105 protein-coding genes and 1 other RNA gene (2 of these 106 cut by a window edge) are annotated in these 112656 nt (G+C 60.5%); 50 read left to right on the top strand and 56 right to left on the bottom strand.

Annotated features, from left to right (window positions below):
- On the top strand, positions 1 to 1662 hold the 3' portion of the coding sequence (locus ACA068_RS28635; protein WP_497306388.1) for an acetyl-CoA hydrolase/transferase C-terminal domain-containing protein. It extends 261 nt beyond the left edge of the window; only the last 1662 of its 1923 coding nucleotides appear in the window; the start codon falls outside the window, past its left edge; its stop codon occupies positions 1660 to 1662.
- Positions 1663 to 1791: 129 nt separating this feature from the next.
- Here ACA068_RS28635 and ACA068_RS28630 read toward each other — a convergent pair whose 3' ends face one another.
- Together ACA068_RS28630 and rep are read right to left on the bottom strand one after the other, a co-directional pair.
- Positions 1792 to 2364: a xanthine phosphoribosyltransferase gene (locus tag ACA068_RS28630; protein WP_109626693.1), complete on the bottom strand. Its 573-nt coding sequence runs from the start codon at positions 2362 to 2364 to the stop codon at positions 1792 to 1794.
- A 70-nt stretch (positions 2365 to 2434) separates the two neighbouring features.
- Complete coding sequence (gene rep / locus ACA068_RS28625; RefSeq protein ID WP_010465157.1) at positions 2435 to 4444, bottom strand: DNA helicase Rep; 2010 nt, start codon at positions 4442 to 4444, stop codon at positions 2435 to 2437.
- Positions 4445 to 4706: 262 nt separating this feature from the next.
- Between rep and ACA068_RS28620 the strand changes: the two genes are divergently transcribed.
- Positions 4707 to 6380, top strand: a complete 1674-nt coding sequence (locus ACA068_RS28620) for a putative bifunctional diguanylate cyclase/phosphodiesterase (protein WP_497306387.1) — start codon at positions 4707 to 4709, stop codon at positions 6378 to 6380.
- 110 nt (positions 6381 to 6490) lie between these two features.
- On the opposite strand, the gene ACA068_RS28615 is transcribed toward ACA068_RS28620, so the two are convergent.
- Positions 6491 to 7885 carry a NorM family multidrug efflux MATE transporter gene (locus ACA068_RS28615; protein ID WP_497306386.1) on the bottom strand — a complete coding sequence of 465 codons (1395 nt, stop codon included), beginning with the start codon at positions 7883 to 7885 and terminating at the stop codon, positions 6491 to 6493.
- 159 nt (positions 7886 to 8044) lie between these two features.
- Between ACA068_RS28615 and ACA068_RS28610 the strand changes: the two genes are divergently transcribed.
- On the top strand, positions 8045 to 8965 hold the full coding sequence (locus ACA068_RS28610; RefSeq protein ID WP_497306385.1) for a LysR substrate-binding domain-containing protein: 921 nt from the start codon (positions 8045 to 8047) through the stop codon (positions 8963 to 8965).
- A gap of 184 nt (positions 8966 to 9149) precedes the next feature.
- The gene (locus ACA068_RS28605; RefSeq protein WP_497306383.1) at positions 9150 to 11126 is read left to right on the top strand and encodes a methyl-accepting chemotaxis protein; all 1977 of its coding nucleotides are present in this window, start codon (positions 9150 to 9152) and stop codon (positions 11124 to 11126) included.
- Between the two features lie 138 nt (positions 11127 to 11264).
- Here the strand turns inward: ACA068_RS28605 and ACA068_RS28600 are convergent, their stop codons facing one another.
- From ACA068_RS28600 to ACA068_RS28550, 11 genes are read right to left on the bottom strand one after another with little or no spacing between them, the layout of a single operon-like run.
- Positions 11265 to 12683, bottom strand: a complete 1419-nt coding sequence (locus ACA068_RS28600) for a vWA domain-containing protein (RefSeq protein ID WP_497306382.1) — start codon at positions 12681 to 12683, stop codon at positions 11265 to 11267.
- Positions 12684 to 12740: 57 nt separating this feature from the next.
- On the bottom strand, positions 12741 to 13247 hold the full coding sequence (locus tag ACA068_RS28595) for a hypothetical protein (RefSeq protein WP_497306381.1): 507 nt from the start codon (positions 13245 to 13247) through the stop codon (positions 12741 to 12743).
- Between the two features lie 4 nt (positions 13248 to 13251).
- Entirely contained in the window at positions 13252 to 13983 is a 732-nt protein-coding gene (locus tag ACA068_RS28590; RefSeq protein ID WP_497306379.1) for a hypothetical protein, read from the bottom strand.
- A gap of 46 nt (positions 13984 to 14029) precedes the next feature.
- Entirely contained in the window at positions 14030 to 15574 is a 1545-nt protein-coding gene (locus ACA068_RS28585) for an SUMF1/EgtB/PvdO family nonheme iron enzyme (protein ID WP_497306377.1), read from the bottom strand.
- Entirely contained in the window at positions 15564 to 16787 is a 1224-nt protein-coding gene (locus ACA068_RS28580) for an ABC transporter permease (RefSeq protein ID WP_497306375.1), read from the bottom strand. Before ACA068_RS28580 ends, ACA068_RS28585 begins: the two co-directional genes overlap by 11 nt.
- Positions 16771 to 17472, bottom strand: coding sequence for an ABC transporter ATP-binding protein (locus tag ACA068_RS28575; protein WP_497306373.1), 702 nt, complete (start codon positions 17470 to 17472; stop codon positions 16771 to 16773). The genes ACA068_RS28580 and ACA068_RS28575 overlap by 17 nt, the downstream gene beginning before the upstream one ends.
- A 10-nt stretch (positions 17473 to 17482) precedes the next feature.
- Entirely contained in the window at positions 17483 to 19474 is a 1992-nt protein-coding gene (locus tag ACA068_RS28570; protein WP_497306371.1) for a vWA domain-containing protein, read from the bottom strand.
- Positions 19474 to 20490, bottom strand: a complete 1017-nt coding sequence (locus ACA068_RS28565; RefSeq protein ID WP_497306369.1) for a hypothetical protein — start codon at positions 20488 to 20490, stop codon at positions 19474 to 19476. The genes ACA068_RS28570 and ACA068_RS28565 overlap by 1 nt, the downstream gene beginning before the upstream one ends.
- A gap of 3 nt (positions 20491 to 20493) precedes the next feature.
- The gene (locus ACA068_RS28560; protein WP_497306368.1) at positions 20494 to 23205 is read right to left on the bottom strand and encodes a putative virulence factor; all 2712 of its coding nucleotides are present in this window, start codon (positions 23203 to 23205) and stop codon (positions 20494 to 20496) included.
- The gene (locus ACA068_RS28555) at positions 23202 to 26267 is read right to left on the bottom strand and encodes a virulence factor SrfB (RefSeq protein WP_497306366.1); all 3066 of its coding nucleotides are present in this window, start codon (positions 26265 to 26267) and stop codon (positions 23202 to 23204) included. The genes ACA068_RS28560 and ACA068_RS28555 overlap by 4 nt, the downstream gene beginning before the upstream one ends.
- 17 nt (positions 26268 to 26284) lie before the next feature.
- The gene (locus ACA068_RS28550; RefSeq protein ID WP_497306364.1) at positions 26285 to 27664 is read right to left on the bottom strand and encodes an SrfA family protein; all 1380 of its coding nucleotides are present in this window, start codon (positions 27662 to 27664) and stop codon (positions 26285 to 26287) included.
- A 266-nt stretch (positions 27665 to 27930) separates the two neighbouring features.
- On the opposite strand from ACA068_RS28550, the gene ACA068_RS28545 reads away from it, so the two are divergent.
- A complete protein-coding gene (locus ACA068_RS28545; RefSeq protein WP_497306362.1) occupies positions 27931 to 29142 on the top strand; it encodes an aldose 1-epimerase family protein in 1212 nt (403 codons plus the stop codon).
- Between the two features lie 6 nt (positions 29143 to 29148).
- Here the strand turns inward: ACA068_RS28545 and ACA068_RS28540 are convergent, their stop codons facing one another.
- From ACA068_RS28540 to ACA068_RS28530, 3 genes are all read right to left on the bottom strand, one after another.
- Positions 29149 to 30642: a YifB family Mg chelatase-like AAA ATPase gene (locus tag ACA068_RS28540; RefSeq protein WP_497306360.1), complete on the bottom strand. Its 1494-nt coding sequence runs from the start codon at positions 30640 to 30642 to the stop codon at positions 29149 to 29151.
- A 179-nt stretch (positions 30643 to 30821) separates the two neighbouring features.
- The gene (locus ACA068_RS28535; RefSeq protein ID WP_461956277.1) at positions 30822 to 30992 is read right to left on the bottom strand and encodes a hypothetical protein; all 171 of its coding nucleotides are present in this window, start codon (positions 30990 to 30992) and stop codon (positions 30822 to 30824) included.
- A 31-nt stretch (positions 30993 to 31023) separates the two neighbouring features.
- Complete coding sequence (locus tag ACA068_RS28530) at positions 31024 to 31560, bottom strand: N-acetyltransferase (protein WP_497306359.1); 537 nt, start codon at positions 31558 to 31560, stop codon at positions 31024 to 31026.
- Positions 31561 to 31752: 192 nt separating this feature from the next.
- On the opposite strand from ACA068_RS28530, the gene ACA068_RS28525 reads away from it, so the two are divergent.
- Positions 31753 to 32016, top strand: a complete 264-nt coding sequence (locus tag ACA068_RS28525; protein WP_497306357.1) for a HigA family addiction module antitoxin — start codon at positions 31753 to 31755, stop codon at positions 32014 to 32016.
- Positions 32017 to 32020: 4 nt separating this feature from the next.
- Here ACA068_RS28525 and ACA068_RS28520 read toward each other — a convergent pair whose 3' ends face one another.
- Positions 32021 to 32542 (bottom strand): BRO-N domain-containing protein, encoded by a 522-nt coding sequence (locus tag ACA068_RS28520; RefSeq protein ID WP_497306356.1) that lies wholly within the window; start codon positions 32540 to 32542, stop codon positions 32021 to 32023.
- Between the two features lie 460 nt (positions 32543 to 33002).
- Complete coding sequence (locus ACA068_RS28515; RefSeq protein ID WP_497306354.1) at positions 33003 to 33263, bottom strand: accessory factor UbiK family protein; 261 nt, start codon at positions 33261 to 33263, stop codon at positions 33003 to 33005.
- A 417-nt stretch (positions 33264 to 33680) separates the two neighbouring features.
- Between ACA068_RS28515 and glnK the strand changes: the two genes are divergently transcribed.
- The 4 genes from glnK to sutA all read left to right on the top strand — a co-directional run bounded on the left by glnK (position 33681) and on the right by sutA (position 36458).
- Positions 33681 to 34019 carry a P-II family nitrogen regulator gene (glnK, locus tag ACA068_RS28510; protein ID WP_002555808.1) on the top strand — a complete coding sequence of 113 codons (339 nt, stop codon included), beginning with the start codon at positions 33681 to 33683 and terminating at the stop codon, positions 34017 to 34019.
- Positions 34020 to 34056: 37 nt separating this feature from the next.
- Positions 34057 to 35394, top strand: coding sequence for an ammonium transporter (locus tag ACA068_RS28505; protein ID WP_010465110.1), 1338 nt, complete (start codon positions 34057 to 34059; stop codon positions 35392 to 35394).
- Between the two features lie 213 nt (positions 35395 to 35607).
- Entirely contained in the window at positions 35608 to 36033 is a 426-nt protein-coding gene (locus tag ACA068_RS28500; RefSeq protein ID WP_462003227.1) for a secondary thiamine-phosphate synthase enzyme YjbQ, read from the top strand.
- Positions 36034 to 36134: 101 nt separating this feature from the next.
- Positions 36135 to 36458 carry a dormancy-specific transcriptional regulator SutA gene (sutA, locus tag ACA068_RS28495; protein ID WP_094470027.1) on the top strand — a complete coding sequence of 108 codons (324 nt, stop codon included), beginning with the start codon at positions 36135 to 36137 and terminating at the stop codon, positions 36456 to 36458.
- 191 nt (positions 36459 to 36649) lie between these two features.
- Here sutA and ACA068_RS28490 read toward each other — a convergent pair whose 3' ends face one another.
- The 6 genes from ACA068_RS28490 to lptM are packed head-to-tail and all read right to left on the bottom strand — an operon-like array spanning position 36650 to position 41257.
- Positions 36650 to 37354, bottom strand: a complete 705-nt coding sequence (locus ACA068_RS28490) for an HAD family hydrolase (protein WP_497306352.1) — start codon at positions 37352 to 37354, stop codon at positions 36650 to 36652.
- Complete coding sequence (gene xerC / locus ACA068_RS28485) at positions 37351 to 38250, bottom strand: tyrosine recombinase XerC (RefSeq protein ID WP_090178141.1); 900 nt, start codon at positions 38248 to 38250, stop codon at positions 37351 to 37353. The genes ACA068_RS28490 and xerC overlap by 4 nt, the downstream gene beginning before the upstream one ends.
- A gap of 2 nt (positions 38251 to 38252) precedes the next feature.
- A complete protein-coding gene (locus ACA068_RS28480; RefSeq protein ID WP_497306350.1) occupies positions 38253 to 38978 on the bottom strand; it encodes a DUF484 family protein in 726 nt (241 codons plus the stop codon).
- A 13-nt stretch (positions 38979 to 38991) separates the two neighbouring features.
- On the bottom strand, positions 38992 to 39822 hold the full coding sequence (dapF, locus tag ACA068_RS28475) for a diaminopimelate epimerase (RefSeq protein ID WP_027926405.1): 831 nt from the start codon (positions 39820 to 39822) through the stop codon (positions 38992 to 38994).
- Positions 39823 to 39826: 4 nt separating this feature from the next.
- Positions 39827 to 41074: a diaminopimelate decarboxylase gene (gene lysA, locus ACA068_RS28470; protein ID WP_497306348.1), complete on the bottom strand. Its 1248-nt coding sequence runs from the start codon at positions 41072 to 41074 to the stop codon at positions 39827 to 39829.
- Between the two features lie 9 nt (positions 41075 to 41083).
- Entirely contained in the window at positions 41084 to 41257 is a 174-nt protein-coding gene (lptM, locus tag ACA068_RS28465; RefSeq protein WP_075946461.1) for an LPS translocon maturation chaperone LptM, read from the bottom strand.
- A gap of 240 nt (positions 41258 to 41497) precedes the next feature.
- Between lptM and cyaY the strand changes: the two genes are divergently transcribed.
- From cyaY to rnk, 3 genes are all read left to right on the top strand, one after another.
- A complete protein-coding gene (cyaY, locus tag ACA068_RS28460) occupies positions 41498 to 41830 on the top strand; it encodes an iron donor protein CyaY (RefSeq protein WP_305447385.1) in 333 nt (110 codons plus the stop codon).
- 4 nt (positions 41831 to 41834) lie between these two features.
- The gene (locus ACA068_RS28455) at positions 41835 to 42053 is read left to right on the top strand and encodes a DUF1289 domain-containing protein (RefSeq protein ID WP_497306346.1); all 219 of its coding nucleotides are present in this window, start codon (positions 41835 to 41837) and stop codon (positions 42051 to 42053) included.
- A 289-nt stretch (positions 42054 to 42342) separates the two neighbouring features.
- The gene (gene rnk / locus ACA068_RS28450) at positions 42343 to 42753 is read left to right on the top strand and encodes a nucleoside diphosphate kinase regulator (RefSeq protein ID WP_497306345.1); all 411 of its coding nucleotides are present in this window, start codon (positions 42343 to 42345) and stop codon (positions 42751 to 42753) included.
- Positions 42754 to 42759: 6 nt separating this feature from the next.
- On the opposite strand, the gene ACA068_RS28445 is transcribed toward rnk, so the two are convergent.
- The 3 genes from ACA068_RS28445 to ACA068_RS28435 form a co-directional block, all read right to left on the bottom strand.
- Positions 42760 to 45603 carry a class I adenylate cyclase gene (locus ACA068_RS28445; RefSeq protein ID WP_497306343.1) on the bottom strand — a complete coding sequence of 948 codons (2844 nt, stop codon included), beginning with the start codon at positions 45601 to 45603 and terminating at the stop codon, positions 42760 to 42762.
- 192 nt (positions 45604 to 45795) lie between these two features.
- Complete coding sequence (locus ACA068_RS28440; protein WP_094470036.1) at positions 45796 to 46041, bottom strand: TIGR02647 family protein; 246 nt, start codon at positions 46039 to 46041, stop codon at positions 45796 to 45798.
- Positions 46042 to 46417: 376 nt separating this feature from the next.
- A complete protein-coding gene (locus ACA068_RS28435) occupies positions 46418 to 46702 on the bottom strand; it encodes a hypothetical protein (protein WP_497306341.1) in 285 nt (94 codons plus the stop codon).
- 125 nt (positions 46703 to 46827) lie between these two features.
- On the opposite strand from ACA068_RS28435, the gene ACA068_RS28430 reads away from it, so the two are divergent.
- A complete protein-coding gene (locus ACA068_RS28430) occupies positions 46828 to 47487 on the top strand; it encodes a glutathione S-transferase family protein (protein WP_497306339.1) in 660 nt (219 codons plus the stop codon).
- A 120-nt stretch (positions 47488 to 47607) separates the two neighbouring features.
- Here the strand turns inward: ACA068_RS28430 and argH are convergent, their stop codons facing one another.
- Entirely contained in the window at positions 47608 to 49002 is a 1395-nt protein-coding gene (argH, locus tag ACA068_RS28425) for an argininosuccinate lyase (protein ID WP_497306337.1), read from the bottom strand.
- 461 nt (positions 49003 to 49463) lie between these two features.
- On the opposite strand from argH, the gene ACA068_RS28420 reads away from it, so the two are divergent.
- From ACA068_RS28420 to rsd, 7 genes are all read left to right on the top strand, one after another.
- Positions 49464 to 50210: a LytR/AlgR family response regulator transcription factor gene (locus ACA068_RS28420; protein WP_497306335.1), complete on the top strand. Its 747-nt coding sequence runs from the start codon at positions 49464 to 49466 to the stop codon at positions 50208 to 50210.
- Positions 50211 to 50348: 138 nt separating this feature from the next.
- The gene (gene hemC, locus ACA068_RS28415) at positions 50349 to 51290 is read left to right on the top strand and encodes a hydroxymethylbilane synthase (protein ID WP_497306333.1); all 942 of its coding nucleotides are present in this window, start codon (positions 50349 to 50351) and stop codon (positions 51288 to 51290) included.
- The gene (locus ACA068_RS28410) at positions 51287 to 52054 is read left to right on the top strand and encodes a uroporphyrinogen-III synthase (RefSeq protein ID WP_497306331.1); all 768 of its coding nucleotides are present in this window, start codon (positions 51287 to 51289) and stop codon (positions 52052 to 52054) included. The genes hemC and ACA068_RS28410 overlap by 4 nt, the downstream gene beginning before the upstream one ends.
- Positions 52055 to 52070: 16 nt before the next feature.
- On the top strand, positions 52071 to 53213 hold the full coding sequence (locus tag ACA068_RS28405; protein WP_497306329.1) for a uroporphyrinogen-III C-methyltransferase: 1143 nt from the start codon (positions 52071 to 52073) through the stop codon (positions 53211 to 53213).
- Positions 53210 to 54448, top strand: a complete 1239-nt coding sequence (locus ACA068_RS28400; RefSeq protein WP_497306327.1) for a heme biosynthesis protein HemY — start codon at positions 53210 to 53212, stop codon at positions 54446 to 54448. Before ACA068_RS28405 ends, ACA068_RS28400 begins: the two co-directional genes overlap by 4 nt.
- Before the next feature lie 359 nt (positions 54449 to 54807).
- Positions 54808 to 55359: a disulfide bond formation protein B gene (locus ACA068_RS28395; protein ID WP_497306326.1), complete on the top strand. Its 552-nt coding sequence runs from the start codon at positions 54808 to 54810 to the stop codon at positions 55357 to 55359.
- A gap of 177 nt (positions 55360 to 55536) precedes the next feature.
- The gene (gene rsd, locus ACA068_RS28390) at positions 55537 to 55995 is read left to right on the top strand and encodes a sigma D regulator (RefSeq protein ID WP_403100019.1); all 459 of its coding nucleotides are present in this window, start codon (positions 55537 to 55539) and stop codon (positions 55993 to 55995) included.
- Between the two features lie 59 nt (positions 55996 to 56054).
- Here rsd and ACA068_RS28385 read toward each other — a convergent pair whose 3' ends face one another.
- On the bottom strand, positions 56055 to 56720 hold the full coding sequence (locus tag ACA068_RS28385) for an FKBP-type peptidyl-prolyl cis-trans isomerase (RefSeq protein WP_497306324.1): 666 nt from the start codon (positions 56718 to 56720) through the stop codon (positions 56055 to 56057).
- 192 nt (positions 56721 to 56912) lie between these two features.
- On the opposite strand from ACA068_RS28385, the gene ACA068_RS28380 reads away from it, so the two are divergent.
- Positions 56913 to 57989, top strand: a complete 1077-nt coding sequence (locus ACA068_RS28380; RefSeq protein ID WP_497306322.1) for an AlgP family protein — start codon at positions 56913 to 56915, stop codon at positions 57987 to 57989.
- Here ACA068_RS28380 and ACA068_RS28375 read toward each other — a convergent pair.
- Positions 57986 to 58450 carry a TIGR02444 family protein gene (locus tag ACA068_RS28375; protein ID WP_497306320.1) on the bottom strand — a complete coding sequence of 155 codons (465 nt, stop codon included), beginning with the start codon at positions 58448 to 58450 and terminating at the stop codon, positions 57986 to 57988. The two genes, ACA068_RS28380 and ACA068_RS28375, sit on opposite strands and share 4 nt — an antisense overlap.
- Positions 58451 to 58500: 50 nt before the next feature.
- Here ACA068_RS28375 and ACA068_RS28370 point away from each other — a divergent pair, with 50 nt between their 5' ends.
- The 3 genes from ACA068_RS28370 to rhtB all read left to right on the top strand — a co-directional run bounded on the left by ACA068_RS28370 (position 58501) and on the right by rhtB (position 61853).
- Positions 58501 to 60411: an ATP-binding cassette domain-containing protein gene (locus ACA068_RS28370; protein ID WP_497306317.1), complete on the top strand. Its 1911-nt coding sequence runs from the start codon at positions 58501 to 58503 to the stop codon at positions 60409 to 60411.
- On the top strand, positions 60411 to 60992 hold the full coding sequence (locus ACA068_RS28365) for a mechanosensitive ion channel family protein (RefSeq protein ID WP_172791907.1): 582 nt from the start codon (positions 60411 to 60413) through the stop codon (positions 60990 to 60992). Before ACA068_RS28370 ends, ACA068_RS28365 begins: the two co-directional genes overlap by 1 nt.
- Positions 60993 to 61220: 228 nt before the next feature.
- Positions 61221 to 61853 (top strand): homoserine/homoserine lactone efflux protein, encoded by a 633-nt coding sequence (gene rhtB, locus ACA068_RS28360; protein WP_497306315.1) that lies wholly within the window; start codon positions 61221 to 61223, stop codon positions 61851 to 61853.
- 194 nt (positions 61854 to 62047) lie between these two features.
- On the opposite strand, the gene ACA068_RS28355 is transcribed toward rhtB, so the two are convergent.
- From ACA068_RS28355 to ACA068_RS28340, 4 genes are read right to left on the bottom strand one after another with little or no spacing between them, the layout of a single operon-like run.
- Positions 62048 to 62791, bottom strand: coding sequence for a penicillin-binding protein activator LpoB (locus tag ACA068_RS28355; protein ID WP_497306314.1), 744 nt, complete (start codon positions 62789 to 62791; stop codon positions 62048 to 62050).
- Between the two features lie 3 nt (positions 62792 to 62794).
- Positions 62795 to 63385 carry a penicillin-binding protein activator LpoB gene (gene lpoB / locus ACA068_RS28350; protein ID WP_497306312.1) on the bottom strand — a complete coding sequence of 197 codons (591 nt, stop codon included), beginning with the start codon at positions 63383 to 63385 and terminating at the stop codon, positions 62795 to 62797.
- A gap of 23 nt (positions 63386 to 63408) precedes the next feature.
- Positions 63409 to 63783: a YcfL family putative periplasmic lipoprotein gene (locus tag ACA068_RS28345; RefSeq protein WP_497306310.1), complete on the bottom strand. Its 375-nt coding sequence runs from the start codon at positions 63781 to 63783 to the stop codon at positions 63409 to 63411.
- A 12-nt stretch (positions 63784 to 63795) separates the two neighbouring features.
- The gene (locus ACA068_RS28340) at positions 63796 to 65193 is read right to left on the bottom strand and encodes a COG3014 family protein (protein ID WP_497306309.1); all 1398 of its coding nucleotides are present in this window, start codon (positions 65191 to 65193) and stop codon (positions 63796 to 63798) included.
- 166 nt (positions 65194 to 65359) lie between these two features.
- On the opposite strand from ACA068_RS28340, the gene ACA068_RS28335 reads away from it, so the two are divergent.
- Positions 65360 to 67258 carry an FTR1 family protein gene (locus tag ACA068_RS28335; protein WP_497306307.1) on the top strand — a complete coding sequence of 633 codons (1899 nt, stop codon included), beginning with the start codon at positions 65360 to 65362 and terminating at the stop codon, positions 67256 to 67258.
- 126 nt (positions 67259 to 67384) lie between these two features.
- On the top strand, positions 67385 to 67840 hold the full coding sequence (locus tag ACA068_RS28330; protein ID WP_497306305.1) for a YaiI/YqxD family protein: 456 nt from the start codon (positions 67385 to 67387) through the stop codon (positions 67838 to 67840).
- Between the two features lie 116 nt (positions 67841 to 67956).
- Here the strand turns inward: ACA068_RS28330 and elbB are convergent, their stop codons facing one another.
- Positions 67957 to 68625, bottom strand: coding sequence for an isoprenoid biosynthesis glyoxalase ElbB (elbB, locus tag ACA068_RS28325; RefSeq protein WP_497296583.1), 669 nt, complete (start codon positions 68623 to 68625; stop codon positions 67957 to 67959).
- A gap of 115 nt (positions 68626 to 68740) precedes the next feature.
- Between elbB and ACA068_RS28320 the strand changes: the two genes are divergently transcribed.
- Positions 68741 to 69976 carry a sterol desaturase family protein gene (locus tag ACA068_RS28320; RefSeq protein ID WP_497306303.1) on the top strand — a complete coding sequence of 412 codons (1236 nt, stop codon included), beginning with the start codon at positions 68741 to 68743 and terminating at the stop codon, positions 69974 to 69976.
- On the opposite strand, the gene ACA068_RS28315 is transcribed toward ACA068_RS28320, so the two are convergent.
- Entirely contained in the window at positions 69957 to 70580 is a 624-nt protein-coding gene (locus ACA068_RS28315) for a DedA family protein (protein ID WP_497306301.1), read from the bottom strand. The two genes, ACA068_RS28320 and ACA068_RS28315, sit on opposite strands and share 20 nt — an antisense overlap.
- Before the next feature lie 206 nt (positions 70581 to 70786).
- Here ACA068_RS28315 and hemB point away from each other — a divergent pair, with 206 nt between their 5' ends.
- Both hemB and ppk1 read left to right on the top strand, forming a co-directional pair.
- Positions 70787 to 71800, top strand: a complete 1014-nt coding sequence (gene hemB, locus ACA068_RS28310; RefSeq protein WP_008150323.1) for a porphobilinogen synthase — start codon at positions 70787 to 70789, stop codon at positions 71798 to 71800.
- Between the two features lie 18 nt (positions 71801 to 71818).
- Complete coding sequence (ppk1, locus tag ACA068_RS28305) at positions 71819 to 74041, top strand: polyphosphate kinase 1 (RefSeq protein ID WP_497306299.1); 2223 nt, start codon at positions 71819 to 71821, stop codon at positions 74039 to 74041.
- 215 nt (positions 74042 to 74256) lie between these two features.
- Here the strand turns inward: ppk1 and ppx are convergent, their stop codons facing one another.
- The 5 genes from ppx to ACA068_RS28280 all read right to left on the bottom strand — a co-directional run bounded on the left by ppx (position 74257) and on the right by ACA068_RS28280 (position 78851).
- On the bottom strand, positions 74257 to 75759 hold the full coding sequence (ppx, locus tag ACA068_RS28300; protein ID WP_497310678.1) for an exopolyphosphatase: 1503 nt from the start codon (positions 75757 to 75759) through the stop codon (positions 74257 to 74259).
- Positions 75760 to 76004: 245 nt separating this feature from the next.
- Positions 76005 to 76742, bottom strand: coding sequence for an amino acid ABC transporter ATP-binding protein (locus tag ACA068_RS28295; RefSeq protein WP_497306298.1), 738 nt, complete (start codon positions 76740 to 76742; stop codon positions 76005 to 76007).
- On the bottom strand, positions 76729 to 77379 hold the full coding sequence (locus ACA068_RS28290; protein WP_497306297.1) for an amino acid ABC transporter permease: 651 nt from the start codon (positions 77377 to 77379) through the stop codon (positions 76729 to 76731). The genes ACA068_RS28295 and ACA068_RS28290 overlap by 14 nt, the downstream gene beginning before the upstream one ends.
- Positions 77376 to 78044, bottom strand: coding sequence for an amino acid ABC transporter permease (locus tag ACA068_RS28285; protein WP_497296577.1), 669 nt, complete (start codon positions 78042 to 78044; stop codon positions 77376 to 77378). Before ACA068_RS28285 ends, ACA068_RS28290 begins: the two co-directional genes overlap by 4 nt.
- 21 nt (positions 78045 to 78065) lie before the next feature.
- Positions 78066 to 78851, bottom strand: coding sequence for a transporter substrate-binding domain-containing protein (locus ACA068_RS28280; protein WP_497306295.1), 786 nt, complete (start codon positions 78849 to 78851; stop codon positions 78066 to 78068).
- A gap of 255 nt (positions 78852 to 79106) precedes the next feature.
- On the opposite strand from ACA068_RS28280, the gene ACA068_RS28275 reads away from it, so the two are divergent.
- The 6 genes from ACA068_RS28275 (at position 79107) to ACA068_RS28250 (ending at position 85253) form a co-directional block, all read left to right on the top strand.
- Positions 79107 to 79814 carry a FadR/GntR family transcriptional regulator gene (locus ACA068_RS28275; protein WP_497306293.1) on the top strand — a complete coding sequence of 236 codons (708 nt, stop codon included), beginning with the start codon at positions 79107 to 79109 and terminating at the stop codon, positions 79812 to 79814.
- A 120-nt stretch (positions 79815 to 79934) separates the two neighbouring features.
- Entirely contained in the window at positions 79935 to 80264 is a 330-nt protein-coding gene (gene trxA, locus ACA068_RS28270) for a thioredoxin TrxA (protein ID WP_003438289.1), read from the top strand.
- A gap of 249 nt (positions 80265 to 80513) precedes the next feature.
- On the top strand, positions 80514 to 81773 hold the full coding sequence (gene rho / locus ACA068_RS28265; protein ID WP_007942421.1) for a transcription termination factor Rho: 1260 nt from the start codon (positions 80514 to 80516) through the stop codon (positions 81771 to 81773).
- 140 nt (positions 81774 to 81913) lie between these two features.
- A complete protein-coding gene (ubiD, locus tag ACA068_RS28260; protein ID WP_497306291.1) occupies positions 81914 to 83380 on the top strand; it encodes a 4-hydroxy-3-polyprenylbenzoate decarboxylase in 1467 nt (488 codons plus the stop codon).
- Complete coding sequence (locus ACA068_RS28255) at positions 83380 to 84348, top strand: CDP-6-deoxy-delta-3,4-glucoseen reductase (RefSeq protein ID WP_497306289.1); 969 nt, start codon at positions 83380 to 83382, stop codon at positions 84346 to 84348. The genes ubiD and ACA068_RS28255 overlap by 1 nt, the downstream gene beginning before the upstream one ends.
- 233 nt (positions 84349 to 84581) lie before the next feature.
- The gene (locus tag ACA068_RS28250; protein WP_083375495.1) at positions 84582 to 85253 is read left to right on the top strand and encodes a gamma-glutamylcyclotransferase; all 672 of its coding nucleotides are present in this window, start codon (positions 84582 to 84584) and stop codon (positions 85251 to 85253) included.
- Here ACA068_RS28250 and glpT read toward each other — a convergent pair.
- Complete coding sequence (glpT, locus tag ACA068_RS28245) at positions 85226 to 86578, bottom strand: glycerol-3-phosphate transporter (RefSeq protein WP_497306287.1); 1353 nt, start codon at positions 86576 to 86578, stop codon at positions 85226 to 85228. The genes ACA068_RS28250 and glpT overlap by 28 nt on opposite strands.
- A 327-nt stretch (positions 86579 to 86905) precedes the next feature.
- Between glpT and ACA068_RS28240 the strand changes: the two genes are divergently transcribed.
- Complete coding sequence (locus ACA068_RS28240) at positions 86906 to 87520, top strand: energy transducer TonB (RefSeq protein WP_497306285.1); 615 nt, start codon at positions 86906 to 86908, stop codon at positions 87518 to 87520.
- A gap of 49 nt (positions 87521 to 87569) precedes the next feature.
- On the opposite strand, the gene ACA068_RS28235 is transcribed toward ACA068_RS28240, so the two are convergent.
- A complete protein-coding gene (locus ACA068_RS28235) occupies positions 87570 to 88547 on the bottom strand; it encodes an NADPH:quinone oxidoreductase family protein (protein WP_007899393.1) in 978 nt (325 codons plus the stop codon).
- A 150-nt stretch (positions 88548 to 88697) separates the two neighbouring features.
- Here ACA068_RS28235 and ACA068_RS28230 point away from each other — a divergent pair, with 150 nt between their 5' ends.
- Positions 88698 to 89105 carry a flagellar basal body-associated protein FliL gene (locus ACA068_RS28230; RefSeq protein WP_109635761.1) on the top strand — a complete coding sequence of 136 codons (408 nt, stop codon included), beginning with the start codon at positions 88698 to 88700 and terminating at the stop codon, positions 89103 to 89105.
- 87 nt (positions 89106 to 89192) lie between these two features.
- Here the strand turns inward: ACA068_RS28230 and ACA068_RS28225 are convergent, their stop codons facing one another.
- From ACA068_RS28225 to ACA068_RS28210, 4 genes are all read right to left on the bottom strand, one after another.
- On the bottom strand, positions 89193 to 90311 hold the full coding sequence (locus ACA068_RS28225) for an ABC transporter permease (RefSeq protein WP_497306283.1): 1119 nt from the start codon (positions 90309 to 90311) through the stop codon (positions 89193 to 89195).
- Positions 90311 to 93034 (bottom strand): ribosome-associated ATPase/putative transporter RbbA, encoded by a 2724-nt coding sequence (gene rbbA / locus ACA068_RS28220; RefSeq protein ID WP_497306281.1) that lies wholly within the window; start codon positions 93032 to 93034, stop codon positions 90311 to 90313. Before rbbA ends, ACA068_RS28225 begins: the two co-directional genes overlap by 1 nt.
- Entirely contained in the window at positions 93031 to 93996 is a 966-nt protein-coding gene (locus ACA068_RS28215; protein ID WP_497306279.1) for an HlyD family secretion protein, read from the bottom strand. The genes rbbA and ACA068_RS28215 overlap by 4 nt, the downstream gene beginning before the upstream one ends.
- Before the next feature lie 122 nt (positions 93997 to 94118).
- On the bottom strand, positions 94119 to 94568 hold the full coding sequence (locus tag ACA068_RS28210; protein WP_497306277.1) for an EVE domain-containing protein: 450 nt from the start codon (positions 94566 to 94568) through the stop codon (positions 94119 to 94121).
- A 200-nt stretch (positions 94569 to 94768) separates the two neighbouring features.
- Here ACA068_RS28210 and ACA068_RS28205 point away from each other — a divergent pair, with 200 nt between their 5' ends.
- On the top strand, positions 94769 to 94921 hold the full coding sequence (locus tag ACA068_RS28205) for a hypothetical protein (RefSeq protein WP_497306275.1): 153 nt from the start codon (positions 94769 to 94771) through the stop codon (positions 94919 to 94921).
- A 35-nt stretch (positions 94922 to 94956) separates the two neighbouring features.
- On the opposite strand, the gene ACA068_RS28200 is transcribed toward ACA068_RS28205, so the two are convergent.
- The 4 genes from ACA068_RS28200 to ACA068_RS28185 form a co-directional block, all read right to left on the bottom strand.
- Positions 94957 to 95562 (bottom strand): 5-formyltetrahydrofolate cyclo-ligase, encoded by a 606-nt coding sequence (locus ACA068_RS28200; protein WP_046045124.1) that lies wholly within the window; start codon positions 95560 to 95562, stop codon positions 94957 to 94959.
- 86 nt (positions 95563 to 95648) lie between these two features.
- Positions 95649 to 95827, bottom strand: a non-coding RNA gene (gene ssrS / locus ACA068_RS28195) — 6S RNA.
- 30 nt (positions 95828 to 95857) lie between these two features.
- Positions 95858 to 96175 (bottom strand): cell division protein ZapA, encoded by a 318-nt coding sequence (locus ACA068_RS28190; RefSeq protein WP_007942435.1) that lies wholly within the window; start codon positions 96173 to 96175, stop codon positions 95858 to 95860.
- Entirely contained in the window at positions 96172 to 96381 is a 210-nt protein-coding gene (locus ACA068_RS28185) for a TIGR02449 family protein (protein ID WP_007942437.1), read from the bottom strand. The genes ACA068_RS28190 and ACA068_RS28185 overlap by 4 nt, the downstream gene beginning before the upstream one ends.
- Positions 96382 to 96510: 129 nt before the next feature.
- Here ACA068_RS28185 and ACA068_RS28180 point away from each other — a divergent pair, with 129 nt between their 5' ends.
- The 10 genes from ACA068_RS28180 to gcvP all read left to right on the top strand — a co-directional run bounded on the left by ACA068_RS28180 (position 96511) and on the right by gcvP (position 109093).
- Entirely contained in the window at positions 96511 to 97071 is a 561-nt protein-coding gene (locus tag ACA068_RS28180; RefSeq protein ID WP_497306273.1) for a YecA/YgfB family protein, read from the top strand.
- A gap of 27 nt (positions 97072 to 97098) precedes the next feature.
- Positions 97099 to 98433: a Xaa-Pro aminopeptidase gene (gene pepP / locus ACA068_RS28175; protein WP_497306271.1), complete on the top strand. Its 1335-nt coding sequence runs from the start codon at positions 97099 to 97101 to the stop codon at positions 98431 to 98433.
- Positions 98430 to 99617, top strand: a complete 1188-nt coding sequence (gene ubiH / locus ACA068_RS28170; RefSeq protein WP_497306270.1) for a 2-octaprenyl-6-methoxyphenyl hydroxylase — start codon at positions 98430 to 98432, stop codon at positions 99615 to 99617. The genes pepP and ubiH overlap by 4 nt, the downstream gene beginning before the upstream one ends.
- Positions 99610 to 100095 (top strand): DUF4442 domain-containing protein, encoded by a 486-nt coding sequence (locus ACA068_RS28165; protein WP_497306269.1) that lies wholly within the window; start codon positions 99610 to 99612, stop codon positions 100093 to 100095. Before ubiH ends, ACA068_RS28165 begins: the two co-directional genes overlap by 8 nt.
- 9 nt (positions 100096 to 100104) lie before the next feature.
- A complete protein-coding gene (locus tag ACA068_RS28160) occupies positions 100105 to 101322 on the top strand; it encodes a 2-octaprenyl-3-methyl-6-methoxy-1,4-benzoquinol hydroxylase (RefSeq protein ID WP_497310677.1) in 1218 nt (405 codons plus the stop codon).
- A gap of 240 nt (positions 101323 to 101562) precedes the next feature.
- Positions 101563 to 102567, top strand: coding sequence for an extracellular solute-binding protein (locus tag ACA068_RS28155; RefSeq protein WP_497306268.1), 1005 nt, complete (start codon positions 101563 to 101565; stop codon positions 102565 to 102567).
- A 212-nt stretch (positions 102568 to 102779) separates the two neighbouring features.
- Positions 102780 to 104396 carry an ABC transporter permease gene (locus tag ACA068_RS28150; RefSeq protein ID WP_497306266.1) on the top strand — a complete coding sequence of 539 codons (1617 nt, stop codon included), beginning with the start codon at positions 102780 to 102782 and terminating at the stop codon, positions 104394 to 104396.
- A 155-nt stretch (positions 104397 to 104551) separates the two neighbouring features.
- Positions 104552 to 105622 carry a glycine cleavage system aminomethyltransferase GcvT gene (gene gcvT / locus ACA068_RS28145; RefSeq protein WP_497306264.1) on the top strand — a complete coding sequence of 357 codons (1071 nt, stop codon included), beginning with the start codon at positions 104552 to 104554 and terminating at the stop codon, positions 105620 to 105622.
- 49 nt (positions 105623 to 105671) lie between these two features.
- Positions 105672 to 106055, top strand: a complete 384-nt coding sequence (gcvH, locus tag ACA068_RS28140; RefSeq protein ID WP_497306262.1) for a glycine cleavage system protein GcvH — start codon at positions 105672 to 105674, stop codon at positions 106053 to 106055.
- A 164-nt stretch (positions 106056 to 106219) separates the two neighbouring features.
- Positions 106220 to 109093: an aminomethyl-transferring glycine dehydrogenase gene (gcvP, locus tag ACA068_RS28135; protein WP_497306260.1), complete on the top strand. Its 2874-nt coding sequence runs from the start codon at positions 106220 to 106222 to the stop codon at positions 109091 to 109093.
- Positions 109094 to 109261: 168 nt separating this feature from the next.
- Here the strand turns inward: gcvP and ACA068_RS28130 are convergent, their stop codons facing one another.
- The 3 genes from ACA068_RS28130 to ACA068_RS28120 all read right to left on the bottom strand — a co-directional run bounded on the left by ACA068_RS28130 (position 109262) and on the right by ACA068_RS28120 (position 111866).
- The gene (locus ACA068_RS28130) at positions 109262 to 109579 is read right to left on the bottom strand and encodes a DUF2388 domain-containing protein (protein ID WP_497306259.1); all 318 of its coding nucleotides are present in this window, start codon (positions 109577 to 109579) and stop codon (positions 109262 to 109264) included.
- A gap of 73 nt (positions 109580 to 109652) precedes the next feature.
- Complete coding sequence (gene tfpB / locus ACA068_RS28125) at positions 109653 to 111437, bottom strand: type IV pilus assembly ATPase TfpB (protein ID WP_497306257.1); 1785 nt, start codon at positions 111435 to 111437, stop codon at positions 109653 to 109655.
- Between the two features lie 90 nt (positions 111438 to 111527).
- Positions 111528 to 111866, bottom strand: a complete 339-nt coding sequence (locus tag ACA068_RS28120; RefSeq protein WP_497306255.1) for an ACT-like domain-containing protein — start codon at positions 111864 to 111866, stop codon at positions 111528 to 111530.
- A 125-nt stretch (positions 111867 to 111991) separates the two neighbouring features.
- Between ACA068_RS28120 and ACA068_RS28115 the strand changes: the two genes are divergently transcribed.
- Positions 111992 to 112462: an Lrp/AsnC family transcriptional regulator gene (locus ACA068_RS28115; protein ID WP_403107625.1), complete on the top strand. Its 471-nt coding sequence runs from the start codon at positions 111992 to 111994 to the stop codon at positions 112460 to 112462.
- Between the two features lie 117 nt (positions 112463 to 112579).
- Here ACA068_RS28115 and ACA068_RS28110 read toward each other — a convergent pair whose 3' ends face one another.
- Positions 112580 to 112656, bottom strand: the 3' portion of a protein-coding gene (locus tag ACA068_RS28110; protein WP_497306253.1) for a CYTH domain-containing protein. 1291 nt of this gene lie beyond the right edge of the window; 77 of the gene's 1368 nt are visible here — the last part of the coding sequence; the start codon falls outside the window, past its right edge; the stop codon is at positions 112580 to 112582.

Here is a 112656-nt window from a genome sequence, read left to right as displayed (position 1 = left end):
CTGGATTTCCTTGCCGACCTGCACAAAGACAGCCTGCCGGCGAACATTCATATCCAGCAATTTTTCATGCAGCCCGGCAGCCTGCTTCATAGTGTGTCCGCTCAGCAGGATTACGTGAGCAGCAACTATAGCCACGCCGCGCGGGACATCAACGCCGCCGGCTTGAACCTCGTGGCGCAACTGGTGGCCAGCCATGCAGAGCACCCGGACCGCCTGAGCCTGAGCTGCAACCCGGACATTACCCTCGACCTGTTCCCAATGATCGCCAAACGCCGGGCGGCGGGGGAGACGATCCTGCTGGTAGGCCAGGTTCACAACGACTTGCCCTACATGCCCGGTGACGCCGAAATCGGCATCGACACCTTCGACCTGCTGATCGACGAGAAGGACAACACCACGCTGTTCTCTACGCCGAACATGCCTGTGGGTTTCCAGGATCACTTCATCGGCCTGCACGCCAGTACGCTGGTGCGCGATGGCGGCACCTTGCAGATCGGCATCGGCGCCATGGGCGATGCCCTGACCGCGGCGTTGCTGGCGCGCCAGGCAGACAATACCGGTTACAAGGCGCTGCTGGCGGATATCAATCTCAGCCAGTGGGCGCAGTTGATCGATCGTGAAGGGGGCGTGGAGCCGTTCGCCAAGGGTCTTTATGGGTGCAGCGAAATGTTCGTCAACGGCTTGCTGGTGCTGGCCGATGCCGGAATCGTGCGGCGCAAGGTCTACCCGGACGTACCGACCCAGCAACAGGCGAATGCCGGCACCCTCGATGAGGCCGCGCAAACCGACGGCATCTCCGTGCATGGCGGGTTTTTCCTCGGGCCGCGCAGTTTCTACGAGCGCCTGCGCGAGCTGCCGCAAAGCAAGCGCCTTGAATTCAACATGACCCGCATCAGCTACATCAACGAGCTCTACGGCCAGGAAGAACTCAAACGCTTGCAGCGTCTGGATGCACGCTTCATCAACACCGTGTTCACCATGACCCTGCTCGGGGCGGGCGTGGCCGATCAGCTGGAAGACGGGCGGGTGCTGAGCGGCGTTGGCGGGCAATACAACTTTGTCGCCCAGGGCCATGCCTTGGAAGGCGCTCGGTCGGTGCTGCTCCTGCGCAGTTGGCGCGAGGCGGGCGGTGAGGTCAATTCGAATATCGTCTGGGAATATGGCCACTGCACGATCCCGCGGCATCTACGAGACATCGTAGTCACCGAATACGGCATCGCCGATTTGCGCGGCAAGACTGACGCGGCGGTGATCGAGGCATTGCTGAATATCAGCGACTCACGCTTCCAGTCGGGGTTGATCGAGCAGGCGCAGAACGTTGGCAAATTGCCGAAGAATTTCCGCATCGATCCGCGATTTGCCAACAACAGCCCGGAGCGATTGCAGGCGATTCAGGCGCTGCATCCGAATTTGTTTCCGGAGTATCCGCTCGGGTGCGATTTCACTGAAGTGGAGAGGGATCTATTGCGGGCGCTGAACTGGCTGAAGAGCAAGTTCAAGCTCACGGAGATTCTGGAGCTGGGCAAGGCCGCGCTGGATGCACCCGAGGCTACGGTGTTTCCCGAGCATCTGGAGCGGATGCAGCTGACCCATCCGGAAGGGCTGAAAGAGGATTTGTTCCAGCGGCTGTTGCTCACCGGCCTGAAGGCCACCGCGCAATAACGCCCAGCGCAAAACCAACTGTGGGAGCCCGCCTGCTGGCGATGGCTGTCTGTCAGTCATGAAGATTTTGACTGACACGACGCCATCGCCAGCAGGCTGGCTCCCACAGGGGAAATGCGGTGTTGCGGGTTATTCGATGAAGGTGACGACGCCATCCTTCAGCGATTGCACGCGAGCCAGGGATTCCACGCGATAACCCTGCGCATCCAGTTCCGCACGCCCACCCTGGAACGATTTCTCGATCACGATCCCCAAACCAGCGACGGTGGCGCCGGCCTGTTTGATGATCGAAATCAGCGCCTGCGATGCCTTTCCGTTGGCCAGAAAGTCATCGATGATCAGCACGCGGTCGCTGCTGGTCAGGTGGCGCGGGGAGATCGCCACGGTGCTTTCGGTCTGCTTGGTGAACGAGTAAACGGTCGCCGACAGCAGGTTTTCGGTCAGGGTCAGGGACTGATGCTTGCGGGCGAAAATCACCGGCACGCCGAGGTTCAGGCCGGTCATGATCGCCGGGGCAATGCCCGAGGCTTCGATCGTGACGATTTTGGTGATGCCCGAGTCCTTGAACAGCGCGGCGAATTCATCGCCGATCAGCTTCATCAGGGCCGGGTCGATCTGGTGGTTCAAAAAGGCGTCGACCTTCAAGACCTGATCGGAAAGCACGATGCCTTGTTCGCGGATTTTCTGGTGCAGTGCTTCCATGAAGCGTTCCTCTACTGGCGCCATGTGCGCCTAGCTTGTCAAAAAATGTTCGGTTAAAAAGTGCTCAATTCTAGCGCTTTAACATCGCCCGTATATCCGCCAATGCGGTATTGCCGCGAACGGCTTTGACTTCAACAGGCGTGTCATCGTTGCCTTCCCACGCCAGGTCGTCCGGCGGCAGCTCATCCAGGAAGCGGCTCGGCGCGCAGTCGATGATCTCGCCGTATTGCTTGCGCTTGGCGGCGAAGGTGAAGGCCAGCGTCTGGCGCGCCCGGGTAATCCCGACGTAGGCCAGCCGGCGTTCTTCTTCGATGGTGTCGGCTTCGATGCTGGAGCGGTGCGGGAGGATTTCCTCTTCCATGCCCATGATGAACACGTAAGGGAATTCCAAACCCTTGGAAGCGTGCAAGGTCATCATCTGCACACCTTCGGCGCCGTCTTCCTCTTCCTGCTGACGTTCAAGCATGTCACGCAAAACGAGTTTGCCGATGGCGTCTTCGACGGTCATCTCGCCTTCTTCGTCTTTCTCCAGCGTGTTCTTCAACGCCTCGATCAAGAACCAGACGTTACCCATGCGGTAGTCGGCGGCCTTGTCGCTGGAGCTGTTGGTGCGCAGCCAGTTCTCGTAGTCGATGTCCATGACCATGCTGCGCAGGGCCGAGATCGGGTCTTCGCCGGCGCACTGCTCGCGGACCTTGTCCATGAAGCGCTTGAAGCGCGACAGGCGATCGGTGAAGCGTGCATCCAGATGCTCGCCCAGGCCGATTTCGTCGGTGGCGGCGTACATCGAGATTTTGCGTTCGGTCGCGTAGTTGCCGAGCTTTTCCAGCGTAGTCGAACCGATCTCCCGGCGTGGGACGTTGATCACTCGCAGGAAGGCGTTGTCGTCATCCGGGTTCACGATCAGGCGGAAGTAGGCCATCAGGTCTTTCACTTCCTGACGTCCGAAAAAGCTGTTGCCCCCCGACAGGCGATACGGGATCTGGTGGTGCTGCAGCTTCAGCTCGATCAGCTTGGCCTGATAGTTACCGCGATACAGAATCGCGAAATCGCTGTACGGCCGGTCGGTGCGCAAGTGCAGGGTCAGCAGTTCCACGGCCACGCGCTCGGCTTCGGCGTCTTCGTTGCGGCAGCGGATCACGCGAATCTCATCGCCGTGGCCCATCTCGCTCCACAGCTGCTTTTCGAATTCGTGCGGGTTGTTCGAGATCAGCACGTTGGCGCAGCGCAGGATGCGGCTGGTGGAGCGATAGTTTTGCTCGAGCATGACGACTTTCAACGATGGGTAATCGTCCTTGAGCAGCATCAGGTTTTCCGGGCGGGCGCCGCGCCAGGCGTAGATCGACTGGTCATCGTCGCCGACCACGGTGAACTGATTGCGTGTGCCGATCAGCAACTTCACCAGCAAATACTGGCTGGCGTTGGTGTCCTGGTACTCGTCCACCAGCAGGTAGCGGACCTTGTTTTGCCACTTTTCGAGGATGTCGGCGTGTTCCTGGAACAGCTTCACCGGCAACAGGATCAGGTCGTCGAAGTCCACCGCGTTGAACGCCTTGAGCGTGCGCTGGTAGTGGGTGTAGACGATGGCGGCGGTCTGCTCCTTGGGATTGCGCGCGTTTTCCAGGGCTTCGGGCGGCAGGATCAGGTCGTTTTTCCACGAGCCGATCATGTTCTTGATCTCGTCGACGCCGTCGTCGCCCGAGTATTCCTTCTGCATGATGTCGGTCATCAAGGCTTTGACGTCGGTTTCGTCAAAGATCGAGAAGCCTGGCTTATAGCCCAGGCGAACATGTTCCTTGCGGATGATGTTCAAGCCCAGGTTGTGGAAGGTGCACACCGTCAGACCACGGCCTTCGCCGCCCTTGAGCAGGGTGCCGACCCGTTCCTTCATCTCGCGCGCCGCCTTGTTGGTAAAGGTCATGGCGACGATGTATTGGGCGCGGATGCCGCAATTCTGGATCAAGTGGGCGATCTTGCGCGTGATCACGCTGGTCTTGCCGGAGCCTGCACCGGCGAGCACCAAAAGAGGGCCGCCGACGTAGCTCACGGCTTCTTGCTGCCGGGGATTGAGTCGGGACATACGAAATCAGGGAGTCGTTTGTGAAATGGGCCGGCATTTTAACAGGCTCAGCGAATTGTGCTGCTCTCTCCGACTTGTGACGCACCACGCTATCTCTATTTGCCGGTTTTGATACTTTCAAGCAGGATGCGCGGTGAGTTTGCGGCTAATGTTCGTATTCCAGACACAAAGCCACGTTTGATAACTGATGTCGTTTGGTCATTGGTTACCGGCGCGGCATAATGCCCGCCGCCTACATCTTTGCAGAGTCTAGGGAGCTAGCTTGTCTACGCCTGTCGAACCCTTGCGTTTGCTGCTACTGGCCGAAGAGCCGGCGTGGGCAGCGTTGTTGCGCGAGTGTCTGGCTCCGATGGGGAGCTCGGCCGTGCTCATCAGCGCGCCGAGCTGGGAGTCGGTCAGCAGTCTTTTCGATGACAACCGCAGCGCGGTGTTGTTGACCATTCCTGCGCTTCAGCCTCTGCCTGGCCGTTGCAGCCTGCCGACGGTGTTGCTGCTCGAGCACGAGCCCCTGACGCCGCCCGATGGTGTGAGTGATTGGCTCGTGCGCGATCATCTCGATCCCGGCATGCTGCGCCGTTGCTTGCGCCATGTGCGCGAACGCGGCTTGCTGGAAAACACCCTGCAACGCCTGGCCGAGCAAGACCCGCTGACCGGCATCGCCAACCGTCAGGGCTTCCAGACCTTGCTGGCCGCGCGTCTGGCGGAAAACGACGGTCGCGGCCTGGCCCTCGGTCACCTTGATCTCGACAACTTCCGTCACGCCAACGATGCCCTCGGCCACCAAGCCGGCGACCGGTTGATCCTGCAAGTGGTCGCGCGGCTGAAAAGCCAGCTTGAGGCCGGCGATCAACTGGCGCGGCTGGGCAGTGACGAATTCGCCCTGCTGATCGACACCCGCCGCGCGCCTCAGCGCGCCGAATGGATGGCCGAGCGGATCACCGAAGCCCTGGCCGAGCCTTACTGGGTCGACGGCGAAAGCCTGTTGATCGGTTCCAGCCTGGGCATCGCCCACGCCCGGGCTCAGGCCGGTGCCGACCCGTTGATGTGGCACGCGCACATCGCCATGCAGCAAGCCAAGAGCACTCAGGGCTGCACCTTTCATATCTTCAACGAACGCATCAACCGCAATGCCCGCAGCATGGCCGACCTCGAAAGCGAGCTGCGCCGGGCGTTGCGCCGTGACGAGCTGGAGTTGCATTACCAGCCGCGCCTGAACCTTGAGGACGGCCAGATCGTCGGCCTTGAAGCCCTGGTGCGCTGGCGGCATGCCGAGCGCGGTTTGCTGGCGCCCAGTGAGTTCGTGCCGCTGGCCGAGCAGAGCGGTTTGATTGTGCCGCTGGGTTACTGGGTGATTTCCCGGGCCCTGCGGGACATGCAGGCGTTGCGCGAGCGTGGTTTGCCGGCGCTGCACATGGCGATCAACTTGTCGTTCCGACAGTTTCAGGACAGCCAATTGCTGTCGACCCTGAGCCGGCTGATCGCCGAGCGCGGTGTCGAGGCGCAATGGCTGGAATTCGAGCTGACCGAAACCGCGGTCATGCGCCGCAGCGACCTGGTCAAGCAGACCATGGATGCCCTCGGGCGCCTGGGCGTGCGTTTCTCTCTGGATGACTTCGGCACCGGGTTCTCGTCCTTCGTGCACCTCAACAGCCTGCCGATTGCCTTGCTCAAGGTCGACAAGAGCTTTGTCGGCGGCATGGAAGAGCGGGAAGAGAATCGCAAACTGGTCCACGCGATGATCAACCTGGCGCACAACCTCAACCTTGAAGTGGTGGCCGAAGGCGTGGAGACGGCGGAGCAGCTGGAGTTGTTGCGCGGGTTTGGTTGCGATCAGGTGCAGGGGTATCTGATCAGCAAGCCGCTGCCGTTGGCGGAGTTGGTTGAATACCTGACGTTCGGTAGCAGCCAGCAGTCCGCCCTGGAAGTCGTGGTTTAAACACGGACATAAATGTGGGAGCGGGCTTGCTCGCGAAGGGGCCGTGTCAGTCGACGTCTACGTTAACTGACATACCGCTTTCGCGAGCAAGCCCGCTCCCACAGGGATTTTCACTCGGTCTGGGCGACGTCGAAACGCTGCGACGCCGGCTCGCGCCGAATCATCCGCTTCATCTTCCACTCAAACGCCAGCGTCAGGCTCACCGCCGCGCACGCCAACCCCAGCGCCAACCCCCACCAGACGCCTGTCGGCCCCCAGTTCAAGTTGAACGCCATCCACCACGCCGCCGGCGCACCGATCAGCCAATAGCAACCCAGCCCGACCAGGAACGTGGTCTTGGCGTCCTTGAGTCCGCGGATGCAGCCCATGGCGATGGTTTGCGTGCCGTCGAACAGCTCGAACCACGCTGCCACCGCCAGCAGGCTCACGGCCAGGTTGATGACGTCTCGAAACGCCGGGTCGTTGTGGTCCAGGAACAGGCCGATCAACTGATTCGGCAGGAACCAGAAGACCATGGCAAAACCCAGCATCGCCGCCGCACCAAAGGCGATCCCCACCCGTCCGGCCAGCCGCGCATCCAGCAATTGCCCGGCGCCGTAATGCTGGCCGATGCGCATGGTGATCGCATACGAAAGCCCCGCCGGAATCATGAACGCCACCGAAACAATCTGCAGGGCGATCTGGTGCGCCGCCAGTTGCGTACTGCCCATGGTGCCCATGCACAGCGCGGCGAAGGCAAACAACCCGACTTCCACCGCGTAGGTGCCGCCAATGGGCAGGCCGAGGCGCCACAACTCTTTCAGGTACTGGCGGTTAGGCCGCGACAAACCCTGGCGCAGCGGATAAGCGTCGTAGGCCGGATGCCGACGGATGTGCAGCGCCAGCGCCACGGCCATCAGGTTGGCGACAATCGCCGTGACCAGACCAATCCCCACCAGGCCTATTTTCGGCAGGCCGAACATCCCGGTGATCAACGCATAGTTGAGGAGGAAGTTGGCCACGGTACCGCCAAGGCTGATGACCATCACTGGTGTCGCCCGGCCGATGGCGCTGGTGAAACCGCGCAGGGCCATGAAGCTCAGGTAGCCGGGCAGGGCGAACGGCAGGATCAGCAGGAACTGCCCGGCAGCCTGGACGTTGGTTTCGGTCTGGCCGAACAGCAGCAGCACCGGTTTGAGGTTCCACAGCAGTAGCCCGGCCACCAGCGCCATCAACCACGCCAGCCACAATCCGGCCTGGGTCAGTCGCGCGGCGCCGACGATATCGCCCGCGCCCTGACGGATCGCCACCAGCGTGCCGACTGCCGCGATCACGCCGATGCAGAAGATCGACACGAACGAATACGTCGCCGCGCCCAGGCCGCCACCGGCCAGCGCTTCGGGACTCAGGCGCGCCATCATCAAAGTGTCGGTGAGGACCATCAGCATGTGCGCCAACTGCGAGGCAATCAACGGCCCCGCCAGCCGCAGGATGGCCCAGAGTTCGGTACGTGCTGGATGCTGCATGGTCATCACGCCTCGATTATCAGATTGAACAGGAGAGAGCCGATTCTCGGCGCTCTGCGGGGTTTTCACAAAGGGATAAAAAGGATGGGTGGCATGAGTCAAACTCATGCTGACAAGTTTCTGCTAACGTTGCGTAACCGCGCTATAGGAGCTTTCCCAATGTCTCGTCGTCTTCCTCCCTTGTATGCCCTGCGCGCATTCGAAGCGGCGGCGCGACATAGCTCCTTTACCCGCGCCGCTGAAGAATTGTCGATCACCCAAAGCGCGGTCAGCCGACACATTCGTACCCTCGAAGAGCATTTCGCCTGTCGGCTGTTTCACCGCAGCGGGCGCAACCTGCAACTGACCGAGTCGGCGCGGCTGATCCTGCCGGGCATCCGTGAAGGGTTTACCGCGCTCGAACGCGCCTGCAATACCTTGCGCGCCGAAGACGACATCCTGCGCATGAAAGCCCCGTCGACGTTGACCATGCGCTGGCTGCTGGCGCGCCTGAGTCGCTTCCGGCACTTGCAACCGGGCAACGAAGTGCAATTGACCAGTGCCTGGATGGACATCGACACCGTGGACTTCAACCACGAACCCTTCGACTGCGCCGTCATCCTCAGCACCGGGAATTTTCCACCGGACTGGGAGGCGACGCTGCTGTTCCCGGAAGAACTGATTCCGGTGGGCGCGCCGAACCTGATGGACGATCAACCGTGGGATGTCGCGCGTCTGGCCAGCACTGAGCTGCTGCACCCGGCACCGGACCGGCGTGACTGGCGCACGTGGCTGCAACGCATGGGTCTGGCCGATCAGGTCTCGCTCAAGGGCGGGCAAGTGTTTGACACGCTGGAATTGGGCATGATCGCCGCCGCTCGAGGCTACGGCGTGTCCATGGGCGATTTGCTGATGGTGGCGGAGGATGTCGCGCAGGGTCGTCTGAGTTTGCCTTGGCCGACGGCTGTCGCCAGCGGTGAGCATTATTACCTCGTCTGGCCGAAAACCCGCCCGGGAGGTGAACGTTTGCGCAGGCTCAGCGATTTCCTGCAAGGGGAGGTCCGGGCCATGGATTTACCGGCTGTCGAGCGCTTGAGCTGAATCGATAGAGCCTCTGCAATAGAGGCCTTGCGCCATATCCCCGCTAAATACTCAAGTATTCAGGTTTGCCGCCGAAAATCTGCAGGTGGGACCTTCGTGCAGGTTCCCTGTAATTCCCCTTATTAGAATTTTGCCGAGTGTGCATCGTGATCAGGATGATCCGGTCACTCGGCCAGGAGCTGTCATGTCTCAACCTCGTGCCCGGATCGCCTCACAGCTTGGTCTTGCGCTTGCCGTGATATTGGCGATTGTCATCACTGGCAGTACCGTGTTCGCCTTGCGTTCGCTGGACACCGCCAACCTCGCCACACGCGAAGAGCACTTGGCCAGTGAGGCCCGGTTGCTGGCCGATCAGTTGAGTACCTTTCACGGCACGTTGCGTGAAAGCACCCAGCGCCTGAGCGGTCTGTTCGAGAAGCGCTTCAGCGCCGGCTTGAGCGTGCACCCGGATGAGCCGGTGGCGGTGGCCGGTGTGCAGACCCCAGGCCTGCACTTGGGCAGCGAAGTGTTGAACAACAACTTCAAGGAAGTGGACGAGTTCAAGCAAATGACCGCCGGCGTTGCGACGGTGTTTGTGCGCAGCGGTGAAGATTTCATCCGCGTCAGCACCTCCTTGAGCAAGCAGGACGGCAACCGGGCCATCGGCACCTTGCTGGACCACGCTCACCCGGCCTATGCACGCTTGATGGCGGGACAGAGCTATGTCGGCCGCGCCTTGCTGTTCGACCGCTCCTACATGACGCAGTACACGCCTGTACGCGACAGCGGCGGTAAGGTGATTGCCGTGCTGTTCGTAGGATTCGATTACACCGACGCGCAGAACGCGCAGTTCGAGAATCTCAAACGCTTCCGCATCGGCCAGACCGGCTCGCTGGCGCTGCTCGATGAGCAAAAAAAATGGTTGGTGCCGATTGCCGGCGTGCAAGCGCTGGATCAAGCGGTCCCGGCCATCGTCGATCTGGCGAAAACGCCGGGCAAGGGTGATTTCTGGAGCGACAAGTCCGAAGACTTCTACAGCGTGGCCGTGCCGTTCGACGGCGGCCCGTGGTCGGTGGTGGCGAGCATGCCAAAAGCTGAAATCAGCGCCGTGACCTGGAGCGTCGGCATTCAATTAGCCATCGGCAGTCTGCTGGCGATGTTGATTGCCGTGGGTTCGGCAGTCTGGTTGCTGCGCAGCAAACTCGCGCCGCTGGGCGATCTGGTGCGTCAGGCAGAAGCCCTGGGCGCCGGTGATTTGAGCGTGCGCCTGAGCGTGACGAGCAATGACGAAATCGGTCAGCTCGCCCGTGCCTTCAACCAGATGAGCCAGGCCTTGTCGACCATGGTCGAGCACATCCGCAAGGCCTCGGGCGAAGTTAACAGCCGCGCCCAGGCTTTGTCCGGCCTGTCCGGTGGTGCTTATGAAGGGATGGAGCAGCAGTCGGGCGAAATCACCAGCATGGCCGGCGCCGTGGAAGAGTTCAGCGCGACTTCCCTGAACATCGCCGACAACATGGGCAGCACCCAGCGTCTGGCGCAGGAAAACGCACAGCAAACCCAGATCGGTCGCACATCGATGGACGAGGCTTCCTCGTCTCTGGAACAAATCGCCGGCGCGTTGAATAGCACCGCCACCGTGATCAATACCTTGGGGCAGCGCTCCCAGGAAATCGGCGGGATCGTCGGGGTGATTACCTCGATCGCCGATCAAACCAACCTGCTGGCGCTGAACGCGGCCATCGAAGCGGCCCGTGCCGGTGAGCAGGGTCGTGGTTTTGCGGTGGTTGCCGACGAGGTGCGAAACCTGGCGTCGCGTACACGTCAGGCCACTGATGAAATTTCCGGGATGATTCAAAGCATCCAGCAGGAAACCGGAAATGCGATCAGCACCATGGAACAAGGCAACGTGCTGATGCAGGAAGGCCTGTCACGCAACGCCAACGTAGCCTCGGCCCTGGCGCGGATCGATGAGCAGAGCCGTTCGGCTGGCCAGCAATTCGCGGCGATCACCACCGCGACCCAGGAGCAGAGCAGCACCGCGACATTGCTCAGCAGCAACCTGCAAAGCATCGCGCTGGCAAACAGCGAGCAGCGTGAAGTAGTGTCGAACCTGGCCGTGACCGCTAAAGAGCTGGAGAAGCTGGCGGCGGACTTGCGCCACGAGGTTGACCGGTTTCGTTGAGTCGTCGCTGAAATAGCCATCGCGAGCAGGCTCGCTCCCACAGGAAATTTGTGTAGTCGCACAATCGTGTGAACAACACAAATCCTGTAGGAGCGAGCCTGCTCGCGATTGGGCTCACCTCAATACCAAGCCGAGTGATTAATCACACTTGGCATTGCTCGACACTTCCTTGCTCGCCAGTTTCAACTGCTTGCCCAGCTCCGCCGCATTGGTGCTGCTGTAAACCCGGCCGCCGGTGTTTTCAGCGATGCAACGTGACGGGCCGCCGGCACCGATTTTCACTACGTTGACCCGCAGCCGCGGTTGATCCCTGGCGATTTGGCGGGACACGGCGCACACGTCTTTCTGGCAACCGTCCTCCCCGTCGACGAACATCACGATCACGGCATCGTTATTGCGCCCGTCGACGGTGCTTGCTGCGTGGGCCAGGCTGTCGGCCAGCGGTGTGCCGTCGTTGGGCACCAGGCCTCGAATCCCGTTGATCAGCCGCTGGCGGTCGCCAAACTTGAACACGCCCTGGTCCGGCGTTCTTTCGCAGCCGGCGAAGGTGATCAGGCGCGTGTCGATCTTCGGGTCCAGCCCGTTGATCATGCCGGCCAGCGAGTCCTTGGCGACGTCCATGCGGCTCGGTTTGGCGAAGATCTGCGTGGTGCGGTTCACGTCCAGGTACTTGTTGAGCTCGTTGCCGAAGAACCAGTCCTCGTCGGCTTTCACTGACTTGATGTTCAAATCCATCGAGCCCGAAGTGTCGAGCACCACCACAAATTGCGGGATCTCTGCGTTCGGTGCTTTTTTGCGGCAAGCGAAGTTGTCCAGCGTCGGGGCCGGTGGCGGGGCGGCCACGACCGGTTTGGGTGGCGGGACGGGCTTGGGTGCCGGTACCGGTACCGGTTCTGGCACGGGTTCGGGCACGGGTTCGGGTTCTGGAACAGGTTCCGGCTCCACGACAGGCTCGGGAACAGGCTCAACCGGTTTCTCGACCGGTGTCACCACTGGCGCTACAGGTGGGACCACGACGACGGGTTCGCGGTGCATAAACCACCAGTAAGCCCAGAGCGCCAGAAGCAGCAACAGCAGCGCCAGCAAGGCCGCCGCGATCCACCAGCCGCGACGCGACGGCGGCACTACCGGCACCACCGGAACAACGGGTGGCACGATCGGTTTGGGTGGACGCTGGTTCCAGCGCACCACCAGCGGTTCGCCGTTGAGGCTGTAGAGTTTGTCCAGCTCGGGCGTGCCGAGCAGGCTGCGCAGGTCATCCGCTACCGTGGGCTGACCGCGTTTTTGCAGTTCGTCCGCCAGCTGTCCAAGGGACGTCTGACGCACTTCATAGGTTTCCAGCAAACGTCGTTGCGCGTCCTCGTTGAGGTCGGCATAGGGTGTGGGTTGGCCACCCAGTTCGGTCCACCATTCCAGCACGTCGCCGCTGCCCATTCGCGGGATGGCGAAAAGGCTGGCGACGGTCGGCGGAAAGTGTTTCTGGATGAGGGCGACTTTGGCTTGCAGCGCACTCATCCCCTCTGGTGTGGCTTGCGCATCCCTGATGACCCGCTGCATGACGACGATTCCTGAAAAGGGTGCAGGCCGCCATCGGCAGGCCTGCGGGGTGAAAAGTTACTCTTCGTAACCGAGGCTGAATTGCAGCTGATTCACTTTCTTCTGCAAGGCCTTCAGTTGTTCCTGCTTGGCGGCCAGCGTCGCAGGCGAAGGCTTGGTCGCGGGCGCCGCCTGTGAAGCCTTGAGCTGCTGCTCGAGCCCGGCAATCTGCTTCTGCACCTGGCTTTTATTGCCATGCCGGGCTTTGAGCGAAGTCAGCAACTGGCCCAGCGACTGGTTCAGCGCCGCCTGGGACTTCTGCTGGCTGGCCAGGTCGGTCTTGGTGCTGAGCTGCTGGGCCTGAATGTTCTCGTACACCTGGCGGAACATCGCGTTTTCCTGACGGGACGCGGTCAGGGCCAGTTCCTTCTGCTTGACCTGGTCGCTATAACCTCCAGAGTAGTCGCAGTTCATCTTGGTCAGCATGCTGCTGTCGCGATTGGTCGCATCGCATTCGCCCGGCTTCGTCGCGCAACCGCTCAGGGCCAGGACGGCGGTGAGGACCGCCAGCTGTCGTAGAGTCATGTGCTTAGCCCAGGGTGATCGCGGAACGCTGGTTGTACAGACCGTCGACTTCCTTTTGCAGGGCGGCGACTTTCTGGTTCATTTTCAGAATGTTCATGTCCACCTGCTTGATCTCGGTACCGGCGCCTTGTGCACGCTCGGCATCCGCCACTTTGGTGTACTCGGTGACTTTGGTGCGCATGTTGCCGAGGTCTTTACGCAGGCGTGCGATGTTCTGGTCGATCTCGGCGATCTGCGCCTGGGCCTTGGTCTTGTCGACTTTCTTGTTGGCGATGTCCTTTTTGATCTGGGCGATTTGCGCCTGGTCATCATTGATGACTTGCTGAGCGGTCGCGGTACGGGCGATCACGTTCTGGGTGTCTTGCTCGACGTCGCTGTTCATCTTCGCCAGGCGAGTGGCGGTGTCGGAGTATTCGCTGCGACGTTGATCCAGGTAGTAGTTCGCGCCCATGGCCACGCCACACGCGGTAATACCGGCGGCGATGGCGCAGACCGCCTTGTTGCTGCTATTGGACAGTGCGCAACCGAGGATGCCGACACCGGCGCCGACCGCACAAGCCTGGTAACCGGATTTGCTGAAGAACTCTGCGTCATTGCCTTGGGTCAGGCGCGGGTCGGCACCCTCGCTGCCACCGAGCATCGAGCTGCCGGTGTTGGCACAACCGGTCAGCAGCAGGCTGCCAGTGAGGACAAAAGCGATCTGAAGCTTGAAGCGAGTCCAAAGGCTGCGCGACATGGTGAAACTCCTTGGTGACGGTGTTGGCGTGTTGTTATTGAGAGAGTTATTGAGTGACGGTTTTGCAGCTGGTCAGCCAGGCGTCAGTGTCGATCTTTTGCTTTTGCAGGAAGGTCTTCTGATTGGCCCAGTGGGTGCGCAAATAGGGTTTGAGCTCTTGCAGCTGTTTGTTGCGGGTGATGATCTCTTCCATCACTGGCACCTGCGCTTCCAGCAGTGGCTGGCCGTACAAGGTCGCCGATTCCACCAGGCTGCTGGCGTAGTAACGGCTGAGTTTGTGCAGGCGATCCTTCTGCTCATCGAGCTTGCCTTTGCGCATGTCGCAGCTGGCGTCTTTGTCCGCGCTTTCGCAATTGAGCTTGTAGTTCTTCTGCAAGAAGTCCACGTACTGGCCGTCGTCGAGCATCTTGGTGCACAGGAACGCACCGAGGTTGAGGCTGGCGCGGATTGCCTGGTCGCGGGTTTCTTCCTGCTGCTGGTTGCTGGCGCGCAATTGGTTTTCCAACGCCTGAAGCTTTTCCTTGAGCGCCTTGTCTTCGACGCCCGAGGCCAGGGTGTTTAGCGACTGAACGGTGCCTTTATCGGCCGACTCGGTTTCCTTGCTGCCGGTACCCAGTTTCTTCCAGCTGCTTTCAATGCTGGCGACACGTTCGCGGGACGTCAGGGTCGGCGAGACCAGCACCAGACGCAGGCCGGTGGTTTTGTTTTTCACCTGGCCCTCGGCGTTGTAGTACGGCTCTTCTTTGCGCAACCCGGTACGCAGGTCGGCTTGAGCGGTCAGGTAGTTGCCGCCGCGTACCACATAGCCACCGGCCTGACCGTGCTGGCGGTCGAGTTTGTTCAGGCGAAACGGTTCAAACATCATCTCGTCGACGTTGCCGAGCATGTCGTGCAGGCCCAATGGATTGGGTTTTTGCAGGCCGGACAATTGCAGTTTGCCGTTGGACGATTGCGCCCCGGCGAACCACTCATACGCATTGATGCCGTCAGCCATCGGGTAGCGCGTGTCACGGAACTCAGCCGCGCCGACTTCCAGGCCACCGCGCGCCGCGAACTCCCACTCGACTTCCGTCGGCAGACGCAGAAAGCCCAGTGCGCCGTCTTCTTTCGGCAATTTGCCGGCCGCGTTTTTGCGCAGCCACAGGTTGTATTTGTCCGCCGCTTCGACCGCTTGCACCCAACTCACGGACACTTGCGGCAGGCGCATTTTGGTGGCGGCGGTAGGGCAGGTTTCTTCGGTCAGCGCGGCGTATTGGAGCTGACTCATCTCGTACTTGGCCATCAGGTAGTAGCGGGATTTGTCATTCTTGGCGCCGGTGAAACTGCCGGCGATGAAGGTCGGCCGGGTCTGTTCGACGTAGCCGTATTCCGCGCCGTCCTGACCGATGTTGATCGGGTAGTCGTCAAGCGGTCCGGCCACCGGAATGAACACCTTGCGAAACACCATCGAGCCTTCGCACGGCATCGGCAGCACGACGTCGCTGGCATCGGGCATCGGGTTGTAATACTTCTCTTCCCAGCCCGCCGCCGAAGCGTCGAGCAGGTAGCCGAGGCTCAGGGGCAACAGCAAGCCAAAACGTTTATAGCTCACGCAGACTCTCCGCAGGTTGGATGTTGATCGCTCGCACGGCGCCGATCACGGCCACCAGTGCAGCGACCAGAAAGGTCAGGAGCAGGGCGGCGAGGCCGTGCCAGATTGTAATGTGGCAGACAAAGGTGCCGGTGGCCTGGCTGCTGCCGAGCAGGTAGTCGAACAAATGGCTGCCAACAGCGTAAAACCCCAATCCACCGAGGTAGCCGGCCAGGCTCAGCACCAGCGCTTGCAGGACCACGAACCCGGCGACAGCCGTGCGCTTGAAACCCAGCAGGCGCAGCACCGCGAGGCTTTTGCGCTTGCGGTCGATGTTGGCCAGGAACGCCCCGACCATCGACGCCACACAGCCGATCAATGCCGCCAGGGCAATCACCCCGAAGATCAGTCCCAGCACATGGTTGATGGCTTTGACGTTGTCGATGTCGGCCAGTCGGCTTGAGGTTTCGATGTGTTGTTCGTTGAGCCAGCGCTCCAGCGGCGCCACCTGGTCGATGTCGCGGGCATAAAGGCGGGCGCGGGCATACAGCGGTTGCAGATCGCCCAACGGCTTGCCGGTTTCGATGCCGAATGCGCTGACCTGGTAACCATCCCGGAAGCGCTCCAGGTTCAGCAGCAACGGCGGGGCGACAAACCCGGCCGCGCGGCCGAAACGCGCACCGTCGAGCACCGCCAGCACTGTCAGCGTCATCTCGCCGCGCTCGTTGACGCCTTCCAGTCGGCGCAACACACGCAGTTGCACGCGGTCGCCGGCCTTGGCCTGCAAGCGTTGCGCGGCGCGGGCGCTGAGGATCACTTGGTCGCCGGTCGGGTTGAGTTGCGGCAGGTTCAATTGCGGGTCGCCGGGTTCGGTGGCGATGATTTCCGCACCTTCGACAAACCGTTGCATGCCCATCAGCAAGTCTGCCTGGGTGTTGAGCGAGCGGGTCTGGCCGAGAGCAAATCCGGTCTCGGGACGCTGGCGCACCCGCTCGATCCAGGCGCTGTCGTAGTTGCCGTTGCTGAGCATCTTCACTTCAAGGTTGCGCGGGTCGCGCAGCAATTCGTCCTGCAACTGGCTGACCACCCCGTGCTTGAGTCCGAACAGCAGCAACAGCGGCGCGATCACCGCCACCAGGGAGGCGGCGATGCACAACGACACTTTGCGGTCGTGCCAGAGGTCTTGCAGGGCCAGCGTTCCGAGCAGGCGCAAGCGGTCAGTCCATCGGTTCAAACAGGGTCTCTCCCTGACGGCTGATAGCGCCGAGTCGCGGCAAGCCGAAATCCTTCAGCAAGGCCCAGTCATGGGACACAACGAGTGCACTCAAGCCCATGCTCGACACCAGACTCATCAACAATTCGAACAACCTCCGGGCACTGTGGGGATCGAGTGCCGCGGTCGGCTCGTCGGCCAATAGCAGCAGCGGTTCATGGGCAATCGCCCGCACGCAGGCCACGCGTTGGCGTTCGCCGATCGACAGCGCTTGAGGCTGTTTATCCAGCAAGCCTTGCAGGCGCAACACCTCGATTGCGTGATCGATGTGCGCGCTCTTGACCGGCATGCCGAGCAAGCGGCGCGGCAGGCTGATGTTGTCGCGCACGCTCAAAAACGGCAGCAAACCGCCGCTCTGCAAAATGAACCCCAAGTGACGCGAACGCACCGCTGCCAATGCCGGCTGGTCATCAGTGGCCAGCAATTGCGCGATGTCTTGATCCTGCGTTGCGCCCAGCCGAAAACGCTCGAGTTCGACCGGTGCCAGCAACAGGCCGATGGCTTCGAGCAACGTGCTTTTGCCGCTGCCGCTCTCGCCGGTGATGGCGAGGATTTCCCCGGCACCGACCTGCAAGCGCGGCAGGCGCACGTGATGGGCCAGCGCGCCTTCACCACGGCGCACCAGCAGGTTCTTGATATCGAGCATCGGCGTCTCGTTAAGGCATCATTTCCAGTGGCACGGGGTACACGTTGTCCCGTGCATCGCTGTCCTTGGCTAACGCCACCCAACGGTCGACGTCAGCGTTGTAACGCTGGTAGTGCCGCAGTTTGGTATTGAGCGTGCGGATGAATTTCTCCTGCGCCAGGCCATCCCAGCTCTTCCAGGTTTCTTCGTCCAGGTTCAGCACTTCGCTCTGGTACGGCAGGTCTTCGAGGTACTCGCCGAGCACGCCCATGTCCGCCAGTTTGGCGTTGCCGTTCTGTTTGAGCTGATTGGGATCGGCGCCCATGGTCGCGGCCACCGAGCGCAGGCGCTCGAACATTTCCGTCGGCGAGATCAGGCCTTCGTTGGCGGCGTCGAGGATCTGCTTCATCACATCGCTCAAGTCACTGAGCTGGGACTTGGTCAGCAGCACCCGCACGTCGGTGGTCGGGATGTTCTGCTTGATCAGGTCACGGTCGGTGATCCATGCCTTGAACACCGGCGGCGCCTTGCTGTTGGTCTTCTCGCCCAAATAAGCGAGCTGCATGGCGTGGCCGATCAGCGCCGCGTCTTCGAGCATTTTCTTCTCGGCCGGGTCCTGCTTGGCGTTCACCGCGCTGCCAATGGCGTCTTCGCCCATGTAGGCGGCTTTCACCTGCGAGGTGATCGCGGTGGCCAGCGAATCCACCTTGCGCCCGAACTCCTGAATGTCACCTGCGTTCACCGGGTAATACAGCGAAGTGTTGGTGCCCGGGTAGGTCGACAGATTCTGATATTGCGCTTCAGCTTTGGCGTGGTCCTTGATCCCGGCCGGGGTTTTCAGGTGCAGCGTGTAAATCGCCACGCCCGGATTGGCCGCTTCGAGGCGAACCTGTGAGGCGCTCAAACCGGTTTTCGACAGCTTGTCATCGCCTTCGATGGCGCCCGCGTCGGTGATCAACACCACGTAGCGCGCGCCGAACTGGCTCCAGTCGACCTTGTCGATGCTCTCCATGACGCCGGCAAAGGCGTCTTCATCGAAGCTGCTGCTCGATACTTTGGCCTGCTTGAGGTCGGCGACTTTGGCGAGGAAGTCGGCGCTGTCCTTCACCTGAGTCGGGTCGGCGTACATCTTGGTGGTGTATTCCAGGCCCGGCACCGCCTGGGTGTTGGAACGGAATGCGACCAGACCGAACTTGACCTGCTTGCCCAGGTTCTGCGATTCGATCTGCTGATAGACCTTGCGGATCGCTTCGCGGGTGCGGTCGATGTACGGGTCCATCGAGATCGTCGAGTCGATGACAAACACCACCGCCGCACTGAATTCCTTCAGTTGGCTGGCCGCTTTGTCTTCGGCTTCCTTGCCGCCGGCCGCGCTGTTGGCAGCACCGCCCTTGGCGTTCTTGTCATCCGGTTTGCTGACCGACGCCACGTTGAGCAAACGCGTGCGGAAACCGCCTTCGGTCATCACTTCTTCGCCGCTGAGGACGGGCAGCAGGTAGAACTGCTTTTGCAGGTCGACGAAGTATTCAGGTTCTTCGGCAAGCACGCCCGGTGCTTGCTTGCCCTTTTTCAGCGTGGCCCGCAGCGGGGCGACTTTGCTCACCGGGTCCGGCGCATCAAGGATGCCTTCGACCGTGGCGCGTTCCTTGAAGAACAGCAGCCGGTCGCGGTTGGCCGGGTTGGTGAATGCCAGTGTCAGCTGCATCTTCCAGTCGGTGGTGCAGCTTGCCGGCAACCAGCCAATGGTTTTGCCATAACTGTCGGGGCCGACTTTCAGCCATTCGGCGTTGGCCGCTTGCGCACGCTCGTACACATAAAAACGGCTGAACACCGGTTGCTCGTCGCCGGCGGCGCCGCCCGCTGTTGGGCTGATTTTGCAGCCTGGGGTGGTCAGCACGCGTTGGAACAGGGTCTTTTTACCGGCCTGGATCAGCGGTTTGTCTTCAGCCTGGGACAACGGGCTGATACACAGCGCCAACAGCGCGGCGCTGCTCAGCAGGAAACGACTCAGGGGCGAACGCATCACTTCTGCAACTCCTCGAAGCGCTGCTTGGCTTCGGTGTTGTTCGGGTCCTGGGTCAGGATCGTTTCATACCAGTAGGCGGCGGTGGCGTTGTCCGCGACCGGGAAGCACTCACTGGCCTTCAGGTATTTAGGATCGTATTCGCGGGCATAGGCGTTGGCGATCAGCGCGTCACCGGCCTGGGCACGGTTGGCGTACAGACGCTGGGCGATGCCGCAGTGCTTGCCGGCCTTGGCTTCGTTGATGATCTCCAGCAACTTGGCGCTGTCGGGCGCGGCCTTGATGCAGGTCTGGACGAAGGTCAGCTCGGGCAGGCTGTTCATGCTGTCGAGGGTGCAAGCTTGTGCATCGGCACCGGCCGGTGCGGCGGCAGCGATGGCCGGGGCGGGGGCCGGAGTGCGTTTGTAGAACCAGAACCCGGCCGCTGCGGCCACCAGCAACAGCACGACGAGCGCGAGGCCGATGAGGCCTTTGTTGCTTTTCTTCACCGGGGCCGGAGGAGGGGTGTAAGCGGGTTCGTTGGGCACCGATTCCAGTTCGATTTCTGGCTCGGCGGTGTTCAGGACCAGTTCCGGCAGCTCTGGAATCTCGGGTTCCGGTGCAGCAGGTGCGGTCAACTCCGCGCCACCGTAAGTCGAACGCGTCTGGCCACCGGCCGTGGACGGCAGCAACCCGACGCCTGGCCGGACCACACCTTTGTCGGTGTGCCCTTGGCTCTGTTCGCGTAGCTCGATCATGAATTGCGAATTGGCACCGCCTTCGAGCAGCGGATCGACCACTTCCGGGCCGACCTGGGCTTCAAGGGCTTCACCACTGGCCGCAACGCTGAAACGCGAGACCTTGAACCAGAATGGATTGTTGCTCCAGGCCTTCTGATCCTGGAGGTAGAAACCGTCCTGGTTACGCTGAATGGAAAACTCCAGCTGTTCTTCGCCACCCTGCCATTTCTTCACAGTGAGGCACGCCTGGCCAGGCACGTTGGGTTCTAAGGCGAGCAGGTCGACACGAATTGGCATTGCTTATCTCGCTGTGAAGGCTGTGAGCACTTGGCCCAGCCGTTCATTCTGTTCAGGGGTGATTTCGCGACCGGCACCATGGCCGGCGTTGTCCTGCGTGATGTAGGCCAGGCCTGAGAGCCAGTCGCCCAGATACCGCTGCGCCTGGTTCGCCGGTTGTGGCGGCAGCACCGGCACTTGTCCCGGACCGATGTCGGTATAGAACGAGAACAACGGCGCCTTGGCACCGGCACGGCTGTTCGGGCGTTCGTTGACCGGTTTCTGCAGGTAGCCGAACCAGGACACGAAATCGCGCAGCACGCGTTGCACTTCCAGCACTTGGCGTTCGACCAGTTGATCGCGCCGCGCGCCGCTTTGCGCACGCTTGAGCACCGCGCGGCTCAGTTGTCCGGGCAAGTCCTGGCGGTAACCGGCCGTGATCAATTCGTCGACCACCGCTTCGATCAACGCCTTTTCCAGCCCCAGCAGGGTGAGCAGGCTTTGCCGGGTGGTCAGTTCGCGAAGGTGTGCAATCCAGGCCTTGAACGCGGCTTTGGCGAAGCGGTGTTCGTTGCTTTGCAGTTCCGGCGTCGGGGTGTTGGTTTTACTGCTGACCGGTGCTTCATGGCTCAGGTCGTCGCCGAAATCGAAGTCGAAGCCGGCGTCGTTGCCGTACAGGCTCTGGCTGGGTGTCGGCGCGGCCGGCTCATCGCTGGCGGCGGGCGCGTCATCGGTTTCGTACACACCGCTGAGGTACAGGTCGCGCACCGACTCGCTGGGCATGTCGAGTTCATCGATGAACTCGCCGAGCACCGCCGGGCGACGGCCCAGGCCAGTCAGGATCATCTGCGCTTGGGCTTTCTTCGCCGCTGCGGCGCCGTCACCGTCGGCGTGATACCAGGTGCTCAGGCCGTGAGTGGTCAGGCCTTCGAGGCATTCGTTGAGTTGTTCGCGGATGCGTTGCAGTTTGAATTCAATGTTGGCTACGCCTTTGAAGCTGCCGCTGAAGTGGCTGATGCCACCGTCATCGTTGCGCAGCATTTCCTTCCAGGCGTTGGCGGGATTGTTGATGTGTTTGCACACCAGCTCATTGCCGGCAAAGCTTGTGCCCAGAGCGTCGACGCGCTCCTGGTAGCTGGCGTTGAGGCCGGTTTCGGCGCCGGTCGCGTCTTGCACAATGAACGCCGCGTCCATGCGCGGTTTGCGCACCAGGAAGGTGTTCTGGAACGGCGTGCCGGCCCAGTCGTTCATCCAGCTCAGACTGCCGAAGCGTTCGAGCATCGTCAGCTTGACCATGCCGTTCCAGCTCTCGTCGTACTGATCAGGCGTCAGGCTCAGGGAGTTGGTGATGCGCAGGTCGAGCATGGTCAGCGCCCAGATCAGGCCGGTGTCGCGTTTGCTGCGAGCGGCTGCATCGGCACCCTGGGTTTTTTCGATCCAGCGCGTCAGCACCGGGCCGACGTCGTTGACATCGCTCTGTTTGGTCGAGCCGGTGCAGACCACCAGCGCGTTCATTTCCTGGTTGTCGGTGTAGCGTTCGAACAGGTAAGCAACCTTGCCGCGCAAGATCAGCTGCGAGACGGAGTTGTCCTTGGTGGCGGATTCCGGGTCGCTGGAGTTGGCGATCTCGTGCAGCTTCTTGCGCCCGCGATAACCGGGGAAGTCCAGCAAGTCGACCTGGTTGACGATGTCGTCCGCCGGGGCTTCGATCAACCCGAAGGTCATCTCGGCGGTCAGTGCCGCCAGTTGCGCGACCGGGATGCCCTGGCTGTTTTGCAGGCGTCCGTCGACCTGGGGCCGCACATCGATCGGCAAGTCTTGCGGGCTGCCGAAACGTTCGAGGATGTCGACGTTCATGATGCTGTCGCGCTGGCTGTAGGTGTCGTTTTCGAAACTCACCAAGGCCTTCAAAGGCGCGAACACGGTCTCGGGCAGGCCCAGCTTGTGCAGCGCACCGGCCAATTGCTGGTACACGCGCGTCAGCTCGCTCTGCTCACCCCAAAGGATGGAAAACAGCTCGGCACGCTCCTGGAAATTCAGGCGGGGTGCCAGTTGCAACGCCGTCGGCCAATACAGGTGCTCAAGTTTTTTCACCGAATTGCGGAAGTTGTCGCGCAGGTAGTCCCACAGCGACACCAGATCGTCGGCGCTGACGCCCGGTTGCAGCGGCCCGGTCTCGCGGCCTTCAAACGGTTTCAGCACGCGCTGGATGCGCTCTTCGTCGATCTCGTAGGAGATCCGCTCAAGGTCGAAGTCCTTGAACCACGAGTTGGCGAGAATCTTCGCCAGCTCGATTTCCTTGAACAGCGTCAGCTCGACCGGGAATTGTGGATCCTGGCTTGGCGTGGCGCGGCGGCTGAAGCGCGTCACCAGGCCGGTGGCTTCCTTGCCGCCACCCACCGGGTTGATGTGCTTGATGAAGTCCAGGCGCTGGCCACCGAAATCGGTTTCCAGTTTGCCGTTCTGACCGGCCGCAAGCGCCGAAATCAGGTAGGACTTACCGGCCTGGGACAGACCGAAAAAGCCAATGGTCATCGGCGTGCAAGCCACGCGACCGAGGCTGTGGGCCAGGTTGCGGGCCCGGTGCAGGCGGATGTTCAGGTTGTCGGCTTCGCTGTCCAGCCGTGGCGCGTTGCCGCGGGTCTGGCCAATCCAATCCAGCGCCTGACCGGCACCTTCATAAACAGCGGCCCAACGGGCTGAAAGCTGAGTTTGTTCGGGGGTCAGGTCATTCATTTGCGTTTCACACTTCCACTGTCGAGCCAGTACTTGGTCTCGCTCAGGCCGGCGTCGAGCATGGTGTTGAGTTCCAGCTCGAGGTCGCTGCGCGGGTTGAAGTTGACGTTGTTACTGTTGGATTCGATGTCGCGAACCGAGAGGCGGTCGCTGACCAGATCCTGCTTGCGGGTGTACTTGTCGGCCGCTTTGACTTCGAAGCGCACCTTGAGCAGCGGCGCACTGCCGTTTTCCCCAATCGCCCGGGAGAACTTCTCCCGGCCGGCCTTGGTGAACCGCAAGGTGTACAGCGGAGAAGCGGCCCAGCGATCAGCGGCCAACTGGCGGAAGCCGAGGCGCAGGTCGCCGCGCATTTCCAGTTGCGGCGTATCGGCGTCATCGCCCGTGCCGATTTCCGGCAACTTGATTTTGTAGTCTTCGGACTGGATGTCGCGGTACAGCACGTCGGCATCCTTGATCACGTTGTTCAGGTCGATGACGCCAATGTGCTTGACCGTCGAATACGGCTTGAGCGCCGAAGAGCGGAAGTAGAAGTTCGGCACGCTGTGGTTGGCGCACAACAGGCACAGCATGGCGCCCACCGAAGCGGTGCTTTTCGGGTCGTCGATCCGGCCGTTCTTGTGGAACGGGTACCAGCCGCCAGTGCGGTAGTTTTGCAGCGCCAGAATGCGCCCCGGTGGCAGCGGCAACACCTTGCGAATGAACGCCTGGATGCCAGGCAGGCGCGAAGGGCGGCCGGTCAGCAGCAAGACATCGCACGGGTAATGCGCGACCACTTCACAGAGGGCGCCGAGGATCTTGGTGATGTTGATCTGATCGTTGAGGAACGCGGCGTGGAGCTTTTGCAGGTCGAAGCCGATCAGCGCTTCGTACAAGTCGAACCCGCTCTGGCCCCCGACATCGCGGCGCACGGCGGCGTTGACGTAGTCGAGCACGGTCTGGCTGATCGCGTTGTCGCCCAGCAACTGGCGGTAGCTTTGCGGGCTGACTTCCTGCGGGACTTGCGGGTCGTAATGCTCGTAAGCCTTGAGCAACGCCAGGCCCAGCGGTGCGAACACCTGCAGGTTCAATTGCTGGCGCAGGATCATGTCCTGGGCGCTGACCGATTCGTCGCCGCACAACCGCGACATCAGCGAATCCGGGGCTTTGACGCCGGCGTTCTGCAAGGCTTTCTCGAAGCTCGGCAGGATGAAGTCCTGGATCACGTCCAGCAGGATGTCGTCGCCGGCCACTTTGAAGCCATCGCGAAAACGCTGCTCGGGCACGATGTGCACGTTGCTGCCGCTGCCGGTGTTGCCGGCGCGGTCGAGGCGATAGTCGGTGATGACCAGGTCGGTGGTGCCGCCGCCGATGTCGATGGTCGCCAGGGTGATGCGTTCGCGGTCGGTTTTGTCCGGCCGGGCGATGGTGTCGAAAAACTCTTCCGGGTGGCCGGCGAAGTTCTCGTTAACCTCGGTGTACAGGTACACCAACTGGCCGCAGGAGGCTTCGTCCCATTCCACGCGAATGCTCGGGATCGGCGTGCGCGGGCTGACGGCCTGATCCTGATGCGGGTCTTCCTCGCCGGCGTGCCAGCCGAGGCTTTTCCACACCAGGCCGATGGCCTGCTGCATGCGTTCGTTGAGGATGCTGCGCTCAGCCTGGGGCATGCCCGGCGGCACGGTCAGGGTGATGCTGTTGAGCTGGCGCGGTACGCGGGTGTGACCCTGTCGCGAGCGTTGGGCCGGGCTGTTGATTTGCGACAGCGCCTGGGCCAGCACTTCGGCGAGCATGAAGGTCATCAGCGAGCTGCGCGAGTAACGCGGCATGAACACCGGCAGACGATCGTCTTCTTCGAGGCTGTAAAGTGCCTCGCCTGTTTCGTTGATCAGGTGCGAGAACGGCGCGGCGGTGGCGTAGGGCTCGTTGTCGGTCTTGATGTACGAGCAGTTGAAGCGCCAGCCGTGACCGTAGGCGTTTTCATCCCACAGATAACGTTTCGGGCTGGACAGGCCCGTCGAGCCTTCGGTGCCGCGACGGCGACTGGCCAGACGGCTGGCCTCATTGCCGACGCGGGCGATCGTCGCCCACTGAAACGCATCGTGCCGGCCGCTCTTGACCGAGCAGTGGTCCTTGCCGAAATACGCCTGGGCAAACTCGACGCGGCTTTCGAACGGCAGGTTGTAAGTGTGTTCGGGGGTGATCAGGTCACGCAGTTCCAGCACGTAATTCTGCTTCAGCCCGGAGCCGGCCTGACCGTGGTTCTCGATCAGAATGCCGCAGGTGCGCGAGTTGCCGACGTCCAGCACCAGGTCCACCGGAATCGGTTTGACCAGGCCATTGCTGTCGTTGGCGACCACTTTCAGCTCAGGGATTTCCACCTTCGGCCTGGCGGTCGACTGCGCTGCCGCGGACGGCGTGCTCAACAGGCTCAGCAGGTTGAGGTAGTGCGCAAGGTGATGGTTGGCGCGGATGTCGATGTCCAGCTCTTCGCGTGAACGATGGGCGTTGCCCTCGTTGAACACTTCCAGCAGCCATTCATTGACCCACGGCTGGGCCAGGAACCAACGGGTTTCACTGGCCTTGGTCGCCAGCTTGAAGGACACGCCGGAGCTGATGTCTTCTTCGTTCGGCGCCAGGTAGGCGGTGCCGTCACGCTTGGGCATGACACGGCTGTCGAACGCCATCGTCAGGCGATGGGTGTTGCCATCGATGTCTGGCGTGGCCAGTTTCACCAGGCGCATCCGCGACCAGTTGGTCGGGCCTTCGTCGAAGCGATGCGGCGGCATGAAACGGAAAAACGGCGTCGGCAGCCAGACACCGTCCAGCAGCTCCAGGCTGCTTTTCATGTCGACGCTGAACGCCGGTTTGGCCTTCTCGACCTTTTCCGGTTCGGGCTCGTAGAAGTAGAAGTCTTTCTCTTCGTTGTACATCAGGCGGCAGATCAGCCCGCTGATCATCGGCGCGAACTCGCCCGCCGGTTCCTTACGAGGATCCAGGCGCAGGGCGAAATCCATGAACTGGATACCGGTGTCACTGACGAGCGTGACGGTGTCTTCGAATTGGGTGACTTCAGGCAACATGTCGGGTTATTCCAGTCTTATTCGCCCATTTGCCGCATGGACATGGGGAATTGATCTTTTCCGTAACCGCCGGAGCAGTCCGCGACCGTGGTCGCCCCTTTGCGGCAGTTGACCTTGGGCATGTCGTAAGTGCTGCCATCGCCGCACACGGCCTGGCCCTGGCTGTCGATGGCGAGGCTGCCACCCTTCATGGTAGCGCTCACCGGCCCGCTGCACTTCGTGCCGTCGGCCTGGTGTACGGTGACTTCGCCCTTACCGTCCTTTAACTGATATTCCAGACGCAGCGGCTTGCCGGTCCGGCGATCCTGAATGCCGGCACCGGCGCGGTACTGACCGTCGAGGAACTTGGCCGCGCCGTCGGCGGCGTCAGGCGGAATGCTCAGGGCCGGGCCTGGTTTTGTGGCGGCGGATTTTTGCGCGTCGGGCGGTGTGGTGACAGACGGCGCCTCGGTTTTATTTTCGGGTGGCGTGGTTGGCGTGGTTGGCGTGGTTGGCGCGGTTGGTGATTCGGCGGCCGGGTCTTGGGTGATGTCGGCGGGTGCGGCATCAGCTTCGTTACCCGCGACGGCCGGAGCTTCCACGCCATGTGTGCCGGTCACGGCTGTGCCTGTGGTGGAGCCCACAACGGTGCCGGTTACCGGAACGCCATTCAGTGTTGTGGCATTGCCGGTCAGTTGAGGCTCTTCCAGCTGTTTTTCCACCGGCACGATGCCTTCAGGCAGCAAGTCCACCGCCACCAACGGAATCGGCACGCAACCGCGCAGGCCGAGCAACAGCCACAATAGCAGCAACAAAAACGGCAGCAGCAACAGCCACCACCAGCGCCGCCACCAAGGGCGAGCCACCACCGGCACGACGGGCGCCACAACCGGTTCTTCGACCACGGGTGGCAGCGTGAATACCGGCGGAACCTGATAGAGGCAGTGCAGAGGATCGCGATTGCCGGTACCGGCGTGCTCGAAACCCCAGAAGGTCAGCACCGGTTTGCCTTGCACCAGGTAGACAAAGTTTTCGTCAGGGAAATGAATCACGCGCTTGAGCAACTTGCCGAACACGGCTTTGTCGCCTTGCTGCTGTTCGCCCGAATCCGTGCCCAGGAAACGCTGGCTCAATTCATCGAGCGCAGTCTTCAGGGCTTCAAGTTGACGACGGGCCGGTGCGCGTTCTTCTTCGGTCGCACTGCTCCACGGGATGACATCGCCGTCGAGACCGCTGTACCAATCGATCTGGTTGCCGAGTTCATCGCTTTGAGGAATGGCCAGGTGATCGACCATGTCGGGGTTCTTGCGGCGAATGGCTTCGCGCAATTGCAGGGCTGCCCGGTAGACCGGTTGACCTGTTTCGCCCAGGGCTGTGAATGACCCGCTCTTACCGCTGCGTAATAGTGCCCCGCGCATTCAAACTCCATATGTTGCGTTGCGCAAAAATGACAGACAAAGGCGTCTGTTCCTGCTCCTGCATTTAGCTGGCGACCTTAATGTCATAATGATGTCGCCGTCAATCAGCGGAGGTCCAAAACCGTATGAGACTAGCGTAAGCGTGCGGAGGTTGCATGGGGGCAATGTGAATTGATTTGGGAAGACTCGGGCGTTCGCTTTTTTAAGCTTGCTGAATCGTTTCATCAGCGCTATAAAAAATGCACAACTCCAAGAAAGGCTTCCCCATGACCCCGCTCAAATTAGTCGTTGCCCTTGGCGCGCTGTCCGCCTCCCACGCCATGGCTTGGGACTATGTCCTGCTCGACAGTGACAAGGCTGCCCAGAACTGGCAGATCACCAGCCAGCAACTCGGTGTCAAAACCGACAAACCTTTTTCCGTGACTCTGCGCACCTTGCATGGCGGTCGGCAGGAGGGCGTCAGCATCGTCGACATCGATAACGGCACACTGAAACTCTCGGTGGTGCCGACTCGCGGCATGAATGTGCTGCAAGCGTCGGTCGGCGATGTGCGCATGGGCTGGGATTCGCCGGTCAAGGACGTGGTCAACCCGTCCTTCATCGAGCTCAACGGCCGCGGCGGACTGGGCTGGCTCGAAGGCTTCAACGAACTGGTGGCCCGCTGCGGCTACGAATGGGTCGGTCATCCTGGCATGGATAACGGCGAACTCCTGACCCTGCACGGCCGCGCCGCCAACATCCCGGCCAGTAAAGTCACCCTGCACATCGACGAAAAACCGCCTTACGCCATCAGCCTGCGTGGCGAACTTAAAGAGCAGGCGTTCAAGAAAGTCGATTTCTCGGTGGTGACCGAATTGGTCACTGAAGCCGGCAGCGTAGCGTTCGCCCTGAACGACACCTTGACCAACAACGGCGACTATCCGAAGGAATATCAGGCGCTGTACCACAGCAACTTCAGCACGCCATTCCTGGAACAGGGCGCGCGTTTTGCGGCGCCGGTTAAACAGGTGTCTCCGTTCAACGACAAGGCCAAAGGGGATTTTCCGGACTGGCAGACTTACCGTGCACCGACCAAGGACTACGACGAGACGGTTTACAACGTTGTGCCTTATGGCGATGCCAAGGGCGATACGTTGACTGTGTTGCATAACAAGGCCGGGAGCCTGGGGGTGTCGGTTGGGTTCAACACGCAGCAGTTGCCGGTGTTTTCGTTGTGGAAGAACACGGATACACAAGGGCAGGGGTATGTGACCGGGTTGGAGCCTGGGACGAGTTTTTCCTATAACCGACGGTATCAACGGCCGATTGGTTTGGTGCCGATGATTGGGGTTAAAGAGCAGAAGCAGTTTCAGATTCATTACAGTTTGCTGGCGGATAAGGGGGCTGTGGATAAGGCGTTGGAGCGGGTGAATGAGATTCAGGGTGGGAGGGCGACTGAGGTGCGACAAACGCCGTTGGTTGATCTCACTAAAGAATGATTCTTGTCAGTTTGTGCTTGGCCGATACTGCAATGCCTCCGCCAGATGTTCGCGGGTGATGCCATCGACCTGTTCAAGGTCTGCCAACGTGCGCGCAACCTTGAGCAGTCTATGGGCCGACCGGAGTGACAAGGTCAATCGCTCGCAGGCGGTTTCCAGCCAGACTTCGTCAGTTGTGGATAACTTGCAGTGACGACGCAGCCCCGGCAAATCAAGGAATGCGTTGGCGCAACCTTGGCGTTTTTGTTGCCGCTCCCGGGCGTTGGCGACCAGCACCGCAGCAGTGGCGGTGTCATCACCGGGTTTGAGCGCAGGATTCAACGCCGTGGCTTCCCGAGCGACGGTCAGGTGCAGGTCGATCCGGTCCAGCAGTGGCCCCGACAATTTGTTGCGGTAGCGCTGGACCATGTCCGGCGTACAACTGCATTTGCCGCTGGGTTCTCCAAGATATCCACAGGGACACGGGTTCATCGCGGCCACCAATTGAAAGCGCGCCGGAAACCTCACGCGGTCCTTGGCGCGGGAAATCACGATGTGCCCGGATTCCAACGGCTCCCGCAAAACCTCCAACACCTTGCGATCGAATTCCGGGAGTTCATCGAGGAATAGAACGCCATGATGGGCGAGGGTGATTTCGCCGGGTTGCGGCTTCGAACCACCGCCCACCAATGCCGGGCCGGAAGCCGAGTGATGGGGTTGGCGGAATGGTCGTTGCGGCCAGTGGCTCAAGGGCACGCAACTGGTGACGGATTGAATGGCTGCGACTTCCAGTGCCTCATTTTCGGCTAGCGGGGGAAGCAACCCCGGTAACCGACTCGCCAACAGTGTTTTCCCGGTCCCCGGAGGTCCGCTAAATAGCAGGTTATGAGCGCCTGCTGCTGCAATCAGCAATGCGCGCTTGGCCGAGATTTGCCCCTGCACTTCATTCAAGTCCGGATAGGGTTTGCTGGCGTAGAGCAAGCCATTGGAAACGTAGGGTTCAACCGGCGTATGTCCATTGAAGTGCGCAACGGCTTCCAGCAGGTGGTCCACGGCAAACACCTTCAACCCGGACGCCAGGCACGCCTCCTCGGCATTCGCCCGCGGCACCATCAGTGAGCGCCCGGCCTTGCGTGCGGCCAGCGCAGCCGGCAACACACCTCTCACGGCACGTACCGCGCCTGACAGCGCCAATTCTCCCAGGCATTCAATGTCATCCAGCGTCAACGTCGGCACCTGCACGCTGGCGGACAGAATCCCCAGTGCAATCGCCAGATCGAACCGTCCGCCGTCCTTCGGTAAGTCCGCAGGCGCGAGGTTCAGCGTGATGCGCCGCGCCGGAAATTGCAGGCCTGAATTGATGATCGCGCTGCGTACCCGGTCCTTGCTTTCCTTCACTGCCGCCTCGGGTAAGCCGACCATCGTTAATGACGGCAGACCGTTGGCCAGATGGACTTCTACGGTAACGGCGGGCGCATCCACGCCAATCTGGGCGCGGCTGTGAACGATGGAGAGGGACATGGTCGTTCCTTGAGCTTTACGGGAACCGCTTCCTGCGGTTTTTGAAGGGTAGACGGAGGAGGTGGATTTGGCGGGTGGTTACGCGGGTAAAATTTCACTGGATGTTGCGAGTACGGGACGGAATAGTCACGTAGCACAAAAAAAACCGCCATTTAGGCGGTTTTTTCAAGAATTGGTATTTAGGTTCTTCCGCCGGCCAACCATCCACCGGGCTCAAGTTCTTTGCCGCGCGCGATGCCTACTTCAATAAAGCGTCGCTGATTAGCCGATAAATCTCCAGCCAAGCGACGTGCTTCGGCGTGAAACTCAGCAAGCTGTAACAGCTTGGCTTTTCGCTTTTTGGGGCTCACGTACACCTCCTGCGATTCGTTTACCTGGATGTTATTGGTCGCTCAAGTAGATGACAAGGCGGTTGGTCTGGTCAAAGTCGAACCCGAGCTCTCGATAGTAAAAAACAACATTTGGATCAGGATCTTGGATTTCGATCTCCCTGCACTCCAGCATACGCGCATAGAATTCTGCGGCCAGCAGTGCGACTGGAGCTATCAAGCCACGAAGCGGATGGAGTTTGTCTGGATCCCCCTGCAAAAGTACTATCTTCAGACAGATAGCGCTTCGTCGCGGTGTTGCATAGCACAAGCCGCAAAGATTCTGCTCATACCAAATTGCCAAATCCAAACCTTTGGCATCTTTTCGCTTCCATTCGGGGATGCGTTCCCACGGGTAGTTTGCTACTCCTTCCCATAAATGACATTTCTCTATCGCTGCGGCAGTAATCGGCTCAATCCTGACAACTGATATGTCGATGTTTGAAGCACGAGGCGCGATTTTTTTAATAAACGCTTTGTAGGTGAGCTTCCTTACATCCGATTTAATGGTTTGGTTACGGAGGTCCGTGCCTTTTCCTTTTCTTCTCATTGTTGGTGTCTTTCGAAAATCAGAAAGAAAAGGTTAAAGGAGCGGTGTGCACCGATAAATCAGGCCATGGAGCTGCTTTTTGTAGGACCGTGCCTAGATAGGTGAAGGACGCCAGTGAAAGCGCTCGGAGGGTCTTGCCAGATGAAGGTTGCTGCTTATGATCACGGCTAAACGCAACCATAGGAGACGTAAATGCACCGGATTGGAATGCGGCCGATTCATCCTGGTGAAATTCTCAGCGAGGAGTTTTTGACACCACTTGGCATTACAACAGCGGCTTTGGCTCGTTCGCTGAGCGAGCCTGAGGCCGAAGTGAGCGACGTTCTGAGACGGCAGAGGGATGTCAGTGTTGGTCTGGCGAAGAAGCTATCCATGCTTTTGAATACCACGCTCGAATTCTGGTTGAATCTGCAATCGAGCTACGATCATCGCAGCGCCGAAATCGAGCGTGGATGAGCGCTTAAAGCGAATGCAGCGCTCGCGAAGCTTTTTTCCACCATGGCACGTTGACCGGGCGCTGCGTCTGCTCTCCGCTCGGCAACAGTTGCGGAACATCCTGCAACCGAATCCATGGCTGATTATTCCAGTGCAGCAAACTCAATGACATCTCCGGCCAGTTCAACAGACTCAGGACCGGGCGTTCGCTTGACGTCGGTTGTTGGGCATCTCTGAGCGCTGGCACTACGTCGTGGGTCAGCCACTCACGCAGGCCTCGGTATTCGGGGCAGTAGTGGTAGACGAGCAGGGCGTAGACGCCGGATTCGCTGATTAGCAGGGTGTTATCGAGGGTGCCGTGGATAACGACTCGCGCGGATTGATGTTGATCGGGATCGAGTTTTCGGACGGCGCGTTCGTCGAGGAATAGGCGAAGCAGACGGCCGAGGTCTCGGGCGCTGAACCAAGGCTGGTTTTCGATCAAAAGCGCGTGAAGGTGGAGTTTGTGGCGGGTGAAGACGTGGGGGATTAGATAGTTTTCATTCATGGTGCAGCTCCCGGATGCGAATTAAGGAAACTGCCTCTGATCGTCGCCAAACGAAAAGGGTGGCAGCTATGCGCGGGTTGGCGAACCGGTGCATCCGGAAACCGGCAGACCCGAAGGTCTCCCACGCACAGCCGCCATAATTCGAGATGGGAATAATTCCCTGATTCGAACGTGGTCGCGATGCGTTTAGATGCTATCCAGGTCGCCAAACCCAGTGCTGAAATATTCAGCTGGGGATGAGCTTAGGAACCTGGGCTTCGCGGCGCTATCGGACGGCGGTGGTGATCTTTGTAGGACGTTGCCGAGATGGTGGCGGGGCGACAGATCAGGAGATTGCGGCCTTCGGCAGGTCCTACAAGGGTGGTCTATCCAGTGTGGGATGGCTGGAGGACCGAGGTGACCTTATTCGCGAGCAAGCCCGCTCCCACAGGGGATCGCATTTCATCGGGGATGTGCGGTGTTACTCGGCAGGCGGATTGAGCTTCGCTTCCAGCTCCGCAACTTTCGCCTCAAGACTCTCCAGCCGTACCCGAGTCCGTGCGAGCACAACCATCTGACTATCAAACTCTTCACGGCTCACCAGATCCAGCTTGCTGAAGCCGCTCTGCAACAAAGACTTGAACTGGCTTTCAATTTCGCTTTTCGGCAACGGGGTGTCGCCGCTGAAGAGGCGGGAGGCGGTGCCGGTCAGGGCGTCGAGGAAGTCTTTGGGTGCGAGCATGGGAAATGTCCTGTCAACAATGGCGGGCAGTGTATCACGCAGTGTCTATAGTCAATTCCGACAGCAGGGATGCACGCTTTTCGCGCATGGGGACGGACGGCCGCGCACTGTTGTTGTGCGTATCCGTCGGGCCGATTGAGGGAAGCGGCTGTCGGCAGCGGTCAAGGGGTTGAATTCAGTGGGTTTTGGCGAGATGGCAAGCTTTCTGCTTAGTCAGTAGTAACCCATGCACTGATGCAGTCGCTGTGACGAATGCAGTGCGCCAAGCGGAACGGGGAGTTGTTTCGTGAGGAGCGGTTAGCTGGCGTCGGACGGGCAGGTAAGGCCGACGATGCGTTACAAAGCCAGGCACTGCGCTTAGACTTGAGCCGGGTTTGTTTTCCTGGGGCAAGTCCACCAATTCGGGAGAGAGTTTTCATGAAGCTAGTCACTGCCATCATCAAGCCGTTCAAACTGGACGACGTGCGCGAATCGCTGTCCGAGATCGGCGTGCAGGGCATTACCGTTACTGAAGTCAAAGGCTTCGGTCGGCAGAAGGGTCACACCGAGCTGTATCGCGGCGCGGAATACGTGGTCGATTTCCTGCCCAAGGTGAAGATCGATGTCGCCATTGACGACAAGGATCTGGACCGGGTTATCGAGGCGATAACCAAGGCCGCCAACACCGGCAAGATCGGTGACGGCAAGATCTTCGTGGTCAATCTGGAACAGGCGATTCGCATCCGTACCGGCGAAACCGATACCGACGCGATTTAAACGCCGCCACAAACCCAACGCCCCAGGAGAAAACAATATGACTCTGCGTAAATTCGCAGGGCTAGGAGCCCTGTTGTCCCTCGTAATGCCCAGCCTGGCTATGGCGGCAGACGAAGTGGCGGCCCCAGTCCTCAACTCCGGCGATACCGCCTGGATGATGACCTCGACAGCCCTCGTGCTGTTCATGACCATTCCCGGCCTCGCGCTGTTCTACGGCGGCATGGTTCGCTCCAAAAACATTCTTTCCGTGATGATGCAGTGCTTCGCCATTACCGGTCTGATCAGCATTCTGTGGGTCATTTATGGCTACAGCATCGCGTTCGACACCACCGGCATGGAGCAGGGCGTCGTCAACTTCAACTCGTTCTTCGGTGGCATGGGCAAGGCATTCCTCGCCGGTGTCACGCCGTCGAGCCTGACCGGTCCTGCGGCGCTGTTCCCTGAGGCGGTGTTCATCACCTTCCAGATGACCTTCGCCATCATCACCCCTGCGCTGATCGTCGGTGCCTTCGCCGAGCGGATGAAGTTCTCCGCCATGCTGATCTTTATGGGCGTGTGGTTCACCCTGGTTTATGCACCGATTGCGCACATGGTCTGGTCCGGCAACGGCGGCCTGATGTGGGATTGGGGTGTGCTCGACTTCGCGGGCGGCACCGTGGTGCACATCAACGCCGGTGTGGCCGGTCTGGTTGCGTGCATCGTGCTCGGCAAGCGTAAAGGCTTCCCGACCACTCCGATGGCCCCGCACAATCTCGGTTACACCTTGATGGGCGCCGCCATGCTGTGGGTAGGCTGGTTCGGTTTCAACGCCGGTTCCGCTGCTGCGGCCAACGGCACCGCCGGTATGGCGATGCTGGTGACCCAGATCGCAACCGCCGCCGCGGCACTGGGCTGGATGTTCGCCGAGTGGATCACTCACGGCAAACCAAGTGCACTGGGTATCGCTTCGGGTGTTGTGGCCGGTCTGGTCGCCATCACCCCGGCCGCTGGCACCGTGGGCCCGATGGGCGCTCTGGTCATCGGCCTGGCTGCGGGCGTGGTGTGCTTCTTCTGCGCCACCACCCTGAAACGCAAACTCGGTTATGACGATTCCCTGGACGCCTTCGGTGTACACGGCATCGGCGGTATCCTCGGTGCGATCCTGACCGGTGTGTTCGCCGCACCGTCCCTGGGTGGTTTCGGCACCGTCACCGACATCGCCGCTCAAGTCTGGATTCAGTGCAAAGGCGTGGGCTTCACGGTGATCTACACCGCGATCGTCACCTACATCATTCTCAAGGTTCTGGACGCTGTCATGGGGCTGCGTATCACCGAAGAAGAAGAAGCTGTCGGCATCGACCTGGCACTCCACAACGAACGCGGCTACAACTTGTAATACGCGCATAAAAAACTTGCCCGGCTTGCCGGGCATTTTTTTGTCTGGCGTTTGTCAGTGAAGGGACTGCTGAAAGGTTTTTTCGTACACGTTTAGTGGCGTTTACGACGGGCGTTTTTCTGCGGCCAATGGCTTACATGATTGAAGGAATATTAGGGCCTTTGTTTTTTCCCTGAGCGCGCTAGAATGCGCCCCGAACGTGCGGAGAACTGTATGTGGCAACAAACTCTGATTACCCTGCGGGCACGGCCCCGGGGCTTTCATCTGGTAACGGACGAGTTACTCGCCGGCCTGCCTGAACTCAGGGCGTGTCGGGTCGGTCTGTTGCATTTGTGGCTGCAGCATACCTCGGCGTCGTTGACCATCAACGAGAACGCCGATCCGGCGGTACGTCGCGACTTCGAACGATTTTTCAATCGTCTGATCCCACAAGGAACAGACGGCTATGAGCATAACGACGAAGGCCTGGACGACCTCCCGGCGCACTTCAAGGCCAGCGTGCTTGGCTGTCAGCTCAGTTTGCCGATTTCGGCAGGCCGACTGGCGCTAGGGACCTGGCAAGGTGTTTATCTGGGCGAGCACCGTGATTTTGGCGGTGCCCGTAAAGTCCTTGCCACCGTGCACGGTGAAGAGGCATGAACCGCTGGTCACCAGCGGTTATTGAATTTTTCCGGCGGCTGTCGACAGACGGTGAAGCTGGGCTATAACTAATCTGCTTTTCGCAAGTCATGAGGTAGAACATGAGCGACGATGATCTGGAAAACGACGACCTCGAAGTAGGCGACGACGACGAAACCGAAGAAGGTCTGGAAGCGGCGGCCGAAGACGTCGCTGAAGACGACGGCGGTGAAACGCCCGTTCCGACCGCCAAGGGTAAAGCCAAGGCAGCGGTATCGGTCGATGAGCTGCCGAGCGTCGAAGCCAAGAACAAGGAACGCGATGCTCTCGCGCGGGCCATGGAAGAGTTTTTGGCCAAGGGCGGCAAGGTGCAGGAAGTGGAGGCCAATGTGGTCGCCGATCCTCCCAAGAAGCCTGATAACAAGTACGGCAGCCGGCCTATCTAAGCGCCTGCCCTTGCTTGCTGAAAAAGCCCGCCGTCGCTGCGGGCTTTTTCGTGGGGGATGGGTAAGTAGACCGCGTTATCGTTCTTCGCGGGCAAGCCTCGCTCCTACAGGCTTTGCGTCGCTCACATAATTGGCGTGCGACACAAATCCTGTAGGAGCGAGGCTTGCCCGCGAAGGCGATCTCGAAGACGCTACGAAACGGAATTCCACAGGGCCAACAACGCCGGCAACTCCGTCAGGCTGCGAACCTCGGCATCCGGCGCCTTGTCCGCTTCCCATGCCTTGCCCGTCGGGTTAAACCAGATCGCCCGCAACCCCGCCTGCTGCGCGCCGGCAATGTCATCACCTGGGTGATCGCCGATATGCACCGCCGTCGCCGCCGTCGCCCCACCACGCTGCAACGCCTCGTGAAACAGGCGCGCATCGGGCTTGGCGATGCCGATGTCTTCGGCGCACAACGCAAACTTGAAGTAATCCGCCAGCCCCAGTCGACGTACATCGGCGTTGCCATTGGTGACCACACCCAGGGCGTAATGCTTGGCCAGGGTTTCCAGCGTCGGTTCGACTTCGGGGAATACCTCGATCTGGTGCCGGGCATGCAGGAACACTTCAAAACCCTTGTCGGCCAGCGCCGAAGCCTGTCCGTGGTCGTATCCGGACTCTTCCAGTGCATGGAAAAGCACCCGGCGGCGCAACGCACTGATGCGGTGTTTGAGGCTCGGTTCGCTGGTCAGGATCCGCTCACGAATAGCCCACAAATGCTCCACCGGCACCGCACCCAGGTTCGGTGCGTGCTCGGTCAGCCATTCACGCAGTATGGCTTCGGCGCTGACGATCACCGGGGCGGTGTCCCACAGGGTGTCGTCGAGGTCGAAGGTGATCAATTGGAGGGTCATGAGTCATCGCCTTTAATGCGTTTGGCCCGTGGATGGGCGCTGTCGTAGACCGTAGCCAGGTGCTGGAAGTCCAGGTGGGTGTAGATCTGGGTGGTCTTGATGTCCGAATGGCCGAGCAATTCCTGTACGGCGCGCAGGTCCTGCGAGGATTCCAGTAAATGGCTGGCAAAGGAATGCCGCAGCATGTGCGGGTGCAGGTTTTGCCCCAGCTCACGCTCGCCAGCGGCTTTGACCCGCACCTGAATCGCCCGGGGGCCAAGGCGCCGGCCTTGCTGGCTGACGAACACCGCATCGTCTGCCGGGTTGGTCATGGCCCGCAACGGCAGCCACAGTTCCAGGGCTTCACGCGCTTTTTTGCCGACCGGCAGCAGTCGAGTCTTGCTGCCCTTGCCGAGCACTTGAACCATGCCGTCGGCCAGATCCAGCTGATCCAGATTGAGCCCGGTCAGCTCCGAAAGGCGCAAACCCGAGGAATAGAACAGCTCCAGAATCGCCTGATCCCGACGCGCCAGGAAATCATCTTCCACCGCGCCTTCAAGCAGTTGCAGCGCGCGGTCGGTATCGAGGGTTTTCGGCAGCCGGCGTTCGCCCTTGGGCGGCGCCAGGCCGTTGGCCGGGTCGTGATCGCACAGGCCTTCGCGGTTCAAATAATGATAGAGCCCACGGACTGCCGACAGCAGTCGAGCCAGGCTGCGGGACGATTGACCCTGAGAATGCAGGCGCGCGATCAGGCTGCGCAGGCGCTGAATGTCCAGCGCGGCCCAGCTGCTGATGTTCTGTTTGACGCACCAGCCCAGCACTTTGTCGAGGTCGCGGCGGTAGGCGTACAGCGTGTGGGGCGACACCTGCCGCTCACTGCGCAGGTGTTCGCAGTAAGCGTCCAGTTGCCGTTCCATGGTCAGCGTACCGAGCGCAGGGAACTGTTGACCCGAGGCAGTACGCGACCCATGACTTCGGCGATGTAGCTCAGGAACAGCGTACCGACCGAACTTTTGTAGTGTTGCGGGTCACGACTGGCAATGGCCAGGATGCCGTGGATGCCTTGATGACTGATGGCGACGACGGCGGTGGAGCCTATCTGCTTGCGCTGTTCTTCGCCGAACAGGAAGTCCAGTTCGTGCTCACGCAGGCTGCCGCTGACGCTCTTGTCTTCCGAGAGCAAGCCACCAATGGCTGTTTGTGCCTCGGCATGGGTAACCCAGCGGCCCACCGGCATCGGGTTGTCACCCAGCAGGATCAGGCTGACGAAAGGCACCTGGAAGTCCTGGCGCAGACTGTCTTCGACGCTGATTACCACGTCTTCCAGGCTGCTGGCATCCATCAGCGCCAGAATCAGGCGACGGGTCTTGTCGAAGAGGCGGTCGTTATCGCGGGCCACGTCCATCAAATGCGAGAGGCGATGACGCAATTCGATATTGCGGTCGCGCAGGATGGTCATCTGCCGTTCGACCAGCGAAATGGTGTCGCCGCGCTGGTGCGGAATGCGCAAGGCCGGGAGCAGTTCTTCGTGCTCGACGAAGAAATCCGGATGAGCCTCCAGGTACGCGGCAATCGCCGCCGCCTCAAGGCTTTCGGAAGGAGATTCGTCGGGCTGTGGGGCGGGAACCTGGGGCTTATCTTTCATGGATTCGACTCTCTCAAAGACGCACTTGTCCTTCATAAACGCGGACTGCCGGGCCGGTCATCATGACCGGTTGGCCAGGGCCTGCCCATTCAATGGACAGACGCCCGCCGGGCAGGTCGATCAATAGCGGCGAATCCATCCACCCCTGGCTGATCGCGGCCACTGCGGCAGCGCACGCGCCGGTTCCGCAGGCCTGGGTTTCCCCGGCGCCACGTTCCCAGACGCGCAACTGCGCACGGTTGCGGTCGATGACCTGGAGAAAACCGACGTTGACCCGCGCCGGGAAGCGCGGATGGTGTTCGATTTTCGGCCCCAGTTCATGCACCGGTGCGTTGTTGATGTCGCTGACTCGCAGCACGGCATGGGGGTTGCCCATGGACACGGCGGCCAGTTCGACGGTCGTACCCTCGACATCGAGCTTATAACTCAAGGCCTGTTCTGGCGCGTCGAATGGAATCTCGGTCGGCACCAGGCGCGGTGCGCCCATGTTGACACCGATCTGGCCGTCGCTGCGGATATCCAGTTCGATGATGCCGCTTTTGGTCTCGACGCGAATCTGCCGCTTGGCGGTCAGGCGCTTGTCGAGTACGAAGCGGGCGAAACAGCGCGCACCGTTGCCGCACTGTTCCACTTCGGAGCCGTCGGAGTTGAAAATCCGGTAGCGGAAGTCCACGTCCGGGTTGCTCGGCGCTTCGACGATCAGCAGCTGGTCGAAACCGATGCCGGTGTGCCGATCGCCCCATTGCTTGGCGTGCTTGGGCAGGATGTGCGCGTGCTGGCTGACCAGGTCGAGGACCATGAAGTCGTTGCCCAGGCCGTGCATCTTGGTAAAACGCAGCAGCATGGGATTACTCCGGCAGCAGGCTTTCGCCAGCAAACAACTCGGCTACCGTCTCACGGCGACGCACTTCAAATGCCTGATCACCGTCCACCAACACTTCAGCGGCGCGGCCGCGGGTGTTGTAGTTGGAACTCATGACAAACCCATAAGCGCCGGCCGAATGCACGGCCAGCAGGTCGCCTTCTTCCAGGGCCAGTTCACGATCCTTGGCCAGGAAGTCGCCGGTTTCGCAGATCGGGCCGACGATGTCGTAGGCGCGAGCAGCGGTAGCGCGCGGGCGCACGGCGGTGACGTCCATCCAGGCTTGATACAGCGCCGGGCGGATCAGGTCGTTCATGGCCGCGTCAACGATGGCGAAGTCTTTGTGCTCGGTGTGCTTGAGGTACTCGACCTGGGTCAGCAGCACGCCGGCGTTGGCGACGATGAAGCGGCCCGGCTCGAACACCAGCGCCAGGTCGCGACCGTCGAGACGCTCGCGCACGGCTTTGATGTAGTCGGCAGCCAATGGCGGCTCTTCATCGCGATAGCGCACGCCCAAACCGCCACCGAGATCGATGTGGCGCAGGTAGATGCCGCAATCGCCAAGGCGGTCGACCAGGCCCAGCAGGCGATCGAGAGCGTCGATGAACGGCGGCAGGGTGGTCAGTTGCGAACCGATGTGGCAATCGACGCCGACCACTTCCAGGTTGGGCAACTGGGCGGCGCGGATGTATACATCTTCGGCGTCGGCGATCGCGATGCCGAACTTGTTCTCTTTGAGACCGGTGGAAATGTACGGGTGCGTGCCGGCATCAACGTCCGGGTTCACACGCAGCGAGATCGGCGCGCGAACACCCAGCTCGGCGGCGACCACTTGCAGACGCTCCAGCTCATCGGTGGATTCGACGTTGAAGCAATGGACGCCAACTTCCAGGGCGCGACGCATGTCGTCACGGGTCTTGCCGACACCGGAGAAAACAATCTTGTCGGCGCTGCCGCCAGCGGCCAGTACGCGTTCCAGCTCGCCACGGGAAACGATGTCAAAACCGGCGCCCAAACGCGCCAGGACATTCAGTACACCCAGGTTGGAGTTGGCCTTGACCGCAAAGCAGACCAGATGCGGCATGCCGGTCAGCGCATCGGCGTAAGCCAGGTACTGGGCTTCGATGTGCGCACGGGAGTAGACGTAAGTCGGTGTGCCAAAGCGCTCGGCGATGGCGGACAGGGCAACCCCTTCCGCGAACAGCTCACCGTCACGGTAGTTAAAAGCGTCCATGGCGTTCCCTTATTGGTAGACGTCGTGCTTGTGTGCTTTGGACGGCTGCTTTTGCGAGGACTGGGCCTGCTCGGCAGGGTCCTGGGAATCGTCAGGCAGGTACAGCGGGCCTTTTTGACCACAAGCCGACACAAGACAGGCAACCGCGAGGAGCGCGGCAAGGGAAGAGATCAGGCGCTTCATGGCGAAATCCTTGAAAATGCGTTAATTGCGCCGGAGTATACCGGCCACCCGGCAGCTTGCCTATGTAACGCAGCTCCCGTCCGGCGGGGCTTGGCCCGATACCGGCCAGATAGGTGTAATCCCTGTGGGAGCGTTTGATGTACCTATATCAGTGCTTGATCGTTATCCTTTGCAATCACCGGGGCTCGCCCGTATCTTGCGGCGCTTGAGCGTGAACAGACACTTTTTGAGGTTGCCGTAATGAGTTTGACCGAAGCCCGTTTCCACGATCTGGTCGATGCCACCCAGCAGACGCTGGAGGATATTTTTGACGAAAGTGGCCTGGATATCGATCTGGAGAGCTCGGCCGGTGTGCTCACCGTCAAGTTCGAAAACGGCAGCCAGTTGATCTTCAGCCGTCAGGAACCGCTGCGGCAGCTGTGGCTGGCGGCCGTGTCCGGTGGTTTCCACTTCGATTACGACGCCGAAAGCGAGCGCTGGATGTGCGACAAGAGTGAAGAACAGTTGGGTGAAATGCTTGAACGCATCGTCAAGCAGCAAGCTGACGTCGAGCTCGATTTCGAAGGTCTGTGAGATCGTGACCCAGCCTGCACCACTTCGCCCTCCCAAGCCGCTCTACAGCAATGTCAGCCCGGCGGTGCCCTCGCCGTGCAGCGGTGTGTGTCGGCTGGACGAACAGAAAGTCTGCCTCGGGTGTTTTCGCCATGTCGAAGACATCCGCGAATGGCGCTCGGCCGACGATGATCGCCGCCGGGTTATCTGCGCCCAGGCAGTCCAGCGCAAAGCCTTGGCATAAGAGCTTTTGTGGCAAGGGAGCTTGCTCCGCTGGGCTGCGAAGCGGCCCCAAAAAGCTTACGACTGCTGCGCAGCCGAGCGGGACGGTGCGGCGATCCGACAAGCTCCCTCGCCACAGGCAAGCCTCTCTCAAAATGTCAGCGCAGGGGCTTGGTCGCCCCTCACTTGTATATTTATTGAGCTGTGATAGTGTCCAGAAACGCCTCAACCCATCGAGGCTCGTGAAAACCCCGCCTTTTTCTGGCGGGGTTTTGCTTTTTCTGTGCAGAAGAAAGGAGTCTGCCTCAATCATGACCGTACCTTCCATCACCCTCACCCGTCTGGACGTGCAACGTCTGGAACGCCTGATCGACAGCCTGGACGACACGCTGCCGGGCGTTATCGCGCTGCAAACCGAACTGGATCGCGCCGATACCCTGGTCGGTCACGATGAAGTGCCTGCCGATGTCGTCACCATGAACTCCCGGGTGCATTGCCGTGAAGAAATCAGCGGCAAGGACTATCACCTGACATTGGTTTACCCGAAGGATGCCAATGCTGACGAAGGCAAAATTTCCATTCTTGCGCCAGTTGGCAGTGCTTTGCTTGGTATGAAAGTGGGTCAGCACATCGACTGGCCGGCTCCGGGCGGCAAGACCCTGAAACTGACCCTGCTGGAAGTTGAATCGCAGCCGGCCAATGGCGGCGCTTTCACGGAGTAAAACCCTTCAGACCTGCTCGAGCGCCTCATTCAATGCGCGCTCCAGGTCGGCCTTGTAGCGCAAGTACAAATTACTTGAGCTCTGAGCATCACCGAGCAGACCCGACAGGTCCAGGTCGGTGATGTAGCAGCGATAGCGTTCGGTTTCCCGGCGCTGCTCGACGATTTCCTGGGCGACCACGCTGAACAGTTGGTCGCCATATTCCAGCTCTGAAAACTCCCGCTGATTGCAATACAACGTGACCTGCACCTCTCCCGGCGCGGCTTTGCCGATGATCGCCTGCACGTCGTAGAACGGTTTGTTGATCGGGGTTTGCGGCGCCGGCCGGGCTTCGACGCGACGCGCCCGGCCGGGGCCTGACGGCAATAGCTGGTAATACATCGTGTCGAGGTTCAGCGGCTGGGCGGCGTTCATCGGCAGCAAGGCGTCGCGTCGGTACTGGATCGATTGCAGGAACCGTTGCAGCGGCACCAGCAGGCTTTGTTCGTCGTGATAGGGCAAACGCTGCTGCCACAGGGCATTGAACTCGTCCAGGACGTACAGATCCGCCTGCTGTTCGGTGATTCGGTAGAACACCTGAATGCATTCGGGCTGGCCCATGGGCAGGATCAGCGCCAGGTCGTGGTCTTCCAGTGCCATCGGGTCCAGGTGCAGCGGGCTGTAGCTCGCGAGCTCTTCACCCAGGTAATCGAACAGCGCTGGCAACGTGGCGAGGGCGACGTGATTGACCTGGCCGGGCACCAGCTCCAGCACGTGGTAATGCTGCTGGACCTGAACCAGGTAACGATGATTGAGCTGGCTCAACAGCAGGTTCTGCGCGGTATCGAGGACCTCTTCGACTCGCCGGGCGATGAATTGCGCCCGGTTGTGGCAGAAACAGCGCACCCTCAACCTGGGTTGCAGTGGACCGTTCGGCAAGTTGTTGAGGTAGTCGCGCAGGCAGTCAAGCAGGGCGTGAGGGCCGTCGTAGCGATTGACCAGTACTTCGTTCCAGCTGTTGAGCGTGACCTGGTCCAGGGTCAGCACCAGGTTTTCCCGGACACCGGCGTAGCTCAGGGAATCTGTGCGCTCGGTGGTCATCAGGATATTAAGGTCGCGGTGATGCTTGAGCGGGTCGACGCCGACGTTCACCAGAATCAGCACTTCGCTCGGCACACTGGCGCGCAGTAATGGCTCTTCGGCGACCGTCGCCAATGGCAGGGCGATGCTTTGTTGCAGGCTGCCGAGCAGGTTGAACAGTTCGAACTCGCTCAAATCGCTGGTGCCGGGGTGCAAGGCGAGGCGGGTGCTGCTGTCGATCACGCCATTGCGGTGGCACCAGGTGAGCAGCTCCAGCAGTTGCCGACTGCGCTTGATCGGCGCGAAATGTTCCCACTCGTGGGCTGCCAGGCTGCCGTTGTATAAGCCCCACTGGGTTTGCCCGGGTTCTTTCTTGTTGGGCGCCTGCACCAGGGTCAGGGTGTCTTCGGCCAAGTCCGGGGCGATGCCGGGGTTTATGAACTCGACTTTGTCCGCTTTGCGCTCAAAGGCCGCATACAGCCTGCGACCCAGCACGTTGAGGTCGCGTTTGTTGATCAGGCTGACGGTTTGCTCGTTGCGGGCGAACTGGGTCAGGAAGCGGTAGCTGTAGTTCAGCTCGTTGACCAAGGCTCGGCGTTCGGTGCTGACCTGGCGGACTTTCCATTGGCTGCGGCTGTCGAGCAGCGCCAGTTGCCGCTGATCCCAGTTCCATTCGTGAGCCAGACGCTCAAGCAGTGAACGTTGCCAGCTCTGGGTGCGACTGTTGCCAGTGACCTTGCGGTTGACCTTCAGGTACAACGCACGGCGTACCAGTTCCAGGCGCTCCGGCTCGCCACGCGCGGTGAGGTATTCCTCAATGCGCCGGTAAACGACGATGTAGGGGTCGAGCTCGTCGAGATCCAGTTGATTGGCGAACACTGCCTGCTTGAAGCGCAAGCTCAAGCAGTGAACCTTCGGGTGTTCGCTGGCGTAAACCTCGGTCAGCAGTAGTTTGAGCACGGACTTGTAGGGCGACTCGATGCCCTTGAACAACTGCCAGAGCCCGGCGCCGATGAATTCCCCCGGCGGGATATAGGCCAGATGCCCCAAATCCAGCGACTCGTCTGCGCGGATGAAACGCTTGGACAGCAGCGTGTGGGTGTAACGGTCGTAGGCGGCTTCTTCGTAGACTGGCACCAGCCACCAGATCGGCGTGCGGCCGGCCAGCCAGATCGCAGTGCGGTAGAACTCATCCAGCAGCAGGTAGTGCTGGGTGGTGCCGCAGTCTTCCGAACTCAATTGCGTATCGCGTTCGCCGAGCACGAAGCGGGCCGGGTCGATCAGGAAGAAATGCGCCTCGGCGCCCTGGCTGGTGGCCCAGGCCTCAAGCAACTGGCACTTTTTGCGCAGCTCGGCGAGTTCGTTCTCGTTCAAGTCCGGGCTGTGACAGACCCACACGTCCATGTCGCTTTGATCGGCCTGGGCCAGGGTGCCGAGGCTGCCCATCAGGAACAGCCCGTGGATCGGTCGCGGCGGGTTGCTGCCGTGGCGTGGCTTATAGGAAAACGATCGGGTCAGGCGCTGGGCTTCAGCGAGGGCGTTGGCGTCAGGCTCGAAACTCGACAGACCGGCCGGTGTGCTGCCCGACACATAACCGGGCAGCAGCGGATGATTCACGTGGAAAAACAGCGGCAGCAGCGTCAGCACCGTTTGCTGGCGGGGCGACAACCCTTCCATGGCGCGGGCCATGCGGCCTTCGTTGAGCTTCAGAAAACGTGCGCGCAGCTGACTGAGAACCTTGCGGTCGATTCCCTCGTCCAGATCGGGGCGGATTTCATGGGTGCGGGTCATGTCAGCTCAAACCGGCTCGCGAGGCTCGGACGTGGGGTCTGCGGATGAGGGGCAGTTTAGCGCCTCGGGCCTGGGACTTTTAAGCTGATTTTGTTTTTGACGTCAGATTTATACCGTGCGGCGACCGCAGGTCAAAAAAGTGTGCCCGCGGAAATCCCGTAGCAGGGGTTTCCGTGGGCGATGCGGTAATGCTCAGGCTGTTTCCTGGACGCTCAGAATCGTCAGAACGGTTTGCACATTTTGCGCGGCGTCACGACCCAGACTGGTCAGATAACCACCATCGGGCTGGTCGATCAGTTCTTTTTCGTACAGGCGTTGAGCGGCAGCAATGGCTTTCGGGGCAGCGGTCTGATGAATTTTCAAACCTTCCTGGGAACTGTCCAGGTTGAAGAGGGCGAGGATTTCCAGTTCGGCAACCAACTCAGGGGTAAGCGACATAAGGACTCCAGACTTTCTAGGAATTGGACGACAGCGCCCCTAAGGTGAGCCCACTCGTGCGGCATGTCCAGTGCTCGCGACAGGGTTTTTTCGCCTCGGGATGCATTCCCCGGCGGGTGGTGCGGCAGCGGGGTGGATTCAGTGTAGTCAGGGTCTGGGGGAAGGCGGAGGAGATTGGTGACAATCTGTGTTGAGAGAAGGTTGTGAGGCGATGGAGCTTCTGTGGCAAAGGGGTTTTTGTGGCGAGGGAGCTTGCTCCCGCTGGGTTGCGAAGCAGCCCCAAAATCTCGGCAACTGTCGAAGATATTGCGAGCGCTTCGCACTCGAGCGGGAGCAAGCTCCCTCGCCACAGAGGCCTGCGCCCTGGAGGTCGGGGTTACTTCTTTTCCGGTGGCAACTCTGGCAATGCACGCAGCGCTGTTTCGTACCATTCGGTATTGAACGGGCGGTCTTCTTCGAGGATCGCGTCGATTTCTACCGCCAACACGTGGGCCATCAGGTTGAGGATTTCCTCACGCTCGTAACCCACCAGGGTCAGCTTGTTGAAAGTGGCCTTGGCCGCTGGCGGGTTGTCGCTTTCGATCTGGTTTTCGATGGCTTCGATCAGGGTGTTTTCGGTGAATTCTTCTTCGTCGTTATCGATGTCGGTTGGCTCGCTCATGGCAGGCTCCTCAAGTTTAAGGCGGCCAGTTTACCTGCATTCAGCGCTGTGATGCTGCTGGCAGGAATCGCTGCGGCGTTCTATAAACAGGCACTGCCAACCCCGCACGGCCTGGAGGCTTTGTGATGCTCAAGCTTTATGGATTTTCCGTCAGTAACTACTACAACATGGTCAAGCTGGCGCTGCTGGAGAAGGGCGTGCCGTTTGAAGAAGTACCGTTTTATGCCGGCACAAGCCCGGACGCGCTGGCCATCAGTCCGCGCGGCAAGGTGCCGGTCTTGCGCACCGAGCAGGGTTTCATCAACGAAACTGCGGTGATCCTCGAGTTCATCGAGCAAAGTCAGAAAGGTATGCCGCTCCTGCCGAGCGATCCGTTCGAGCGCTCGCAGGTGTTGGCGCTGGCCAAGGAAATCGAGCTGTACATCGAGTTGCCGGCTCGCGCCTGTTACCCCCAGGCGTTTTTCGGTATGCAGGTGCCGGAGGCGATCAAGGACAAGACCAAGGCCGAGCTGTTGGCAGGCTTTGCTGCGTTGGGCAGGCACGGCAAGTTCTCACCTTATGTCGCGGGTGACAGTCTGAGTCTTGCGGATTTGTATTTCCTGTACAGCGTGCCATTGGCTCGTGCGGTTGGGCAGAAGCTGTTCGATATCGATCTGCTGGCGGATATGCCGGGAGCCCAGGCGCTATTGGAGCGACTGGAGCAGAACCCGAACGTGCAGCGGATTGCAGCGGACAAGGAAGCGGCGATGCCGGCGTTTATGGCGATGGTCGCGTCCAAGAAGTAGGTTTTGTAGCGTTTTCAAGAATGCCTTCGCGGGCAAGCCTCGCTCCTACAGGATTTGCGCGGATTTCGTATCGGCGTGAATCCCGTAGGAGCGAGGCTTGCCCGCGAAGCTTTTAGCGATTTAGCGGCTGGCGAGCAATGTCTGACCGCGCGCCACAGCCTTCTTGACCTGCGCCGGCGCAGTCCCGCCGATATGGTCGCGGGCGTTTACCGAACCTTCCAGGGTCAGCACGGCAAACACGTCCTGATCGATCTGGTCGCTGAACTTGCGCAGTTCCTCCAGGCTCATTTCTGCCAGGTCCTTACCGCTTTCTACGCCGTACTTCACGGCATGGCCGACGATTTCGTGGCAGTCACGGAACGGCAGGCCGCGGCGCACCAGGTAGTCCGCCAGGTCGGTCGCGGTGGAGAAACCACGCAGCGCGGCTTCGCGCATCATCGCGTGCTTGGGCTTGATCGCCGGGATCATGTCGGCGAAGGCCCGCAGCGAGTCGCGCAAGGTGTCGGCGGCGTCGAACAGCGGTTCCTTGTCTTCCTGGTTGTCCTTGTTGTAGGCCAGTGGCTGGCCCTTCATCAAGGTCAGCAGGCCCATCAGCGCGCCGAAGACGCGGCCGGTCTTGCCGCGCACCAGCTCTGGCACGTCCGGGTTTTTCTTTTGCGGCATGATCGAGCTGCCGGTGCAGAAGCGGTCCGGCAGATCGATGAACTGGAACTGCGCGCTGGTCCACAGCACCAGCTCTTCGGAGAAGCGCGACAAGTGCATCATCGCGATGCTCGCGGCGGAGCAGAACTCGATGGCGAAGTCACGATCGGACACGTTGTCCAGCGAGTTGCCGCCGACGGCATCGAAGCCCAGCAATTGAGCCGTGAATTCGCGGTCGATCGGGTAAGTGGTGCCGGCCAGCGCAGCGCTGCCCAGCGGCATGCGGTTGGTGCGCTTGCGGCAGTCGACCAGGCGCTCATAGTCGCGGCTGAGCATTTCGAACCAGGCCAGCATGTGGTGCCCGAAGGTCACCGGCTGCGCGGTTTGCAGGTGGGTGAAGCCCGGCATGATGCTGCCGGCTTCGCGCTCGGCCTGTTCCAGCAAGCCTTTTTGCAGGCGGGTGATTTCGGCGAGGATCAAGTCGATCTCGTCACGCAGCCACAGGCGGATGTCGGTGGCGACCTGGTCATTGCGGCTGCGCCCGGTGTGGAGCTTTTTACCGGTGACGCCGATGCGGTCGGTCAGGCGCGCCTCGATGTTCATGTGCACGTCTTCGAGGTCGATGCGCCAGTCGAACTGGCCGGCCTCGATTTCACCCTGGATGGTCTTCAGGCCATCGGTGATGCTGTCGCGCTCGGCGTCGGTCAGCACGCCGACCTTGGCCAGCATCGTGGCGTGAGCGATCGAGCCCATGATGTCGTGGCGATACAGGCGCTGGTCGAAAGTGACGGAGGCGGTGAAGCGGGCGACGAAGGCGTCGACGGGTTCACTGAAGCGGCCGCCCCAGGACTGATTGGTCTTGTCAGTGCTCATGAATTCGCTCGTGTCGGCTGAAGAAAAAATGACGTTGGAAGCTGCCGCGGATAATAACAGGGTTGCCAATCCTGTCGCTGACACTGGTCGACAGGTTTTTTTCACAAGGCGAGGTCCATACTCAGGACATGCCTTGTGGGAAATTGCGCAACGATATTTTTCAATTGAGCAATATCGTCCCGGCAACCGTCTACAGTTGGACAGTAGGATCAGCGCACTTCTCGGCGCTGCGGCTGACTATAAGAAGAGGGGGTGTTCATATTGTGTATCGGCAAACCCTACGGCGATACCTCGCTTATGCGGGCCAGAGCCTCCAATCACTTGCCAGATGAAAATTTAGCCGCCGGTCTCGCGGCACTTTTTGGCCCTCGCGCTAGTCTTAGCGTGGATCGCGGTGACGGACGTCACTTCACCTGTCTACGCTATCCTTGTGCGAGACTCACGCAGGAATCCAGCGCAATATGAATGTCCTGATCGTTGATGACGAACCCCTAGCCCGCGAGCGCCTGAGCCGAATGGTTGGCGAACTTGAGGGATACACTGTCCTGGAGCCCAGCGCCACGAACGGCGAAGAGGCGTTAGCGCTGATCGACAGCCACAAGCCGGATATCGTGTTGCTCGATATCGGCATGCCAGGCCTTGATGGCCTGCAAGTGGCTGCCCGGTTGTGCGAACGCGAAACCCCGCCCGCCGTGGTGTTTTGCACCGGGTCCGATGAATTTGCCGTGGAAGCCCTGCTGGCCAGCGCCGTGGGCTATCTGGTGAAGCCTGTGCATACAGATCAATTGCAACATGCGTTGAAAAAAGCCGAGCGGCCCAATCGCGTCCAGCTCGCAGCCCTGACCCGTCCAGCCGCCGAAAGCGGTAGCGGTCCACGCAGCCACATCAGTGCCCGGACACGTAAAGGCATTGAGCTGATCCCGTTGGGTCAGGTGGTCTACTTCATTGCCGACCACAAATACGTGACCTTGCGTCATGAAGGCGGCGAAGTGCTGCTGGATGAACCGCTCAAGGCTCTGGAAGATGAATTCGGCGATCGTTTCGTGCGCATCCACCGCAACGCTCTGGTCGCTCGCGAACGCATCGAACGCCTGCAACGCACGCCGCTGGGGCATTTTCAGCTGTTCCTCAAAGGCCTCAATGGCGATGCCCTGATCGTCAGCCGTCGCCACGTGGCCGGCGTGCGCAAAATGATGCAACAGCTTTAATTCGCTCTTCACAGGCGAACTTCACACCCGATTGCTGGACGTCTGAGGCCAGGGAGGCCACGCAGTGTCTGATACAAGTCAAAGTGGATTTGGCTGAGCTGTTATTATCCGCCGTATCTATTCAGTACGGATTGATCCATGTCCTCTCGCGAAATCCGCATCGCCACCCGCAAAAGTGCTCTTGCCCTGTGGCAGGCCGAATACGTCAAGACCCGCCTGGAGCAGGCTCATCCGGGCCTGCTTGTGACGCTGGTGCCCATGGTCAGTCGTGGCGACAAGCTGCTCGACTCGCCCCTGTCGAAAATTGGTGGCAAGGGTCTGTTCGTCAAGGAACTCGAAACCGCGCTGTTGGAAAACGAAGCCGACATCGCCGTGCACTCGATGAAAGACGTGCCGATGGATTTCCCCGAAGGCCTCGGTCTGTTCTGCATCTGCGAGCGCGAAGACCCGCGCGATGCGTTCGTTTCCAATACCTACGCCAGCCTGGATGAGTTGCCGCAAGGCAGCATCGTCGGCACCTCCAGTCTGCGCCGCCAGGCTCAGTTGCTGACCCGCCGCCCGGACCTTGAAATCCGCTTCCTGCGCGGCAACGTCAACACGCGTCTGGCCAAGCTTGATGCCGGCGAATACGACGCCATCATCCTCGCGGCCGCCGGCCTGATTCGTCTGGGCTTCGAAGAGCGCATCACCTCGGCAATCAGCGTCGACGACAGCTTGCCGGCCGGTGGCCAAGGCGCGGTCGGCATCGAATGCCGTAGCGTTGACAGCGAAATTCACGCCTTGCTGGCGCCGTTGCATCACCAGGACACCGCCACCCGTGTGACCGCGGAACGTTCCCTCAACAAACACCTGAATGGCGGCTGCCAAGTGCCAATCGCCTGCTACGCCGTGCTTGAAGGCGAGCAGATCTGGTTGCGCGGTCTGGTGGGCGATCCGAGCGGCGGCCTGCTGCTCAGCGCCGAGGCCCGCGCACCACGTGGCGATGCGCAAGCCTTGGGTGTGCAAGTGGCTGAAGACTTGCTGAGCCAGGGCGCCGGCGACATTCTGAAGGCGGTCTATGGCGAGGCAGGTCACGAGTGACGGGCTGGCGTCTGCTGCTGACGCGCCCTGCGGATGAGTCGGCGGCGCTGACCAGTGTTTTGTCGCAAGCGGGGATTTTCAGCAGCAGCTTGCCGCTTCTGGAGATCGAGCCGATTGCTGTCTCTGACACAATGCGCGAGGTGATTCGGGGGCTGGATCGTTACTGTGCGGTGATCGTGGTCAGTAAACCGGCCGCCAGAATCGGCGTTGACCTGCTCAATCAGTATTGGCCACAGCCACCGTCCCCACGCTGGTTCAGCGTGGGCGCGGCGACTGCGCAGATCCTGGCGGATAACGGGCTGGACGTGAGTTATCCCGCTGAGGGCGATGACAGCGAAGCCTTGCTCGAACTTCCCTCGTTGCGCGAGGCGATTGCCCGACCCGATCCGCGGGTGCTGATCCTGCGCGGGGAGGGCGGGCGCGAGTTGCTGGCTGAGCGTTTGCGCGAGCTTGGTGCTAGTGTCGAGTATCTGGAGTTATACCGTCGCGGACTGCCTCAATACCCGTCGACGGCGCTGCCTGACCGGATCGAAGCGGAACGCTTGAACGGGCTGGTGGTCAGCAGTGGACAGGGTTTTGAGCACCTGCGCCAATTGGCGGGCGATGCCTGGCCTGAAATGGCGCGGTTGCCGTTGTTTGTTCCAAGCCCCCGGGTCGCCGAGCTGGCACGTGCCGCCGGGGCCCAAACAGTTGTGGATTGTCGTGGCGCCAGTGCCACGGCTTTGCTGACGGCGTTACGGGAGCATCCCGAACCCGTTCTCTAATGCAAAGGATGGATACGTGAGCGAAACAGCCTTGCCTAAAGATGACGTGCTGCCGGTGCTTGAAGCGCCGGTTGAAACTCCACCACCTGCCACAGTGCAGCGCCGGGGCAATGGGCTGGCAATCGTCGCGCTGCTGCTGGGCGCTGCCGGTGTTGCCGTGGGCGGTTGGGGTGTCTGGCAGGTGCGTCACCTGCAAGCCAACAATCAGCAGCAGTTGAGCCAGGTCCAGGCGTTGAACGATCAGGCGCAGAGCCTGAAACTCAATGAACAGCGCCTGAGCGCGCGCCTTGAACAAATGCCTGCGGCCGAAGAACTGGACGCTCGCAGCCGCCTGGTGACGCAGTTGCAAGGTGATCAGCAACGCTTGAATCAGCGTCTGGAAACCGTCCTCGGTGCGAGTCGCAAGGATTGGCGTCTAGCCGAAGCCGAGCACTTGTTGCGTCTGGCTAGCCTGCGCCTTTCTGCGTTGCAGGACATCAGCAGCGCTCAGGCCCTGGTGCAGGGCGCCGATGAAATTCTGCGTGAACAGAACGATCCGGGTGCCTTTGCCGCTCGCGAGCAAGTGGCCAAAACCCTGGTGGCACTGCGCAGCACAGCACAGCCGGATCGTACCGGGTTGTTCCTGCGATTGGGCGCGTTGCGCGATCAGGTCATCGACCTCACCGAGCTGGCCCCCGAGTACAAGGATCGTGGCGAATCGCTGTTGGGTCTGACGGCCGATGGCGACGGTGCCAGTCGTTGGGCGCAGTGGTGGGATCAGATTTCGCGCTACATCCGCATCGACTTCAATGCTGACAAAAATGTTCGCCCTTTGCTGGCAGGGCAGAGCCTGAGTCAGGTGCGTCTGGCGCTGAGCCTGGCGCTGGAGCAGGCGCAATGGGCCGCGCTCAATGGCCAGGCAGCGGTTTACACCCAGGCGCTGGCCGAGGCGCGTGATGTATTGACGGGCAACTTCAACCCGGACAACCCTCAAAGCAAAGTCATGCTTGAGCAGGTGGGTGAGTTGAGCAAGCAGCCGGTCACTGTGGTCACGCCGGACCTGACCGGGACGTTGAGTGCGGTTCAGGGGTATCTGGAGCGGCGTAACGTCAACGCCGAAGACTCGATCAAACCGATGGCAAAACCGGCCGCGAACAATGCGCAGGAGGCCACGCCATGAAACGCCTCTATGTGATCGTGTTTCTGGTCATCGCCGCAGCCGCCGCACTGGGCCTGGCGATCGCCGAGCATTCCGGTTACGTGTTGATCGCCTATAAGACCTTCCGCTATGAAGCGAGCCTGTGGGCGACCCTGGCGTTGGTCTCGGTGCTCTGGCTGGTGTTCTGGGGCATCAAGGCGTTGATCGAGCTGGTGATGACTTCCAGCGGCGTGGTCAATCCTTGGTCGCGACGCAATCGCAGCCGACGGGTACAAGTGGCGATCGAACACGGTCAGCTGGACCTGGCAGAAGGACGCTGGGCCAGTGCGCAGCGTCATTTGCATCGCGCCGCCGAAGCCGAGCGACAGCCGCTGCTCTATTACCTCGGGGCTGCACGCGCCGCCAATGAGCAAGGTCACTACGAGGAATGCGACAACTTGCTGGAGCGCGCCCTCGAACGCCAGCCCCAGGCGGAGTTGGCGATTGCCTTGAGTCACGCCCAGTTGCAGAACGACCGTGGCGACACGGAAGGCGCCCTGGTGACGCTGCAAGCCATGCACGAGCGTCATCCTCATAACGTTCAGACCCTGCGCCAGTTGCAGCGTCTGCATCAGCAGCGCGGCGACTGGTCGGCGGTGATTCGCCTGCTGCCTGAGCTGCGCAAGGATAAAGTCTTGCCGCCCGCCGAGCTGGCCGATCTGGAACGCCGGGCGTGGGGTGAAAACCTTTCCCTGGCGGCGCATCAGGAAGCGGATGGCACGGTCGGTTTGCAATCGCTCAATCGCGCCTGGCAGCAACTCACCTCGGCTCAGCGCCAGGAACCACAGTTGGTGCTGGCCTACGCGGAGCAGCTGCGGCAACTGGGCGCACAGGTCGAAGCGGAGGAGGTTCTGCGCACGGCGCTCAAGCGCAAGTACGACAGTCATCTGGCTCGTCTCTACGGTCTGGTGCGCGGTAGTGATCCGGCTCGTCAACTGCAAACGGCCGAGGGTTGGCTCAAGGATCATCCGGCCGACCCAAGCCTTTTGCTGACACTCGGCCGCCTGTGTCTGCAAAGCAGTCTGTGGGGCAAGGCGCGGGACTATCTGGAAAGCAGCTTGCGGGTACAGCGCAACCCGGAAGCCTGTGCGGAACTGGCGCGATTGCTCGCACAGCTCGGCGACACAGAGCGCAGCAATCAGCTGTTCCAGGAAGGCCTGGGTCTGCTGGACGAGCGCCTGCTGGCGGCACCACTCCCAGCGCCCGTTTACGCCTGAAACGATCCCCTTGTAGCAGCTGGCGCAGCCTGCGTCCGGCTGCGAAGCAGTCGTAAAACGAGCGCCACGGTTTCATCAGGCTTATCGCGTTTGAATTTATGACGGCTGCTTTGCAGCCGGACGCAGGCTGCTATAGGGGCGAAAGCCGTTATTTCGCGCGATTCGGTCGCGTGAAATCCGTTGAATGTTTGGCGTTGTAGTTCCTGATTGGCTTTGTCCTACAGAGGGCTACATCAAATCCTCTCGACGCTGTCGGGAATTCCCTACACTTCTGGTGAAGTGTCCGTGCCGGCCTGCCTTGAAAGCCTGGCGCGCTTTCCTCTACCGTAACCGCCTGTCTCTACTGTTACGGATAAGCCATGTTTTTGGCCTGCTCACGCTCCTTGTTTTTCATGGCTTTTATTGCAGGTGCCCTGGCCTTGGGCGTTTCCTATTACCTGGAATATGCAATCGGCCTCAAGCCTTGCGGGTTATGCCTTTTGCAGCGAGTCTGCCTGGCGTTGTTTACCGGTGTCTGCCTGACTGCTTCGGTGCATGGCCCCGGCCGCTTCGGGACTTTTCTTTATTGGCTGCTCGGTTTGTCATGCAGTTTCGCCGGTATGGTCACGGCGTGGCGGCAAGTCTTGTTGCAAAGCGATCCGGCGCATCAGCTATCGACCTGCTCCACCAATCCGCAGGCCCTATACGAGAACCTGCCCTGGCTGTGCAAAGTGACGCGGATGTTCAAAGGGGACGAAGATTGCGCAGAAATCTCCTGGACGTTGTTCGACCTGAGCATCCCGGAATGGAGTCTGCTGCTCTTCGTGGCGATGACGATTCTGGGTGTTTATCAGCTGCTGCGCGTTGTCTGGCTTGCCTGCGAGCGACCGCTCAGCGGCGTGTCGTCGCACCGGGGGCTGGCGGGTGATTAAACACTTGTATGAACTTTATCTCCTGCGTACCTTGAAGCCATTGTCGCGCGGGCATAATCTGGCCCGCACGTGTCATTGGAATTATGTTGCTCGATGACGCTCTGCCTGGTCGATTCTTGATTTTCAAGTCTGCGACAGGTGTAGGGCAGCATGACCCATAAGGGAAGAGAGATCACCATGCTCGAAAGTTGTCAGAATGCTCAGGAACGTTGGGGTGGAGTGCATCTGCTGATCGATCGCTGGTTGCAGGAGCGTCACGAACTAGTTCGGGCCTACGATGCTCTCGGCGCCAAGCCAGAGGCTTTGGGCGAAAACCGAAAACCGTTGCAGGAATTCTGCGGAGTGCTGGTCGATTACGTGTCTGCCGGGCACTTCGAAATCTACGAACAGCTGACCGGCGAAGCCAAGGCGTTTGGCGATACTCGCGGGCTGGAGCTGGCCGAGACGATTTACCCGCGCATCGACGTCATCACCGAGAAGCTACTGGCGTTCAATGACCTGTGTGATGCAGGCAAGTGCGTCGCAGAAAAATTCAAGGAGCTGGGCGGGCTGTTGCACGAACGCTTCGAACTGGAAGATTGCCTGATCGAAGTGCTGCACACGGCTCACAAGGAAGAGGACCCGGTTCAGGCCTGAACCTCTCCTGCAAGACTAAAAAACGGTGCGCTATGCGCGCCGTTTTTCGTTCCCGGCTTTCAGCTTGTGGCGCCGCGCAATTCGACTTCGAACACCAGCGGTGTGAACGGCGCGATCAGGTCGCCGGCACCGTCCGCGCCATAGGCTTGGGAAGATGGAATCACCAGGCGCCATTTCGCACCCACCGGCATGTTTTGCAGTGCGCTGCGCCAGCCGCTGATCACACTATCCAGACTGAACCACTGCGGCTTGCTGTTCTGATCGAACACCGTGCCGTCAGGAAGGCGTCCGATATATAAAACTTCGACCTTGCCGTTAGGGCCGGCCTTGGCGCCAGAGCCCGGTGCCAACTCCGTCAGCAATACTCCATCCGCCAGTTCGCGAACACCCGGTTTGGCTTTTTCCTCGGTGAGGAACCGCTGCTCTTTTTCCAGCGCGATTTCACTTTGCGCGACGGCAGGTTGCTCGGCGACCTGGGCTTCGTGCTCGGCCAGAATCTGTTCGATCTGCTCGTCTTTCAATGCCAGTGGCTTGCCTTGATAGGCTTGTTGCAGGCCGTCGAGCAATGCCTGGAGTTGTAGATCCGGCACCTCTTGGCGCAAGCGCTCACCCAGGCTCGCACCCAAGCTGTAAGCAAGATCGTGAGCCTCATTTGGGGTGGTTTTTTCGGCGGCCTGGGCCACCGAAAAACACACACACAACGATAAAAAAAAGTAGCGCGACATGGGCACACTCCGATCTGAGATGCGGTGGATTATGCCAGTGTGAGTGCGCTCAAAGGTGAACTGGTTTTGCACCCGCGCAGAAGAATTTCAATCTGTTGCAACGCAGCGCTTTCGATACTGTCAACATGCCCTAGCGGCGGTGTCATCAGAGGTCTAGTATGAGCCGCACCCACGTCAGCCAGGAGGTAAACCATGTCGGCCACCAAGAAGCCTGTAAATACCCCGTTGCACTTACTCCAACAACTCTCGGGCAGCCTGCTCGATCATTTGGAAAACGCTTGTTCCCAAGCCTTGGCTGATGCTGAAAAACTGCTCGCCAAACTGGAAAAACAGCGCGGAAAAGCGCAGGAAAAATTGCACAAATCCCGTACCAAATTGCAGGACGCTGCGGCTGCCGGTAAAGCCAAGGCACAAACCAAAGCGAAGGGTGTAGTGAAAGAGCTTGAGGACTTGCTCGATGCCCTCAAGGATCGTCAATCCGAAACGCGCAGCTACATTCTGCAACTCAAGCGCGATGCTCAAGAAAGCCTGAAACTGGCCCAAGGTATCGGTCGAGTACAAGAGGCTGTCGGCAAGGCGTTGTCCCTGCGTTCGGCCAAGCCTGCTGCGGCACCTGCCAGGAAAGCTGCTGCCAAACCGGCGGCTGCAAAAGCACCGGCCAAGCCTGCTGCCAAGGCGCCGGTGAAAGCCGCCGCCAAGCCAGCAGCAAAACCAGCAGCGAAAAAAACCGTCGCGGCCAGCGCTGCGAAACCGGCTGCTAAAACGACGGCTGCCAAGACTGCCGCCGCCAAGCCAGCCGTGGCGAAAACCGCCGCAGCAAAACCAGCTGCAAAACCAGCTGTAAAAACGGCCGCTAAACCTGCAGCTAAACCAGCTGCCAAAACCGCTGCAGCGAAACCTGCTGCCAAGCCGGCTGCGAAATCTGTCGCGGCTAAAACTGGTGCAAAACCAGCGGTAAAAGCTGCTGCAAAACCAGCTGCAAAACCGGCAGCAAAACCTGCTGCGGCTAAACCTGCCGCTGCTGCCAAACCGGCCACCGCCAGCGCTGCAAAACCTGCCGCAGCCAAATCTGCTGCCAAGCCAGTCGGGGCCAAGCCTGCTGCCAAACCAGTGGTGAAAAAACCTGTTGCCGCCAAGCCAGTTGCCAAGCCAGCCAACCCGGCTCCGGCGGCAACGTCTGCTTTAGCAGCAGCCACCTCGACAGCCACGCCAGCGCCAACGCCGGCCGCCGCATCGATCGCAGCAACCACCCCAACCAGCGCTTCCTAAGTGCCGGTTACCGCGACGCGCAGCTGATGCAGCGCGTCGCGGTCCAGGTGGGCGGCGCCTGCCGCCACACCTTCCAGCCAGGCTGTTAGATCGGTTGCCTCACACTGCGGCCAACTCTGCGCCGATCGCTCCAGTCGCAACAACAGATGTCGCTCGGCTTCCAGTTCCAGTGTCTTCACTTGTTCGCGCAACGTATTCAGCTCGGCGTCCTCAATCGCGACGGTTTTCCATTGCATGCGCAATGCTCGCAGCGGTTGCACGACATCGGCGTCCCAAGGCTCGGCCATGTCGCGAAGCAGCTGCAATCGTTGCTCATTGCAGGTGACGCCTCGGTCTCCCAGCCATAACCCACAGAGCAGAAGGCACACATTCACGTCTGCCGACTGCAATTGCAGGCACGCGTCTTCAACACCGGGACGGGCGTAGGTGGTAAGGGAAAAGCTCCACAGGTCAGAGGACATAGTGCTACTCGCGCCAGTTGCGAGCGAAGCTGGTAGACTCCGCCGCCATTATGATTCGACTTCAGAACCTGACTTTACAGCGTGGCCCTCAACGTCTGCTAGAAGACGCTGAGCTGACCCTGCACGCCGGCCACAAAGCCGGCCTCATCGGTGCCAACGGCGCCGGCAAATCGAGCCTGTTCGCCTTGATCCGGGGTGAACTGCACCCGGACTCGGGTGACTGCTTCCTGCCGGCCGACTGGCGCATCGCCCACATGCGTCAGGAAATCGAGACCCTCGAACGCCTGGCGGTCGACTACGTGCTCGATGGTGACCTGCGCCTGCGTGAGGTGCAACGCGACCTCGCCGCGGCCGAAGCATCGCATGACGGCGCGGCTCAGGCCCGTCTGCACGCGGAACTCGACAGTGCCGACGGTTACACCGCCGACGCCCGGGCCCGCAAGCTGCTGGCCGGTCTTGGTTTTACTAACGAGCAGATGGATCGTCCGGTAGGAGATTTCTCTGGTGGCTGGAGGATGCGTCTGAACCTGGCGCAGGCTTTGATGTGCCCCTCGGACCTGTTGCTGCTCGACGAACCGACCAACCACTTGGACCTCGACGCCATCATCTGGCTCGAAGAATGGCTGAAAAGCTATCCGGGCACCTTGCTGCTGATTTCCCACGACCGGGATTTCCTCGATGCCGTGGTCGATCACGTGGCCCACGTCGATCAGCGCAAGATCACCCTGTACCGCGGTGGTTACAGCGCCTTCGAACGTGCCCGCGCCGAACGCCTGGCCCAGCAACAGCAGGCCTACGAGAAGCAGCAGGCGCAACGTGCGCACATGGAAAGCTACATCGCCCGCTTCAAGGCCCAGGCCACCAAGGCCCGTCAGGCCCAGAGCCGGATCAAGGCACTGGAGCGGATGGAAGAACTGTCCGCCGCGCATGTCGATTCGCCGTTCGACTTCGTCTTCCGCGAATCGCAGAAAATCTCCAGCCCGTTGATCGATCTGTCCGACGCTCGCCTGGGTTATGGCGACAAAGCCGTGCTGGAGAAGGTCAAGTTGCAACTGACCCCCGGTGCGCGGATCGGTTTGCTCGGCCCGAACGGCGCCGGTAAGTCGACCCTGATCAAGAACCTCGCCGGTGAACTCTCGCCATTGGCTGGTCGCCTGACCCGTGGCGAGAACACCGTCGTGGGCTACTTCGCCCAGCATCAGCTGGACTCTCTGGATTCCAAGGCCAGCCCGTTGCTGCACTTGCAGCGCCTGGCACCGACCGAACGCGAGCAGACCCTGCGCGACTTCCTCGGCGGTTTCGACTTCCGTGGCGCGCGTATCGACGAGCCGGTGCTGAATTTCTCCGGTGGCGAAAAGGCCCGTCTGGCCCTCGCATTGATCGCCTGGGATCGGCCGAACCTTCTACTGCTCGACGAACCGACCAACCACCTGGACCTGGAAATGCGCCTGGCGTTGACCATGGCCCTGCAGGAGTTCAGTGGCGCCGTGCTGGTGGTCTCCCACGATCGCCATCTGCTCAAAAGCACCACCGACAATTTCTATCTGGTGGCTGACGGCAAGGTCGAGGAGTTCGACGGCGACCTGGAAGACTACGCCCGCTGGCTGGTCGACTACCGTCAGCGCAATGCCCCGGTCAGCAACACCCCGGTCAACCCGGACAAGACCGATAAGAAGGCCCAGCGCCAGGCCGCTGCTGCGTTGCGTCAGCAACTGGCACCGCATAAGCGTGAGGCTGACAAGCTCGAAGCCGAGTTGGGCAAGCTGCACGAGAAACTGGCGAAGATCGATACCAGCCTCGGCGACAGCGACATTTACGAACCGGCGCGCAAGAACGATTTGCGCGATCTTCTGGCTGAACAGGCCAAGTTGAAGGTGCGTGAAGCCGAACTGGAAGAAGCCTGGATGGAAGCTCTGGAACTGCTCGAAAGCATGCAGGCGGAGCTGGAGGCGCTGTCCTGATGGAAGCGTTCAAGCTGCCGCTGCCGGCGGGGTGGGGCGAGCCGATCTGGTTCGCTGCGCAAATCCTGCTGATCCTGTTGGCGGGTTACTTTGCCCAGCGCTTCGTCGCTAAATGCCTGACTCGCCTGGGCGAGCGCTACCCGTTTCCACCGCAGCTGCTGATGCCACTGCGCGGCGGTTTGCGCTGGCTGATCATGGGCAGTGCGTTGATTTTCGTGCTGGAACGCCTCGGGGTTTCGGCCACCGTGCTCTGGACCGCGTTGTCCGGGTTTGTTGCAGTCGCGGCGGTGGCGTTCTTCGCCATGTGGAGCGTGCTCTCCAACCTGCTCTGCGCGATCCTGATCTTCACCGTCGGCCCGTTCCGCATCGGTGACGTCGTCGAACTGGTGGACACCACCGACAAGCCCGGCGTCAAAGGTCGGGTGGTGGCGATCAATCTGCTTTACACCACGCTGATTGAAGCGGAAGAACTCGGTACCGGCAGTGCCATGGTGCAAGTGCCCAACAGCCTGTTCTTCCAGCGTTCGGTTCGGCGCTGGCGCGGCACGGATGTGTTTCCGTTGAGCGGGATCGAAAAGTAAGCCTTCTGTTGGCTGACAGTCCGCCTTCGCGAGCAAGCCCGCTCCCACAGTTGACCGCGTTCTTGTTTAGAGACTCGGTCAACTGTGGGAGCGGGCTTGCTCGCGAAGGGGCCCTGAAGCCATAAAACGCTGGTCGGCAGTCGCTCTGTCCGACAAAAAAATCGGTAGTCATCCGCCCAAAGCCGCATTAGCTTAGACGTCTGTCACGAGTCTGAGTCGAGGTGTGCAATGGAGCTTCAAACATGGCTGGCGTTTTTTGCTGCCTGCTGGGTGATCAGCCTGTCTCCCGGTGCCGGCGCCATTGCGTCGATGTCCAGCGGTCTGCAATACGGTTTCTGGCGCGGTTACTGGAACGCCCTTGGCCTGCAAGTTGGCCTGGCGGTACAGATCGCGATTGTCGGTGCCGGTGTGGGCGCGATTCTCACGGCATCAGCCACCGCTTTCTATGCGATCAAATGGTTCGGTGTGGCGTACCTGGTTTACCTCGCGGTCAAGCAATGGCGCGCGCTGCCCAGCGACATGAGCGATGACGCGGCCGTGCGTCAGATCGGCAAACCTCTGGCTTTGGTGTTCCGTGGGTTCCTGGTCAACATCAGCAACCCCAAGGCCCTGGTGTTCATGCTGGCGGTGTTGCCGCAGTTCATTGATCCCCACGCGCCGCTGTTGGCTCAGTACCTGATCATCGGCGTGACCATGGTCTGCGTCGACCTGATCGTCATGGCCGGGTACACCGGGTTGGCGTCGAAGGTACTGCGTCTGTTGCGCACGCCCAAGCAGCAAAAACGCATGAACCGCACGTTTGCCGGGCTGTTTATTGGTGCGGCGGCGTTTATGGCGACGCTGCGCAAAGCCGCGGTGTAAAACCTCTCAGGGGAGGCGCGATCCATTGTGGCGAGGGGGCTTGCCCCCGTTGGGTCGCGAAGCGGCCCCCATCCCAGCAATATCGATGCATCAGGTAAACCGCGGTTGCCGGTTTTACGACTGCTTCGCAGCCGAACGGGGCGGTGCGGCGTTCCGACAAGCCCCCTCGCCACATTGGAATGTCAGCCTGGATATCAGCGCAGGATGACCGGCGCGGTATCCGGCGGCAGGTCGTTGTGCGGCTGCGGTTGTCCTGACGGCGCATGACTGCCATCCCCGAGCTGTTCGCTCAACTGGCGAGCCACGTCCTCACCCAACGACCTCGACACGTCCCGCACCACCCGGGGCCGGTTCAGCGAAACGTGGATATCCCGATCATTTACCAATTTGGTGTCCTGAGCTTCGCCCATCGCCGTGAACGCCGAGGTGATCTCATACGTCTTGGTGTTGATCAGGCTGAAGTCTGCCACCAGGGTCAACGCCAGCACTGCCGAGTAGCTGTCAGTGTTGGCCAGTTCATTCATGTCCTGGGTGAAGTCGATGTCCGACAGTGTGCCGAACAGCACGTAGTCGGCGCCTTTGAAGTCGCCGGCCTTGATGCGCTTGATCACGTCGTACACATCACTTCTGGCGCTGGCGGTGTAGGGCGAGCCCTGAATCAGCTGGAACATCCCGGTCTTGAGCATCTGGCCTTTGATGTCGCCACTGAAACGGCGGATTTCGGTCTGTTCCAGGTAGCTGTTCTGCGTCGTGTATTCGTCGTAACTGGACGAGCCACTGGCGCCGTAATAGTCCTGCTGATGATTGTCCCGGGCCGAGATCACGTGAACGTATTGATCCACGCTGGCCTCATAGGCAAGGTCGGTAACGGCGATTTTCGGGGCCGCCTGTACGCCAACGGCGCAGGTCAGGGCCAAGATGCCAATCCATGCACGCATTGCTTAGCGCTCCGTGGTCTTGCGGATTTCTTTCTCGTCCATCCACTCGGCCAGCCCGCTTTCGACATCAATCAATTGCAGGCTGAATTTGTAGAAGACGTCCTTGTAATCGTTGCTGCGCTTGACGATGGAACTGATCGAGCCTTCCAGGCGATAACGGGCAGCGATCATGTTGCCGGTTTTGGCCACCGTGCTCTTCTTGTACAGACCGCTCTGGTTTTGCAATTTCAGATGGTCGACCTGACTCTGCATGTCCGTGTTGTCGCTGGCAAAGCGCGCGGTGCCGGAACGCATCAGCTGGGTCTTGATCGACGTGGTGATTTCCCGGGTGTCGATGTACTCGCTGGTCTTGTTCATCACGTCGTACACCTGAACCACCGGGCGGCCCTTCAAAACACCGGACTGGGCGAGGGAGCGGGTCATGCTTTCCGCGATCATTTGCAGGTCGGTCGAGCCGAATTCGTTGGTGATCAGTTCCACGGCTTTCGGGTCGCCATAACTGATGTTGCCACTGCCCAGCACCGGTGAGCGATTGTCGGCGCAGCCTCCGATCAGCAACGCAGCCAGGGCAAGGAACGAAACACGTACAGACATGGGCAAGGTCTCAAGTGGGCGAGTCACGGCGTATTGATCTCCAGGCGCAAATCCACGGCTTGGGGCACAGGGGCAATGGCCGGCAGAAAACTCGTTTGCTCGGTATACAGGGTCAGGCTTTTCCAGGTGTCGGCGTCGGCCACTGGGAAGCCTTCCGGTCCCAGCCAAAGATATCGGTAATAGAGCGTTCGGTTACGGGTGTCGGTGTTGCTCAGCTGCGTATTGACCGTCAGGAAACCGTTTTCCCGGGCCATGCGCATCGGGCCGATGGCGACGTTCTCGATCGGCCCGGTGGCCAAGACTTTGCTGGCGGCACTGCCCGGTTCCGGCGGTGGGGGCGGGGTGGCGCAACCGGCCAGCAGGGCCAGCGCGACAACGGCGAAGCATTTCAATCCCATGAAAATCTCCGTTCAGGGTTGAGCAGGGCTGATGGCAGCCTGCGGTGCGGGAACAGTGTCGAGCCGCAAGGCGACGTCGGCGGCGAATCGGCGGCTACCCACCGCGCGCAGACTGAAGGCCTGGTGTATCTGATCCACCTTGAACCTGACCGGTGTTGCGTCCGGCGCGTTGGGCAGCGTCAGTTGGTGCTGGCCTTTCTTGAGTCGCAGGCGGGCAACCAGCGTTTTGTCCGGCAACGTGCGCCAGCCACGGGTGTCGGCATCCTCGCGTTGAAGCTGTTGCAGGATCGTTTCTTCAAGTTTCTCGGGCCTGTGTTTTTTCAGATAGGCCAGGTATTCGACATTGGACCGGGCGCGGTGGAGCGTGCGTTGAATAATGCCCGGCATGTCGTCACGCAAGGTGCGCCGCGACATGTCGCCGAAGCTGTTGAGCAACGTCAGTTTGTGTTTTTTGCCATCCACCGTGATGAAGTCCACAGGCGGAGTGGACGTGTCGGGGATGAGGATCGGGAACGACATGTTAGTGATGTAGGTTTCACTGTCGACGTCCACCGAAATCGGCACGCGGACGGAGCTGCGTGCTGGTGCGAGGCCGGTTTGCACGATCAGCAGAACGTCGACCTCGCCGGCCTTCAACGGGGATTTGGCCAGATTGCGCAAGGCTTGCTCGAGCAGCGGCGTATTGGGCCGCAGTTCGATGGCCTGGCGATAACCCGGCGCGGCGAGGTCTTTCTCGTTCAGCGATTCATAAATGAATCCGGCGAGGTAATGGCTGAACGCACTCTGGTAGCTGTTCTTCAGCGCGATCACTTCGGGGGCGTCGAGGGTCGCGACCGGGTACCCCTGAAGGTCCTGGAATTTCAACGCGACCCCTTGTTCCTTCGCCTGGTTTTCCATTTCCAGGTACTGCTTGTCACGCTTGTCGGCAATGGTTGCTTCGCGCTCGTGGGTTTTCTTGATCATGACGCGAGCGATGCTCACGTCGGCACTGGAGAGGCTCGCCAGGGCCATTTGCGTGGTCAGGGCGACCTTCTCGAAATCGTAGCCATCGTACAGGCGCACTTTGTCATTGGCGCCGTAACTGTTGAATTCGGTGAATGCTTTGAAGGCGTCGAATCTTGGCGAGTTTTCCCAGCCCTCGATCAGCTTGTCGGCGTAATCCCAGTTTGCGTGATTACCGGTCACATGGGCGCCGAGTCGCAGTAATTCGCCTTTTTCGAGGTTGTAGAGCAGGTCACCCGGAGCGAAAGGATTGTTGCGGTCGAGCACGGCAACCGCGTCATCGAGTTGCCCGGCCTTGAAATAATCGAGTGTCTCGTTCAGCTCCGCGTTGTAGTCACGCATCGTGGGACAGCCGCTCAGTAGCAGGCATGCACTGAGTACAAACATGAAGCGCAGGCGGGTGGCCATTTGCTGTGTGTCTTCCTTGAAGATAAGCCGCCATGAGGCGGCAAATTATAGACTTGGATGATGGCACTTTGTTCCTGCACTCCAGCGGCCGACGCAGACAAAGCTTGAGTGAATGGCACTGGAAGTGAACAATGTGTTACTTCGTATTTCCAATTGAGATTGATTCATGACTGCCCCGTCCCGTTTCCTGGCCTGGCTGGTGTTGCCGCTGTTTGCCTTGTGCAGTTTCAATCTGCTGGCGGACACCGTGGAAGGCGCGCCGCAAGCCCTGCATTTGCTCGATTACATTGGCGCGGACTACCCGCAGACGGTGCAAGCGGGCAAGGTCATCGACGACTCCGAATACCGCGAGCAGCTGGAATTCATCAAGGTCTTGCAAGGCTTGATCGCCGCGATGCCGGCCAAGCCGGAAAAAGCCGGGCTGGAGCAGGGCGTCAGCACGCTGCGCAGCGCCATCGCTGCCCGTCAGGACGGCGCGGACGTGGCCCGTCAGGCTCGGCAGCTCGGTGCGAAACTGGCCGTGACCTATGAAGTCAGCCAGGCACCGATCATTACTCCGGATCCAACGCGTGGAGCACCGCTATACGCCCAGCATTGCTCGGTTTGCCACGGCGATACGGGGGCCGGTGACGGTCCGGCGGGTGTCGGCCTGACGCCACCACCGGCCAATCTGCGTGACACGGCGCGCCTGGACCACCTGAGTCTGTACGCGATCTACACCACCGTGGGCCTGGGCGTCGAAGGCACGGACATGCCGGCCTTCGCCGATCAGCTGGACGATCGTCAACGTTGGGACCTGGCGACCTACATCGCCGGTTTCAGCGCCGATCCGGCCGGCGCTACATCCGAAAAGACCTACAACATCGCCGACCTCGCTCGTCAGACCCCGGCCGAAGTGCAGGCCGCCGATGGCCCGCAAGCCGCCACGACGTTCCGTGCGCAGCGGGCACAACCGCCGCAGGTCAAGCGTGGCCCGGCGCAGTTGCTCGATTACACCGCTGCGACTCTGGACAAGAGCCTCTTGGCCTACCGTGCCGGTGATCACGATCAAGCCTATGACTTGTCGGTAGCGGCCTATCTGGAGGGCTTCGAACTGGTCGAGAGCTCGTTGGACAACGTCGACGCCAACGTGCGCAAGGACACCGAAAAATCCCTGATGGCTTACCGTCAATCGTTGCAGGACGGTTTGCCGGTGGCCCAGGCCCAACAGCGTCTGGACGCAGCCAAGGCCAAGTTGAAGGAGTCCGCCGGGTTGCTGGGCAGCGATGGCTTGAGCTGGTCCCTGAGCTACGTCTCCGGTTTACTGATTTTGTTACGCGAAGGCCTGGAAGCGATTCTGGTGCTGGCGGCGATTCTGGCGTTCCTGCGCAATACCGGCCAGCAGTCGGCGGTGCGTAGCGTCAACGTTGGTTGGGGCCTGGCGTTGCTGGCCGGTCTGGCAACCTGGGCGTTGGCGGCCTATGTGATCGATGTCAGCGGTTCGCAACGCGAGTTGCTGGAAGGTGCGACGGCGTTGTTTGCCGCCGTCATGGTGCTCTGGCTCGGCGTGTGGATGCACGACCGTCGCCATGCAGCGGCGTGGCAGGACTACATCAAGAGCAGCCTGGTGGGCGGCGGTGGACGCTTCGGCTTTGCGACGCTGGCGTTTTTCTCGGTGTATCGCGAGCTGTTCGAGGTGATTTTGTTCTACGAAACCCTGTGGCTGCAGGCGGGTCCCGCCGGGCATAACGCGGTGCTGGCCGGTGGTGCGACGGCGCTGGTGTTGCTGGTCGGGCTGGCGTGGGTGATCCTGCGCGGCTCGCAGAAACTGCCGCTGTCGTTGTTCTTCAGCATCAACGCCGGTTTGCTGTGCGCACTGTCGGTGGTGTTTGCCGGGCATGGCGTGAAGGCGTTGCAGGAAGCCGGGATCTTCGGCACGCGGCCGGTGCCGTTCTTTGACTTTGACTGGCTGGGGATCCACGCTGACGCGTATTCGCTGAGTGCTCAGGCGGTGGCGATCATTGCGATTATCGTGCTGTATGGCCGTAGCTGGATGGCGGAGAAGCGTAGGGCGCAGGTTTCTTAAGAGCATTCGCTGCGCTCATATTCGCGGGCAAGCCTCGCTCCTACAGGTTGTCCGCGGCTCCAAATAACGCGTGAATCCTGTAGGAGCGAGGCTTTCCCGCGAAGCTTTTAGAAGAGGGAAAAGTCTATGCGTGTCTGGATCGATGCCGACGCCTGCCCACGGGCGGCGAAGGAGCTGGTGGTGAAGTTCGCACTCAAGCGCCAGTTCGAGGTGGTGCTGGTGGCGGGGCAGCCACAGATCAAACCGGGCCTGGCCCTGGTGAAGCTGATCGTGGTGCCCAGCGGCCCGGATGCCGCCGATGACTATCTGGTGGAACATGCGGTGCCGGGTGAACTGGTGATTTGCAGCGATGTGCCGCTGGCCGATCGGCTGGTGAAGAAGGGCGTTGCCGCGCTGGACCCACGGGGCAAGGAGTTCGATGCGCAAAACATGGGCGATCGGTTGGCGGTGCGTAACCTGTTTACCGATCTGCGTGAGCAGGGCCAGATGAGCGGCGGGCCGGCGCCGTTTGGTGAGCGCGAAAAGCAGGCGTTCGCCAATGCGCTGGATCGGATACTCACGCGGCTGACCCGCAAAACCTGAGCCTTACAAAGAACCCTGCGGGAGCGAGCCTGCTCGCGATGGGTCCCTCATATTCACCATTGATGTCGACAGATAGACCGCCATCGCGAGCAGGCTCGCTCCCATATTAGTCTGTGTTACACATCATTCTCGTGGGTCAGTTCGAGCACGCGGTCGACCAGTTTGTTGATCCCCGATGCAGCCTCACTGATGCTCTGCGCCAGCATATAAGCCGGGGTGCAGACCAGTTTGCGCGCCTTGTCTTCGACGATGTCGCTCACTGCGCAATCCTGGTGGGTGGCGCCCATCTTGTTCATGGCGGCGGCGGTATCGGCGTCGTTGCCGATGGTGCAGGTCACGCCCGGGCCATAGATTTTAGCCGCCAGCGCCGGCGAAATGCAGATCAATCCCACCGGCTTGCCCGCTTCGGCAAACGCTTCGGTCAGCGCCAGGACGTCCGGTTGAACGGTGCAGCCGGCGCCTTCGATGGCGAAGTTCGACAGGTTCTTGGCCGCGCCAAACCCACCAGGCACGATCAGCGCGTCGAAGTCTTCGACGCTGGCCTCACGAATATCCTTGATGTTGCCCCGGGCAATCCGCGCCGATTCCACCAGCACATTGCGCGACTCGGGCATTTCGTCGCCGGTCAGGTGATTGATCACATGCAATTGCGAGATATTGGGGGCAAAGCACTGCACCTCGGCGCCACGCTGGTCCAGGCGCAGCAAGGTAATCACACTTTCGTGGATCTCGGCGCCGTCGTACACGCCACAGCCGGAAAGGATCACTGCAATTTTTTTGCTCATGGGTTTTTCTCCAGATTCATGGCGTTAAATGTCCACTAATTTGTCACTCGTTGCCATAGGGTTAATTCGCGGCTACACCTAGCATCTGTCCTCAAGATCCGATCAGGGCGCGTCAATGGACTTCATTCTGTATGCGGTGCCGTTTTTCTTTGTGCTGATTGCCGTCGAGCTGCTGGCGGACCGTTGGCGCGGGTTGAGCAATTATCGGCTGGCGGACGCGATCAACAGCATCAGCACCGGGGTGTTTTCGACCACTACGGGCCTGTTGACCAAAGGCGTCGGCCTGGTGACCTATGCGTTTGCCCTCAAGCACCTCGCGCTGTTCGAGCTGTCGGCCGACAGCGTCTGGGTCTGGGTGTTTGCCTTCGTCCTCTATGACTTCTGCTACTACTGGCTGCACCGTATGGGTCATGAGCGCAACATCCTCTGGGCCGCGCACTCGGTGCATCACCAGAGCGAGGACTACAACCTCTCCACGGCCCTGCGCCAGACCAGTACCGGCTTCCTGCTGAGCTGGATTTTCTACTTGCCGATGGCGGTGCTCGGCGTGCCGCTGCTGGTGTTCATTAGTGTCGCCGCGCTGAACTTGCTCTATCAGTTCTGGGTGCATACCAAACACATTCCCAAGCTCGGCTGGTTTGAGTGGTTCTTCGTCACGCCGTCCAATCATCGGGCTCACCATGCACAGAACGCTCTCTACATGGATCGCAACTACGGCGGGGTGTTCATTATTTGGGACCGTCTATTCGGCTCGTTCCAGGAAGAGGACGACAACGAGCCGGTGATTTTCGGCGTGACCACGCCGTTGGCGAGCTGGAATCCGTTGTGGGCGAACGTGCAGTTTTACGCGCAGCTTTGGGATGACGCGCGGCGGGCTGAAAGCACATGGGACAAGCTGCGCATCTGGTTCATGCGCACCGGTTGGCGGCCGGCGGATGTGGCGGCCAAGTACCCGATGAACAAGCCGGACCTGAGCCAGTTCCGCAAATTCGAGGTGCCGCTGGACGGGCGTCAGCAGGTCTATGTGGCGTTGCAGTTCTGCGTCTACATCGCGCTGGGCAGCTACTTGATGAACCTTGAGCCACGTTTGCCGACCGCCGCGCTGGTGTTGGGCTGGGGTGCGGTGGCATTGGGTCTGTTTACGTTGGGCATGGCCCTGGAGAATCGCCCGCAGGCGTTGAAGCTGGAGCTGTTGCGGCTGGCATCGAATGTGCCGCTGGTGTGGCTGGCGCCGGTGGTCGGGCTGTGGCCGGCCAGCGCGGTGGGCTGGATCGGCCTGCTCAGCTACAGCCTGCTCAGCGGCATCGGTCTCTACTGCTGCAGGGACCGCTTTACTCGATTGGCGTCTTAGTCTCGGCGGCCTTGGCCAGCTCGGCTTGCTCGTCGGCGTAGATCTTCTTCGCCAGACGGGCATTCTTGAAGCGCCGACGCAGCCACAAGCCCAGGCCCAGTACCAGCAGGGCGCCGAGCACCCACAGCTCGTACTTCTTGACGCTGCCCAGCATGCCCTCAAGCACCGCGCCGAAGTGATACGCCGCTGCGGCCAGTGCGGTCGCCCAGATCGCGGCACCAATCCCGTTGAGCAGCAGATAACGCCCCGGTGGATAACCCGACAGGCCGATCGCCACCGGCATGACCGTGCGCAATCCATAGACGAAGCGGAAGCTCAGCACCCAGATGTCCGGGTGTTTGCGGATATGTTCCAGCGCCCGGTCACCCATCAGTTGCCAGCGAGGTTTGCGCGCCAGCAATTTGCGACCGTGTTTGCGCCCGAGGAAATACCACAGCTGATCGCCGGCATAACTGCCACAGAACGCCACGATCGTGACGATTGTGATGTCCATGTATCCGCGGAACGCGAGGAAGCCTGCGAGCACCAGAATGGTTTCGCCTTCGAAGAACGTGCCGAGAAAGAGGGCGAAGTAGCCGAATTCCTGAAGAAATTGTTGGAGCATTGTCTGGATGCTGGCGAAATGAACGCGCAGCCTACGCCTTCGTGCACATTCATGAAAGTGTCCAAATGTGTCTCGACGTGAACAATTCCTACAAGGACAATGGAATGCGGCTACGTGACGCAGGGATGCACATAACTGTAATACCACGGTCATAATGGCCGCTTATAACTGTCACGCTCGCACGCCAGCGGGCTCAGGAGTCTGCCGTGAGCTTCACCCCCGCCAACCGTTTGTTTCCTGCAACCCGCCTGCGTCGCAATCGCCGTGATGATTTTTCGCGTCGACTGGTCCGTGAAAACGTTCTGACCGTCGACGATCTGATCCTGCCGGTGTTCGTGCTGGACGGTGAAAACCGTCGCGAAGCGGTGGCGTCGATGCCGGGCGTCGAGCGCCTGACCATCGATCTGTTGCTCGAAGAAGCGGCCAAGTGGGTCGAACTGGGGATTCCGGCGCTGGCGTTGTTCCCGGTCACGCCGCCGGAGCTCAAGTCCCTGGACGCCGCCGAAGCCTGGAACCCGAACGGCATCGCCCAGCGCGCCACCCGCGCCTTGCGTGCGCAGTTCCCGGAACTGGGTGTGATCACCGACGTTGCGCTCGACCCGTTTACCACTCACGGGCAGGACGGCATCCTCGATGAAGAAGGCTATGTGCAGAACGACATTACCGTCGACGCACTGGTCAAGCAGGCCCTTTCCCACGCAGAGGCCGGTGCTCAGGTGGTGGCCCCGTCGGACATGATGGACGGTCGCATCCAGGCCATCCGCGAAGCGCTGGAGCTTGCCGATCACGTCAATGTGCGGATCATGGCTTACTCTGCCAAGTACGCGAGCGCCTATTACGGCCCGTTCCGAGACGCGGTGGGTTCGGCGCTGAACCTGGGCAAGGCCAACAAGGCTTCCTATCAGATGGACCCGGCCAACAGCAACGAAGCCCTGCACGAAGTGGCGGCGGACTTGTCAGAAGGCGCGGACATGGTCATGGTCAAGCCAGGCATGCCGTATCTGGACATCCTTTACCGGGTCAAAGAAGAATTTAAAGTGCCGACCTTTGTTTATCAGGTCAGCGGTGAATACGCCATGCACATGGCGGCCATCCAGAATGGCTGGTTGAGCGAAGGGGTTATCCTCGAATCCCTGACCGCTTTTAAACGTGCAGGGGCTGATGGCATCCTGACTTACTTTGCCGTGCGCGCCGCTCAATTGTTACGAGAGCAGAAATAGCCCTCCCAGGAACATTCCATGAATACCGAAGGACTTACTGAAGTTGCCGTAAAAGAGGCTCAACCCGTGGCCGAGCAAATCGCCGAGACGCCGCCGGAGCTGGAGCCCGCTCCACCCGCGGCGGTGACCGAAACCGCAACAGCGGCTCCAGCGATCGCCGTTCCCGGCCTGGATGACAGCAGCCTGTATATCCATCGCGAGCTCTCGCAACTGCAGTTCAACATCCGCGTGCTGGAACAGGCGCTGGATGAGTCCTACCCGTTGCTGGAGCGGCTGAAGTTTCTGCTGATCTTCTCCAGCAACCTGGACGAGTTCTTCGAGATTCGCGTGGCCGGCCTGAAGAAGCAGATCACCTTCGCCCGTGAACAGGCCGGCGCCGATGGCCTGCAACCGCATCAGGCCCTGGCCCGCATCAGCGAGCTGGTACATGGTCACGTTGACCGCCAGTACGCGATTCTCAATGACATTCTGTTGCCGGAACTGGAAAAACATCAGGTTCGCTTCATCCGTCGGCGTCACTGGACCACCAAGATCAAAACCTGGGTGCGCCGCTATTTCCGCGACGAGATCGCGCCGATCATCACCCCGATCGGCCTCGACCCGACGCACCCGTTCCCGTTGCTGGTGAACAAGAGCCTGAACTTCATCGTCGAGCTCGAAGGCATCGACGCCTTCGGTCGCGATTCCGGTCTGGCGATTATCCCGGCGCCACGTCTGCTGCCGCGCGTCATCAAGTTGCCCGAAGAAGTGGGCGGCGCGGGCGACAACTATGTGTTCCTGTCGTCGATGATCCACGCGCACGCCGATGACCTGTTCCAGGGCATGAAGGTCAAGGGCTGCTACCAGTTCCGCCTGACCCGCAACGCCGACCTCGCGGTCGATACCGAAGACGTGGAAGACCTGGCCCGCGCGCTGCGCGGCGAGTTGTTCTCCCGTCGCTACGGTGACGCGGTGCGTCTGGAAGTGGCCGACACGTGCCCGAAACACCTGTCCGACTACTTGCTCAAGCAGTTCAACCTGCACGAGACCGAGCTGTATCAGGTCAACGGTCCGGTCAACCTGACCCGCCTGTTCAGCATTACCGGCCTGGACAGTCAGCGCGCTCTGCAATACACGCCGTTCACCCCGCAGATCCCGAAACTGCTGCAGAACAGCGAGAACATCTTCAGCGTGATCAGCAAGCAGGACATCCTGTTGCTGCACCCGTTCGAGTCATTCACCCCGGTGGTCGACCTGCTGCGCCAGGCCGCCAAGGACCCGCATGTATTGGCGGTCCGCCAGACGCTGTACCGTTCCGGCGCCAACTCGGAAATCGTTGATGCACTGGTCGATGCCGCGCGTAACGGCAAAGAGGTCACCGCGGTGATCGAATTGCGTGCGCGCTTCGATGAAGAGTCCAACCTGCAACTGGCTAGCCGTTTGCAAGCGGCCGGTGCGGTGGTGATCTACGGCGTGGTCGGCTTCAAGACTCACGCCAAGATGATGCTGATTCTGCGCCGCGAAGCCGGCGAGATCGTGCGTTACGCGCATTTGGGCACGGGCAACTACCACGCGGCCAACGCCCGTCTGTACACCGACTACAGCTTGCTGACCTCGGACGACGCCTTGTGCGAAGACGTCGGCAAACTGTTCAGTCAGCTGATCGGCATGGGTAAAACCCTGCGGATGAAGAAGCTGCTGCACGCGCCGTTCACGTTGAAGAAGGGCATGCTCGACATGATTGCCCGCGAAACCCAGTTCGCCCTCGACGGCAAACCGGCGCACATCATCGCCAAGTTCAACTCGCTGACCGATCCGAAGATCATCCGCGCGCTGTACAAGGCCAGCCAGTCGGGTGTGCGCATCGATCTGGTGGTGCGCGGCATGTGCTGCTTGCGGCCGGGCATCGCCGGGGTTTCGCACAACATCCACGTGCGCTCGATCATCGGTCGTTTCCTGGAGCACACCCGGGTCTTCTACTTCCTCAATGGCGGCGAAGAGCAGATGTTCCTGTCCAGTGCCGACTGGATGGAGCGCAACCTCGACAAGCGCGTCGAGACTTGCTTCCCGGTGGAGGGCAAGAAGCTGATCATGCGGGTCAAGAAAGAGCTGGAGCTTTATCTGACCGATAACACTCACAGCTGGAGCCTGCAGGCGGACGGTCGCTACATCCGCAACACGCCGACCGGCAACCAGAACCCGCGCAGCGCGCAGGCGACCCTGCTGGAGCGGTTGGGCAGCCCGATTCTGGCTGTTCGCTGACGCAGATTCGGTTGGGCAAAAAAAGGGCGATCCACATGGATCGCCCTTTTTGGTTTCAGCTGAATACCTGTGGCGAGGGAGCTTGCTCCCGCTGGGCTGCGTAGCAGCCCCAAAATCGGTCACGGGTGGTTTTCTGAAAAACTGTCAATTCATGTGGGGGCGCTTCGCACCCCGGCGGGAGCAAGCTCCCTCGCCACAGGTAGGGTGTTTACCTTTTAGCGCACGTTCAGGGTGAAGCTGACCCGGGTGAGCCATTCCGCTTCGAGGGCGAAGTCGGCCTGGGTCAGTTGGTTTTCGTCAAGCCAGTTTTCCGGGAACAACACATCGAGGCTGTCGCGGCTGGCGTGCAGTACCACCTGCGGCATTTCCTGGGTGCCACGGATGTGATGGAACAGAATCGCAAAGCGCAGCAGCACGCACAGGCGAATCAGCTTGATGCCGTCATCGCCGAAATCGGCAAACCGGTCCTTGGGAATATTGCGCCGGTGACCACGCACCAATAGCGCGAGCATCAGTTGGTCTTCACGGGAGAACCCAGCCAGGTCCGAGTGCTCGATCAAGTAGGCGCCGTGCTTGTGGTACTGATAGTGAGCGATGTCCAGGCCCACTTCATGGACCTTGGCGGCCCAGCCGAGCAGTTCGCGCCAGATGCCATCATCCAGATCCCAATCCTTGGCCACTTGATCGAAGGCATGCAGGGCTTTGCGTTCGACCCGCGCCGCTTGTTCCAGATCGACGTGATAACGCTCCATCAGCGAGCTGAGTGTGCGTTCACGGACGTCTTCATGATGATGACGGCCCAGCAGGTCATAGAGCACGCCTTCGCGCAGGGCGCCTTCACAGTGGTCCATGCGTTGCAGTTCGAGGGCGTCGAAGATCGCTTCGAGAATCGCCAGGCCCGCCGGGAAGATTGCGCGGCGGTCGGGCTTGATGCCTTCGAAGTCGATTTTCTCGACGTCGCCCAGCTTCATCAGTTTGCGCTTGAGCCAGGCCAGGCCTTGGGCGTTGACCTCGCCGGTGCCGTGTCCGCCAGCCTTGAGCGCCAGGCCGATGGCGCGGATGGTGCCCGAGGAGCCGATGGCTTCATCCCAGGTCAGCCGATGCAAGGCGTGTTCGATGCTCATGATCTCCAGCCGCGCCGCCGTGTACGCCTGTGCGTAGCGGGCCGGGGTGATCTTGCCGTCCTTGAAATAGCGCTGGGTGTAGCTGACGCAGCCCATTTGCAGGCTTTCGCGCAGCAGCGGTTCGAAGCGCTGGCCGATGATGAATTCGGTACTGCCGCCGCCGATGTCGGCCACCAGGCGTTTGCCCGGGGTGTCAGCGAGGGTGTGGGAAACGCCGAGGTAAATCAGGCGTGCTTCTTCACGGCCGGAGATGACTTCCACCGGGTGGCCAAGAATTTCTTCGGCGCGGTGGATGAATTCGCCGCGGTTGCGGGCTTCACGCAGGGCGTTGGTGCCGACGATCCGCACGGCGCCGGGCGGCATACCGTTGATCAGTTGGGCAAAACGCTTCAGGCAATCGAGCCCGCGTTGCATGGATTCTTCACTGAGCTGACGCTCATCGTCGATGCCGGCGGCCAGCTGCACCTTCTCCCCGAGACGCTCGAGAATACGGATTTCGCCGTTCTGGGCCTTGGCCACGACCATGTGAAAGCTGTTGGAGCCCAGGTCGATTGCGGCGATCAGGGACAGATTCTTGGCTTGGGATTGCGGCATGGTCATGGGGTCTCGGTCGATAACCTCGACATCGTGCCACGATCAAACGCTGACGCCAACGCGCAGGAGTTGTGGAAGGCTGCGATCTTTTGGCGCGGGAGCCTATGTGGCGTAGCTGACGGCCACTTCGCGGGCAAGCCTCGCTCCTACAGGGGACGGTGTTGTCCAAAATCTCGCGGACGGCGCAAATCCCTGTAGGAGCGAGGCTTGCCCGCGAAGACGGCCTCACAGGCGCTGAAGAACGATCAGACCGCCGCTTCAACCGTCCCGATGAAATTCGCCAGCTCCGCCGTCTGCGGATTTGCAAACAAAATCTTCGGATCCCCGACTTCATGCACCTTGCCCTGATGCATGAACACCAACTTATCCCCAACCTCGCGGGCAAAGCGCATTTCATGGGTGACCATGATCAGCGTCATCCCTTCTTTGGCCAGTTGCCGGACCACGCTCAGCACTTCATTGACCAATTCCGGGTCCAGCGCTGACGTGATTTCGTCGCACAGCAAGACTTTGGGAGACATTGCCAACGCCCGGGCAATCGCCACGCGCTGTTGCTGCCCACCCGACAGCCGGTCCGGGAAGGCATCAAACTTCTCGCCCAGCCCGACCCGCTCCAGCATCTCCCGCGCCAGCTCGACCGCTTTGGCTTTCGGCACTTTCTGCACCACTTGTGGCGCGAGCATCACGTTTTCGCCCACGGTCAGGTGCGGGAACAGGTTGAACTGCTGGAACACCATCCCGACTTTCTGCCGCAAGGTGCGCAAATCGGCGCGGGCAGCGTCGAGGTATTCGCCGTCGACTTCGATCACGCCGTCGTTGATCGACTCCAGGCCGTTGAGGGTGCGCAGCAAGGTGGATTTGCCCGAACCGCTGCGGCCGATGATTGCCACCACCTGGCCTTCCTCGACGCTCAGGTCGATGCCTTTGAGCACATGGTGGTCGCCGTAATATTTATGCAGGGCGGAAATTCTAAGCAGAGGCATGCAGTCTCCTTTCCAGATAGCGCGCACTGAGGGACAAGGGGTAGCAGAGCAGGAAGTAACCGAGGGCGACGAGGCCATAGACCATGAACGGTTCGAAGGTCGCGTTGGCGAGCATGCCGCCGGTCTTGGTCAGTTCGGTGAAGCCGATGATCGAGGTCACGGCGGTGCCTTTGACCACTTGCACCGAGAAGCCCACGGTGGGCGCCACGGCGATCCGCAGCGCTTGCGGCAGAATCACGTAGCGCAGTTGCTCAAGCGGATTGAGCGCCAGGCTCGACGAGGCTTCCCACTGGCCGTTGGGAATCGAGTCGACGCAGCCGCGCCAGATCTCCGCCAGATAGGCGCTGGTAAACAGCGTCAGGGCCAGCGCCGCCGCCATCCACGGCGAAATCTCCACACCGGCCAGCGCCACGCCGAAGAACACCAGAAACAGCTGCATCAACAGCGGCGTGCCCTGGAACAGCTCGATGTAGGTACGGGCAATGTTGCGCGGCAGGGGCTTTTTCCAGATGCGCATGACCATGATCAGCAAGCCGATCAGCCCGCCGCCGATAAACGCCACCAGTGACAGCGCCAGGGTCCATTGCAGGCCGGTGAGCAGGTTGCGCACGATGTCCCAGAAGGTGAAATCGCTCATTGGCTGCTCCTCGAAATGTAGCGGCGGCCGATCCAGTTCAGCAGTTGGCGGATCAGCAGCGCCATGCACAGGTACAGCAGCGTGGTCAGGGCATAGGTTTCAAAGGCGCGGAAGTTGCGCGACTGAATGAAGTTGGCGGCGAAGCTCAACTCTTCGGTGGCGATTTGCGAGCAAACCGCCGAGCCGAGCATGACGATGATGATTTGGCTGCTCAGGGCCGGCCAGACTTTGCCCAGCGCCGGCAGCAGAATCACGTGGCGGAACGCTTCGAATCGGCTCATCGCCAAGGCCGCAGCGGCTTCCAGCTGTCCTCGGGGGATCGCCTGGATGCCGGCGCGGATGATTTCGGTCGAATAGGCGCCGAGGTTGATCACCATCGCCAGCACTGCCGCCTGCCATTCGGAAATCTGCACCCCCAGCGATGGCAAGCCGAAGAAGATAAAAAACAGCTGCACCAGGAACGGCGTATTGCGGATCAACTCGACGTAGACCCCGAAAATCGCCGAGAACGGGCGAATGTTCCACGCCCGCACCAGCGCCCCGACAATGCCCAGCCCCACCCCGAGCACCGCGCCGATGGCGGTCAGTTCAAGGGTGAACAGCGCGCCGCGCAGCAGCAGGTCGGTGTTTTGCACCACCGGCAGAAAGTCGAACTGATAGGCCATATCACGTCTCCCGAGCGACGATCAGAGGTCGGCCGGCAATGGCTCTTTCAGCCAGGTCTGGGAGTTTTTCTCCAGTGCTCCGTCGGTTTTGGCGGTGGCGAGGATCTGGTTGACCTTGCCCAACAGCGCCCGCTCGTTCTTGTTCACGCCGACATAGACCGGCGAGTCCTTGAGCTTCACTTTCAACGCTGGAATGCGTTTTGGGTTCTTCTCGCTGATCGCCACCATCACCACGTTGCCGCTGGCGATCAGGTCAACCTGGCCGGCGATGTAGGCGGCGATGGTTGAGTTGTTGTCTTCGAAGCGTTTGATGGTCACGCCTTCGGGAGCGACTTTGGTCAGTTCGATGTCTTCGATGGCGCCTCGGGTGACGCTGACGGTCTTGCCCTTGAGGTCGTCCAGGCTTTTGATGTCGGCGTCTGGCGGACCGAACACGGCGAGGTAGAACGGCGCATAGGCGCTGGAGAAGTCGATGACTTTCTCGCGCTCGGGGTTCTTGCCCAGGCTGGAGATTACCAGGTCAACCTTGCCGGTGGTCAGGAACGGGATGCGGTTGGTGCTGTTGACCGGGGTCAGTTCAAGTTTGACCTTGAGTTGCTCGGCCAGCAGTTTGGCGGTGTCGATGTCGAGGCCGCGCGGTTTCATGTCCGGGCCGACCGAGCCGAACGGTGGAAAGTCCTGAGGCACGGCCACCTTGAGGACGCCGCGTTTGACCACATCCTCCAGGCCGTCGGCGTGAGCGGGTGCCTGGCTCAACATCAGGCTGGCAAACAGGGCAGTGAGAAGGGCGCTGTAACGCAGGGTCATGGCGAATCTCCGGATCGGCGAGGAATGAGTTCTGCGGATCGACAGAGCACGGGCCATGCCAAGAAGCGGTTTTGGGTGCCGCAGGCCACGGTTTTACTGGATTTGGTCGGTCTTACTGGTCTGAACAGTTGAAGGGCGTTTCGCACCCTCATGGCGCATCCGTGAAACGGGCCGAACCCCCATGGAGCACGACTTGCCGAGGGCTGCGAATAGCTTTACAACTAGCCGCTCATTGTCTTGGTTCATCTGAAAACCATGAATTCGATTTCTCGAGCCGTACCTGAAGTGGCGCTGCAAGCCATCCGTAAACTGATCACCGAGCAGGGGTTCGCGCCGGGGGATGCCTTGCCCTCGCAGCGGGATCTGGCGGTGCAGTTGGGGGTCAGTCGGGCGTCGCTGCGTGAGGCGCTGTCGTCGTTGAGTGCGCTGGGCGTGATCAGCATCCAGCCGGGCAAGGGCGTGTTCGTGCAGTCGCCGGTGGACTTGCCACGTGGCGATGCGGCACTGAGTTGGCCCTTCGCGGCCCAGGCATCGCCGTTGGACATTTTCCAGTTGCGTTATGCCCTGGAAGGTTTTGCCGCAGGTTTGGCCGCGGTGACCCTGAGCACTCACGAACTCGATGCGCTGGAAGATAACGTTGCCGCCATGCGCTGCGAATTGAAGGCCGGCGACTTCGAGGCGGCGGCGCGACTGGATTTCGAGTTTCACCGACGCATTCTGCTGGCCAGTGGCAATCAGGCGATGCTGAGCATCCTCACGGCAAGCGCCGACATTTTTCTGGAGAGCCAGAAGCTACCGTTCATCCGGGCCGAACGGGCCATGGAAACCTGGCAGGAGCACCGCAAAATCCTCCGAGCGCTGGCCCGGCGCTCGTCCGGTGCGGCACAAAAAGCCATGCAGGAACATGTGCGCAATGCCGCCCTGCGCACCGGAATTGCCTTCGTCGCTCCCGCCGCCCCGTGACTTGAGCTATACCCAAACTCATGCCGCACCATAGCGAGACTCAATCAACTGCACCTTCCTGAACGAAGGAAGGGCAGCTATGATGGGCCACGTTTTTTTGCTTACAACCTGGAGACTTCCATGAGCAGCGATCTTATCAAACACGTCACCGACGCTAGCTTCGAGGCTGACGTACTCAAGGCCGAAGGCGCTGTACTGGTCGACTACTGGGCTGAATGGTGCGGCCCTTGCAAAATGATCGCTCCCGTTCTGGACGAAATTGCTGAAACCTACAAAGGCAAGCTGACCATTGCCAAACTGAACATCGACGAAAACCAGGAAACCCCGGCCAAGCATGGCGTGCGTGGCATCCCGACTCTGATGCTGTTCAAGAACGGCAACGTTGAAGCGACCAAGGTCGGCGCATTGTCGAAGTCGCAACTGGCGGCCTTCCTCGACGCCAACATCTAAGCGTTGTTATAAAGCGTCATGAAAAGGCCCCGCATATTGCGGGGCCTTTTCGTTATTGAGGGCTAGACGCTCCGAAACTCAGGTGGTACATTCGGCCCCGCACTGGTTTCTCCATTGCCCCCTGCTAGCCGTCGCCGACGCACTCCTTTTCGAATAAGTACGCGATCCTGTCGCCTTCTCTGCGGCGCGGCCTCATTAAGCCAAAAGCTTAATTTCCCCCCCCTCCATAAATGATTACGTCATTCCTATATGAATCTGACTGAACTCAAGCAAAAGCCGATTACCGAACTGCTCGAATTGGCCGAACAGATGGGCATAGAAAATATGGCCCGTTCGCGCAAGCAGGACGTGATTTTCTCCCTGCTCAAAAAGCACGCGAAAAGCGGCGAGGAAATCTCCGGTGATGGCGTGCTGGAGATTCTCCAGGACGGCTTCGGCTTCCTGCGCTCCGCTGACGCTTCCTATCTCGCCGGCCCAGATGATATCTACGTCTCGCCGAGCCAGATCCGTCGCTTCAACTTGCGCACCGGTGACACCATCGTTGGCAAGATCCGCCCTCCGAAGGAAGGCGAGCGTTATTTCGCGCTGCTCAAGGTCGACACGATCAACTACGACCGTCCAGAGAACGCGAAAAACAAGATTCTCTTCGAGAACCTGACCCCGCTGTTCCCGACCGTGCGCATGAAGATGGAAGCCGGCAACGGTTCCACCGAAGACTTGACCGGTCGTGTCATCGACCTGTGCGCCCCGATCGGCAAAGGCCAGCGCGGTCTGATCGTTGCACCGCCGAAAGCCGGTAAAACGATCATGCTGCAGAACATCGCAGCCAACATCGCTCGTAACAACCCTGAAGTTCATCTGATCGTATTGCTGATCGACGAACGTCCGGAAGAAGTGACCGAAATGCAGCGCACCGTGCGCGGCGAAGTGGTCGCCTCGACGTTCGACGAGCCGCCAACCCGCCACGTGCAGGTTGCCGAAATGGTGATCGAGAAGGCCAAGCGCCTGGTCGAACACAAGAAAGACGTGGTGATCCTGCTCGACTCCATCACCCGTCTGGCTCGCGCCTACAACACCGTGATCCCGAGCTCCGGCAAAGTACTCACCGGTGGTGTCGATGCCCACGCCCTGGAGAAACCGAAACGTTTCTTCGGCGCCGCGCGGAACATCGAGGAAGGCGGTTCGCTGACCATCATCGCCACCGCGCTGGTTGAAACCGGCTCCAAGATGGACGAAGTGATCTACGAAGAATTCAAAGGCACGGGCAACATGGAACTGCCGCTGGATCGTCGCATCGCCGAAAAACGCGTCTTCCCGGCCATCAACATCAACCGTTCCGGCACCCGCCGCGAAGAGTTGCTGACAGCCGACGACGAGTTGCAACGCATGTGGATCCTGCGCAAGCTCCTGCACCCGATGGACGAAATCGCTGCCATCGAGTTCCTGGTCGACAAGCTGAAAACGACCAAGACCAACGATGAGTTCTTCCTGTCGATGAAACGCAAGTAAGTCGATAGACCAGCAGAAGCCGGGGAAACCCGGCTTTTTGCTATCTGATTTTTGATGAACCGGCAGTTCATGGTTCTGAATAGAGGGGTTCGGCGCTAAACTGCCACCCCCGAACGGCACGGCCAACACGAGGCTCACGCATGCAGTATCGCGACTTGCGCGACTTTATCAGCGGCCTGGAAAAGCGCGGCGAACTCAAGCGCATCCAGGTTCCGGTGTCCCCAGTGCTCGAAATGACCGAGGTTTGCGACCGCACCCTGCGGGCCAAAGGTCCAGCCCTGCTTTTCGAAAAGCCCACGGGTTATGACATCCCGGTGCTCGGCAACCTGTTCGGCACCCCTGAGCGCGTGGCGCTGGGCATGGGCGCAGAAGCGGTCAGCGAATTGCGCGAGATCGGCAAGCTGCTGGCGTTCCTCAAGGAACCCGAGCCGCCGAAAGGCCTGAAAGATGCCTGGTCCAAGCTGCCGATCTTCCGCAAGATCATCGCCATGGCACCGAAGGTGGTCAAAGACGCGGTCTGCCAGGAAGTGGTCATCGAAGGCGACGACGTCGACCTCGCGATGCTGCCGGTGCAGACCTGCTGGCCAGGCGACGTCGGCCCGCTGATCACTTGGGGCCTGACCGTCACCAAAGGTCCGAACAAGGACCGTCAGAACCTCGGCATCTACCGTCAGCAAGTCATTGGCCGCAACAAAGTCATCATGCGCTGGCTGAGCCACCGGGGCGGCGCGCTGGATTACCGTGAGTGGTGCGAAAAGCATCCCGGTCAGCCGTTTCCGGTCTCCGTGGCACTGGGCGCTGACCCGGCGACCATCCTTGGCGCCGTGACGCCTGTACCGGACAGCCTCTCCGAATACGCTTTCGCCGGTCTGCTGCGCGGCAACCGCACCGAACTGGTGAAGTGCCGTGGCAACGACTTGCAGGTCCCGGCGACCGCCGAGATCATCCTTGAAGGCGTGATCCATCCGGGCGAAATGGCCGATGAAGGCCCTTACGGCGACCACACCGGTTACTACAACGAAGTCGACAGCTTCCCGGTGTTCACCGTCGAGCGCATCACCTACCGCATCAAACCGATCTACCACAGCACCTACACCGGCCGTCCGCCGGATGAGCCGGCGATTCTCGGCGTGGCGCTGAATGAAGTGTTCGTGCCGATCCTGCAGAAGCAGTTCCCGGAAATCACTGACTTCTACCTGCCGCCGGAAGGTTGTTCGTACCGCATGGCCATCGTGACCATGAAGAAGTCGTATCCGGGCCACGCGAAGCGGGTAATGCTGGGTGTCTGGTCGTTTTTGCGACAGTTCATGTACACCAAGTTCGTTATCGTCTGTGATGACGATATCAACGCACGCGACTGGAACGACGTGATCTGGGCCATCACCACGCGCATGGACCCCAAGCGTGACACGGTGATGATCGACAACACGCCGATCGACTACCTCGACTTCGCCTCGCCGGTCTCCGGACTGGGCTCGAAGATGGGGCTCGATGCCACGCATAAATGGCCGGGCGAAACCACTCGCGAGTGGGGCCGGGTGATCGTCAAGGACGACGCCGTGACCCAACGGATCGATGCCATCTGGAATCAGTTAGGAATAGATTGATGCGTGTAACCTTGCAGCCCTCCGGAGCAGTGCTAGAGATTCTGCCCGGCGAGCGGATTCTCGATGGCGCGCGGCGCCTGGGCTATGAATGCCCGCAAAGCTGCCGCAACGGCAATTGCCACGTGTGCGCTGCACTGCTCGTGGAAGGGCGGGTCGAACAGGAAGGCGGTGTGCGCGACCATGGTGAGTTCTACACTTGCATTGCAGAGCCGCTGGAAGACTGCATCGTGCTGTGGGATGGCGTGCTCGCGCTGGGAGAATTGCCGGTGCGCAGCTTGTCGTGTCAGGTCATTGAATGCAGGGACGTCGGCGGCGATACCTTTCGCGTGCATCTGCGGGCGCCAGCCGGCAAGCCACCGCGTTATCACGCGGGTCAGTATTTGATGATCGAGCGCGAGAACGGCGAGAAATCCGCCTTCTCCCTGGCCTCGGCACCCCATGCCGGGCGAGACCTGGAAATCCATGTGCTGGCGCGCGAAAGCAGTGCGCTGAACCTGATCGAACAACTGCAACGCAATCCGATGGTGCGCATCGAGATGCCGTTCGGCGATACCCATCTGGCGGAACTGCCGGACGGTCCGCTGGTGCTGATTGCCGCTGGCACCGGTATGGGCCAGATCCACAGTCTGATCGAACATTGCCGGGCCGCGGGTTTCAAGCATCCGGTGCATCTGTATTGGGGTGTGCGCCGGCCTGAAGACTTTTATGAAATCGAGCACTGGGATGAGTGGCTGAAACTGCCCAATCTGTTCCTGCATAAAGTCGTCAGCGATCAATGCGGCTGGCAGGGGCGTTGCGGGATGCTGCATGAGGCGGTGTGTGAGGACTTCCCTGATCTGAAAGCGCTGCACGTGTATGCCAGCGGCTCACCGGCCATGGTCTACGGCACGCTGGATGCGTTGGTCGACGCGGGGATGGATGCGCACCAGATGCGCGCCGACGTCTTTGCCTACGCGCCTCGATCTTGATCCTCGATCTTGATCCGTGATCTTGATCCACGCTCCTAGTCGTTATAACTCCCCATATAGCCGATCGGTATTTATAGATTTATATAAATACCGGTAGGTTATATCCAGCAAGGTCATTATTTAAGAACTGTGCCATGGCACTTAAATTGCCTTAAAACATATGTGCCTTATTGTTACAGCGGTGCGTTCTATTAAGTAATTCTTTATCCGCGGGGAGCTGAACGCTATTCGCCATGAGTGCCATTGAATCTGCTTTTCTGAATCTGGCTTACCCTCCGCGGCTCGATCTGGGGCCGCAGCTTACGCACGAACAATTGCTCAGCTCGATGCAGTCGACCATGGCTCGACACAAGGGCGGACCCGTCTGGTTATTCGCTTATGGTTCGCTGATCTGGCGCCCTGAATGCGCGGCGGTGGAGCGAGTGCGCGGCCGAGTGCATGGCTACCATCGCGGGTTGTACCTGTGGTCCCACGAACATCGCGGCACGCCGGAAGTCCCTGGCTTGGTCTTTGGCCTGGATCGCGGCGGTTCTTGCAGCGGCTTCGCTTATCGGTTGCCCGAAGAACAACTGGAAGCCTCGCTTTACGCACTGTGGCAGCGCGAAATGCCCTTTCCGTCCTATCGCCCACACTGGCTCAACTGCCGTCTCGAAGACGGAAGCCAGGTTCAGGCGTTGGGGTTTGTGTTGGAGCGACACTTGCCCAGCTATGCCGGCAACTTACCGGATCATGTGCTGAGCCACGTGTTCGAAAACGCTTGCGGGCGTTACGGCACTACTCGCGATTATGTCGAGCAGACCGCCAACGCCCTGCGTAGCCACGCCATGCCAGACCGGAATCTGGAGGCGCGGCTCAAGCGCTGCCAATCAAAAGCCGATCAGGCGATCGCTTCTTCGCGGGTCTGACTGGCGATTTGCTTGTGCCCCAGCGTGGGAGCCAGGAATGCCATTGCCAGCAAGCAGGCGGATACCAACAGGATGAAGCCGCCATCCCAGCCGAAGTAGTCCACGGTGTAGCCCATCAGCGCACTGGCCGCGACTGAGCCACCCAAATAGCCGAACAGACCGGTAAAACCAGCGGCTGTACCGGCAGCCTTCTTCGGTACCAGTTCCAGCGCTTGCAAGCCCACCAGCATCACCGGACCGTAGATCAGGAAGCCGATCGCGAACAGCGAGATCATGTCGACCATCGGGTTACCCGGCGGATTCAGCCAGTACACGATCGTCGCGACGGTCACCAATGCCATGAACACCATGCCGGTCAGGCCACGGTTGCCACGGAAAACCTTGTCCGACATCCAGCCGCACAGCAAGGTGCCCGGAATGCCTGCCCACTCATAGAGGAAATACGCCCACGACGTCTTGTCGAAGTCGAAGTGCTTGACCTCTTTGAGGTAGGTCGGCGCCCAATCCAGGATGCCGTAGCGCAGCAAGTAGACGAAGACGTTGGCCAGGGCGATGAACCAGAGCATTTTGTTGCGCAGCACGTATTTGACGAAGATGTCCTTGGCGCTGAATTCTTCTTCGTGGCTAGCGTCGTAGCCTTCCGGGTAATCGTTCTTGTACTTCTCGATCGGCGGCAGGCCAGTCGATTGTGGCGTGTCGCGCATCACAATGAACGCAAAGACCGCGACCAGCAGCGCTACGGCGGCCGGGACGTAGAACTTGCTGTGCCAGTCGTTGAACAAGCCCATGCCGAGAATCGCCAAGGGGCCGATCAAGCCACCGCCGACGTTATGCGCGGTATTCCAGACCGACACCACACCGCCGCGCTCTTTCTGCGACCACCAGTGCACCATGGTGCGGCCACTCGGCGGCCAGCCCATGCCTTGTGCCCAACCGTTGATGAACAACAGGATGAACATCATGGTCACGCTGGACGTCGCCCACGGCGCGAAACCGAACACGAACATCACCCCGGCAGAAACCACCAGGCCGAAGGGCAGGAAGTAACGCGGGTTGGAGCGGTCGGACACGATGCCCATCAGAAACTTGGACAGACCGTAGGCGATGGCAATCGCCGACATGGCCACACCCAGCTGACCCTTCGTATAGCCTTGGGCGATCAGATCGGGGAACGCCAGGGTGAAGTTCTTGCGCAGCAGGTAGTAACCCGCATACCCGATGAAAATCCCGGCGAAGATCTGCCAGCGGAGGCGTTTATAGGTGTCGTCGATTTTTTCTTCAGGCAATGGAGCCTGATGTGCGGCAGGACGAAAGAAAGCAAACATTCAAGAGCTCCAGATTTCTTGTTTTGACTGCGGATGCGAATGTTACAGTTTCGTTACCGAAAATAGCACCGGTTCGCATCGACCAAACAGGGGAAATGTGGGCGATCGCGTGTTCCTTTATGAACATGTCGCACAGGTATAAGTGAAGGGCGTTGTGGGAATCGTCTCGGTCGGCGGTTGATGACGCATTTCGGTCTGGAGTAGGACAGAGCTTTGGGAAATGTCCTTCGACCGAACAGGAAATCGCTGCGTTCTGTTTCGGGCCGCTGGGTCTTAACCTTTGTGCTGGTGTCGGGATTGGCATTTCAGTGGTGAAGGGGATGGGTTATGCGGTGGCTGGCGTTTGTGCTGTTATTGGTTGGGTCTGTGGGCGTTCGGGCTGGGGAGGTATTTTTGATCCCTGAAAACAATCCGAAGCCGATTTACCCTAAAGAGCTGTTCCGAGCCGGGATCACCGGTGAAGTCAGGGCCAGATTCACCGTGTATGCCGATGGTTCGGTCAATAAATTGAGCATTCTGCAAAGTGATCATCCCGATCTGGCTGAAGCGGTCCGGAAGGCGCTTACGCAGTGGCGTTTCAAACCCTGGACGGTCGAAGGCGGCAGACCTGCTGAGCAGGAAGTGATGGCCCCAATGGTTTTCAGGCTGGATCTGGACACACCCATTCACACCAACACGTGGCTCAAGCAATTGAGGTGTCGTGACCTCAACGAGGCGTTGATCGATTTTCCGGAGTACGCGTGGGTTGATTCAGCCGTGTTTGATCACACACGTGCTTATTTGTCGAACGTGATTTATACGACGCAGTTACAGAATGAGGAGCGCTTGGCATTGATTGCCAAGCTCAATAAGCGCGTGCCGAAAATTGTCAGGGATTGTCGGGCGAGTCCGGTTCGTAAGTACATGAGCTTGCTGCCGGAAGATATCCGTAAGTTGCTTTAATCCAAGGCACTAAAAGCGGCCTGGACAATCCAGGCCACTTTTTTCACGCTCAGCGAACCTGAACCACCACCTTCCCGACCGCCTTGCGCTGGCCAAGGTCATTGATCGCCTGCGCCGCATTGCTCAGCGGATACACCTGCGACACCAACGGCTTCAGCTTGCCCTCGGCAAACCAGCCAAACAACTGCTGGAAGTTCGCCGCGTTGTCCTGCGGCTGACGTTGGGCAAACGAACCCCAGAACACGCCGACCACGGCTGCGCCCTTGAGCAGCGCCAGGTTCACCGGCAGTTCCGGAATGCGTCCGCTGGCGAAACCGACCACCAGCAAGCGGCCATTCCAGGCGATGGCGCGGATGGCCTGGTCGAACAGATCACCGCCGACCGGGTCGTAGATCACGTCGGCGCCCTGGCCGTCGGTCAGGCGTTTGATTTCGTCCTTGAGGCTGGTTTCGCTGTAGTTGATCAGTTCATCGGCGCCGGCCGCCTTGGCCACGGCAAGCTTTTCGGCACTGCTGGCGGCGGCGATCACGCGGGCGCCCATGGCTTTGCCGATTTCCACCGCAGCCAGGCCAACACCGCCGGAAGCACCGAGCACCAGTAAGGTTTCACCCGGTTGCAGATTGCCCCGTTGCTTGAGTGCGTGCATCGAGGTGCCGTAGGTCATGCTGAAAGCGGCGGCGGTGTTGAAGTCCATCGAGGGCGGGATCGGCAGCACGTTATAGCCCGGCACGGCGACCTGCTCGGCGAAACTGCCCCAGCCGGTCAGGGCCATGACTCGGTCACCGACCTTGAGGTGACTGACCTTTTCGCCCACCGCGCTGACCACACCGGCCGCTTCGCCACCCGGCGAAAACGGGAAGGGCGGCTTGAACTGGTATTTGCCCTCGATGATCAGCGTGTCCGGGAAATTCACCCCGGCGGCATGCACGTCCAGCAGGATTTCATTCTTCTTCGCGACAGGACTGGCGACGTCTTCCAGCACCAGCGATTCGGCAGGGCCGAAGGCTTTGCACAGCACGGCTTTCATCAGGGCTATTCCTTTGGGAGTGATGGCCGATAAGTGTAGGTGTGTGAGTCGATGGGTCAACGAGCATGCCCGACCCTGATAGCCAGCCATAAGCTTGTGCTTGAGCGGCGGGTCGTTATGCTAGGCCGCAAACCGGATAAGGAGCGAATTGTGAAAGCGTGGATCATGTTGTTGCTGGCCCTCTCTCTGCCCGTGGCAGCGATGGCCGAAGAAGCCAAAGAAGGTGAAGCTCCGAAGGTCAATTACATCACCCTGAGCCCGCCGTTCGTGGGCAACTACGGGTTGGACGGTACGCCCAAGCTCAAGGTCTACAAGGCCGATGTGGCTTTGCGGGTGACCGGTGACGAGGCGACTAAGGCGGTGAAGGCCAATGAGCCGTTGATCCGCAATCAGCTGGTGGCATTGTTTGCCCAGCAGACGACCGAAGCGATGAGCAACGTTGAAGCCAAGGAAAAGCTGCGTCAGGAAGCCCTGAAACAGACTCAGCAAGTGATGAACGATGAGACCGGCAAGCCGGTGGTTGAGGATTTGTTGTTCAACAACCTCATTATTCAGTAATTCTCTCGCGGCCCGGGCGCGCCTCATTGCAGGCAAACCCGCTCCCACAGGGCTCTGCGCAGTTCCTGTGGGAGCGGGCTCGGTCTTTCAAGACGCCAGGCTCTTGCGAAACCGCATCAGCGCAACTGTAAAAAACAGCAGGCCAATGGCGCTCAATGCCAGCAAGTCCGGCCACACCACATTGATACCCGCGTCGCGAAACAGTATCGCGGCACTGAGGCTGACGAAGTGCGTCGATGGCGAGCCCTGCATGACCCATTGCAGCCATTGCGGCATGCTGTCGAGCGGCGTACTGCCCCCGGAGAGCAGCAACATCGGGATGATCACCGGAATCGCCAGCAGGCCGAATTGCGGTGTCGAGCGGGCGAGGGTTGCGAGGAATATTCCCAGCGCTGTGCTGGCGAACAGATAAACGGCCGTCACCAGCAAAAACAAGGTCATGGAGCCGGCTAGCGGCACGCCGAGTGCACCTTTGACGATCACCTCCAGCGACACCCAAGTGCACAGCACCACCACCAGCATGTTGCTCCAGATTTTCGCCAGCATGATTTCAAGCGCCGTGAGGGGCAGCACCAGCAAATGGTCGAGAGTGCCGTGTTCACGCTCGCGCAGCAGGGCTGTGCCAGTCAGGATGATGGCGAGGATGGTGATGTTGTTGACGATTTGAATCACCGCCAGGAACCAGCCGCCCTCCAGGTTGGTATTGAACAGCGCTCTGGTGGTCAGCAGCACGGGGGCTTTGCTCGCCGCATCGCCCTGGCCACTGTAGGTCAGCAATTCGCGCTGGAAAATCCGTCCGATGTAGCCCGCCCCCATGAATGCCTGGCTCATGGCGGTGGCGTCGACGTTCACCTGCACCGCCGGCTGGCGGCCAGCCAACAGGTCCGCCTGGAAATTCGCCGGGACATTGATGACGAAAGTGAATCGCCCGCTGTCCAGCACTTCGTCCAGTTGTTCGTAGGGCAGCGACACCGGCGGCTGGAATTCCGGCGGCTGCAGGGCTTGCGCCAATTGTCGTGACAGGTGGCTGTGATCTTCATCGACCATGGCCACGCTGGCGTTGTGCACGCCGATCACCGAGCCGGCGGCCGGCATGTAGATCGCGACGGTGAAGGCATAGAACAGGAACAGCAGCAACACGCTGTCGTGTCGCAGGCTTGTGAGTTCCTTGAGGCCAAGACGCAGGATGTGCGCAAGCTTGTGCATCAGGCCTCCTGCTTTTTCAGCATGGCCAGGCTAAGGCCGGTAAACCCCAGGAAGAACCCGAACAATGCCAGGCATTGCGGCCACAACTGCCGGATATCCAGGGCCTTGGTAAACGTGCCAACGGCAATATCGAGGAAGTAGCCCGCCGGAAACAGCATCCCCATGACAGCGGCCGCGCCATCAAGCGACGAGCGCGGCACGATCAAGCCGGAAAACTGAATGGTCGGCAGACTGGTAATGATCATGGTGCCGAGAATGGCGGCAATCTGGGTTCGGGTGAACGCCGAAATCAACAGGCCCATGCTGGTGGTCGCCAGCACGTAGAGCAGCCCGCCGAAGGCCAGGGTCAGGGCGCTGCCCTTGAAAGGCACGCCGAACAGCCAGCGATTCATGGCTGTCAGGACGGCGAGGTTGATCAGACTGATAGCCAGATACGGCGCTTGTTTACCTAACAGGAACTCCAGTCGCGTCAGCGGTGTGGCGTAGAAGTTGGTTATCGAGCCCAGTTCTTTCTCCCGCACGATGCCCAGCGCTGTCAGCATGGCCGGGATGAACGCCAGGATCAGCGCCATCACCCCGGGGCCGATGGCGTTAACGCTGACGACATCCTGGTTGTAGCGAAAGCGGGTTTCCAGCTGGGCTGCCGTTTGCCGGTTCAGTGCGGTGCTGGACTGCTCGGCCAATTGCACCAGGTTGGCCTGGTGTACCGCTTCCACGTAATTGCGGCTGGTTTCGGCGCGAAACGGCATACCGCCATCGAACCAGGCCGCCACCGCGGGTTGACGACCGGCGAACAGGTCTCGGCCGAATCCCGGCGGGATCTCCAGGGCCAGTTTGATTTCCGAGCGCTGTAATCGTCGATGCAATTGCGCTGCATCGCTGATGGGCGGTTGTTCGTCGAAATAACGGGAGCTGCGGAAAGCCTCCAGATACGCCCGGCTTTGTGGCGTCTGGTCCTGGTCGTAAACCGCGAAGGCGAGTTTTTCCACATCCAGGGAGATGCCGTAGCCGAAGATCACCATCATGAACATCGCCCCGAGCAGGGCGAACGCCATGCGCACCTTATCGCGCAGCAACTCCTTGCCTTCACGACTCGCCAGCGCCCGTAATCGTCCAAAACTGAAGCGGCTATCTTGCTTCGGTGTGGCGGGTGCGAGCGTCGTGTCGATGGGCGTTGGCGGCGTCGCCGCAGCGATCGGGCCTTGGGCCTGCTCCAGGCAGGTGACGAACGCCGCCTCCAGTGTCTGGCCCTTGAACTGCTGTTGCAGGGCTGCCGGGGTGTCGCAGGCCAGGACCTTGCCGGCGTGCATCAGTGAGATGCGGTCACAGCGCTGGGCTTCGTTCATGAAATGCGTGGACAGGAAAATCGTCACGCCCTGTTCGCGGGACAGTTCGATCAGCAGCCGCCAGAAATCATCCCGGGCCGCCGGGTCGACGCCAGACGTCGGTTCGTCGAGGATCAACACTTCCGGGCGATGCAGCACCGCCACCGCCAGGGATAACCGTTGGCGCAGGCCCAGTGGCAGTGCTCCGGACGGCTGATGAGCGACGCTGCCCAGGTTGAAGCGCAGGATCAACTCGTCGATGCGTTGCGCGCTCTCGGCCTTGGGCAAGTCGAACAGCCGGGCGTGCAAATCCAGATTCTGCCGCACGCTGAGCTCGCCATAGAGCGAGAAACTCTGGGACATGAAGCCGACGCGTTTGCGGGTGGCTAAATCCTTGGCGTTTACCGGATTGCCCAGCAGCGTGGCGCTGCCTTCGCTGGCCGGGATCAGCCCGGTGAGCACTTTCATGGTGGTGGTTTTGCCGCAGCCATTGGAGCCCAGAAACCCGAAGATCTCGCCGCGGCCGATGGCGAAGCTGACCTTGTCCACCGCCGTGAAATCGCCGAAGCGCAAGGTCAGGTCATGGGCTTCGATGGCGATGTCGGCCGTGGCGTTGGTTCGGGCAGGGATCACCAGCGGCTGGTTGTCACGGCCGGTGTCGCCCTGAAAGTGGGTAAAGGCCTCATCGAGCTTGCCGTTGGGGGTCACAGCCCCGAGATCGCGGGTCAAACCGGCGGCGATCAGTTTGCCGCCATCGAGCATCAGGCAGTGTTCGAATTGCTCGGCCTCTTCCATGTAGGCGGTGGCGACCAGCAGCGTCAATTGCGGGCGTTGACGCCGGACGTCATCAATCAACTCCCAGAAGCGTCGCCGGGACAAGGGGTCGACGCCGGTGGTCGGTTCATCAAGGATCAGCAGGTCGGGCTCATGAATCAGTGCGCAACAAAGGCCGAGCTTCTGTTTCATGCCGCCCGATAACTTGCCCGCCGGGCGCTCGGCAAACCGCAGCAGGTCGGTGGCCAGCAGCAGACTTTGCATGCGCTGATCGCATTCGGCCCCGGACAGCCCGAACAAGGTGGCGAAGAAGTGAATGTTCTCGCTGATCGACAGCTCGGGATACAGGTTGCCGCCCAGGCCTTGGGGCATGAACGCGATTCGCGAGTAGAGGCTGTTGCGGTGGCGCCGGTCCTGGATCGAGCCGCTGAGCACGTCCAGTTGGCCGACTTGTAGCGTCTTCACGCCGGCGATCAAACCCAGCAGGCTGGATTTGCCCGCGCCATCCGGACCGATCAACCCGCATCGGGTGCCGGCGGGCAAGCTGAACGTGATGTCGGTCAGCACCTGCTGGTGGCCGTACCGGTGCTGAAGGCCTTCGGCATGCAGCGCCAGGCCGGTCATTGAAGATTGGCCGGCCAGCCAATGGGCGCGGTGCGCACGTAGCCGTTACCGGGCATCCCCGGTTTGGCTTGGGGCACGCTGCTGGGTTGGGTCAGGCGGAGCTTGACCCGAAACACCAGTTTCTGACGTTCGTCGCGGGTCTCGACTTCTTTGGGGGTGAACTGCGATTTGGCTGCCACGAAGCTGATTTTCGCCGGCAACGGCTTGCCGGGCAGGGCGTCCAGCAGGATCCGCGCTTCATCACCGACCGCCAGGCGTCCGACGACGGAGGCGGCGAGATAGAGGTTCATGTACTGATCGTTCGGATCGATCAGCAACAAAACCCGGCCACCGGCGCCGAGGACTTCGCCGGGTTCGGCCATGCGCAGCTGAATCACCCCGTCAATGGGGGCCCGCAGGCTGCTGTCGTCAATTTCGCTGGTCAGCTGAGCGACTTGTGCCTGTGCCGCGCCAATGGCTGCGCCGACGGCGGACACCTGCGCGCGGGCTGCCGTGACGGCCGCATTGCCGGTGTCGAACCGTGACTGCTGTTGATCGATGATCTGGCCACTGGCGAAACCGCGCTTGAACAATTCCTGGGAGCGTTTGAGCTCTTGCTGGGCAAGCCGTTGCTCACTCTGGCGCAATTGCACATTGGCCTGGGCGGCATTGAGGTTTTCCCGGGCGCGTATCACTTCGGCTTCAGCCTGGTTGCGCTGGGCTTCGAGGGTCCGGGTGTCCATGCGTGCCAGCAGTTGACCCTTGGTCACTTTGTCGCCTTCATCCACCAGGACTTCGGCCAGCCGGCCGGGTGTCTTGCTGGCGATCTGCACTTCAGTGGCTTCAAGTCGACCATTACCGACATACAACCCTTCGGGCAGTCGGCTAAGGGTCGACTTCCAATAACCGAAGCCCCCTGCGGCCAGCAGCAAAGCCCCCAGTAAAAAGGCGAAGAAAAGTGAAGAGCGGCTGTGAATCGACATGTCTGCATCCTGCGTCTGTAGCGTCGTAGTCTGACAGGCAAGCGGCGGGGGCGACTTGATATCTGTCAACTGGGTGTCGCGCCTGACCGATCCAAGTCAGGGCGGCGGGCGGTGCAGTTTTTTCAGCGCAGGCTCAGCACCGCAGCCCATTGCTCAGCGGTAACGGGCATCACCGACAGTCGCGAGCCTTTCTGCACCAACGGCATCTCCGCCAACGCCGTCTGCTGCTTCAAATAATCCAGCTTCAACACCTTGGCAAACGTCTCGACATGAGCAACATCAATGGCACTCCAGGCGTTTTTCTCTGGCGTGGCCTTTGGATCGTAGTAATGACTTTCCGGCTCCAGCGCCGTTGGGTCCGGATACGCCGCTTGAACAATTTTGCCGATTCCGGCAATCCCGGGCTCCGGGCAACTGGAGTGATAGAAGAAAAACTCGTCGCCCGCCGCCATCGACCGCAAAAAGTTACGTGCCTGATAGTTGCGAACCCCGTCCCAGCGCGCTTTTCCGAGCTTCGCAAGGTCTTTGATCGAGAGTTCGTCGGGCTCGGATTTCATCAGCCAGTAGGCCATGGTTTTTGCTCCTTGCGAGGTGAGTGGGCAAGTTGTCGGGCGTTTTTATGACAAACCGACAGTCGGTTGACGCCAGCGTTTGCGTGTCAGTTCACGTTGTCGCAAAATGCCGGCCTTCTAAGCTTGACGCTGCTGCACGGCCTACACCTAAAACGGAACCGCTGCTGTCATCGTGTTGATGTGCCTTTGGGGGGCAATCGATGAAACGCAAACCGGATTTACTATGGATTTTGGTTATTTTGTTTGGCCTCGGCGTCGTGACCACCGGCTATGCCCAAAGCCTGTGGAACAACAAGACCAACGCACCGATCGAAATCGCGCAGCAACAACAGCCGTCGGCCTTCAAGCGCTGAGACTGTCTTTCGGACGCCGCTGATTCCGGTGGCGTCTAGCCTGCGAAATACCACGCTTTGTCGGTCACCGTTCCTTGCAACGGCACATCCCAGCTCGCCTGCGCCAATCGTTCTACTTTCTGACATTCATGGGCCAGCCCCAACAGCGTCGGCTTGCGCCAGTTTTTTCGCCGCGCCAGGTAGGCGAGGCTTCGGTCGTAGAAACCGCCGCCCATTCCCAGGCGTCCGCCTACATCGTCAAACCCCACCAATGGCAACAACACCAGGTCCAGCGCCCAGACTTTGCGTTGGCGGGCGAGGTTGTGCCGGGGTTCGAGAATACGAAAGCGGTTGGGTTTCAGTTTTTCACCGGGACGAATCCGCTGGAACACCATTTTGGTGCGCGGCCAGGCGCTGAGCACCGGCAGATAAGTCGCCTTGCCCCGACGTTGAGCGGCGCGCAGCAAAACACGCGGGTCGATTTCACCGTCGGTGGGCAGATAAAGAGAAATGTGTTTTGCCCGGCGAAACAGCGGCTGCTGGGCCAATTGCTTGTAGAGCCCGCGAGCCGCCTGGCGTTGCTGACTGGGGGTCAGTGCGCGGCGGGCCTTGCGCAGCATGCGTCGAAGTTGCGGGCGGGGCAGCAGCGCAGGTTCGGTCATGGATTCAGGCTTCGACAGGACGGATACGTAAAGCGTACCCGTAAAAAAGCCGATGCCGGTATTTAAACCGGCATCGGACTGGAATCAGGCTCCCCGGATGAACCGCTGCTGACTTAGCCCTTGAACCCGAAAGTTCAAGGTGGAAGATGCAGTAGGCTTTAAGGCTTTCCGTCTAGCGGACATGCACACCAGCCCAACGTGCAGCCTCCAGGGTAGTGCGAATCGGCTCAGGGACGTGGTCAACTGGCAAGCACCCCAGGGAGTGTGGCGAGTATACCCCAAGCGGTTTCGTGTTTCAGCCCTTGGTGACGTCCGGATCGGTGGCGAGCACCAGATCGACGCGGTCCAGCAGGTCGCGAACCTGCTCGCGAGTCGAGCCGCTGGCCTGCACATCCGGGCGTTCTTCCTTGTGCAGAAGATCGTGCGTGATGTTCAACGCGGCCATCACGGCGATGCGGTCTGCGCCGATGACTTTGCCGCTGCTGCGGATCTCGCGCATCTTGCCGTCCAGGTAACGGGCGGCGCTCACCAGGTTGCTGCGCTCTTCCTGGGGGCAGATGATCGAATATTCTTTATCGAGGATCTGCACGGTAACGCTATTGCTTGAACTCATGAGTCTTGCTCCAGGGCCTTGAGGCGCGAAATCATTGATTCGACCTTACGCCGGGCGATTTCGTTCTTTTCAATGAGGTGAGCGCGTTCCTCGCGCCAGGTTTTTTCCTGAGCTAATAGGAGTCCGTTTTGACTCTTAAGTTGCTCGACTCGACTAATTAGCAGTTCGAGTCTGGCCATCAGCGCTTGCAGGTCGGTGTCTTCCATTATGTCCACTGAAAATTGAGTCTGATGAGTGGTAGCTGGCGGACAGCCTTTAATAGTCTTGGCGAGTCTGTCGATGTAGGATACAAGGCCTTCATTCTAGACATAGCGCCGTCTGGCGCCTAGCTGCCCATGCCCATTCAGAATTCCCCGTACCAAGCTTTCGCCACACTGCTGACTTCCAGCGGTCATAACGTCTCGCCTGCCGAACTGCATGGCCTGCTGCTCGGACGCAGTTGCGCCGGGGCCGGCTTCAATGCAGAAGAATGGTTGATCGATGCCGCCGAGCTGCTCGAAAACGAGCCACAGGATAATGTCCGCAATGCCTTGATCGGCTTGCAGGAGATGGTCAAGGGCGAGCTCACTGGCGACGACGTGACCGTCGTTCTGCTGCTGCCGACCGATGACGAGCCGCTGGCTGACCGTGCCGCTGCACTGGGCCAATGGTGCCAGGGCTTCCTCAGCGGTTTCGGCCTCAACTGCCGTGATAGCAGCATGCTGAGCACCGAAGCCACCGAAGTGTTGCAGGATCTGGCCGCCATTTCCCAGGTGCAAGACGCCCTGGAAGAGTCCGAAGACGGCGAAAGCGACTACATGGAAGTCATGGAATATCTGCGGGTTGCCCCGCTGCTGCTGTTCTCCGAAACCAAAAAAGCGGATGAGCCGGCTGTGGCCAAGCCGTCGCTGCATTAATCGTTTGTCAGGGAAAGCCATCTGCCCATGATTCATATCCCGAAATCGGAATACAGCCGTCGCCGCAAGGCCCTGATGGCGCAGATGGAACCCAACAGCATCGCCATCCTGCCCGCCGCCGCGGTAGCCATCCGCAACCGCGACGTCGAGCACGTTTACCGCCAGGACAGCGACTTCCAGTACCTCAGCGGCTTCCCTGAGCCTCAGGCCGTCATTGTGCTGATGCCCGGTCGCGAACATGGCGAATACATTCTGTTCTGCCGTGAACGCAACGCCGAGCGAGAACTGTGGGACGGCCTGCGCGCTGGCCAGGAAGGCGCGATCCGCGACTTCGGCGCCGATGACGCGTTTCCCATCACCGACATCGACGACATCCTGCCGGGCCTGATCGAAGGTCGCGACCGGGTGTATTCGGCCATGGGCAGCAACCCGGAATTCGACCGGCACCTGATGGAGTGGATCAACGTGATCCGCTCTAAAGCGCACCTTGGCGCGCAGCCGCCGAACGAATACGTTGCCCTGGATCATCTGCTGCACGACATGCGCCTGTATAAATCGGCAGCAGAAGTGAAGGTGATGCGCGAAGCCGCACGGATTTCCGCCCAGGCGCATATCCGGGCGATGCAGGCCAGCCGGGCCGGGCTGCATGAGTTCAGCCTCGAAGCCGAACTTGACTACGAGTTCCGCAAGGGCGGGGCGAAGATGCCGGCCTACGGCTCGATCGTCGCCGCCGGGCGCAACAGCTGCATCCTGCATTACCAGCAGAATGACGCGGTGCTCAAGGATGGCGACCTGGTGTTGATCGACGCCGGTTGCGAGATCGACTGCTACGCCAGCGACATCACCCGCACCTGGCCGGTCAACGGCAAGTATTCAGCGGAGCAGAAAGCGATTTACGAGCTGGTGCTGGCGTCGCAAGAAGCTGCATTCGCCGAAATCGCCCCGAACAAACACTGGAATCAGGCGCACGAAGCCACGGTCCGGGTGATTACCACCGGTCTGGTGAAGTTGGGCCTGTTGAAGGGCGACGTCGACGAGTTGATCGCCAGCGAAGCCTATAAAGCGTTTTACATGCATCGCGCCGGCCATTGGCTGGGCATGGATGTGCATGACGTCGGCGAATACAAGGTCGGCGGCGAATGGCGGGTGCTGGAAGTCGGCATGGCGCTGACCGTGGAACCGGGCATCTACATCGCCCCGGACAACCAGAACGTAGCGAAGAAATGGCGCGGCATTGGCGTGCGCATCGAGGACGACGTAGTGGTCACCAAAAGCGGCTGTGAAATCCTGACCCAGGGCGTACCGAAAACGGTCGCCGAGATCGAGGCCTTGATGGCCGCTGCGCGGACACAAGCCGCATGAGTCGAGTCAATCTGGCCATTATCGGTGGCGGTCTGGTAGGCGCCAGCCTCGCATTGGCATTGCAGGCCGGGGCCAAGGCGCGTGGCTGGAGGATCGTGCTGATTGAACCGTTTGCCCCCGGCGATACCTATCAGCCGAGCTATGACGCTCGTTCTTCGGCGCTGTCCTACGGTGCCAAACAGATTTATCAACGGTTGGGCGTGTGGCAGGAAATCTCCCGCCGCGCCGAGCCGATCAAGCAGATTCATGTCTCCGACCGTGGACGTTTCTCCACCGCGCGTTTGTCGGCGATGGAAGAGGGCGTTCCGGCCTTGGGTTATGTAGCGGAAAACGCCTGGCTCGGCCAATGCCTCTGGCAAGGTCTGGACAAGGACGTGGTCACATGGCGTTGCCCGGCGGAAGTCACGCGCATGGAGCCGCTGACCGATGGCTATCGACTGACCCTCAACGACGAAACCACCCTGGAATGCGACCTCGCGGTGCTCGCTGATGGCGGCCGATCCGGCCTGCGCGAGCAATTGGGCATCGGCATCAAAAAACGCCCGTACAACCAGAGTGCGCTGATCGCCAACATCACGCCCAGCGAAGCGCACAACGGCATGGCCTTCGAGCGCTTCACCGACGACGGCCCGATGGCGTTGTTGCCGCTGCCGGACAACCGCTGCGCCTTGGTCTGGACCCGATTGGGGATGGACGCGCAACGCCTGGCGGCGCTGGATGAGCGCAGCTTCCTAAGCGAGTTGCAGGGCGTGTTCGGTTATCGCCTTGGCACCCTGAAGCAGGTGGGCGCGCGGCATCTCTATCCGTTGACGCTGATCGAAGCTGAAGAGCAAGTGCGTCCGCATCTGGCCATCCTCGGCAACGCCGCGCACAGCCTGCATCCGATTGCCGGTCAGGGCTTCAACCTGTCGCTGCGTGATGCTCAGGCCTTGGCCGATGCGTTGCTGGCGAGCGACACATCGCCCGGCGACTTCGCGACCTTGCAGGCTTATCGCGAGCGTCAGCGCATGGATCAGAACCTGACCGTGGGCTTCTCCGATCAGGTGACCCGATTGTTCGGCAGCACCCAGCCACTGGTTTCGCTGGGTCGTAATATCGGCTTGCTCGGTCTCGATCTGCTGCCGCCGGCCAAGCGCTGGTTCGCTCGGCAAGCCATGGGCCTGGGTACGCGTCCCGATGCTTAAGTGGCTGACTGACAAATTTGGCAAAGCGCGGTTGATGCGGTGGTTCATGACCTTTTACCCGCCGTACCTCGGCGCCGGGGTAAGGGTGCGGCACATCAGTGATGACTTCCGGGACGTTCAGGTGTCCATGGGCCTGGGCTGGTACAACCGCAATTACGTCGGCACCCAGTTCGGCGGCAGCCTTTATTCGATGGTCGACCCGTTCTACATGCTGATGCTGATGGAAAACCTCGGTCGTCAGTTCATCGTCTGGGACAAGGCCGCCGATATCGACTTCATCGCGCCGGGCAAAGGCCCGGTGTTTGCACGCTTCAGCATCGACGAGACCTTGCTCGACGAGATCCGCCGACAGACAGCGAACGGCGAAAAATACCTGCCGCAGTTGCAGGTCGATATTCATGACGGTGCCGGCGCCTTGGTGGCGCGGGTGCAGAAAACCCTTTACGTGCGGCTCAAACCGCAAGCGAGACAGGCTTAAAGCATGGAAATGCGCGCAGATCTGCTGATTGTCGGGGCCGGAATGGTCGGCAGTGCCCTGGCGCTGGCGTTGCAGGACAGCGGGCTGGAAGTTCTGCTGCTGGACGGCAGCCCGATGAGCGTCAAACCCTTCGATGGCCAAGCACCGTTCGAGCCGCGAGTCAGTGCGTTGTCGGCGGCCAGCCAGCGAATTCTCGAGCGCCTGGGCGTGTGGGACGGCATCGCCAACCGGCGCAGCAGCCCATACACCGACATGCAGGTATGGGACGGCAGCGGCACCGGGCAGATCCGTTTCTCAGCCACCAGTGTGCATGCTGACGAGTTGGGTCATATCGTCGAAAACCGCGTGGTTCAGGACGCCTTGCTCGATCGTCTGCACGACTGCGACCTCGGGATGCTGGCCAATGCGCGTCTGGAGCAGATGCGCCGCTCCGGCGATGACTGGCTGCTGACCCTGGCCGATGGTCGTACCTTGCGCGCGCCCCTGGTGATTGCGGCGGATGGCGCCAATTCGGCGGTCAGGCGCCTGACCGGTGTGGCCACACGCGAGTGGGATTATCTGCACCATGCGATCGTCACCAGCGTGCGCAGCTCCAAACCTCATCAAATGACGGCTTGGCAGCGCTTCACCGACAACGGTCCGCTGGCCTTTCTGCCGCTGGAACGAGACGGTGAGCAGGATTGGTGTTCGATCGTCTGGTCGACCACCCCGAGCGAAGCCGAACGCCTGATGACGCTGGGCGACGAAGGTTTCTGTAAAGAGCTGGAGCGGGCCTTCGAAGGCCGACTCGGCACCGTGCTCAGCGCCGACCCGCGTCTGTGCGTGCCACTGCGCCAGCGGCATGCCAAGCGATATGTGGCTGAAGGTTTGGCGTTGATCGGCGATGCGGCGCACACCATTCACCCGCTGGCCGGGCAGGGCGTCAACCTCGGTTTCCTCGATGCCGCCGTGCTGGCCGAAGTGCTGCTGCAAGCGGCGGAGCGCGGCGAGCGGTTGGCAGACGTGAAGGTGCTCAGTCGTTACGAGCGTCGGCGCATGCCGCACAACCTGGCGTTGATGGCGGCGATGGAAGGCTTTGAGCGATTGTTCCAGGCGGATCCGTTGCCGGTGCGCTGGTTGCGTAATGCCGGGTTGAAGATGGTTGACCAGATGCCGGAAGCCAAGGCGTTGTTCGTGCGCGAAGCGCTGGGGTTGATCGGGGATTTGCCGGCGCTCGCCAAGGCCTGAATTTTGCGGTGAGGCTTATGGCCTCTTCGCGGGCAAGCCTCGCTCCTACAGGTACTGAGTCGATTTCATGGCACAGGTAGATCCTGTAGGAGCGAGGCTTGCCCGCGAAGGGGCCCGGACATCAACCCTTATCTCAAACCGTGCAACATCTGGTAACTCCTCCGCAAACTGATCGATTGAGAAGCTAAATGTGAGTCCTTATCATTTGCCCTCACTTGTTCAATTCGAGAGATCGCTCCCATGTTGGCACCGAAGCGTCTACTGACCGCACTCGCCCTGACCTTGATCGGCAGCACCGCAGCCCAGGCCGCCGACGAGGTGGTGGTTTACTCCTCGCGTATCGACGAGCTGATCAAACCGGTCTTCGATGCCTACACCGCGAAAACCGGCGTGCAGGTGAAGTTCATCACCGACAAGGAAGCGCCGTTGATGCAGCGGATCAAGGCCGAGGGCGAGAACGCCACCGCCGACCTGCTGCTGACCGTCGATGCCGGCAACCTCTGGCAGGCCGAGCAAATGGGCATCCTGCAACCGTTCACCTCCAAGGTGATCGACGCCAACATCCCGTTGCAATACCGCTCCTCCGCTCACGCCTGGACTGGCCTGAGCTTGCGGGCGCGGACCATCGCCTACTCCACCGAGCGGGTGAAACCGGGCGAGTTGACCACTTACGAAGGACTGGCCGATAAAAACTGGGAAGGTCGCCTGTGCCTGCGCACGGCGAAGAAGGTCTACAACCAGTCCCTGACCGCCACCATGATCGAAGTGCATGGCGCCGACAAAACCGAAAAGATCCTTAAGGGTTGGGTCAACAACCTGTCCACTGATGTGTTCTCCGATGACATCGCCGTGCTGGAAGCGATCAACGCTGGCCAATGCGATGTGGGCATCGTCAACACCTACTACTACGGCCGACTGCACAAGCAGAAGCCTGACCTGGCGGTGAAGCTGTTCTGGCCGAACCAGGGCGACCGTGGCGTGCACGTCAATCTGTCGGGCATCGGCCTGACCAAGCATGCACCGCACCCGGAAGCCGCCAAAGCCCTGGTTGAATGGATGACGACGCCTGAAGCGCAGAAGATCTTCGCTGACGTGAACCAGGAATTCCCGGCCAACCCTAAGGTTCAGCCGTCTGCGGAAGTGGCGAGCTGGGGCAAGTTTGTGGCAGATACGCTGCCGGTGGAAATTGCCGGCAAGCGTCAGGCTGAAGCGATCCGCATGATGGATCGGGCGGGCTGGAACTGACCTCAGCGTTATTGTGGCGAGCGGCTACCTGTGGCGAGGGAGCTTGCTCCCGCCGGGCTGCGAAGCGGCCCCGTTGGCGTCGACAGGTCAGGATCGAGATGATCTGATAACCTCCTGCGGCTGCTTCGCACCCGAGCGGGAGCAAGCTCCCTCGCCACAAAATGGGGCCGACTTCAGGTTTGAGTCGGCCCAATATTTACTAGAGAATTTCATTGGCCCACCCCGCCCAACGCCGCTGGTATCCCCTGGTCTTCGCCATCGTTGCGCTGGTCCTGCTGCCACTTAGCGTTTTGCTGTTGTCATGGCAAACCATCGATCTGCAAATCTGGTCCCACCTCTGGGACACCCAGATGCCGCGCCTGCTGGGTAACACGCTGACGTTGGTGCTCGGCGTCGGTTTTGGCGTCACGCTCCTGGGCGTTAGCCTCGCCTGGCTGACCAGCCTCTGCGAATTCCCCGGTCGGCGCTGGCTGGACTGGGCGCTGATGCTGCCTTTTGCGATTCCGGCTTATGTGCTGGCTTTCGTCTTCGTCGGCCTGCTGGATTTCGCCGGTCCCGTACAGACCCTGCTGCGTGAATGGTTCGGCACCGGCCTGAGGCTGCCGCGAGTTCGCTCCACCGGCGGCGTCATCCTGGTACTGGTGCTGGTGTTCTATCCCTACGTTTACCTGCTGGCGCGCACGGCATTCCTCGCTCAGGGCAAAGGCTTGATGGAAGCGGCGCGAGTGCTGGGGCAATCCCCGTGGCAGGCGTTCTGGCGAGTGGCTTTGCCCATGGCGCGGCCGGCCATTGGTGCCGGCGTGGCGTTGGCGCTTATGGAAACGCTGGCGGACTTCGGTGCGGTGTCAGTGTTCAACTTCGACACGTTCACCACGGCCATCTACAAAACCTGGTACGGATTTTTCAGCCTCTCCACCGCCGCGCAGCTGGCCAGCCTGTTACTGCTGGTGGTGATGATCGTGCTGTACGGCGAACGTCGTGCTCGCGGGGCCAACCGCACGAGCAATGAACGACCCCGAGCCAAGGCGCTGTACCACTTGCGGGGTTTCAAAGCGTTGGCGGCCATGACTTGGTGTGGCCTGGTGTTCGCCTGTGCCTTTGTCATTCCGATGCTGCAACTGGTGGTGTGGTTCTGGCAGCGTGGGCGCTTCGATCTGGATGAGCGTTACGCCGGGCTGATCGTCCACACCTTGTACCTGGGCGGCATGGCGGCGTTGATCACAGTCGGCGTTGCCCTGGTGCTGGCATTTGCTCGACGCCTGGCACCGACCCGGGCGATCCGCTCCGGTGTCAGCCTGGCCAATCTCGGCTACGCCCTGCCGGGTTCGGTACTGGCAGTGTCGATCATGCTGGCGTTCAGTTATCTGGATCGCGAGCTGGTCATCCCGCTGTCGGGCTGGCTCGGTGGCGCGGGCAAGCCATTGCTGCTGGGCAGCCTGTCGGCGTTGTTGCTGGCCTACCTGGTGCGTTTCATAGCCGTGGCTTATGGGCCGCTGGAAAGCAGCCTGACGCGAATACGGCCATCTTTGCCCGAAGCGGCACGTAGCCTTGGCGTCAGTGGGCCACGACTGTTTTTCAAAGTGTATCTGCCGTTATTGCTGCCCGGCACCTTGAGCGCCGCGTTGCTGGTGTTCGTCGATGTGCTCAAGGAAATGCCCGCGACCCTGCTGATGCGCCCGTTTGGCTGGGACACGCTGGCGGTGCGGATCTTTGAAATGACCAGCGAAGGCGAGTGGGCGAGGGCTTCTCTGCCGGCCCTGACCCTGGTTTTGGTCGGGCTGTTACCGGTCATCGGATTGATTCGACGTTCAGCGCATCGAAACGCCTAGGTGTCAGTCCTACACCTTGAGGCTACAATGCGCGGCATTCGGTGCGGTCCGACCTACGGACCTGGTAGCTGATATCGGCTAAAAGCCTTCTATTTCAAGGCTTTCGCCCGTGAAGCACCGGCCCGCACCTTCGCCACGCCCGGAAGGAGAAACCCATGGGACAGCGTACGCCTCTGTATGACCTTCATCTCGCCCTCGGCGCGAAGATGGTCGATTTTGGCGGTTGGGATATGCCTCTGCATTACGGCTCGCAGGTCGAGGAACACCATCAGGTGCGCCGCGATTGCGGGGTTTTCGATGTATCCCACATGACCGTGATCGATGTCGGCGGCTCTCAGGCCAAGGCCTGGCTTCAGCATTTGCTGGCCAATGACGTCGAACGCCTGCACAGCTCCGGCCGTGCCTTGTATAGCACCATGCTCAACGAGCACGGCGGCATCGTCGACGACATGATCGTCTATCGCCTCGACGACGGTTATCGTTTGGTGGTCAATGCCTCCACCCGTAATCAGGACCTTGCCTGGATGCAGGCTCACCTCGATGGTTTCGATGTGCAGCTCAACGAGCGCTCCGAGCTGGCGATGCTGGCCATTCAAGGTCCACAGGCCCGGCACAAAATCTCCGAGCTGGTCACCCAGTCCCGCGGCAACCTGATCCAGATGCTCAAGCCTTTTGAAGGCCTGCCCGACGGCGACTGGTTTATCGCGCGCACCGGTTACACCGGCGAGGATGGCCTGGAAATTGTTCTGCCAGCCAATCAGGCACCCGGTTTTTTCAACGACCTGGTGGGCGCAGGCATTTCCCCTATCGGTCTGGGCGCCCGCGATACCTTGCGTGTCGAGGCCGGCATGAACCTGTACGGCCAGGACATTCATCAAGACGTTTCACCGCTGGCCTCGAACATGGCCTGGGAACCGGCCACTCGCCAGTTCATCGGTCGCAGTGCCCTGGAAGCCGAGCGGGCGGGTGGCGTGCAGCACAAACTGGTCGGTCTGGTCCTTGAGGAGCGTGGGGTTTTGCGCGCTCATCAAGTGGTCCGTATCGCCAATGTTGGCGAAGGAGAGATCACCAGTGGTAGTTTCTCTCCTACGCTTAGCAAGTCGATAGCACTGGCGCGCGTGCCGATGGCAACTGCCGACCGCGCAGAAGTGGAAATCCGTGGCAAGTGGTACCCGGTCCGAGTGGTCAAACCGACCTTCGTCCGCCATGGCAAAACCTTGATCTAACCTTTTTGGCGGGCAACGACCGCTGACAATTCTCTTGAGGACACAGAACATGAGCGATATCCCTGCCGACCTGCGTTTTGCCGACAGTCACGAATGGGCCCGTCTCGAAGCTGATGGCACCGTCACCGTGGGCATCAGCGATCACGCTCAGGAAGCCTTGGGCGATGTGGTGTTCGTTGAGCTGACCGAAGTCGGAAAAGTATTCGCTGCCGGTGATCAATCCGGTGTCGTTGAGTCGGTTAAAGCCGCCTCCGACATTTACTCCCCGGTATCCGGTGAAGTGATCGCGATCAACGAAGACTTGGGCGCTTCGCCTGAAGCGCTTAACACCGATCCGTACGGCGCGTGGATCTTCAAACTGAAGCCTAGCAACACCGCTGAACTGGACAAGCTGCTCGATGCAGCAGGCTACAAGGCCGCCATCGGCGAGTAAGCCTTCAGCGTCATCCCAAAGCCCCGACTAGTCGGGGTTTTTTTTCGCCTGACAGATTTCCCCCTGTGGGCGCGAGCTTTCCAAAATTCGCGCTTGGCAGCGGCTGCTATGCTGGTTTGACCGTGTTGCATCGACGTTGAGCGCCAGTCAAGAGAGAGCCCGTCATGTCCCAGTTGCCGTCCTTGAGCCAGTTACGCGACCCCAATGCCTTTCTTCGCCGCCACCTCGGCCCCGATGCCGCCGAGCAACAGGCGATGCTCGACAGCCTGGGCCTCGGCAGCCGGGTCGAGCTGATCGAGCAGACGGTGCCGCCGGGAATCCGCCTGAACCGGGCGCTCGATTTGCCGCCCGCCCTCGACGAACAAGCCGCGCTGGCCAAGCTGCGCGGTTACGCCGAGCAGAACCAGGTCTGGACCAGTCTGATCGGCATGGGTTACCACGGCACCCTCACGCCGGCCGTCATCCTACGCAACGTGCTGGAAAATCCTGGTTGGTACACCGCCTACACACCGTACCAACCGGAGATCGCCCAGGGCCGGCTCGAAGCGCTGCTGAATTTCCAGCAATTGACCATCGACCTCACGGGCCTCGAACTGGCCAACGCCTCGCTGCTCGATGAAGCCACGGCGGCGGCGGAAGCCATGGCGCTGGCCAAGCGTGTCGCCAAGTCCAGAAGCAATCTGTTCTTCGTCGATGAGAACTGCCATCCACAAACCATCTCCGTGGTGCAGACCCGGGCCGAAGGGTTCGGCTTCGAGCTGATCATCGACGCTGTGGATAACTTGAAGCAGCACCAGGTGTTCGGTGCGTTGCTGCAATATCCCGACACCCACGGCGAGATCCGCGATTTGCGCCCATTGATTGATCATCTGCATGCCCAGCAGGCGCTGGCCTGTGTTGCGACGGATTTGCTGAGCCTGCTGTTGCTGACCCCGCCGGGGGAGTTGGGCGCTGACGTAGTGTTCGGCTCGTCCCAGCGTTTCGGTGTGCCGATGGGGTATGGCGGGCCGCACGCGGCGTTTTTTGCCAGCCGCGATGAGTACAAGCGAGCGATTCCCGGGCGGATCATCGGCGTGTCGAAAGATGCACGCGGCAATGTCGCGCTGCGCATGGCCCTGCAAACCCGTGAGCAACATATCCGCCGGGAGAAGGCCAACTCGAACATCTGCACCGCTCAGGTGCTGCTGGCCAACATCGCCAGTTTCTATGCGGTCTACCACGGTCCGGAAGGGCTCAAACGCATTGCCCAGCGCGTCCATCGGCTGACCAGCATCCTCGCCGCCGGTCTTGAGCGTCATGGGATCACCCGCCTCAACACCCACTTTTTCGACACGCTGACGCTGGAGGTCGGTGGCACTCAAACGGCAATCATCGAAAGTGCCCAGGCCGCACAGATCAATTTGCGCATTCTAGGGCGTGGGCAGCTGGGGCTGAGCCTCGACGAAACCTCTGACGAAACCACGGTAGCGAAACTGTTCGATGTGTTCCTTGGTGCCGATCATGGGCTGAACGTCGATGAACTGGACGCTGAAACCCTTGCTTCCGGCATTCCCGCAGGGCTGCTGCGCAGTTCGCCTTATCTGCGCCATCCCGTATTCAGCGCCCATCACAGCGAAACCGAGATGTTGCGCTACCTCAAGCAACTGGAGAACAAGGATCTGGCGCTCAATCAATCAATGATCCCGCTGGGCTCCTGCACCATGAAACTCAATGCCACCAGCGAGATGATCCCCATCACCTGGCCGCAATTCGCCCACCTGCACCCGTTTGTGCCGAAAGAGCAGGCGGTGGGTTATTCGTTGATGATCGAGGAACTGGAGCGCTGGCTCTGCGCGATCACTGGTTTCGACGCGATCTGCATGCAACCCAACTCGGGTGCGCAGGGCGAGTACGCCGGGCTGCTGGCGATCCGCAAATATCACGAGAGCCGTCATCAGGGGGCGCGAGACATTTGCCTGATCCCGTCGTCGGCCCACGGCACCAACCCGGCGTCGGCGCAGATGGCCGGGATGCGCGTGGTGATCGTCGAGTGCGACGAAGCGGGTAACGTCGATCTGGATGACCTCAAAGGCAAGGCCGCGGAGGCGGGAGATAAACTCGCCTGCCTGATGGCGACTTATCCTTCGACCCACGGCGTATACGAAGAGGGCATCAGCGAGATCTGTGAAGTTATCCACAGTCATGGCGGTCAGGTTTACATGGATGGCGCCAACCTCAACGCCCAGGTCGGATTGGCGCGGCCGGCGGACATCGGCGCCGACGTGTCGCACATGAATTTACACAAGACTTTCTGCATTCCCCATGGCGGAGGCGGGCCGGGGATGGGACCGATTGGTGTGCGCGCGCACCTTGCGCCGTTTGTCGCCAATCACCCGGTAGTGCCGATTGAAGGACCACTGCCGCAGAACGGTGCGGTCAGCGCGGCGCCTTGGGGCAGTGCGAGCATTTTGCCGATCAGTTGGATGTACATCGCCATGATGGGCCCGCAATTGGCGGATGCCAGCGAGGTGGCAATCCTCGCCGCGAATTACCTGGCGCAGCATTTGTCCGGGGCGTTCCCCGTGCTCTACACCGGGCGCAACGAGCGTGTGGCGCACGAATGCATCCTGGATTTGCGGCCGCTCAAGGCGCTGACCGGGATCAGCGAAGAAGACGTGGCCAAGCGCCTGATGGATTACGGTTTCCATGCGCCGACCATGTCGTTCCCGGTGCCGGGGACGCTGATGGTGGAACCGACCGAGAGTGAGTCAAAGGCTGAGCTGGATCGGTTTATCGGGGCGATGCTGAGCATTCGTGCGGAAATCACCGAGGTGCAGAACGGTAACTGGCCCGCCGAAGACAACCCGCTGAAGCGAGCGCCGCATACCCTGGCCGACATCACCGGGATTTGGGAGCGGCCTTACAGCATCGAGCAAGCGGTGACGCCGGATGCGCACACCAAGGCGCATAAGTATTGGCCGGTGGTGAATCGGGTGGATAACGTTTATGGCGACCGGAACCTGTTTTGCGCCTGCGTGCCAGTAGACGATTACCGCTAATACTACCGACCCCTGTAGGAGCGAGGCTTGCCCGCGAAAGCGGTGTGTCAGTTGACGTAAATGTTGAATGTTAAATCGCTTTCGCGGGCAAGCCTCGCTCCTACAGGGGTTTGTGTCGGGCAAAAAAATGCCGCTCAGGTGAGCGGCATTTTTGTTCAGCAATAACGCTTATTCCGATGCCACGGCATTCTTCGCCAGGATCGCATTCGCCAGCTCCATGTCCGTCGCCTGCAGGCCCGGATTATCAGCACGGACTTTCTGCATCGCGGCCTCCAGATAAGGACCGCGGATGCCGCCGTCACTGGCGACAAAGCTGCCGGCATCGTCCTGCGCAGCAATGATCAGTTTGTGATCCTTGAAGGTCAGGTAGGTCGAACCGGTGGTCGCACCGGAAGAGATGACGTTACGCCAAAAGCTATCGGCCATCGCCGTACCGACTGGAAGGGACAACAAAGCGATGGTAGCGACAGCAAGTTTGAGACGCATGATGGGGTGACTCCACTGGTTAACTAGGGGGTTGGATCGCCATTCCCCCAATCCAGTTCCGTGACAGCCGTGCCTACTTTTGTTCGCTCTGTGGCGTCACGCGCAATACTTCTTCGATCGTCGTCAACCCGGCCGCCACTTTCTGCGCCCCCGACAGCCGCAAGCTGCGCATGCCTTCCTTGAACGCCTGACGCCGCACCGCCAGCAGATCAGTGTCGGGATTAATCAGCGCCTTAACGCCATCCGTCAGCTGCATGATTTCGTACACCCCGGCGCGGCCGCGGTAGCCGGTGTCGCGGCATTCCAGGCAGCCGATGGCGCGCTGGGCGTTGGTGGGCAGTGGCGCTTGCCAGGGTTTGGTCAGGGTTTGCCAGTCTTCTTCACCCAGCGTCAGCGGTGCCTTGCAGTGCGGGCATAAGGTTCGCACCAGGCGCTGGGCCATGACGCCGAGCACGGTGGCTTTGATCAGGTAATGCGGCACGCCGAGTTCCAGCAGGCGGCTGATCGCGCTGGGCGCGTCGTTGGTGTGCAAGGTCGAGAGCACCAGGTGGCCAGTGAGCGCAGCCTGGATCGCCATTTCAGCGGTTTCCAGATCACGGATCTCACCGATCATGATGATGTCCGGGTCCTGCCGCATCAGCGCGCGCACACCGGCGGCGAAGGTCAGGTCGATGTTGTGCTGGACCTGCATCTGGTTGAAGGCCGGCTCGACCATTTCGATCGGATCTTCGATGGTGCAGAGGTTGACCTCCGGCGTCGCCAGCTTCTTGAGCGTGGTGTACAGCGTGGTGGTTTTCCCCGATCCGGTGGGCCCGGTCACCAGAATGATGCCGTTGGGCTGGCGGGTCATGTCCTGCCAGCGGCGCAGGTCTTCGGCGGAGAAACCCAGCTGATCGAAGTCCTTGAGCAACACCTCCGGGTCGAAGATCCGCATGACCATTTTTTCGCCGAATGCGGTCGGCAATGTCGACAGCCGCAGCTCGACTTCGCCGCCGTCCGGGGTCTTGGTCTTCACCCGGCCGTCCTGGGGTTTGCGCTTTTCCGCAACGTTCATCCGCCCGAGGCTTTTCAGGCGACTGACGATCGCCATGGTCACTTGCGGCGGGAATTGATAGACGTTGTGCAGCACGCCGTCGATGCGAAAGCGCACCGTGCCTTGCTCACGCCGGGGTTCGATGTGGATATCACTGGCGCGCTGCTGGAAGGCGTACTGGAACAGCCAATCGACGATGTTGACGATGTGCGCGTCGTTGGCGTCCGGTTCCTGATCGCTGGCGCCGAGGTTGAGCAGTTGTTCGAAGTTGCCCAGGGTGTTGGTTTGCTGATCGGCGTTGGTCGCGCCGCTGACCGATTTGGCCAGCCGGAAAAACTCGACGCTGAAGCGCTGGATGTCCACCGGGTTGGCCACTACGCGTTTGATCGGCAGTTTCAGCACGTGAGTCAGGTCGGCTTCCCAGCCGTTGACGTAAGGCTGGGCGCTGGCCACGGTCACTGCGTCGCGGTCAACGGACACCGCCAGAATCTTGTGGCGCTGGGCGAAGGCGTACGACATCAGCGGCGTAATCGCCGCCACGTTGATTTTCAGCGGATCGATGCGCAAGTAAGGCTGACCGGCCTGCTGTGACAGCCACAGGGTCAGGCTTTCCAGGTCGAGGTGTTTGCCGGGACGGCTGAGGTCGTCCAGGTGCTGGCTGGCGATGAATTCCAGTGGGTGCATCTGGCCATTGGCGGCATGCCGGCGGCGAGCATTGAGCGCGTGTTCGGCCGAGTCCTGGCTGATAAAGCCCTGGGCGACCAGTTCACGCAGCAAATCATTGAGATCCAGCCAGCGGTCCTGAATGGCAAGTTGAACGGACATGCGGGCTCCTCATGAACAACAGTTCGCAAAGGATAGTCGCGGACCCGCCGACCGTTGGGCCACTACCCGACGAAGCCGTGTCGAGGTTTGTCAGCCCGTCGCCTGAGCCGGCGCTTCCCACGCGGAATCAGCCGCATGCAGCTCCACCGAACACACGCTGATCAGGTTACGTAATTTTTCCGCAATCACTTCGGCGCGATGCCAGCTCAGCCCGTCCATGACAATGTCGATCGACATCAGATCGTCCATCCGTTGCGCGCTGACCTGTTGCGGCGTCAGAAACTGCAAAGCGAACAGGTTGAGCGCCCGGCACAGCAGGTCCGGCTCGGCTTCAGCCAGCAGTTGGTAATGAACGCGGCAGTGCGCGTTGCTGGCGTTCCAGACATCGGTGCGGGTGGGCGAAGTGTTCACTGCTTCCAGGTGCGGCATGGTCGGTCTCCAAATCAATGGAGGAATTTTTACATTCGCTGCGGGGCATTTCTTATCTATGATTGGGCTTATTGCCTGTTTTTCGAATTGTTTGATTCGGCTGGCTATCAATCACGGGTTTATTTATGCAAAACGAGCTGGATGGCTACGACCGCAAGATTCTCGCGTTGCTGCAAGAAGACGCTTCGCTCTCCAGCGCGCAGATCGCTGAACAAGTGGGGCTTTCTCAATCGCCGTGCTGGCGGCGGATTCAGCGGATGAAGGAGGAGGGGATCATTCGGGGGCAGGTGACGTTACTTGACCGGAAGAAGATAGGGCTTAACACGCAGATCTTTGCCGAGATCAAACTCAACGCGCACGGTCGTTCGAACTTCACTGAGTTTACCGAGGCGATTCGCGGCTTTCCCGAGGTGCTGGAGTGTTATGTGCTGATGGGGTCAGTGGATTTCTTGCTGCGGATTGTCACGGCGGACATCGAGGCGTATGAGCGGTTTTTCTTTGAGAAGCTGTCGATGGTGCCGGGGATTCAGGAAGTGAACTCGATTGTGGCGTTGTCGGAGATCAAGTCGACGACGAGTTTGCCGGTGTTGCGCTAGTACGGTGGAGAGCTTTTGTGGCGAGGGAGCTTGCTCCCGCTGGGGCGCGAAGCGTCCCCAAAATCAGGGCTGCTGCGCAGCCCAACGGGAGCAAGCTCCCTCGCCACAGAAGTTAATTTACATACGCAGCAACATTTTCCAGGCACGATTCTGATAAACCGCAATCGCCTGCTGCTTGCGCGCATCCAGCGATT

Source organism: Pseudomonas sp. LBUM1660 (assembly GCF_059695935.1).
The sequence above is the reverse complement of the archived record's forward strand: the minus strand, read 5'-3'. Positions and strand labels throughout refer to the sequence as shown.

Excerpts from the sequence above, each read along its gene's own strand:
- ACA068_RS28630 (WP_109626693.1), bottom strand. The coding sequence starts at position 2,364 with ATGGAAGCACTGCACCAGAAAATCCGCGAACAAGGCATCGTGCTTTCC.
- rep (WP_010465157.1), bottom strand. The coding sequence starts at position 4,444 with ATGTCCCGACTCAATCCCCGGCAGCAAGAAGCCGTGAGCTACGTCGGC.
- ACA068_RS28615 (WP_497306386.1), bottom strand. The coding sequence starts at position 7,885 with ATGCAGCATCCAGCACGTACCGAACTCTGGGCCATCCTGCGGCTGGCG.
- ACA068_RS28610 (WP_497306385.1), top strand. The coding sequence starts at position 8,045 with ATGTCTCGTCGTCTTCCTCCCTTGTATGCCCTGCGCGCATTCGAAGCG.
- ACA068_RS28605 (WP_497306383.1), top strand. The coding sequence starts at position 9,150 with ATGTCTCAACCTCGTGCCCGGATCGCCTCACAGCTTGGTCTTGCGCTT.
- ACA068_RS28600 (WP_497306382.1), bottom strand. The coding sequence starts at position 12,683 with ATGCAGCGGGTCATCAGGGATGCGCAAGCCACACCAGAGGGGATGAGT.
- ACA068_RS28595 (WP_497306381.1), bottom strand. The coding sequence starts at position 13,247 with ATGACTCTACGACAGCTGGCGGTCCTCACCGCCGTCCTGGCCCTGAGC.
- ACA068_RS28590 (WP_497306379.1), bottom strand. The coding sequence starts at position 13,983 with ATGTCGCGCAGCCTTTGGACTCGCTTCAAGCTTCAGATCGCTTTTGTC.
- ACA068_RS28575 (WP_497306373.1), bottom strand. The coding sequence starts at position 17,472 with ATGCTCGATATCAAGAACCTGCTGGTGCGCCGTGGTGAAGGCGCGCTG.
- ACA068_RS28570 (WP_497306371.1), bottom strand. The coding sequence starts at position 19,474 with ATGCGTTCGCCCCTGAGTCGTTTCCTGCTGAGCAGCGCCGCGCTGTTG.
- ACA068_RS28565 (WP_497306369.1), bottom strand. The coding sequence starts at position 20,490 with ATGCCAATTCGTGTCGACCTGCTCGCCTTAGAACCCAACGTGCCTGGC.
- ACA068_RS28560 (WP_497306368.1), bottom strand. The coding sequence starts at position 23,205 with ATGAATGACCTGACCCCCGAACAAACTCAGCTTTCAGCCCGTTGGGCC.
- ACA068_RS28555 (WP_497306366.1), bottom strand. The coding sequence starts at position 26,267 with ATGTTGCCTGAAGTCACCCAATTCGAAGACACCGTCACGCTCGTCAGT.
- ACA068_RS28550 (WP_497306364.1), bottom strand. The coding sequence starts at position 27,664 with ATGCGCGGGGCACTATTACGCAGCGGTAAGAGCGGGTCATTCACAGCC.
- ACA068_RS28545 (WP_497306362.1), top strand. The coding sequence starts at position 27,931 with ATGACCCCGCTCAAATTAGTCGTTGCCCTTGGCGCGCTGTCCGCCTCC.
- ACA068_RS28540 (WP_497306360.1), bottom strand. The coding sequence starts at position 30,642 with ATGTCCCTCTCCATCGTTCACAGCCGCGCCCAGATTGGCGTGGATGCG.
- ACA068_RS28530 (WP_497306359.1), bottom strand. The coding sequence starts at position 31,560 with ATGAGAAGAAAAGGAAAAGGCACGGACCTCCGTAACCAAACCATTAAA.
- ACA068_RS28525 (WP_497306357.1), top strand. The coding sequence starts at position 31,753 with ATGCACCGGATTGGAATGCGGCCGATTCATCCTGGTGAAATTCTCAGC.
- ACA068_RS28520 (WP_497306356.1), bottom strand. The coding sequence starts at position 32,542 with ATGAATGAAAACTATCTAATCCCCCACGTCTTCACCCGCCACAAACTC.
- ACA068_RS28515 (WP_497306354.1), bottom strand. The coding sequence starts at position 33,263 with ATGCTCGCACCCAAAGACTTCCTCGACGCCCTGACCGGCACCGCCTCC.
- glnK (WP_002555808.1), top strand. The coding sequence starts at position 33,681 with ATGAAGCTAGTCACTGCCATCATCAAGCCGTTCAAACTGGACGACGTG.
- ACA068_RS28505 (WP_010465110.1), top strand. The coding sequence starts at position 34,057 with ATGACTCTGCGTAAATTCGCAGGGCTAGGAGCCCTGTTGTCCCTCGTA.
- ACA068_RS28500 (WP_462003227.1), top strand. The coding sequence starts at position 35,608 with ATGTGGCAACAAACTCTGATTACCCTGCGGGCACGGCCCCGGGGCTTT.
- sutA (WP_094470027.1), top strand. The coding sequence starts at position 36,135 with ATGAGCGACGATGATCTGGAAAACGACGACCTCGAAGTAGGCGACGAC.
- ACA068_RS28490 (WP_497306352.1), bottom strand. The coding sequence starts at position 37,354 with ATGACCCTCCAATTGATCACCTTCGACCTCGACGACACCCTGTGGGAC.
- xerC (WP_090178141.1), bottom strand. The coding sequence starts at position 38,250 with ATGGAACGGCAACTGGACGCTTACTGCGAACACCTGCGCAGTGAGCGG.
- ACA068_RS28480 (WP_497306350.1), bottom strand. The coding sequence starts at position 38,978 with ATGAAAGATAAGCCCCAGGTTCCCGCCCCACAGCCCGACGAATCTCCT.
- dapF (WP_027926405.1), bottom strand. The coding sequence starts at position 39,822 with ATGCTGCTGCGTTTTACCAAGATGCACGGCCTGGGCAACGACTTCATG.
- lysA (WP_497306348.1), bottom strand. The coding sequence starts at position 41,074 with ATGGACGCTTTTAACTACCGTGACGGTGAGCTGTTCGCGGAAGGGGTT.
- lptM (WP_075946461.1), bottom strand. The coding sequence starts at position 41,257 with ATGAAGCGCCTGATCTCTTCCCTTGCCGCGCTCCTCGCGGTTGCCTGT.
- cyaY (WP_305447385.1), top strand. The coding sequence starts at position 41,498 with ATGAGTTTGACCGAAGCCCGTTTCCACGATCTGGTCGATGCCACCCAG.
- rnk (WP_497306345.1), top strand. The coding sequence starts at position 42,343 with ATGACCGTACCTTCCATCACCCTCACCCGTCTGGACGTGCAACGTCTG.
- ACA068_RS28445 (WP_497306343.1), bottom strand. The coding sequence starts at position 45,603 with ATGACCCGCACCCATGAAATCCGCCCCGATCTGGACGAGGGAATCGAC.
- ACA068_RS28440 (WP_094470036.1), bottom strand. The coding sequence starts at position 46,041 with ATGTCGCTTACCCCTGAGTTGGTTGCCGAACTGGAAATCCTCGCCCTC.
- ACA068_RS28435 (WP_497306341.1), bottom strand. The coding sequence starts at position 46,702 with ATGAGCGAGCCAACCGACATCGATAACGACGAAGAAGAATTCACCGAA.
- ACA068_RS28430 (WP_497306339.1), top strand. The coding sequence starts at position 46,828 with ATGCTCAAGCTTTATGGATTTTCCGTCAGTAACTACTACAACATGGTC.
- argH (WP_497306337.1), bottom strand. The coding sequence starts at position 49,002 with ATGAGCACTGACAAGACCAATCAGTCCTGGGGCGGCCGCTTCAGTGAA.
- ACA068_RS28420 (WP_497306335.1), top strand. The coding sequence starts at position 49,464 with ATGAATGTCCTGATCGTTGATGACGAACCCCTAGCCCGCGAGCGCCTG.
- hemC (WP_497306333.1), top strand. The coding sequence starts at position 50,349 with ATGTCCTCTCGCGAAATCCGCATCGCCACCCGCAAAAGTGCTCTTGCC.
- ACA068_RS28400 (WP_497306327.1), top strand. The coding sequence starts at position 53,210 with ATGAAACGCCTCTATGTGATCGTGTTTCTGGTCATCGCCGCAGCCGCC.
- ACA068_RS28395 (WP_497306326.1), top strand. The coding sequence starts at position 54,808 with ATGTTTTTGGCCTGCTCACGCTCCTTGTTTTTCATGGCTTTTATTGCA.
- rsd (WP_403100019.1), top strand. The coding sequence starts at position 55,537 with ATGCTCGAAAGTTGTCAGAATGCTCAGGAACGTTGGGGTGGAGTGCAT.
- ACA068_RS28385 (WP_497306324.1), bottom strand. The coding sequence starts at position 56,720 with ATGTCGCGCTACTTTTTTTTATCGTTGTGTGTGTGTTTTTCGGTGGCC.
- ACA068_RS28380 (WP_497306322.1), top strand. The coding sequence starts at position 56,913 with ATGTCGGCCACCAAGAAGCCTGTAAATACCCCGTTGCACTTACTCCAA.
- ACA068_RS28375 (WP_497306320.1), bottom strand. The coding sequence starts at position 58,450 with ATGTCCTCTGACCTGTGGAGCTTTTCCCTTACCACCTACGCCCGTCCC.
- ACA068_RS28370 (WP_497306317.1), top strand. The coding sequence starts at position 58,501 with ATGATTCGACTTCAGAACCTGACTTTACAGCGTGGCCCTCAACGTCTG.
- ACA068_RS28365 (WP_172791907.1), top strand. The coding sequence starts at position 60,411 with ATGGAAGCGTTCAAGCTGCCGCTGCCGGCGGGGTGGGGCGAGCCGATC.
- rhtB (WP_497306315.1), top strand. The coding sequence starts at position 61,221 with ATGGAGCTTCAAACATGGCTGGCGTTTTTTGCTGCCTGCTGGGTGATC.
- ACA068_RS28355 (WP_497306314.1), bottom strand. The coding sequence starts at position 62,791 with ATGCGTGCATGGATTGGCATCTTGGCCCTGACCTGCGCCGTTGGCGTA.
- lpoB (WP_497306312.1), bottom strand. The coding sequence starts at position 63,385 with ATGTCTGTACGTGTTTCGTTCCTTGCCCTGGCTGCGTTGCTGATCGGA.
- ACA068_RS28345 (WP_497306310.1), bottom strand. The coding sequence starts at position 63,783 with ATGGGATTGAAATGCTTCGCCGTTGTCGCGCTGGCCCTGCTGGCCGGT.
- ACA068_RS28340 (WP_497306309.1), bottom strand. The coding sequence starts at position 65,193 with ATGGCCACCCGCCTGCGCTTCATGTTTGTACTCAGTGCATGCCTGCTA.
- ACA068_RS28335 (WP_497306307.1), top strand. The coding sequence starts at position 65,360 with ATGACTGCCCCGTCCCGTTTCCTGGCCTGGCTGGTGTTGCCGCTGTTT.
- ACA068_RS28330 (WP_497306305.1), top strand. The coding sequence starts at position 67,385 with ATGCGTGTCTGGATCGATGCCGACGCCTGCCCACGGGCGGCGAAGGAG.
- elbB (WP_497296583.1), bottom strand. The coding sequence starts at position 68,625 with ATGAGCAAAAAAATTGCAGTGATCCTTTCCGGCTGTGGCGTGTACGAC.
- ACA068_RS28320 (WP_497306303.1), top strand. The coding sequence starts at position 68,741 with ATGGACTTCATTCTGTATGCGGTGCCGTTTTTCTTTGTGCTGATTGCC.
- ACA068_RS28315 (WP_497306301.1), bottom strand. The coding sequence starts at position 70,580 with ATGCTCCAACAATTTCTTCAGGAATTCGGCTACTTCGCCCTCTTTCTC.
- ppk1 (WP_497306299.1), top strand. The coding sequence starts at position 71,819 with ATGAATACCGAAGGACTTACTGAAGTTGCCGTAAAAGAGGCTCAACCC.
- ppx (WP_497310678.1), bottom strand. The coding sequence starts at position 75,759 with ATGCCGCAATCCCAAGCCAAGAATCTGTCCCTGATCGCCGCAATCGAC.
- ACA068_RS28295 (WP_497306298.1), bottom strand. The coding sequence starts at position 76,742 with ATGCCTCTGCTTAGAATTTCCGCCCTGCATAAATATTACGGCGACCAC.
- ACA068_RS28290 (WP_497306297.1), bottom strand. The coding sequence starts at position 77,379 with ATGAGCGATTTCACCTTCTGGGACATCGTGCGCAACCTGCTCACCGGC.
- ACA068_RS28285 (WP_497296577.1), bottom strand. The coding sequence starts at position 78,044 with ATGGCCTATCAGTTCGACTTTCTGCCGGTGGTGCAAAACACCGACCTG.
- ACA068_RS28280 (WP_497306295.1), bottom strand. The coding sequence starts at position 78,851 with ATGACCCTGCGTTACAGCGCCCTTCTCACTGCCCTGTTTGCCAGCCTG.
- ACA068_RS28275 (WP_497306293.1), top strand. The coding sequence starts at position 79,107 with ATGAATTCGATTTCTCGAGCCGTACCTGAAGTGGCGCTGCAAGCCATC.
- trxA (WP_003438289.1), top strand. The coding sequence starts at position 79,935 with ATGAGCAGCGATCTTATCAAACACGTCACCGACGCTAGCTTCGAGGCT.
- rho (WP_007942421.1), top strand. The coding sequence starts at position 80,514 with ATGAATCTGACTGAACTCAAGCAAAAGCCGATTACCGAACTGCTCGAA.
- ubiD (WP_497306291.1), top strand. The coding sequence starts at position 81,914 with ATGCAGTATCGCGACTTGCGCGACTTTATCAGCGGCCTGGAAAAGCGC.
- ACA068_RS28255 (WP_497306289.1), top strand. The coding sequence starts at position 83,380 with ATGCGTGTAACCTTGCAGCCCTCCGGAGCAGTGCTAGAGATTCTGCCC.
- ACA068_RS28250 (WP_083375495.1), top strand. The coding sequence starts at position 84,582 with ATGAGTGCCATTGAATCTGCTTTTCTGAATCTGGCTTACCCTCCGCGG.
- glpT (WP_497306287.1), bottom strand. The coding sequence starts at position 86,578 with ATGTTTGCTTTCTTTCGTCCTGCCGCACATCAGGCTCCATTGCCTGAA.
- ACA068_RS28240 (WP_497306285.1), top strand. The coding sequence starts at position 86,906 with ATGCGGTGGCTGGCGTTTGTGCTGTTATTGGTTGGGTCTGTGGGCGTT.
- ACA068_RS28235 (WP_007899393.1), bottom strand. The coding sequence starts at position 88,547 with ATGAAAGCCGTGCTGTGCAAAGCCTTCGGCCCTGCCGAATCGCTGGTG.
- ACA068_RS28225 (WP_497306283.1), bottom strand. The coding sequence starts at position 90,311 with ATGCACAAGCTTGCGCACATCCTGCGTCTTGGCCTCAAGGAACTCACA.
- rbbA (WP_497306281.1), bottom strand. The coding sequence starts at position 93,034 with ATGACCGGCCTGGCGCTGCATGCCGAAGGCCTTCAGCACCGGTACGGC.
- ACA068_RS28215 (WP_497306279.1), bottom strand. The coding sequence starts at position 93,996 with ATGTCGATTCACAGCCGCTCTTCACTTTTCTTCGCCTTTTTACTGGGG.
- ACA068_RS28210 (WP_497306277.1), bottom strand. The coding sequence starts at position 94,568 with ATGGCCTACTGGCTGATGAAATCCGAGCCCGACGAACTCTCGATCAAA.
- ACA068_RS28205 (WP_497306275.1), top strand. The coding sequence starts at position 94,769 with ATGAAACGCAAACCGGATTTACTATGGATTTTGGTTATTTTGTTTGGC.
- ACA068_RS28200 (WP_046045124.1), bottom strand. The coding sequence starts at position 95,562 with ATGACCGAACCTGCGCTGCTGCCCCGCCCGCAACTTCGACGCATGCTG.
- ACA068_RS28190 (WP_007942435.1), bottom strand. The coding sequence starts at position 96,175 with ATGAGTTCAAGCAATAGCGTTACCGTGCAGATCCTCGATAAAGAATAT.
- ACA068_RS28185 (WP_007942437.1), bottom strand. The coding sequence starts at position 96,381 with ATGGAAGACACCGACCTGCAAGCGCTGATGGCCAGACTCGAACTGCTA.
- ACA068_RS28180 (WP_497306273.1), top strand. The coding sequence starts at position 96,511 with ATGCCCATTCAGAATTCCCCGTACCAAGCTTTCGCCACACTGCTGACT.
- pepP (WP_497306271.1), top strand. The coding sequence starts at position 97,099 with ATGATTCATATCCCGAAATCGGAATACAGCCGTCGCCGCAAGGCCCTG.
- ubiH (WP_497306270.1), top strand. The coding sequence starts at position 98,430 with ATGAGTCGAGTCAATCTGGCCATTATCGGTGGCGGTCTGGTAGGCGCC.
- ACA068_RS28165 (WP_497306269.1), top strand. The coding sequence starts at position 99,610 with ATGCTTAAGTGGCTGACTGACAAATTTGGCAAAGCGCGGTTGATGCGG.
- ACA068_RS28160 (WP_497310677.1), top strand. The coding sequence starts at position 100,105 with ATGCGCGCAGATCTGCTGATTGTCGGGGCCGGAATGGTCGGCAGTGCC.
- ACA068_RS28155 (WP_497306268.1), top strand. The coding sequence starts at position 101,563 with ATGTTGGCACCGAAGCGTCTACTGACCGCACTCGCCCTGACCTTGATC.
- gcvT (WP_497306264.1), top strand. The coding sequence starts at position 104,552 with ATGGGACAGCGTACGCCTCTGTATGACCTTCATCTCGCCCTCGGCGCG.
- gcvH (WP_497306262.1), top strand. The coding sequence starts at position 105,672 with ATGAGCGATATCCCTGCCGACCTGCGTTTTGCCGACAGTCACGAATGG.
- gcvP (WP_497306260.1), top strand. The coding sequence starts at position 106,220 with ATGTCCCAGTTGCCGTCCTTGAGCCAGTTACGCGACCCCAATGCCTTT.
- ACA068_RS28130 (WP_497306259.1), bottom strand. The coding sequence starts at position 109,579 with ATGCGTCTCAAACTTGCTGTCGCTACCATCGCTTTGTTGTCCCTTCCA.
- tfpB (WP_497306257.1), bottom strand. The coding sequence starts at position 111,437 with ATGTCCGTTCAACTTGCCATTCAGGACCGCTGGCTGGATCTCAATGAT.
- ACA068_RS28120 (WP_497306255.1), bottom strand. The coding sequence starts at position 111,866 with ATGCCGCACCTGGAAGCAGTGAACACTTCGCCCACCCGCACCGATGTC.
- ACA068_RS28115 (WP_403107625.1), top strand. The coding sequence starts at position 111,992 with ATGCAAAACGAGCTGGATGGCTACGACCGCAAGATTCTCGCGTTGCTG.